Annotated in this window: 96 protein-coding genes, 3 tRNA genes and 1 riboswitch; of the genes, 53 read left to right on the plus strand and 46 right to left on the minus strand. The window is 71.4% G+C overall.

Going from position 1 to position 91595, the window contains the following annotated elements:
- The first annotated feature begins 505 nt into the window (after positions 1-505).
- The 4 genes from OXR63_RS10395 to OXR63_RS10410 are packed head-to-tail and all read left to right on the plus strand — an operon-like array spanning position 506 to position 3070.
- Entirely contained in the window at positions 506-1063 is a 558-nt protein-coding gene (locus OXR63_RS10395) for an RNA polymerase sigma factor (RefSeq protein WP_267422686.1), read from the plus strand.
- Positions 1060-1641 (plus strand): hypothetical protein, encoded by a 582-nt coding sequence (locus OXR63_RS10400; protein WP_267422688.1) that lies wholly within the window; start codon positions 1060-1062, stop codon positions 1639-1641. The genes OXR63_RS10395 and OXR63_RS10400 overlap by 4 nt, the downstream gene beginning before the upstream one ends.
- Positions 1642-1655: 14 nt before the next feature.
- On the plus strand, positions 1656-2009 hold the full coding sequence (locus OXR63_RS10405; protein WP_267422691.1) for a hypothetical protein: 354 nt from the start codon (positions 1656-1658) through the stop codon (positions 2007-2009).
- Positions 2006-3070 (plus strand): class I mannose-6-phosphate isomerase, encoded by a 1065-nt coding sequence (locus tag OXR63_RS10410; protein WP_267422694.1) that lies wholly within the window; start codon positions 2006-2008, stop codon positions 3068-3070. Before OXR63_RS10405 ends, OXR63_RS10410 begins: the two co-directional genes overlap by 4 nt.
- Before the next feature lie 57 nt (positions 3071-3127).
- On the opposite strand, the gene OXR63_RS10415 is transcribed toward OXR63_RS10410, so the two are convergent.
- The 3 genes from OXR63_RS10415 to OXR63_RS10425 all read right to left on the minus strand — a co-directional run bounded on the left by OXR63_RS10415 (position 3128) and on the right by OXR63_RS10425 (position 5428).
- Positions 3128-3952 carry a M15 family metallopeptidase gene (locus OXR63_RS10415; protein ID WP_267422697.1) on the minus strand — a complete coding sequence of 275 codons (825 nt, stop codon included), beginning with the start codon at positions 3950-3952 and terminating at the stop codon, positions 3128-3130.
- 263 nt (positions 3953-4215) lie between these two features.
- Positions 4216-4290: transfer RNA gene (locus OXR63_RS10420), tRNA-Arg, on the minus strand.
- Positions 4291-4303: 13 nt separating this feature from the next.
- Positions 4304-5428 carry an epoxide hydrolase family protein gene (locus OXR63_RS10425; RefSeq protein WP_267422699.1) on the minus strand — a complete coding sequence of 375 codons (1125 nt, stop codon included), beginning with the start codon at positions 5426-5428 and terminating at the stop codon, positions 4304-4306.
- A 304-nt stretch (positions 5429-5732) separates the two neighbouring features.
- Here OXR63_RS10425 and OXR63_RS10430 point away from each other — a divergent pair, with 304 nt between their 5' ends.
- Entirely contained in the window at positions 5733-6545 is an 813-nt protein-coding gene (locus tag OXR63_RS10430; RefSeq protein ID WP_267422701.1) for a phosphatase PAP2 family protein, read from the plus strand.
- Positions 6546-6608: 63 nt separating this feature from the next.
- Positions 6609-7355 (plus strand): ABC transporter permease, encoded by a 747-nt coding sequence (locus OXR63_RS10435; protein WP_267422703.1) that lies wholly within the window; start codon positions 6609-6611, stop codon positions 7353-7355.
- Here OXR63_RS10435 and OXR63_RS10440 read toward each other — a convergent pair.
- The 6 genes from OXR63_RS10440 to OXR63_RS10465 form a co-directional block, all read right to left on the minus strand.
- Entirely contained in the window at positions 7327-8094 is a 768-nt protein-coding gene (locus OXR63_RS10440; protein WP_267422705.1) for an FAD:protein FMN transferase, read from the minus strand. The two genes, OXR63_RS10435 and OXR63_RS10440, sit on opposite strands and share 29 nt — an antisense overlap.
- 4 nt (positions 8095-8098) lie before the next feature.
- The gene (locus tag OXR63_RS10445; RefSeq protein WP_267422708.1) at positions 8099-8566 is read right to left on the minus strand and encodes an FMN-binding protein; all 468 of its coding nucleotides are present in this window, start codon (positions 8564-8566) and stop codon (positions 8099-8101) included.
- A complete protein-coding gene (locus OXR63_RS10450; RefSeq protein ID WP_267422711.1) occupies positions 8563-10005 on the minus strand; it encodes a ferredoxin reductase family protein in 1443 nt (480 codons plus the stop codon). Before OXR63_RS10450 ends, OXR63_RS10445 begins: the two co-directional genes overlap by 4 nt.
- A gap of 224 nt (positions 10006-10229) precedes the next feature.
- Positions 10230-10724 carry an HNH endonuclease gene (locus tag OXR63_RS10455; protein ID WP_071273343.1) on the minus strand — a complete coding sequence of 165 codons (495 nt, stop codon included), beginning with the start codon at positions 10722-10724 and terminating at the stop codon, positions 10230-10232.
- Between the two features lie 351 nt (positions 10725-11075).
- Positions 11076-12083, minus strand: coding sequence for a C40 family peptidase (locus OXR63_RS18140; RefSeq protein WP_276585425.1), 1008 nt, complete (start codon positions 12081-12083; stop codon positions 11076-11078).
- 245 nt (positions 12084-12328) lie between these two features.
- A complete protein-coding gene (locus OXR63_RS10465; RefSeq protein ID WP_194630438.1) occupies positions 12329-13024 on the minus strand; it encodes a metal-dependent transcriptional regulator in 696 nt (231 codons plus the stop codon).
- Between the two features lie 104 nt (positions 13025-13128).
- Between OXR63_RS10465 and serC the strand changes: the two genes are divergently transcribed.
- Complete coding sequence (gene serC, locus OXR63_RS10470; protein WP_267422722.1) at positions 13129-14247, plus strand: phosphoserine transaminase; 1119 nt, start codon at positions 13129-13131, stop codon at positions 14245-14247.
- A gap of 104 nt (positions 14248-14351) precedes the next feature.
- On the opposite strand, the gene OXR63_RS10475 is transcribed toward serC, so the two are convergent.
- Together OXR63_RS10475 and OXR63_RS10480 are read right to left on the minus strand one after the other, a co-directional pair.
- Complete coding sequence (locus OXR63_RS10475) at positions 14352-14915, minus strand: DUF3027 domain-containing protein (protein ID WP_267422724.1); 564 nt, start codon at positions 14913-14915, stop codon at positions 14352-14354.
- Complete coding sequence (locus OXR63_RS10480) at positions 14912-15289, minus strand: cold-shock protein (RefSeq protein WP_267422727.1); 378 nt, start codon at positions 15287-15289, stop codon at positions 14912-14914. Before OXR63_RS10480 ends, OXR63_RS10475 begins: the two co-directional genes overlap by 4 nt.
- A gap of 51 nt (positions 15290-15340) precedes the next feature.
- Here OXR63_RS10480 and OXR63_RS10485 point away from each other — a divergent pair, with 51 nt between their 5' ends.
- From OXR63_RS10485 to OXR63_RS10510, 6 genes are all read left to right on the plus strand, one after another.
- Positions 15341-15643 carry a multidrug ABC transporter ATPase gene (locus OXR63_RS10485; RefSeq protein WP_267422730.1) on the plus strand — a complete coding sequence of 101 codons (303 nt, stop codon included), beginning with the start codon at positions 15341-15343 and terminating at the stop codon, positions 15641-15643.
- A gap of 29 nt (positions 15644-15672) precedes the next feature.
- Positions 15673-17451, plus strand: coding sequence for a helicase-associated domain-containing protein (locus OXR63_RS10490; RefSeq protein ID WP_267422732.1), 1779 nt, complete (start codon positions 15673-15675; stop codon positions 17449-17451).
- 30 nt (positions 17452-17481) lie between these two features.
- Positions 17482-19197 carry a DNA repair helicase XPB gene (locus OXR63_RS10495; protein WP_267422734.1) on the plus strand — a complete coding sequence of 572 codons (1716 nt, stop codon included), beginning with the start codon at positions 17482-17484 and terminating at the stop codon, positions 19195-19197.
- A 22-nt stretch (positions 19198-19219) separates the two neighbouring features.
- Positions 19220-19915, plus strand: coding sequence for a response regulator transcription factor (locus tag OXR63_RS10500; protein ID WP_056120555.1), 696 nt, complete (start codon positions 19220-19222; stop codon positions 19913-19915).
- 63 nt (positions 19916-19978) lie between these two features.
- Positions 19979-21682: a sensor histidine kinase gene (locus OXR63_RS10505; RefSeq protein ID WP_267422756.1), complete on the plus strand. Its 1704-nt coding sequence runs from the start codon at positions 19979-19981 to the stop codon at positions 21680-21682.
- 344 nt (positions 21683-22026) lie between these two features.
- Positions 22027-22770, plus strand: a complete 744-nt coding sequence (locus OXR63_RS10510) for a hypothetical protein (protein ID WP_267422758.1) — start codon at positions 22027-22029, stop codon at positions 22768-22770.
- A 192-nt stretch (positions 22771-22962) separates the two neighbouring features.
- Here the strand turns inward: OXR63_RS10510 and groL are convergent, their stop codons facing one another.
- From groL to OXR63_RS10540, 6 genes are all read right to left on the minus strand, one after another.
- Positions 22963-24585: a chaperonin GroEL gene (gene groL, locus OXR63_RS10515; protein WP_071273375.1), complete on the minus strand. Its 1623-nt coding sequence runs from the start codon at positions 24583-24585 to the stop codon at positions 22963-22965.
- 197 nt (positions 24586-24782) lie between these two features.
- Complete coding sequence (locus tag OXR63_RS10520) at positions 24783-24986, minus strand: cold-shock protein (RefSeq protein WP_056120541.1); 204 nt, start codon at positions 24984-24986, stop codon at positions 24783-24785.
- Between the two features lie 333 nt (positions 24987-25319).
- Positions 25320-25919, minus strand: coding sequence for a LytR C-terminal domain-containing protein (locus tag OXR63_RS10525; protein ID WP_267422787.1), 600 nt, complete (start codon positions 25917-25919; stop codon positions 25320-25322).
- On the minus strand, positions 25916-26212 hold the full coding sequence (locus OXR63_RS10530; protein WP_254787807.1) for a DUF3263 domain-containing protein: 297 nt from the start codon (positions 26210-26212) through the stop codon (positions 25916-25918). Before OXR63_RS10530 ends, OXR63_RS10525 begins: the two co-directional genes overlap by 4 nt.
- A 105-nt stretch (positions 26213-26317) precedes the next feature.
- The gene (locus tag OXR63_RS10535) at positions 26318-27355 is read right to left on the minus strand and encodes a DUF2332 family protein (protein ID WP_267422791.1); all 1038 of its coding nucleotides are present in this window, start codon (positions 27353-27355) and stop codon (positions 26318-26320) included.
- Positions 27352-27825, minus strand: coding sequence for a GNAT family N-acetyltransferase (locus OXR63_RS10540; RefSeq protein ID WP_267422792.1), 474 nt, complete (start codon positions 27823-27825; stop codon positions 27352-27354). The genes OXR63_RS10535 and OXR63_RS10540 overlap by 4 nt, the downstream gene beginning before the upstream one ends.
- Before the next feature lie 55 nt (positions 27826-27880).
- Between OXR63_RS10540 and msrB the strand changes: the two genes are divergently transcribed.
- The 4 genes from msrB to OXR63_RS10560 all read left to right on the plus strand — a co-directional run bounded on the left by msrB (position 27881) and on the right by OXR63_RS10560 (position 30093).
- Positions 27881-28285, plus strand: coding sequence for a peptide-methionine (R)-S-oxide reductase MsrB (gene msrB / locus OXR63_RS10545; protein ID WP_267422795.1), 405 nt, complete (start codon positions 27881-27883; stop codon positions 28283-28285).
- A 36-nt stretch (positions 28286-28321) separates the two neighbouring features.
- Positions 28322-28394, plus strand: a tRNA-Thr gene (locus tag OXR63_RS10550).
- Positions 28368-28517: a hypothetical protein gene (locus tag OXR63_RS10555; RefSeq protein WP_267422798.1), complete on the plus strand. Its 150-nt coding sequence runs from the start codon at positions 28368-28370 to the stop codon at positions 28515-28517. Before OXR63_RS10550 ends, OXR63_RS10555 begins: the two co-directional genes overlap by 27 nt.
- A gap of 49 nt (positions 28518-28566) precedes the next feature.
- Positions 28567-30093, plus strand: coding sequence for a glycosyltransferase family 39 protein (locus OXR63_RS10560; protein WP_267422800.1), 1527 nt, complete (start codon positions 28567-28569; stop codon positions 30091-30093).
- A 308-nt stretch (positions 30094-30401) separates the two neighbouring features.
- On the opposite strand, the gene OXR63_RS10565 is transcribed toward OXR63_RS10560, so the two are convergent.
- Positions 30402-31433: an aldo/keto reductase gene (locus OXR63_RS10565; RefSeq protein ID WP_267422801.1), complete on the minus strand. Its 1032-nt coding sequence runs from the start codon at positions 31431-31433 to the stop codon at positions 30402-30404.
- An 86-nt stretch (positions 31434-31519) separates the two neighbouring features.
- The gene (locus OXR63_RS10570; RefSeq protein ID WP_267422803.1) at positions 31520-32299 is read right to left on the minus strand and encodes an alpha/beta fold hydrolase; all 780 of its coding nucleotides are present in this window, start codon (positions 32297-32299) and stop codon (positions 31520-31522) included.
- Between the two features lie 33 nt (positions 32300-32332).
- Here OXR63_RS10570 and OXR63_RS10575 point away from each other — a divergent pair, with 33 nt between their 5' ends.
- Positions 32333-33103: an NAD(P)H-hydrate epimerase gene (locus OXR63_RS10575; RefSeq protein ID WP_267422805.1), complete on the plus strand. Its 771-nt coding sequence runs from the start codon at positions 32333-32335 to the stop codon at positions 33101-33103.
- Positions 33104-33126: 23 nt separating this feature from the next.
- On the opposite strand, the gene OXR63_RS10580 is transcribed toward OXR63_RS10575, so the two are convergent.
- Positions 33127-34068, minus strand: coding sequence for a 2-deoxy-5-keto-D-gluconate 6-phosphate aldolase domain-containing protein (locus OXR63_RS10580; protein ID WP_267422807.1), 942 nt, complete (start codon positions 34066-34068; stop codon positions 33127-33129).
- A 109-nt stretch (positions 34069-34177) separates the two neighbouring features.
- Between OXR63_RS10580 and ypfJ the strand changes: the two genes are divergently transcribed.
- Entirely contained in the window at positions 34178-35071 is an 894-nt protein-coding gene (gene ypfJ, locus OXR63_RS10585; RefSeq protein WP_267422809.1) for a KPN_02809 family neutral zinc metallopeptidase, read from the plus strand.
- 446 nt (positions 35072-35517) lie between these two features.
- Here the strand turns inward: ypfJ and OXR63_RS10590 are convergent, their stop codons facing one another.
- A complete protein-coding gene (locus tag OXR63_RS10590; protein WP_267422812.1) occupies positions 35518-36453 on the minus strand; it encodes a DsbA family protein in 936 nt (311 codons plus the stop codon).
- 263 nt (positions 36454-36716) lie between these two features.
- On the opposite strand from OXR63_RS10590, the gene OXR63_RS10595 reads away from it, so the two are divergent.
- Both OXR63_RS10595 and OXR63_RS10600 read left to right on the plus strand, forming a co-directional pair.
- On the plus strand, positions 36717-37817 hold the full coding sequence (locus OXR63_RS10595) for an ABC transporter ATP-binding protein (RefSeq protein WP_267422814.1): 1101 nt from the start codon (positions 36717-36719) through the stop codon (positions 37815-37817).
- 134 nt (positions 37818-37951) lie between these two features.
- Positions 37952-39262: a DUF4032 domain-containing protein gene (locus OXR63_RS10600; RefSeq protein ID WP_267422816.1), complete on the plus strand. Its 1311-nt coding sequence runs from the start codon at positions 37952-37954 to the stop codon at positions 39260-39262.
- A 196-nt stretch (positions 39263-39458) separates the two neighbouring features.
- Here OXR63_RS10600 and rlmB read toward each other — a convergent pair whose 3' ends face one another.
- The 4 genes from rlmB to OXR63_RS10620 all read right to left on the minus strand — a co-directional run bounded on the left by rlmB (position 39459) and on the right by OXR63_RS10620 (position 43757).
- Complete coding sequence (rlmB, locus tag OXR63_RS10605) at positions 39459-40469, minus strand: 23S rRNA (guanosine(2251)-2'-O)-methyltransferase RlmB (protein ID WP_267422818.1); 1011 nt, start codon at positions 40467-40469, stop codon at positions 39459-39461.
- An 80-nt stretch (positions 40470-40549) separates the two neighbouring features.
- A complete protein-coding gene (gene cysS / locus OXR63_RS10610; protein WP_267422820.1) occupies positions 40550-41959 on the minus strand; it encodes a cysteine--tRNA ligase in 1410 nt (469 codons plus the stop codon).
- 32 nt (positions 41960-41991) lie between these two features.
- Entirely contained in the window at positions 41992-43251 is a 1260-nt protein-coding gene (gene ispD, locus OXR63_RS10615) for a 2-C-methyl-D-erythritol 4-phosphate cytidylyltransferase (RefSeq protein ID WP_267422822.1), read from the minus strand.
- Between the two features lie 23 nt (positions 43252-43274).
- Complete coding sequence (locus OXR63_RS10620) at positions 43275-43757, minus strand: CarD family transcriptional regulator (protein ID WP_017888066.1); 483 nt, start codon at positions 43755-43757, stop codon at positions 43275-43277.
- A gap of 164 nt (positions 43758-43921) precedes the next feature.
- Between OXR63_RS10620 and OXR63_RS10625 the strand changes: the two genes are divergently transcribed.
- The gene (locus OXR63_RS10625; RefSeq protein ID WP_267422984.1) at positions 43922-44575 is read left to right on the plus strand and encodes a hypothetical protein; all 654 of its coding nucleotides are present in this window, start codon (positions 43922-43924) and stop codon (positions 44573-44575) included.
- A 110-nt stretch (positions 44576-44685) separates the two neighbouring features.
- On the opposite strand, the gene OXR63_RS10630 is transcribed toward OXR63_RS10625, so the two are convergent.
- Positions 44686-45366: a response regulator transcription factor gene (locus OXR63_RS10630; RefSeq protein WP_071273435.1), complete on the minus strand. Its 681-nt coding sequence runs from the start codon at positions 45364-45366 to the stop codon at positions 44686-44688.
- Entirely contained in the window at positions 45363-46529 is a 1167-nt protein-coding gene (locus tag OXR63_RS10635) for a sensor histidine kinase (RefSeq protein WP_267422987.1), read from the minus strand. The genes OXR63_RS10630 and OXR63_RS10635 overlap by 4 nt, the downstream gene beginning before the upstream one ends.
- A gap of 157 nt (positions 46530-46686) precedes the next feature.
- On the opposite strand from OXR63_RS10635, the gene phoU reads away from it, so the two are divergent.
- Positions 46687-47352, plus strand: a complete 666-nt coding sequence (gene phoU / locus OXR63_RS10640) for a phosphate signaling complex protein PhoU (protein ID WP_194661490.1) — start codon at positions 46687-46689, stop codon at positions 47350-47352.
- Positions 47353-47433: 81 nt separating this feature from the next.
- Positions 47434-47973, plus strand: a complete 540-nt coding sequence (locus OXR63_RS10645; RefSeq protein ID WP_267422990.1) for an AAA family ATPase — start codon at positions 47434-47436, stop codon at positions 47971-47973.
- A 69-nt stretch (positions 47974-48042) separates the two neighbouring features.
- Here the strand turns inward: OXR63_RS10645 and OXR63_RS10650 are convergent, their stop codons facing one another.
- Positions 48043-48789: a phosphoglyceromutase gene (locus OXR63_RS10650; RefSeq protein WP_267422993.1), complete on the minus strand. Its 747-nt coding sequence runs from the start codon at positions 48787-48789 to the stop codon at positions 48043-48045.
- 43 nt (positions 48790-48832) lie between these two features.
- Here OXR63_RS10650 and OXR63_RS10655 point away from each other — a divergent pair, with 43 nt between their 5' ends.
- A complete protein-coding gene (locus tag OXR63_RS10655) occupies positions 48833-49606 on the plus strand; it encodes a class I SAM-dependent methyltransferase (RefSeq protein WP_267422995.1) in 774 nt (257 codons plus the stop codon).
- Between the two features lie 152 nt (positions 49607-49758).
- Here the strand turns inward: OXR63_RS10655 and ygfZ are convergent, their stop codons facing one another.
- The 3 genes from ygfZ to OXR63_RS10670 form a co-directional block, all read right to left on the minus strand.
- Positions 49759-50835 carry a CAF17-like 4Fe-4S cluster assembly/insertion protein YgfZ gene (gene ygfZ, locus OXR63_RS10660; protein WP_267422996.1) on the minus strand — a complete coding sequence of 359 codons (1077 nt, stop codon included), beginning with the start codon at positions 50833-50835 and terminating at the stop codon, positions 49759-49761.
- On the minus strand, positions 50835-51455 hold the full coding sequence (locus OXR63_RS10665; RefSeq protein ID WP_267422998.1) for an FABP family protein: 621 nt from the start codon (positions 51453-51455) through the stop codon (positions 50835-50837). Before OXR63_RS10665 ends, ygfZ begins: the two co-directional genes overlap by 1 nt.
- A gap of 136 nt (positions 51456-51591) precedes the next feature.
- Entirely contained in the window at positions 51592-51873 is a 282-nt protein-coding gene (locus OXR63_RS10670; protein WP_267423001.1) for a hypothetical protein, read from the minus strand.
- Between the two features lie 85 nt (positions 51874-51958).
- Between OXR63_RS10670 and OXR63_RS10675 the strand changes: the two genes are divergently transcribed.
- From OXR63_RS10675 to pstB, 8 genes are all read left to right on the plus strand, one after another.
- Positions 51959-52642, plus strand: coding sequence for a response regulator transcription factor (locus OXR63_RS10675; RefSeq protein WP_194661497.1), 684 nt, complete (start codon positions 51959-51961; stop codon positions 52640-52642).
- Between the two features lie 2 nt (positions 52643-52644).
- The gene (gene mshD, locus OXR63_RS10680) at positions 52645-53484 is read left to right on the plus strand and encodes a mycothiol synthase (protein ID WP_267423002.1); all 840 of its coding nucleotides are present in this window, start codon (positions 52645-52647) and stop codon (positions 53482-53484) included.
- Positions 53485-53574: 90 nt separating this feature from the next.
- Complete coding sequence (locus OXR63_RS10685; RefSeq protein ID WP_267423003.1) at positions 53575-55740, plus strand: RNA degradosome polyphosphate kinase; 2166 nt, start codon at positions 53575-53577, stop codon at positions 55738-55740.
- Positions 55737-56684, plus strand: coding sequence for an NUDIX hydrolase (locus OXR63_RS10690; protein ID WP_267423004.1), 948 nt, complete (start codon positions 55737-55739; stop codon positions 56682-56684). The genes OXR63_RS10685 and OXR63_RS10690 overlap by 4 nt, the downstream gene beginning before the upstream one ends.
- Positions 56685-57023: 339 nt before the next feature.
- Positions 57024-58133 carry a phosphate ABC transporter substrate-binding protein PstS gene (locus OXR63_RS10695; RefSeq protein WP_267423006.1) on the plus strand — a complete coding sequence of 370 codons (1110 nt, stop codon included), beginning with the start codon at positions 57024-57026 and terminating at the stop codon, positions 58131-58133.
- A gap of 88 nt (positions 58134-58221) precedes the next feature.
- The gene (gene pstC, locus OXR63_RS10700) at positions 58222-59172 is read left to right on the plus strand and encodes a phosphate ABC transporter permease subunit PstC (RefSeq protein WP_267423008.1); all 951 of its coding nucleotides are present in this window, start codon (positions 58222-58224) and stop codon (positions 59170-59172) included.
- Positions 59173-59186: 14 nt separating this feature from the next.
- Positions 59187-60266, plus strand: a complete 1080-nt coding sequence (pstA, locus tag OXR63_RS10705; RefSeq protein WP_267423009.1) for a phosphate ABC transporter permease PstA — start codon at positions 59187-59189, stop codon at positions 60264-60266.
- Positions 60267-60285: 19 nt separating this feature from the next.
- Positions 60286-61065: a phosphate ABC transporter ATP-binding protein PstB gene (pstB, locus tag OXR63_RS10710; RefSeq protein WP_267423010.1), complete on the plus strand. Its 780-nt coding sequence runs from the start codon at positions 60286-60288 to the stop codon at positions 61063-61065.
- A gap of 223 nt (positions 61066-61288) precedes the next feature.
- Here the strand turns inward: pstB and OXR63_RS10715 are convergent, their stop codons facing one another.
- The 3 genes from OXR63_RS10715 to OXR63_RS10725 form a co-directional block, all read right to left on the minus strand.
- Positions 61289-62143: an anti-sigma factor gene (locus tag OXR63_RS10715; RefSeq protein WP_267423011.1), complete on the minus strand. Its 855-nt coding sequence runs from the start codon at positions 62141-62143 to the stop codon at positions 61289-61291.
- Positions 62140-62739 carry a sigma-70 family RNA polymerase sigma factor gene (locus OXR63_RS10720; protein ID WP_267423014.1) on the minus strand — a complete coding sequence of 200 codons (600 nt, stop codon included), beginning with the start codon at positions 62737-62739 and terminating at the stop codon, positions 62140-62142. Before OXR63_RS10720 ends, OXR63_RS10715 begins: the two co-directional genes overlap by 4 nt.
- A 520-nt stretch (positions 62740-63259) precedes the next feature.
- Positions 63260-63889: a DNA-directed RNA polymerase subunit beta gene (locus OXR63_RS10725; protein WP_194630306.1), complete on the minus strand. Its 630-nt coding sequence runs from the start codon at positions 63887-63889 to the stop codon at positions 63260-63262.
- 62 nt (positions 63890-63951) lie between these two features.
- On the opposite strand from OXR63_RS10725, the gene OXR63_RS10730 reads away from it, so the two are divergent.
- From OXR63_RS10730 to OXR63_RS10740, 3 genes are all read left to right on the plus strand, one after another.
- Positions 63952-64024 (plus strand) — tRNA-Lys (locus tag OXR63_RS10730).
- A 207-nt stretch (positions 64025-64231) separates the two neighbouring features.
- A complete protein-coding gene (locus OXR63_RS10735) occupies positions 64232-65215 on the plus strand; it encodes a helix-turn-helix transcriptional regulator (protein ID WP_267423022.1) in 984 nt (327 codons plus the stop codon).
- A gap of 179 nt (positions 65216-65394) precedes the next feature.
- Positions 65395-65715 (plus strand): hypothetical protein, encoded by a 321-nt coding sequence (locus tag OXR63_RS10740; protein ID WP_194661508.1) that lies wholly within the window; start codon positions 65395-65397, stop codon positions 65713-65715.
- 98 nt (positions 65716-65813) lie between these two features.
- Here OXR63_RS10740 and OXR63_RS10745 read toward each other — a convergent pair whose 3' ends face one another.
- Together OXR63_RS10745 and OXR63_RS10750 are read right to left on the minus strand one after the other, a co-directional pair.
- Complete coding sequence (locus OXR63_RS10745; RefSeq protein WP_267423025.1) at positions 65814-66746, minus strand: aldose 1-epimerase family protein; 933 nt, start codon at positions 66744-66746, stop codon at positions 65814-65816.
- Positions 66743-67582, minus strand: a complete 840-nt coding sequence (locus tag OXR63_RS10750) for a DeoR/GlpR family DNA-binding transcription regulator (protein WP_267423027.1) — start codon at positions 67580-67582, stop codon at positions 66743-66745. Before OXR63_RS10750 ends, OXR63_RS10745 begins: the two co-directional genes overlap by 4 nt.
- Positions 67583-67646: 64 nt before the next feature.
- Between OXR63_RS10750 and galT the strand changes: the two genes are divergently transcribed.
- Together galT and galK are read left to right on the plus strand one after the other, a co-directional pair.
- The gene (gene galT / locus OXR63_RS10755; RefSeq protein ID WP_267423029.1) at positions 67647-68744 is read left to right on the plus strand and encodes a galactose-1-phosphate uridylyltransferase; all 1098 of its coding nucleotides are present in this window, start codon (positions 67647-67649) and stop codon (positions 68742-68744) included.
- A complete protein-coding gene (gene galK / locus OXR63_RS10760; RefSeq protein WP_267423030.1) occupies positions 68741-69877 on the plus strand; it encodes a galactokinase in 1137 nt (378 codons plus the stop codon). The genes galT and galK overlap by 4 nt, the downstream gene beginning before the upstream one ends.
- A 257-nt stretch (positions 69878-70134) precedes the next feature.
- Here the strand turns inward: galK and OXR63_RS10765 are convergent, their stop codons facing one another.
- Genes OXR63_RS10765 through glyA form a run of 3 tightly spaced genes read right to left on the minus strand, consistent with a single transcriptional unit; the run spans position 70135 to position 72948 of the window.
- A complete protein-coding gene (locus OXR63_RS10765; RefSeq protein ID WP_267423032.1) occupies positions 70135-70638 on the minus strand; it encodes a hypothetical protein in 504 nt (167 codons plus the stop codon).
- A gap of 46 nt (positions 70639-70684) precedes the next feature.
- Positions 70685-71596 carry a tetrahydrofolate dehydrogenase/cyclohydrolase catalytic domain-containing protein gene (locus OXR63_RS10770; RefSeq protein WP_267423076.1) on the minus strand — a complete coding sequence of 304 codons (912 nt, stop codon included), beginning with the start codon at positions 71594-71596 and terminating at the stop codon, positions 70685-70687.
- 38 nt (positions 71597-71634) lie between these two features.
- On the minus strand, positions 71635-72948 hold the full coding sequence (glyA, locus tag OXR63_RS10775) for a serine hydroxymethyltransferase (protein ID WP_267423079.1): 1314 nt from the start codon (positions 72946-72948) through the stop codon (positions 71635-71637).
- Between the two features lie 73 nt (positions 72949-73021).
- Positions 73022-73107: riboswitch (ZMP/ZTP riboswitch) on the minus strand.
- A 37-nt stretch (positions 73108-73144) separates the two neighbouring features.
- On the opposite strand from glyA, the gene clpS reads away from it, so the two are divergent.
- From clpS to OXR63_RS10820, 9 genes are all read left to right on the plus strand, one after another.
- On the plus strand, positions 73145-73462 hold the full coding sequence (clpS, locus tag OXR63_RS10780) for an ATP-dependent Clp protease adapter ClpS (protein WP_267423034.1): 318 nt from the start codon (positions 73145-73147) through the stop codon (positions 73460-73462).
- Between the two features lie 8 nt (positions 73463-73470).
- A complete protein-coding gene (locus tag OXR63_RS10785; protein ID WP_267423036.1) occupies positions 73471-73935 on the plus strand; it encodes a DUF2017 family protein in 465 nt (154 codons plus the stop codon).
- 158 nt (positions 73936-74093) lie between these two features.
- Positions 74094-74519, plus strand: coding sequence for a MarR family winged helix-turn-helix transcriptional regulator (locus OXR63_RS10790; protein ID WP_267423037.1), 426 nt, complete (start codon positions 74094-74096; stop codon positions 74517-74519).
- Between the two features lie 15 nt (positions 74520-74534).
- The gene (locus OXR63_RS10795; protein WP_267423039.1) at positions 74535-76016 is read left to right on the plus strand and encodes an MFS transporter; all 1482 of its coding nucleotides are present in this window, start codon (positions 74535-74537) and stop codon (positions 76014-76016) included.
- 71 nt (positions 76017-76087) lie between these two features.
- Positions 76088-76957: a formyltetrahydrofolate deformylase gene (gene purU / locus OXR63_RS10800; RefSeq protein ID WP_267423041.1), complete on the plus strand. Its 870-nt coding sequence runs from the start codon at positions 76088-76090 to the stop codon at positions 76955-76957.
- An 8-nt stretch (positions 76958-76965) separates the two neighbouring features.
- Positions 76966-77370: a YrdB family protein gene (locus OXR63_RS10805; RefSeq protein ID WP_267423043.1), complete on the plus strand. Its 405-nt coding sequence runs from the start codon at positions 76966-76968 to the stop codon at positions 77368-77370.
- A gap of 71 nt (positions 77371-77441) precedes the next feature.
- Positions 77442-78563, plus strand: coding sequence for an N-acetylglucosamine-6-phosphate deacetylase (gene nagA, locus OXR63_RS10810; RefSeq protein WP_276585314.1), 1122 nt, complete (start codon positions 77442-77444; stop codon positions 78561-78563).
- A gap of 25 nt (positions 78564-78588) precedes the next feature.
- Positions 78589-78816, plus strand: a complete 228-nt coding sequence (locus tag OXR63_RS10815; protein WP_267423047.1) for a hypothetical protein — start codon at positions 78589-78591, stop codon at positions 78814-78816.
- The gene (locus tag OXR63_RS10820; RefSeq protein ID WP_267423049.1) at positions 78813-79136 is read left to right on the plus strand and encodes a hypothetical protein; all 324 of its coding nucleotides are present in this window, start codon (positions 78813-78815) and stop codon (positions 79134-79136) included. The genes OXR63_RS10815 and OXR63_RS10820 overlap by 4 nt, the downstream gene beginning before the upstream one ends.
- A 23-nt stretch (positions 79137-79159) precedes the next feature.
- On the opposite strand, the gene OXR63_RS10825 is transcribed toward OXR63_RS10820, so the two are convergent.
- Positions 79160-80107, minus strand: coding sequence for a hypothetical protein (locus OXR63_RS10825; protein ID WP_267423050.1), 948 nt, complete (start codon positions 80105-80107; stop codon positions 79160-79162).
- Between the two features lie 146 nt (positions 80108-80253).
- Between OXR63_RS10825 and OXR63_RS10830 the strand changes: the two genes are divergently transcribed.
- Together OXR63_RS10830 and OXR63_RS10835 are read left to right on the plus strand one after the other, a co-directional pair.
- On the plus strand, positions 80254-81375 hold the full coding sequence (locus tag OXR63_RS10830) for a sensor histidine kinase (protein ID WP_267423053.1): 1122 nt from the start codon (positions 80254-80256) through the stop codon (positions 81373-81375).
- Entirely contained in the window at positions 81372-82025 is a 654-nt protein-coding gene (locus OXR63_RS10835) for a response regulator transcription factor (RefSeq protein WP_267423055.1), read from the plus strand. Before OXR63_RS10830 ends, OXR63_RS10835 begins: the two co-directional genes overlap by 4 nt.
- Positions 82026-82029: 4 nt before the next feature.
- On the opposite strand, the gene OXR63_RS10840 is transcribed toward OXR63_RS10835, so the two are convergent.
- On the minus strand, positions 82030-82539 hold the full coding sequence (locus tag OXR63_RS10840) for an AAA family ATPase (protein WP_267423057.1): 510 nt from the start codon (positions 82537-82539) through the stop codon (positions 82030-82032).
- An 11-nt stretch (positions 82540-82550) separates the two neighbouring features.
- The gene (locus OXR63_RS10845) at positions 82551-82949 is read right to left on the minus strand and encodes a MerR family transcriptional regulator (RefSeq protein ID WP_194661803.1); all 399 of its coding nucleotides are present in this window, start codon (positions 82947-82949) and stop codon (positions 82551-82553) included.
- A 94-nt stretch (positions 82950-83043) separates the two neighbouring features.
- On the opposite strand from OXR63_RS10845, the gene OXR63_RS10850 reads away from it, so the two are divergent.
- Positions 83044-83745, plus strand: coding sequence for an SDR family oxidoreductase (locus OXR63_RS10850; RefSeq protein ID WP_267423060.1), 702 nt, complete (start codon positions 83044-83046; stop codon positions 83743-83745).
- A gap of 63 nt (positions 83746-83808) precedes the next feature.
- On the opposite strand, the gene OXR63_RS10855 is transcribed toward OXR63_RS10850, so the two are convergent.
- Together OXR63_RS10855 and OXR63_RS10860 are read right to left on the minus strand one after the other, a co-directional pair.
- Entirely contained in the window at positions 83809-86274 is a 2466-nt protein-coding gene (locus tag OXR63_RS10855) for a GH92 family glycosyl hydrolase (RefSeq protein ID WP_267423062.1), read from the minus strand.
- A gap of 132 nt (positions 86275-86406) precedes the next feature.
- Entirely contained in the window at positions 86407-87297 is an 891-nt protein-coding gene (locus OXR63_RS10860; RefSeq protein WP_267423064.1) for an SDR family NAD(P)-dependent oxidoreductase, read from the minus strand.
- Between the two features lie 79 nt (positions 87298-87376).
- On the opposite strand from OXR63_RS10860, the gene OXR63_RS10865 reads away from it, so the two are divergent.
- Together OXR63_RS10865 and OXR63_RS10870 are read left to right on the plus strand one after the other, a co-directional pair.
- Positions 87377-87952 (plus strand): TetR/AcrR family transcriptional regulator, encoded by a 576-nt coding sequence (locus OXR63_RS10865; RefSeq protein WP_267423066.1) that lies wholly within the window; start codon positions 87377-87379, stop codon positions 87950-87952.
- A 5-nt stretch (positions 87953-87957) separates the two neighbouring features.
- Positions 87958-89187 carry a MalY/PatB family protein gene (locus OXR63_RS10870; RefSeq protein WP_267423068.1) on the plus strand — a complete coding sequence of 410 codons (1230 nt, stop codon included), beginning with the start codon at positions 87958-87960 and terminating at the stop codon, positions 89185-89187.
- Between the two features lie 305 nt (positions 89188-89492).
- On the opposite strand, the gene nagB is transcribed toward OXR63_RS10870, so the two are convergent.
- Together nagB and OXR63_RS10880 are read right to left on the minus strand one after the other, a co-directional pair.
- Entirely contained in the window at positions 89493-90278 is a 786-nt protein-coding gene (nagB, locus tag OXR63_RS10875; RefSeq protein WP_267423069.1) for a glucosamine-6-phosphate deaminase, read from the minus strand.
- Positions 90279-90351: 73 nt separating this feature from the next.
- Positions 90352-90981: a hypothetical protein gene (locus OXR63_RS10880; RefSeq protein WP_267423070.1), complete on the minus strand. Its 630-nt coding sequence runs from the start codon at positions 90979-90981 to the stop codon at positions 90352-90354.
- Between the two features lie 36 nt (positions 90982-91017).
- Here OXR63_RS10880 and OXR63_RS10885 point away from each other — a divergent pair, with 36 nt between their 5' ends.
- A complete protein-coding gene (locus OXR63_RS10885) occupies positions 91018-91497 on the plus strand; it encodes an NUDIX hydrolase (protein ID WP_267423073.1) in 480 nt (159 codons plus the stop codon).
- Positions 91498-91595 lie beyond the last annotated feature (98 nt).

Consider the following 91595-nt stretch of genomic DNA (forward strand, 5'->3'; position numbering starts at 1 on the left):
CTCGATGAGCAGCTGACCCCGCTCCTCACGAGTGTCCGACTCCGGGCGGTGGTGGTCGTCCCGCCGCCGCCCGGTGCTCTGCCCGCGGCATTCTGCCCGCGGCGCCCGGTCCCGGGCGCGCCGCCTGGTGCTGCTCCCGAGCCGCGTGCTCGCGTCAGAGGTCGCGGAGCCGCCGACCAGACGCCCGGTCGTTCCACTCGGACCGCTCGGTCCCACGCACCGAACGGTGCACGCCGTCGTGCCCAGCCGGCAGGTCGCAGTGCCAGCGGTCGAACGTCGACGGACACGCCCGGGTCGTGGACGCGCGCGTCTCGGCTGATGGTGCTCGGTCCTGCATGGTGCCCTTCGGTCGTCCCCCCTCCATACAGACGTACGGACCACGGGTTTCGTCACGGATCGAGTGCCACCTCGTCTTCGACGACCAGTCACCAGCGCCGAGGTGCATGCTCGTGACGAGGAACATCGCCCGAGCAGCCGGGAAAGAGACCCGCGACCGGAGGTGCCGATGAACGACGACGTCTCGCTCGTCGACGCCGAGGACGCGACCCTCGTCGTCCGGGCTGCCGACGGCGACGTCCGCGCGTTCGAGGTCCTCGCACGCCGGCACGGTCCGCTGCTGCGGGTGTTCGCCGCGAAGATGCTCCGCTCGAACGACGAGTCCGACGACGTCGTGCAGGAGTCGTTCCTCGTCGGGTGGCGACAGCTGAACGACCTCGAGACCCCCGCGCGCTTCCGAGCGTGGATGATGCAGATCGTCACGCGGAAGGCGCTCGACCGGATCCGGTCACGGCGACACCACGACGACGTCGACACCGTGGACCCGCCCGCCCACGCCGTCCACTCGCCGGAGCGTATCGTCGAGGCGCGGCTGCAGCTCGATGCCGTGTGGCAGGCGCTGGACAAGCTCCCCGACGACCAGCGCCGGTGCTGGTTGCTGCGAGAGGCATCCGGCTACAGCTACCAGGAGATCGCCGAGGCACTCGAGCTGCCGGTCTCGACGGTCCGTGGGCTCCTCGCCCGCGCACGACGGTTCTTGCTCCAGGAGATGGAGGCGTGGCGATGACGAACGACGACGCTGCCATGCCCGAGGACGACCTCGTCGACGGCCACACGATGGAGGAGCTCGGCGCCTACCTCGACCGCGACCGGACCCCCCGCGACCCGAGCATCGAGGGATCCCCCGCCTGCCGCCTGGCACTCTCCGGCATGCAGCGCCTCCGCGAGCTCTCGTGGGACGCCATGCAGCACCGCGCCGAGGAGGACCCCGGACGCGACTCAGCCTGGATCAGCGGTCTGCTCGACACCATCCGCAACGAGGTCCGCTCCGGTCGGGACGTGCCCGTGGAGCACCCGGACCCCCGGCTCCGCCTGACCATGACCGAAGCCGCGGTCCGCGGACTCGTCCGTCGCGCCGGCGACACCATGGGCGGTGTCGTGATGGGTCGCTGCACCCTCGACGGCGACGTCACGGAGCCCGGCACACCGATCCGCGTCGAGGTGACGGCGAGCATCGCGTACGGCCTGGTCGCCGACGTCACCGCCGACCGACTGCGGGCCCGCATCGCGGACGCGCTCGACCGGCACACCGAGATCGTCATCGACCGGATCGACGTCGTGTTCGACGACGTCCACGTCCCGTGACCGAGGAGCCGAGGGTGCACGACGACCAGGAACTCTCCCGACGCCTCACCGCGCTGATCCGCTCGACCCCCGGCGTCGACGAGGTCTACCCGGCGCAGCCGGTCCTCGAGGCCGCCGCCGATGCGGTCGCCGTCAAGCTGGCGCTCCGGCACCCGGACGTGCTGGTGGACATCGACCGGGACCACGGCTCGATGACCGTCACCGCCGGCATCGCGGCGAACGACACCCGCCCGGCCCCCGACACCATCCGCGAGGTGGGCGAGCGCATCCGCGACGCCCTGGCACAGCGGCACGCCGACGGCGCCGAGGACCGCGAACCGGACCTGATCACGGTCACGATCCGGTTGATCGAGGGCCTCGACGCGTGAGCACCGACCACACTGCGGACCCCCGGCGCCCCTGGGCAGCCGCGCCGATCCTCCTCGGCCCGAACCAGCCCGCGCACCGCCCCTACCTCGGCGGTGCCGGCATCGCGGCGTTCCGCGGGACGCCGTGGACGGGCGCCGACCCGCACACCCCGGAGGACTTCGTCGGCTCCACCACGTCGGTCCACGGCTCCGCGACGGTCGGCCTGACCGTCCTGGAGCCCGGCCTGACGCTCAAGGAGGCCGTCGTCGCCGACCCCGAGGGGTTCCTCGGCCCGGACCACGTGGCGGCGTTCGGCGCGGACCCGATGCTGCTCGTCAAGCTCCTCGACACCGGCGAGCGGCTCTTCGTGCACCTGCACCCGTCGGACGACTTCGCCGTGGCGCACCTCGACGAGCGCCGCGGCAAGACCGAGGCGTGGGCGATCGTCGCGGTCGCCGAGGGCGTGGACGCCTACGCCGCGGTCGGCTTCACCCGCAAGGTCTCAACCGACGAGGCAACCGCCTGGTTCGACGGGCAGGACGTCGACGGGATGCTCGCGGCGATGCACCGGGTCCCGCTCACGGTGGGCAGCACCCTGCTCGTCCCGGCCGGGGTCCCGCACGCGATCGGTCCCGGCATCACGCTCGTCGAGCTGCAGCAGCCGACCGACCTGTCGATCCTGCTCGAGCACCGGGGCTACGGCGACCTGACCGTCGAGGACGCCACGCTCGGGCTCGACCTGCCGACGGCACTCGGGGCACTCGACCGTCGGCGCTCGGACCCGCGGGACGTCGAGGCGCTCGCGGTCGGGCCCCGCTCCGTCGGATCGTCGACGGTGCAGCTGTTCCCGTCCGCTGCCGACCGGTTCTTCCGTGCCGAGCGGATCACCGTCGCCGGGGTCGTCCCCCTCGATGCTGCCTACGGCATCGTCATCGTGCTCGACGGCGCGATCCGGATCACCCACCACGAGGGGGCCATGGACGTCACCGCGGGCGACACCGTGCTCGTGCCGTTCGGCGTCGGCCCGGTCGAGCTCGACGGCTCCGGGACGCTCATCCGCGCGATGCCGCCAGCACCCTGACGAAGGCCCCCTCGAGCTCCGAGCTCGAGGGGGCCTTCGTCAACGCGACAGACGGATTCAGCTCCCGAGGTCGCTGATCAGACCCGCACGGTTCTTCTTGGCGACTGCGATGAGGCTGTCGACGTTCCCCGCCGATTCGATCTCGACCGGGTCCCCGTACTGGGCGCGGAGTGCCGCTCGGAGGTTGCCGAGCGATCCGGGGATCCCGTACTCGGCCTTGAGTTCATTGAGGAAGGCCGTGTTGAGTTCCACGGCGGTGAACTCACCGACGAGCCACTGGCGTCCGCCGTTGCTGATGATCTTCATGTCTGATTCCCTCGGTTCTGGTGCGGCGGGCGGTGCGGGCTCTTCCGGCAGGTACGAGCCGTCGTACTCGAAGTGCCAGGGTTCGACCTGGCTGAAGGTGTTCCCTGTGGGCTGCCAGCCGTACGCCGGCGCGTTGGCGTCCATCCAGTTCTTCTGCGGAGAACCGGCGGTGGCAACGCCACTTCCGAAGTCGCACGCCAAGGCCCACCCGTGGATGGACGTCCCCGGCTCTGCTGCGAGGTTCCCGCCGTTCTGGTACGCCTCCCACAGAGCTTGCTGGCGGGCGAGGTCCCGGTAGGCCTCGGTGATCGCGAGCGCCGTCCCGAACGCCGCCGTGAACTTCGTGTTCAGGTCCGACCACGCGCGCGCAGCGTCCGGCCGGAGGTACGGCTGCCCTGTGGACACCGGCACCTGTGTCAGGACGCCAACCGGGATCTGCCCGTTGGAGTAGCCACCCCACTGACCCGCGATCGCTGCTGTCCGCATGCGCGAGTCCGGCGTTCCCTCGGGCATCGAGCGCTCGAGGTGCTTGAGGTTCTCGACCGTGGCCGCGAAGGCTGCACCTGGACGCAGCACGGCGGTGCCGACGAGAGCAGTAGCAGCGGCGTAGAGGAGGACCTGTCGACGTGTTGCCCCGGGTGGTGGCGCAGGTAAGGCTTCCCGTGCTGGTCTGTCTTCAGCGTCAGCCATCGTGCTCCCCTCAGCGCGTCGCGCCCCTCGCAACGCCTTCACACGCTTTCAGGAACAGAAGGGAACCGATGTCCCCACTTCGGGGGCAAAGTGCTGCGACGTCGATGACGCGCTCGAGAGGAGTCCGCTCACACAGGAGGCGGCGCATCTGGTGCCCCTGAAGGGACTCGAACCCCCAACCATTTCCTTAGGACGGAACTGCTCTTCCATTGAGCTACAGAGGCCGGCCCCTCCACTCTAGCGGGACCCGACCTGGGACCCGAGCCCCCGGTACGGCTCCAGGAACGCGGTCAGCTCCGCCACGTACGACTCCGGCTGCTCGACCGGCGCGAAGTGTCCACCGCGCTCGGGTTCGGCGAGGTACACGAGGTTCGTCGTCCGCTCGAGCCACTCCCGCGGCGCCGTCACGAGGTCGCCCGGGTACAGCGAGAACCCCGACGGCGTCTCGACCCGACGTGCCATCTGCTCGGGCGGGACGGCTGCGTTCGCGTGGTACATCCGCATCGCCGAGCCGATCGTGCCGGTGGCCCAGTACTCGGTGACGAGGGCCAGGACCTGGTCACGCGTGTACACCGACCACAGGTCCCCGTCGCAGTCGCTCCACGACCGGAGCTTCTCGACGATCCACGCCAACAGCCCCGAGGGCGAGTCGTTCAGGCCCACCGCGGCGGTCTGCGGCTTGGTCCGGTGCAGCATCGCGTAGGCGCCCTCGGTGTCCCGCCACCGCGTCGTGGCCTGCACGAAGTCCTGCTCCGCGGGTGACAGCGACGCGACGTCGATCCCTGGCCAGGGCAGCCCGCCGTCGATGCGGTGGACGGCCACGACCCGGTCCGGGTGGTCGAGTGCCAGGTACCGGACGACGTGCGTGCCGATGTCCCCGCCGGCGACCGCGAAGCGCTCGTACCCGAGCTCCGTCATGAGCGGCGCCCACAGCGCGGCGACCTGGCGGGCGTCGAGCGGCGTGGCCGGCACGTCCGAGAACCCGTACCCGGGCATGTCCGGCACGACGACGTCGAACCCGGCGGCGGTCAACAGCGGCAACACGGTCCGGTAGCGCCACGACGAGTCCGGCCAGCCGTGCGCGAGCAGCAGCGGCAGCCCGTCGCCGTCGTCCGCCCGCTGGTGCAGCACGTTGATGCCCAGCCCGTCGACCTGCACCACCCGGCTCGGCAGTGCGTCGAGCGCGTCGCGGTGCGCGCCGAAGTCGAAGCCGTCCGCCCAGTACGCGGCCAGGTCGCGGACCTCGTCCACGTCGACACCGAGCGACCACCCGGTGCCCTGCGGTGCGTCCGGCCAGCGGGTGGCGCGCAGTCGCGCGCGCAGGTCGTCGATGGTCGCGTCGTCGATCCACATCCGGGTCATGCCCGCACGCTACGCACACCCGCTGACACGGCATCCGCCGGTCACGACCACCCACGCGTCGGTGCGGCGCGCGCCGTCCGGGGAGCCCGTTCTCCGTTCGAGCCGTGACGGATCTGGTTCAGGAAACTCGGGCGGAGACAACGGGATCCGTCATCGCGGAGAAAGAGAACCGCCGTACCCGCGCTGCGCGGTCGTCGCCACCCAGGGCCGACGACACGGACAGCGGTCGCCGGGCGCGCCCACCCACCGGACGGGAGGCTCGCCACCGGCCCGCCCCGAGCCTCCCGTCCGGCAGACTGACGCCATGACCGACGCAGGCTCCGCGACCCCGACCGGCACGACGCCGTACGACCGGCAGATCGGGCGGCGGGACCTGACCGAGTGGCGCTCCCGCGCCGGCCAGCGGCTGGCGTCCCGGCACCAGGGCCTCGCGCGGCGGATCGGTGCGCGCCGGGCGCTCGTCGCGACCCTCGCCGTCGGGGGCGGCATCGCTGTCGCCGCCACCGCCGGCGCCGCGTACATCTACGACGGCGTGACCGGCCGGGACGGCATCGAGAGCCTCGACGGCCCGGCGCTGGCGCGCGCGAAGACGCTCCGCTCCCCCGCCGTGAACGGTGCCGCGGCCGCGATCGCCCACGTGTTCGGCCCGGTCGCGATGCCGGTGCTGACCGTCGGGGCCGCGGTGGCGTTCGCCGTCCGGGACCGCCGCGCGAGCCCGGTGACCCTGCTCGTCGCCGCGGGTGCCGGGTCGCTCGCGATGACCCTGCTCGGCAAGGACCTCATCAAGCGCAACCGCCCGCACCGCCGCGACGCGATACCGCCGTTCGAGAAGTCGCCGTCGTTCCCGTCCGGGCACACCCTCAACACGACGACGATCCTCGGCGTGCTCGCCTACCTGCTGGCGCTCCGGCAGGAGCGGAACGGCCCGCAGGTCGCCCTCGTCGGTGCAGCAGCCGGCACGACCGTGACGGTGGGGCTGTCCCGGGTGCTGCTCGGCGCGCACTGGTTCACCGACGTCGCCGTGGGCTGGGTGACCGGCGCCGGCTGGCTGTCGATGATCATCACCAGCCACCGCCTGTACCTCAGCACGCAGGACGACGACACCGTCGCCGAGTGACCTGGCACGTCCCCGGGGTGGTGCGCGACACCGGCAGATGCGCCCACCCGTAGGCTCCAGGACGTGACCGTCGAGGAGCTCCTGCACACCCTCGCCGGTGTCCTCGCGCTCGTCGCGATCGCCTCGCTGACCCTGGTCCTCGCCCGGGCCGCGGATCCCTGGGCGCCGGCCCTGGCGATCCTCCGGGGTGCGCTGCAGCTCGCCGCGATCAGCCTGGTGCTCAGCGGGGTCATCCGGTCGCCCCTGCTCATCGCCCTCGCCCTGACCGTGATGTTCAGCGTCGCGTCGATCACGGCGGCCAGACGGCTCGGACCGCTCCGGGCGGCGATCGTGCCGGTCGCGGTGACGATGGCCGCCGGGATCCTGGTCAGCTGCGCCGTGGTGTTCGGCACCGGGGCGCTGACCCTGTCCCCGCGGTACGCGCTCGCGATCGGCGGCATCGTCATCGGCAACGCGATGACGATCGCGAGTGTCGCCGGTCGACGCTTCCACGAACTCGTCGACGACCGGTGGGAGGAGGTCGAGGGCTGGTTCGCCCTCGGCGCCACGCCCCGTCGCGCGACTGAACAGCTGGTCCGCCGAGCCGTGACGGCCGCACTCGTCCCCACCGTCGACCAGACGAAGACCACCGGCCTCGTCACCCTGCCCGGCGCCTTCGTCGGCGCGGTCTTCGGCGGCGTCTCACCGCTCGAGGCCGGACGGTTCCAGATCGTCGTCCTCGCCGCGATCATGACCACCGGCAGCATCACCGCGGTCCTGCTGACCCGGTGGCTGGCTCCGGTCACGACCCGGCCGGTGCCCGCCCGCTGAGACGACCCGACACGAGTGGTGGGGTCCGTCGTGCTTCCACGAGGTCGCCGCTGGTGGTGACGGCGACCACGCGGACGTCCCACCGCTCGACCGCCTCGAGCAGGACGCTCCGGCCGCCGGCCAGGACGGCGGTCGCGAGGACGTCGGCCTCGACGACGTCGCTGCCGACGACGGTGACCTGCCGGTACTCGCTCGTCGCGTCGGTCCGCCACACGTGCTCACCACGGTGGCTGGTCCCCGACGTCGCGACCGCTCGTGCGCTGCCGTCGAGTGCGACGGTGGTGAGCAGACGTGCTGGATCGTCCGGGTGGCTGATGCCGACTCTCCAGGGCGTCGCCGGTGAACCGCCCGCGGTCAGCACGTCGCCACCGGCGTTGCAGCACCACCGTTCGATGCCGGCACCGACGAGCACGGCGCCGGCGGCTTCGATCGCCGCTGCCTTCACGATGCCCGCGAGGTCCACGGTGCCGTCCCGCCGGTGCGGGTCGAAGGCACCACCGGTGGCGTTCCGCCACCGGACCGCCTCGGCGTACCAGTGCTTGTGCTCGGCGGACGCACGGGTCAGCGGGAGGCGCCCGTCGGCGATGCGGGACGCCGGCGAGTCCGGACGGTAGCGGCTGAACTCGGCGTCGAACGCCGTGAACCGGGCCTCGACGTCGGCGAGCACGTCGCTGCCGGGATCCGCGCCGTCGATCCGCAGCGACACCACGGTGCCCATCGTCCTGAACACGTGGTCCACCGCGTCACCGTGCCTGGTCGAGCGCCGACTGGAGCGACTGGAGGTAGCCCTCGGACGTGTACGTCGCGCCGGAGACGGTGTCGATCTCGGCGGACTGCGTGGACAAGGCCTCCTGTCGGAGCACCGGTGCCGCCTGCGCGCTGATCTGCACGGACCGGCCGTCACGGTCCGTGAGCTGCAGCGGGGTCACGTCGGTGATCTTCCCGCCCGCGATGGTGACCTGCACCTGCACGTTCCCGAACTGGGTGGCCGCGGCGGTCCCGGTGTACGTCCCGTCCTGCAGGGCACCGCTGGTCGAACTCGACCCGGTCCCGGTTCCTGTCCCGCTCCCGCTCGCCGTTCCCCCGGCGACCGACGTGCCCGTCCCGTCCGCAGCGGAGACGGCGTCGCGGTGCACGATCGCGGACTCCACACCCGCGCTGAGGATGCCGATCGAGACCAGCACCCCGCCGATGACGATGCGTGCCCTCACCAGTCGAACCGCTCTCGGTGCAGGTGCGTCGCCGGGAGTCCGGCACGGAGGGCGTCCTGTTCGACCAGGTCGCTCCACCGTCCGGGCCCGCAGACGTAGAGGTCGGACTCGCGCAGGTCGGGGAACACGGACGCCGCCGAGACGCCGCGGACGGTGTCCGACATCGAGAGCCACCCGCCCGTGCCGCTCCCCCGCGGCCCGATGCTCGTGAACACGCGGTACCCCCGGGCGTGCGCCAGGTCGATCACCTCCTGCCACAGGGACGTCTCGCGTGGCGATCGCCCGCGCAGCAGGACGGTGACGGCGCCGCCGGGAGCGTCGAGGTGCTCCAGGAACGCCCGGACGGGCGTGACCCCGATCCCGGACGCGGCGACGGCGACCCGGGTCGAGGTGCGAACCCGGTCCGTGAACACCCCGTACGGTCCGGCGAACGAGACCCGGGTCCCCGGCTGGAGACTCCCGAGCTGGGCGCTGCCGCGACCGAGCGCGCGGACCGTGACCCGCATGCCGTCGGCGGTCGGTGCCGCGGACAGCGAGATCGGGTGCGCGTGCCACCAGGTCGCACCGGTCCAGAACCGCCACATGAAGAACTGGCCGCCGCGCGCCTGCAGCTCCGTCAGGGCTCGACCCCGGAGGTGCAGGGAGACCACGTCCGCGGCGATCCGCTCGACCCCGACGACGACGACGCGGTGCCGGAGGGACCTGACCACCGGCAGCCCGAACCGGAACGCGGCGACGGAGCCGAAGGCCACGACGTACAGCACCACCCAGTACACGCGCTCCCAGCTGCCCTGCGCGAGCACCTGCCCCTGGGAGAGCTGGTGCGGGATCGCGAGGCCGACCGCGACGTAGGAGAGCAGGTGGACGCCGTGCCACGCCTCGTACGGGAGCACCTTCCGGACCGCGACGACGGACGTCCAGACCACGGCGACGAACCCGACCAGGGCGAGGACCGCCAACAGCACGTCCGACGTGCCCCACAGCGCCACGGCCTCGGCGACGACGTTCTCGTGCGACTCGACCGCGTACCCGACGACGAGCAGTCCGGCGTGGGTGAGGAGCAGGTACAGCGCGGGCCTGCCGAGCCTCCCGTGCTGCACCATCGCCGCGTCGTGGCCGACGAGCCGGTCGATGAACGGGACGCGAGCGGCGAGGACGAGCATCACGAGGACCAGGTCGGTCCCGACCATGCCGGCCACGACGCCCGCGGCCACCAGGACCTGTCCGACACCGGAGAGGTCGACCGGTCCAGCGCTCAGCCAGAGCGTGACGGCCATGGCTGCCGACCCCCAGACCGCGACGCCGAGCCCGTCGACGGCAGCCTGTCGACGTCGAGCCCGGCCACGCAGCTCCGGCTCGGACAGCCTGCGCTGCCGGGTGCTGCTCTCGGGACCGGTCGGTGGCGTCACCACCGACTGTCGGTTCGTCGTCGTGCTCATGCGTCGGTCCTGACACTGTGCGGCTGGACCGGCCGTCGGACCACTCGCGGTCGAGTGGTGGAACCATTGACGGTCAGGCGTCTGTGGACGCGCTGTGGTCGGGCAATGGGTCCGCTGACCTCCCGCGACCCGGCCGGATCGACCCGGCAGGGCGACCAGGGGGACGGCACGCCGGACGGGAGGCTCGTGGCGGCCTGGCACCGAGCCTCCCGTCCGCAGCGTGGCTACGCGGCCACCAGGTACTCGTCCCAGTCCGGCTCCGTGCGCTCCATCCCGCGCACCACCCAGCTCGACCCGTGCGGGGCCTTCGGGCGGAACCGCAGGTTCCAGCCCATCTCCCGCGGAGTGCGGTCGCCCTTGGCGTTGTTGCACGCCAGGCAGCAGGCGACGAGGTTCTCCCACGAGTCCGCACCGCCGCGGGACTTCGGCTGGACGTGGTCGATCGTGGTGGCGTGCCGGTCGCAGTACGCGCAGCGGTTCGCGTCACGCCGCAGGACCCCGCGCCGCGACACCGGCACGAGCCTGGCGTGCGGGATGCGCACGTACCGGGTGAGGATGATGACGGACGGACGGTCGTAGCTCGAGGTCGACCCGGTGACCGGGTGCTCGACGTCGGCGGCGACGATGGCGGCCTTCTGGTTCATGACCAGCACGAGGGCCCGCCGGAACGAGATGACCGCGAGGGGCTCGTAACCGGCGTTGAGGACGAGAGTGCGCATGGGTTCCCTTCCGACGTGCCTGGACGGCTTCCAGGCGATGCGGGGCAACGGATCGAACGGCGTCGGACGAGTGACCACGAACGGGGCCCGGAACGAAGAAGAGCACCGCCCGCAGGGGCAGTGCTCTCGGTCATCCCAGGGCGTGCAGGTGCACGCGGGTCGTGGTCGACCGTATGTCCACGAGCGCGCGCCGACCCATGGTGCGGGTCGTGCGTGCCGTTGACATGAGGTCTCCAGTCCAGGCCGTGTCGGGCCGATGCGCTCAGGCTAAACCAGAAACCGGCCCAGCACGAGGAGTGCTGGACCGGTTCACGGAACGTTCAGGGCGAGGGACCCGCGCTGTCGGTCGGGTCAGACCCCGAAGCGGACGATGTGGTACGCGCTCGTCCAGATCGGGCGGATCGACACGGCACCACCGGGCTTGGGGGCGTCCATGATCATGCCGTTGCCCATGTAGAAGCCGTCGTGGGCCTCGCTGTTGAAGACGACCACGTCGCCGGGCTGGGCCTCGGACGTGGGGATCGTCGTGCCGGCAGCGTCCTGCAGCGGCACCGAGTGCGCCAGGTTGATGCCGTACTGGGCGTACACGAACATGACGTAGCCCGAGCAGTCGAAGCCGGCCGGGGTCGCGCCGCCGAAGACGTACGGGGTGCCGATGTACTGCTTCGCGGTGGCGACCACGGCGGGCAGCGAGAACGGGGTGTTCGCGGCGGGGGCGGCAGCGGCAGCGGCGGGGACGGCGGCCGCGGCGGTCGTGCCCGTGGCGGTGGTGGTCTTCGACGACGCGAGGTAGTCGGTCGCCGTCGGGCCGGTGTACGACGCGTACTGCTTCGCGGCGGCGGCACGGGCCGCCTCGACCTCGGCGGCGTGCTTGCGGGCGTCCAGCGTGGCGGTCGACGTGGCGGAGAAGCCGTCGCGGCTGGTGTCGGCGAGCACGGCGGCGTCGGAGACGGTCAGCTGCTGGCTCTCGGTGGTGCGGACCGCCTGCTGCGCTGCCGCGGCGTCGGAGGCACCCGTCTGCTGCGTCGCGGCGAAGGCGGCGGGGACGGCCATCGTGCCGAACATGCCGGCGGCGACGGCGAGCACGACCGGGGCCATGAACTTGCGCTTGCGGGAGCTCGCGGTCGGCTTGACCTGCGCCGTGGACGCGGCGACGGCGGTCGGACGACCGAGCGGCGCGCTCCGGACCGGGGTCACGGCGCGACGGCGGGTGGGGGTCTCGGCGGCACGGGCTGCACGCCGGGTGAGCTGTGCGGGGGTGGCGTCGGGGAGGCCTGCGGTGGTGGGGACTGCGTTCGTCGGGACGGTGTTCGTCGGGTTCGAGGACATGGCGTCCGCGGCGGAACCGGTCTGCGTCAAGGGTGTGGTCTCCGGCGTCTCGTCATCACCCGCACGGGTTCGGGCCCGTACGTGTGCAACCCCATCCGTTCGTCATCGTCTCCGATCGAGGCAGGAGACGGGTTCGAGAGACGTCCTGCCACGGGCCCCCAGATCGGCATCAGCCCGGGGACTCGTCGAGTGTACGGGGGCACCGTTACCTTGTCGAGACGAAAACGCCGTTCGGTAACAGATTGATGACGAAGCCCTGGTCAGAGGGCAGAACGTCACGCAGCGTCGATGTAGACGTGCTGGGCGACCTCGGACGGCAGCTCGATGCCGGCGTCCTCGCCCTCGACGCGCACGGACACGTAGGCCCCGGCGCGCTGCACGCTGGCGAGCCGCCCGGGCATGACCCCGGCGGAGCGCAGCTGGTGCAGGAGCTCCGGCTCGAACTGGACGGGCTCGCCGAGCCGCCGGATGACCCCGGTCGCCACGGCGTCGGTGCCCTCGGTCGCGGCGACGATGTTGCGGACGCCGTCGAGGAACCCGCCGGCGTCGGGGCCACCGATCTCGGCCAGACCGGGGATGGGGTTGCCGTAGGGCGACTCGGTCGGGTTGCCGAGCATCTCGAGCAGGCGGACCTCGACCTGCTCGCTCATCACGTGCTCCCACCGGCAGGCCTCGTCGTGGACGAAGGCCCAGTCGAGCCCGATGACGTCGGCGAGCAGGCGCTCCGCGAGACGGTGCTTGCGCATGACGTGGGTGGCGCGGGAGCGGCCCTCGTCGGTGAGTTCGAGGTGGCGGTCGCCGGAGACCACGACGAGTCCGTCGCGCTCCATCCGGGCGATGGTCTGCGAGACCGTGGGACCGGAGTGCCCGAGCCGTTCGGAGATGCGCGCACGCAGCGGCACGATCCCCTCTTCTTCGAGGTCGAGGATCGTCCGGAGGTACATCTCCGTGGTGTCGACGAGATCGGTCACGGATCCGCCTCTCCTGTCAGAACTGAGCGGGACCCACACTACTTCCTCGGACTGACTAGGGACGACGGGCCGGGCAGGGGACCACCCCTCGGTAGGATCGGTCCATGGCAGACATCGTCATCCCGGCCGAATTCCTCCCGACCGACGGACGCTTCGGCTGCGGCCCGTCGAAGATCCGCGGTGCCCAGCTCGAGTCCCTCGTGACGCGCGGCGCGACGATCCTCGGGACGTCCCACCGCCAGAAGCCCGTGAAGGACCTCGTCGGCTCCGTGCGCGAGGGCCTCGCCACCATGTTCGACCTGCCCGACGGCTACGAGGTCGTCCTCGGCAACGGCGGGTCCACCGCGTTCTGGGACGCCGCTGCGTTCGGCCTGATCGAGCAGCGCGCGGAGAACCTGTCCTTCGGCGAGTTCGGGTCGAAGTTCGCCAAGGCCGCAGCGGCCCCGTGGCTGCAGGCCCCGCACGTCGTCGAGGCCCCGGGTGGGTCGCGCTCCGAGCTCGAGATCGTCGAGGGCGTCGACGTCTACGCCTACCCGCACAACGAGACCTCGACCGGCGTCATGGCGCCCGTCGTCCGCGCCCAGGGCGACGCCGGCGCGCTGACCGTCGTCGACGCCACGAGCGCCGCGGGCGGGGTGTCCTTCGACGCCAGCGCCACGGACGTCTACTACTTCGCGCCGCAGAAGAACTTCGCGTCGGACGGCGGGCTCTGGCTCGCGCTGTTCTCCCCCGCGGCCATCGAGCGCGTCGCCCGCATCGCCGCGTCGGGCCGGTACATCCCGGAGTTCCTCTCGCTGCAGAACGCGGTCGACAACTCCCGGCTGAACCAGACGCTCAACACCCCCGCGCTGACCACGCTGCTGCTCCTCGAGGACCAGATCTCGTGGATCAACGGCTCCGGCGGCCTGGCGTGGGCCGACACCCGCACGAAGACCTCGTCCTCGACGCTCTACGACTGGGCCGAGTCGGTGGACTGGGCGTCGCCGTTCGTGTCCGACCCGTCGCACCGGTCGCAGGTCGTCGCCACGATCGACCTCGACGACTCGATCGACGCCGCCGCCGTGGCCGCGGTGCTCCGCCAGAACGGCATCGTCGACACGGAGCCGTACCGGAAGCTCGGGCGCAACCAGCTCCGCGTCGCGACCTTCACGGCGATCGACCCCGACGACGTGCAGCAGCTCGTCCGGGCGATCACCTACGTGGTCGGCGCACTGGCCGACTGACCCGAGACACCCCCGTCAACGCGAAACGCCGCCGGATCCGGCGGCGTTTCGTCGTTCGTGCGGCGTCTCGGTGAGACGCCGGCGTGTCAGCGCTGCTCGTCGAGTCAGCGCTGTTCGTCGAGCTCGTCGACGTCGACGCCCTCGATCTCGTCGTCGTCCGACTCGGCGAGGTCGTCCTCGTCGTCGTCGAAGTCGTCGTCGTCCGCGTCGTCGTCGTCGTCCGACTCGTCATCGTCGTCGTCCGACTCGTCATCGTCGTCGTCGGACTCGTCGTCATCCGCGTCGTCCGACTCGTCGTCGAAGTCCTCGTCCGACTCCTCGTCGTCATCCGCCTCGTCGACGTCGGCCTCGTCGACACCCTCCTGCGCCGCGCGGTAGTCGGCGAGCCGCTCCGACCACGGCACCCACTCGGGCGCGAGCAGCGAACCGTCACCCGGCATCAGCTCGACCTCGAGCACCGAGGGGTCCTCGCCCTCGACGTGCGCGACGCTGACGGTCCAGCGCCAGCCCGGGTAGCCGGCCATGCGGTTGGCGAAGAGCACGGAGACGACGCCGTCGCCCTCGTCGGTGGTGCCCGCGAAGGCCCCGACGGTCGACTCCTCGGTGACCTCGAGCAGGGCCTCGCGCGCGAGTGCGGTCAGGTCGGTCTTGTCGGTCGTCATGGTCATGCGTCCAATTGGTCTGCGACGTGCCGCAGGATCGCGGCGATGCGTGTGCCGTTCTTCGGGTAGCGACCGTGGTGGAGGTCACCGCTGATCCGGTCGAGCTCCTTCACGAGGTCCTCGACGATGACGGCCATGTCGTCCGCCGAGCGGCGGGACATCTTCGCCAGCGACGGCTTCGGGTCGAGCAGGTGCACGGAGAGCGCCTGGGACCCCTTGTTGCCCTGCACGACGCCGTACTCGAGTCGCGCACCGGCCTTCACGGTGGTCGTGCCCTCGGGCAGGGAGGACGCGTGCAGGAAGACGTTGTCACCATCGTCGCCGGTGATGAACCCGAACCCCTTCTGGTCGTCGTAGAACTTGACCTTGCCGGTGGGCATGCGCGGAACTCCTCGATAGGTGGGCGGCCGTGGTGCGGATATCCTGGGTGGATGGCCAAGCCGACCCGATCGCCCGGGGACACGCGGAACATCGCGGAACCCCCGGCGACGTTCAATCGTACCGAACGCACGCTCGCGTTCATGATCGGCGGCATCGTCCTCTTCACGATCGTCTGCTTCGCGGTCATGATCATCGGCTGGCTGACGCTCAAGCAGATCCCCGGCGACGGCATCTGGCCGGTCGCCCTGGGCGTGCTCTACTTCGGACCGCCCATCGCGATGGTCCTGATCTTCGCGCTGCTCGCGGTCACCTGGACCCGCAAGGCCCGCTCCCACAAGAACGAGGCCCGCTGACGTCCGCTCCGGACGCCATGCGGAGGACGATGACGACCACCGCCGACCTCGCCGCTCGCCTGCGGACGATGCCGGACCACGACCTCGAACGACTGATCGTCGCGCGAGGCCTCCCCACCGCCGTGCTCGGCGAGACGGGTCCCCAGAGCATCACCGACTTCTTCGACCTCGCCGAGGCCTTCCGGGCCGACGCCGCGGTCGACGCCGCCGTCGAACGGCTCCCCCGACGCACCCTCCTCGCCCTCCGTGACGGCACGACCGGCCCCGACCTCGACCCCGCGGTCGCGCTCGGCCTCGCCGACGAGGACGGCCGGGTCGACGACGCGGTCGCCCTGCGCGTGGCCGCCCACCCCGACCTGGTGGACCAGTCAGAGCAGACGGGAGGCCCGGCTGAGCCCCGCCCCGCCGCCGCGGTCCCCGACACGACCGACCCCGCCACGCAGCGCACCACCGGCGCGGAACACGCGTTCGCCACCATGACCGTCCTCGCCGAACTGCTGCGCGCGGTCGACGACGGCGCCGTCCGCGAGCTCGTCAAGGGCGGCATCGGCTCCCCGCTCGCCCGGACGCTCGCCGAACGCTCCAGCGCCGACGCCGAGGTGGTGCCCGGGCGCCTCGGGCTGCTCGAACGGATCCACTTCACCACGACCGACGACGGCACCTGGGCCCTGACGGACGCGGGCCGTGCGTGGCTGACCACGCCGTGGCCGTCCCGGTGGACCAACCTGGTCTCTCGCTGGCACGACGGCCTCGACCCCGCTGTGCGCGAGGTCCTCGACGTCGCCGGGGACGACTGGCGGGACCTCGTCGTCCTCGGGCGGTGGGCGTACCCGGCCGGGGCCCGCTGGCTCGACGCGACCCTGCTCGACGTCGCCGGCACCGCGGACGCGCTCGGCCTGACGGTCGAGGGCCGCGTCACCGAGACCGGCCGCACGCTCCTCGGCGACGACGAACCCGCGGCCGTCCGCGCCGCCGAGGCCGACCTGCCGCAGACCGTCGAGGGGGTCTACCTGCAGCACGACCTGACGATCATCGCGCCGGGCCCGCTCGCCCCCGCGGCGGACGCCGAACTGCGCACCGTCGCCGACCTCGAGGCCCCCGGGCTCGCCGCGCGCTACCGCGTGTCGGAGGAGACACTCCGCAGGGCACTGCGCGCCGGCAACTCCCAGCAGGACGTCCTGGACCTGTTCGAGCGCATCGGCGTCACCGGCGTCCCCCAGCCGCTCGCCTACCTCGTCGACCAGGTCGCCGCACGCGACGGCAGCATCGTGGTGGACCGCGGCGAGGGCGGCATCGGTGCCGTGGTCCGCGGGACCGCTGACCAGCTCGACCTCATCGGGGTGGACGCCGAGCTGCGGCAGCTGGCGTGGGAGCGCCCCGAGCTGACCACCCTGGTGACCCGCTACCCGGCGCACGTCGTGCACGCGGCGCTGGAGGACCAGCGCTACCCGGCCGTGCTGCAACCCGGCGCCCGCCCGGAGACGCACCACGGGCCTCCCGGCCGTCGCCGTGCACCGGGCCGCAGCCCGGAAGCCGCGGCCCACGCCGTCGTGGAACGGCTCCGCGTCACGACCGAACGCGGCGCTGCCGAACCGGAGCAGGAGTGGCTCGGACGGCAGATCGACCTGGCCGTCCGCGGTCGCACGCCGATCCGCGTCACCGTCCGCATGCCGGACGGCAGCGAGCGGCCGTTCTCCATCGTGCCCACCTCGGTCGCCGCCGGCCGCATCCGCGGGAAGGACACCACGGCCGACGTCGAACGCACGCTGCCGCTGTCGCTCGTCGTGTCCGTCGACAGCGAAGCCTGACTCGGCCGTGCACGGCTAAGCTGGAAGGCCATGAACGGACCGCTGATCGTCCAGAGCGACCGCACCGTCCTGCTCGAGGTCGCGCACCCCGATGCCGAGGACGCGCGCCACGAGCTCGCCGCATTCGCCGAACTCGAACGTGCCCCCGAGCACGTGCACACCTACCGCGTCACCAGGCTCGGCCTGTGGAACGCGCGCGCAGCGGGACACGACGCCGAGAGCATGATCGGCACCCTCGAGCGCTTCGCGAAGTTCCCCGTCCCGCAGAGCGTCACCGTCGACATCCGCGACACCGTGGCGCGCTACGGGCGGCTCGTCATCCGGCGTGAAGACCCGGAGGACGCCCCCGTCATCGCGAACTCCCCGACCGAGGAGCTCGAGCGTCAGCCCCGGCTGCTGCTCACCGCGACCGACCCGTCGGTGCTCGCCGAGGTCGTCCGGTCCAAGCGGATCAAGCCGCTGCTCGGCGACAAGCGCTCCGACACCGCGATCGAGCTGCAGCAGTGGGCGCGCGGGCAGGTCAAGCAGGAGCTCGTGAAGATCGGCTGGCCGGCCGAGGACCTCGCCGGCTACACGCCCGGTCAGCCCCACGCGATCGACCTCGACAACAGCGAGTGGGACCTGCGGCCGTACCAGCAGGACGCCGTCCAGAGCTTCTTCGCCCAGGGCTCCGGCGTCGTCGTGCTGCCCTGTGGCGCCGGCAAGACGCTGGTCGGTGCGGGCGCGATGGCGACGGTCAAGGCGACCACCCTCATCCTCGTCACGAACACCGTCTCCGCGCGGCAGTGGCGGTCCGAGCTGCTCCGGCGCACCTCCCTGACCGAGGAGGAGATCGGCGAGTACTCCGGCAGCGTCAAGGAGATCCGTCCGGTCACGATCGCGACGTACCAGATCCTCACCGCCCGTCGGAAGGGCGAGTACACGCACCTGTCGCTGCTCGACGCCCTCGACTGGGGTCTCGTGGTCTACGACGAGGTCCACCTGCTGCCGGCGCCGGTCTTCAAGCTGACCGCGGACCTGCAGGCCCGTCGCCGCCTGGGCCTGACGGCCACGCTCGTGCGCGAGGACGGCCGGGAGGGCGACGTCTTCTCCCTCATCGGCCCGAAGCGGTACGACGCTCCGTGGAAGGAGATCGAGGCCCAGGGCTACATCTCCCCCGCCGAGTGCTACGAGGTCCGCGTGGACCTGCCGCACGAGGACCGGCTGGAGTACGCGGCGTCGAGCGACGACGAGCGCTACCGGCTCGCTGCGACGTCCCCCGCGAAGACCCCCGTCGTCCGCGAGCTCATCGAGAAGCACCGCGGCGAGCAGATCCTGGTCATCGGGCAGTACATCGACCAGCTCGACGCACTGGCACAGTCCCTCGACGCCGCCGAGATCACGGGCGCGACGCCCGTCGACGAGCGCGAACGGCTGTACCAGTCGTTCCGCGACGGCGAGATCGACGTGCTCGTCGTGTCGAAGGTCGCGAACTTCTCGGTGGATCTGCCCGACGCCACCGTGGCGATCCAGGTCTCCGGCTCGTTCGGGTCCCGGCAGGAAGAGGCGCAGCGACTCGGCCGACTGCTCCGTCCGAACAAGGACGGCCTGCCCGCGTCGTTCTACACGCTCGTGACGCGGGACACCGTCGACCAGGACTTCGCGCAGAACCGGCAGCGGTTCCTGGCGGAACAGGGGTACTCGTACACGATCCTCGACGCGGACCAGGTCCAGGGGGCGCCCCATGCGCTCTCAGGAAACGCTTAGACAACAGTCAGATGATAGGGGCATGACCGATGGCCCCAAGATCCTGATCGTCGACGACGAGCCGAACATCCGCGACCTCCTCACGACCTCGCTGCGCTTCGCCGGGTTCGCCGTCCGAGCGGTCGGCAACGGGGCACAGGCGATCTCCGCCGTGCTGGAGGAAGAGCCCGACCTGATCATCCTCGACGTCATGCTCCCGGACATGAACGGGTTCGGCGTCACCAAGCGGCTCCGTTCCTCCGGGTACACCTCGCCGATCCTGTTCCTGACGGCGAAGGACGACACCGAGGACAAGATCACCGGCCTGACCGTCGGCGGCGACGACTACGTCACCAAGCCGTTCTCGCTCGACGAGATCGTCGCCCGCATCAAGGCGATCCTGCGACGCACGATGAACGACGAAGAGGACGCCATCATCCGGGCCGGCGAGCTCACGATGGACCAGGACACCCACGAGGTCACGATCGGCGACGCGCAGATCGAGCTGTCCCCCACGGAGTTCAAGCTGCTGCGCTACCTGATGCTCAACCCGAACCGCGTGCTGTCGAAGGCGCAGATCCTCGACCACGTGTGGGAGTACGACTTCAACGGGGACGCCGGCATCGTCGAGTCCTACATCTCGTACCTGCGTCGCAAGCTCGACCAGTACTCCACCGAGCCGATCATCCAGACCAAGCGCGGGTTCGGCTACATGCTCAAGGCCTCGAAGGCCTCCTAGTCCAGGCTGTTCACGGCGGTCACCGGGTTTCGCCCGGTGGCCGCCGTCTATCGTGAGGGCAGCATGCACTCCAGAATGAACCGCTGGTGGGACGGCATCTCCCTGCGAACCAAGATCACCGGCATCACGGTGCTCCTGGTGGCGCTCGGGCTGCTCGTCGCCGGCCTCGGCACGATGACCGTGCTGTCGAACTACCTGGTCTCCCGCCTGGACACCCAGGTCAGCACGACGAGCTCGCAGCTCGAGGGCCAGAACGTCAGCGACGGGGAGCAGTACTGCAAGCTGTCGGTCGTGCTCGAGAAGAGCTCGTACGTCGCCGCCTACGACAGCGACGGCAAGCAGATCTGCGACACGCAGTCCACCTCGCAGCCGGACATCGCCACCGTCAAGTTCTCGGGTGCCGCAGCGTCGGGGAAGCCCTTCAGCCTCTACGACAAGCAGCACAACCACGAGTGGCGTGCCCAGGTCATCCCGGCGAACCTGCAGAACCTGTCGACCGGCGCCACCGAGACCGGCTACGTGCTCGTCGCCGTGTCGAGCGCCGACACCGACCAGACCATCGCCCGCTTCACGTTCATCTTCCTGGGGTTCGGCGCCTCGGTCATCCTGCTCGGGGCCATGCTCACCCGGCTGCTCGTCACCGCGACCTTCGACCCGCTCCGCGACGTCGAGGACACCGCCGCCCGCTTCGCCGCCGGTGACTTCAACCAGCGCCTCGACGCCGACACCCCGAACACCGAGGTCGGTCGGCTGAACCGATCCCTCAACGCCATGCTCGAGCGGATCGACAGCGCGTTCGAGGACCGCGAACGCACCATCGCGCAGATGCGCCGCTTCGTCGGTGACGCCTCCCACGAGCTCCGCACGCCGCTGGTGTCCCTCCGCGGGTACGCCGAGCTGTACCGCATGGGGGCCCTCCGCAAGGAGGAGGACGTCGCCCAGGCGATGGAGCGCATCGAGAAGGAGGCCAAGCGCATGGGGCTCCTCGTGCAGGACCTCCTCCAGCTCGCGCGCATCGACGAGTCCAAGCCGCTCGAACTCGGGCCGGTCGACCTCGTCGCCATCGCCCGGGACTCGGCGCTCGACACCATGGCGTCCAACCCCGACCGCGAGATCCAGGTGCTCGTCGAGGACGTGCCCCAGGCCGTCCGTGCTCCGTCGGCCTTCGGTCCCGCTGCCACGCCTGCCCCCGATGCCGTCCCGACCTCGCCGTCCGCGGGGACCAACACCACCGGCCCGATCGCGTTCTCCCGCCAGACAATCGCCCGCCTGCGTGCTCGTCGTGGCCGCGCGATGGACGTCGAGTCGGAGTCGCAGCCCGGTGCCGAGACCACCCCGATGCCCACCGTGGTGCTGCCGAAGCGCCCGCCGATCGTCCTGGCCGAGGAGAACAAGATCCGCCAGGTCGTGACGAACCTCATGGGCAACGCGATGCGCTTCACCGCGCACGACGACCCCATCGAGATCGGCATCGGCGTGGACGACGACCGGGGCATGGCGCACATCGACGTCATCGACCACGGCGAGGGCATCCCGCCGCAGCTCCGCGACAAGATCTTCCAGCGCTTCTGGCGTGCCGACACCTCCCGCGCGCGGGACACCGGCGGCTCGGGCCTCGGGCTCGCCATCGTGTCGGGCATCGTCGCCGCACACCAGGGTTCGGTCGAGGTCATCGACACCGTGGGCGGTGGCGCCACCTTCCGCATCTGGCTCCCCCTGCTCCCCCGCGACTACACCCCCACCCCGCTCCCCACCCCCGAGCCCTGACCCGCGCCGCCGCCCCACAGCGGTGAGATCGCACTTGGTGTCGGCTCCGCGCCGCTCGAGCCGACACCAAGTGCGATCTCACCGGTCCTCCACAGGACACAAGACCCCGCGCTGCGTCCACCGAAGCCCGGCTCAAGCTCGGACGGTGTCCGCGCGCTGAGCACCATGGCACGATGCCAGTCGCACCGAAACCACTCCCGTCGCGGTTCACGCACACACCCTTCAGGACGGTCGACGCCCTGGCCCACGGCGTCGACCGCGAGCGGCTGCGTCGCGCGGATCTGGCGACGCCCACTCGCGGCGTACGCGTGCCCGCAGAGTCGACGGACTTCGTCGAAGTCGCCATGGCCATCGGACTCCTGCTCCGTCCGGATCAACACCTCAGCCACACCTCGGCGGCCCGGCTCTGGCAGTGCCCACTCCCCCGAGCGCTGACGTCGTCCGGTGCACACCTGCACGTCTCCACCGTCGGCGACGGCCCGGTCGAGCGCAGGACCGGCATCACCGGGCACCGGATCGCCCCCGACCGGGCAGGTGTCACGGCTGTCCTCGGCATCAGGACGAGCACTCCGGCTGCCCTCTGGTACGAGTGCCGCACCCTGCTGAGCGTTCGGCAACTCGTCGTCCTCGGGGACCACATGGTCGGCAGCGGGCGGCTCACGACGGTCGACGCCCTTGAGCGCACGGTCCACAGCGGCGATCGAGGAGTCACCACGGCCCGGACAGCGCTCGAACGGATCCGAACCGGTGCGGAGTCGCCCATGGAGTCGGTGCTGCGCCTCATCGTGGTCGACGCCGGGTTCCCGGAGCCGGCTCTGAACATCGACGTCGCAGACGCCCGAGGTGTCTTCATCGGCCGCGTCGACATGGGCTGGGCGGACCTGCGCATCGCTCTGGAGTACGACGGCGATCACCACCGCACCGATCGCGGGACGTTCCTGCACGACCGCAGTCGCAGGAACGCCTTCGTCGTGGAGGACTGGCTGACGATCCACGTCACCGCACCGGACGTCAGCCGCCCCGCGGAGTTCCTCGAGCGGCTCCGCCAGGCATTCGAGCTCCGACAACACACAACGCCCAGGCGCTGAGATCGCACTTCATGTCGCCTCGGCTGACGCGGACCCGACACGAAGTGCGATCTCACCGGCAAGACAGACACGCACGGAAGGCCGCGCACGCACGCGCAGGCCCGCGCAGGCCCGCGGACGCACGCACAGACCCCCGGACGCAGGAAGGCCCCCGCACGCGGAGCGTGCGGGGGCCTTCCGTGACGGACGGACTCAGAAGTCCATGCCACCGGTCGGGTCGCCGGCCGGAGCGGCCGCGGCGCGCTCGGGCTTCTCGGCGACGACGACCTCGGTCGTCAGGAACAGACCGGCGATCGACGCAGCGTTCTGCAGCGCCGAACGCGTGACCTTGGCCGGGTCGATGATGCCCGCGGCGATGAGGTCGACGTACTCGCCGGTCGCGGCGTTGAGGCCCCAACCTGCTTCGAGCTCGCGGACCTTGGCGGCGACGACACCGGGCTCGAGACCGGCGTTGAGCGCGATCTGCTTGAGCGGTGCGTCGATGGCGACGCGGACGATGTTCGCGCCGGTCGCCTCGTCGCCCTCGAGCTCGAGGGAGTCGAGCGCGACCTTGCCGGCCTGGATCAGGGCGACGCCACCACCGGCGACGATGCCCTCTTCGACGGCTGCCTTCGCGTTGCGGACGGCGTCCTCGATGCGGTGCTTGCGCTCCTTGAGCTCGACCTCGGTCGCGGCACCCGCCTTGATGACGGCGACGCCACCGGCGAGCTTGGCGAGGCGCTCCTGGAGCTTCTCGCGGTCGTAGTCGGAGTCGGTGGCCTCGATCTCGGAGCGGATCTGGCGCACGCGGCCGGCGATCTGCTCGGTGTCGCCAGCGCCCTCGACGATCGTGGTCTCGTCCTTGGTGATGACGACCTTGCGGGCACGACCGAGGAGGTCGAGCGTCGCGTTCTCGAGCTTGAGGCCGACCTCTTCGGAGATGACCTGGCCACCGGTCAGGATCGCGATGTCCTGCAGCATTGCCTTGCGACGGTCGCCGAAGCCCGGGGCCTTGACGGCGACGGACTTGAAGATGCCGCGGATCTTGTTCACGACGAGCGTGGCCAGGGCCTCGCCGTCGACGTCCTCGGCGATGATGAGGAGCTGCTTGCCGGCCTGGATGACCTTGTCGACGACCGGCAGGAGGTCCTTGATGTTCGAGATCTTCGAGTTGACGATCAGGATGTAGGCGTCCTCGAAGACGGCTTCCTGGCGCTCGGGGTCGGTCACGAAGTACTGCGACAGGTAGCCCTTGTCGAAGCGCATGCCCTCGGTCAGCTCGAGCTCGGTGCCGAAGGTGTTCGACTCCTCGACGGTGACGACACCCTCCTTGCCGACCTTGTCGATGGCCTCGGCGATGAGCGCGCCGATGGTCGGGTCCGCGGCCGAGATCGACGCGGTGGCGGCGATCTGGTCCTTGGTCTCGATCTCCTTGGCGTTCGCGAGCAGCTGGTCCGAGACGGCCGCGACGGCCTTCTCGATGCCGCGCTTCAGCGAGACGGGGTCGGCACCGGCGGCGACGTTGCGGAGGCCTTCGCGGACGAGGGCCTGGGCGAGCACGGTCGCGGTGGTCGTACCGTCACCGGCGACGTCGTCGGTCTTCTTGGCGACCTCCTTGACGAGCTCGGCACCGATCTTCTCGTACGGGTCGTCGAGCTCGATCTCCTTGGCGATGGAGACACCGTCGTTCGTGATCGTGGGGGCGCCCCACTTCTTCTCGAGGACGACGTTGCGGCCGCGCGGGCCGAGCGTCACCTTCACGGCATCGGCCAGCTGGTTCAGGCCGCGCTCGAGGCCACGGCGGGCCTCCTCGTCGAAAGCAATGATCTTAGCCATGTGAGTTCTCGTCCCTCCCGGACGTCGTGGGGTCTTCTGGCACTCAGCGTCACCGAGTGCCAGAGCCGATTCTGGCACTCGACCCCTGAGAGTGCAACACGCACTCGACCCCGGAGAGCGCAACGCACGCGACACACCCAGCACACGACGAACGCGCCGCCCCCGACGGGGACGGCGCGTTCGCGGTGGTTCGCTGACTAGGCCGGACGCACCGACTCGGCCTGCGGGCCCTTGGACCCCGTGCCGACGTCGAACGTCACTGCCTGGCCCTCCTCGAGGACCTTGTAGCCGTTCATGTCGATGGCCGAGTAGTGGACGAACACGTCCTGGCCCCCTCCATCGACGGTGATGAAGCCGAAGCCCTTTTCAGCGTTGAACCACTTGACGGTTCCGTTGGCCATGATCTGTTGCTCCCTGCGGTACTGCTGTCGCGATCGTCGGCATCGTTCGGGTGATGCCGCGGGTCCGAGTGCGTGCATGCCTCACCCGGGTGCTCCTGGCGTGCGTACCGAGGTCCGACGTCATTCCGAACACTCCGGTGACCACTTGTGACTCTAATCAGGAACAGCGTCCAGACAAGGGCCGTCACGCACATTCCACGCTGATTCCTCATGAACTCAACGTGCCGGAAACACCGCCGTCACATGGACCCCGCGGAATGCGGATCAATCACCGCGAGAGCACCCGGGAGATCACCGGGACAGCACCCGCGGCATCACCGCGAGAGCCCCCGGTCAGCCCCGGTAGTCCGCCCCGAGCACGACGCTGACGTCGGCGTTCGGGAACGCCGCCGACTGCTGCACAGCCGTCACCCCGAGTGACGCGGCGATGCCCTGCGCGATCGCCGCCTGCGACGCCTGCTGGTAGTACACGATCGTCGCGGTCGCGCCCGTCGTGCCGGCGTCCCCGGTCGACGTGACCTTCCACCCGGCGGTCGTCAGCTTCGTCGACGCGTTGGCGGCGAGCCCGCTCGTGGTCGTCCCGTTCAGCACGACCACCGTGGTGGCGCCCTGGTCGGTCGGCGCAGCGGCCGCGGGCGACGAGGCGTCACCGGAACCAGCGTCGGCACCCGAGCCGCCCGCGGACGGCGAGGCCGAGGAGGTCGCCGACGACGACGCGGACGCCGAAGGCGACGAGCTGTTGTCCCCGGAGAACGAGTAGCTGCCGTTCAGCAGCGCGAGCACGAGCACCCCGATGCCGACGAGCACACCGGTCGCGAGCGCGGCCCAGGCGAACGCGATCCAGCCGCGACCACGACGGTGCACACCACGGTGCGCTCCGACACGTGGCCCGTCGGTCACGTCGTCGAAGCGGTCATGGGGGAATCTCGTCATCGTTCCTCTTCGGTTCGGTGGGCGTCGACGGGTGCGACGAAGCTGCGGGCAGCGCGTGCACTCGTCCGCGATCGCCGCAGACGCTGGAGTCGACCGACGAGCTGCGGGTCGTACGCGAGCGCCGCCGGTGTGTCGATCACCCGGTTGAGCACCTGGTAGTAGCGCGCCGGGGACATGTCGAACTCGACCCGGATCTCGGCTTCCTTGGTCCGGTCGTGCCGCGCGCGGTCGTGCTCGAAGGCGAGCACGTGCTTCGCGAGCTCACTGAGCTCGTCCGCGGGGATGGTGGTCACGACGGTCCGATCACATTCGGGCAACGGGTCTCGCACATCGTAGGGGTGAGGCGGATGGTCACCCTGGCATGGGGCTGGACTGTCGTGGATTCACCTTCAGGACCGTCACAGCGACGGGTCGCGGAACCACCGGGTGGCAGTGCCGAACGCGTCGCACACGGCCAGGGCCACGCCGTCGAGGGACACCGTCGCGAAGGACGCCGGGTCCGTCGGGTCGATCCCGTCGGGCAGGGTCGAGGCCACCCCGGCGAGGATCCCGGTGCGTTCGAGCGCGACCCAGTGCACGCCGCGTTCCGCGACGCGGTCGACGAACCGCTGCCGTCCGGCGCCCGGCACGTAGACGAGCGTGCCGGCGGTCATCACGACGGGCTCGCAGTCCGCGGGCAGCGCGTCGAGGGCACGGTCCAGGTCGTCCGGCACCCGGCCGGTGATCCGGACGGGAGGCTCGGCCAGCGTCACGCGCGCCGCCTCGCGCATCAGGGCGGTCCGGTCCGTCGCCTCGGGCGGCACGGCCTGCACCAGCCGGTCGAACGCCCCGGGGACGCGCAGGTCGACGGGGTGCGGGTCGAGCGCCACCCGCCCGGCGACCCGGATGGCGGCGGTCGACGGCGACGGCACCGTTCCCCACGCGTCCGCGGTCAGCCGGAGCGACGGCTCCGCGGGCGCGGTGTGAGTCCGCACGAGCCGGTGCTCCTCGCCACGACCGACTCCGGCGTCGTGCACCCGGAGGTCGAGCGTCACCCGGTCCGGGAACGAGCACAGGCTCGCCGCGGCACCCACGTCGACCAGGCCGAGCGACCGGGCGGTCCTCGCAGCGAGCGCCGCGATCACCGGCACCAGCGGGGCGAGCCGTCGCGGGTCGTTGGCCTGCATCGTGGCGGTGGTGAGGGCCGCGACCAGGGCGGGGCGGGCCTCCTGTCCGAGTGCGCGGAGCGCTGCCGGGTCCGACGGGTCGGCACCCAGGCCGCGTGCGACCGCGAAGACCAGCTCGGGCTGCCGCTGGGTCGGCGGCACCGTGTCGAGGAGCGCGACCAGGTCGTCGTCGAGCGACCGCGCCCAGGCGGCATAGGTCGGCGAGACGTCCGCGATCCGGTCGGCGTACGCGGCGTAGCGCTCGCGCGTCGACGGGGGCGGCGTGCTCATGCGCCGGGGCGGTACATGCCGACGTGGGTGATGCCGGCCTCCGCGTACGGCTCCCCGAACCGGACGAAGCCGTGCCGTTCGTAGAGCGCGGCGACGTACTCCTGTGCGTGCAGGACGATCGGGTCGTGGCCGTGCTCGGCGAGGACGGCGCCGACGAGTCCGCTCGCGATGCCGGCGCCGCGGTGGTCGGGGTGGGTGGCGACTCGGCCGACGACCCATGCCGGCGCTGCCGCGTCCGCCGGGTGCTGCTCGTCCGGGGCGGGACGGATCAGACGGAGGTACCCGACCGCATCGGCCTCGGTTCCGAACCACCAGTGCTCGGTGTCGGGCTCACGGTCACGGCCGTCGAAGTCCTCGGCCGAGACGTGTTGTTCGAGCGCGAACACCCGGTTCCGCAACCGCACGATGCCGTACAGTGCGTCCGTCGTCAGGCGGTCCCAGCGGGTGCGGTGCACGGAATGTCTGGACATCGCGGCGAGTTTACTGAAGTGGCCGAAACCCACGGCTGGAAAGCAGGAGGAACCCATGGCACACAACGTCGAGAAGTCAGACGCCGAGTGGCGCGCGGAGCTCTCCCCCGAGCAGTACGCCGTGCTGCGGCAGGCCGGCACGGAGCGCCCCTGGACCGGTGAGCTCCTGGACGAGGAGCGCGCCGGCATCTACACCTGTGCTGCGTGCAACGCGGAGCTGTTCAAGAGCGGCACGAAGTTCGACTCCGGCTGCGGCTGGCCGTCGTTCTACGAGTCGGTCGACCCCGAGGCCGTCACCCTCATCGAGGACCGCTCGCTCGGCATGGCCCGCACCGAGGTCCGTTGCGCGAACTGCGGCTCGCACCTCGGGCACGTGTTCCCGGACGGCTTCGGCACCCCGACTGGTGACCGGTACTGCATGAACTCGCTGTCGCTGAACTTCTCCGCGCAGGGCGAGTGAGTCCCCGACGCCCTCGTTGGTACGATGAGGGCGTCAGCCAGCATGGCGCAATTGGTAGCGCACCGTACTTGTAATACGGGGGTTGCGGGTTCAAGTCCCGCTGCTGGCCCTCTTCTGCTTCGGCACGCCCCCGCTCAGCATCGTCGCAGCGGTCATCTGGGTCGCTGAGCCGGTCCTCCCGGCGTCGCTCGTGTTCGTCGCCGCGACGGTCGTGCCCTGGACCGTCGCGTGACGTGGAGTCCGCCGGTCGATGAGTTCCGCTCGCCCTATGCTGGCGGGCGATGACCGCGACCTCCACCCGCACCACGGGCGAACCGCCGACGGAGCGTCGACACCGTCGTCACCCCGGTCGGTGGCTCCCGCTCGTCTCGGCACCGTGGACCCGGTGGACGGCCTTCGCGGTCGTCGCGCTCTGGGCGGTCTACCAGCAGCTCTGGCGACTCGGCTCGGCGAACGTCGTCACGGACGAACCCGCCTACCAGCAGCCCGGCTACGCCTACCTGCACGGGGTGTTCACTGACAACCGCCAGCACCCGCCGACAGCCAAGTACCTGATGGGCCTGGCGCAGGTCCTGCTCGGCGAGGGCGTGCCGTCCGCCCGCGTCCCCGTCGCACTCCTGGGGCTCGTGACCGGCCTCGTGCTCTTCGTGTGGCTCCGCCGCGACGTCGGCTGGTGGACCGGCCTGCTCGCCGCGGGCTTGTGGTGGCTCCCGCCGCACGGCATCGTCGGGGACCCGAGTCGCATCGATCGGCTCGCGCTCCTGGACGGCCCGATGGTCGCGTTCGGGGTGGTCGCGATGTGGTGCGGCTGGCGCTGGGCCCGCGGCGGACGATGGCCGTGGATCCTGTCCGCCGGGATCGCCGCGGGGCTCTCGGTGACGTCGAAGGAGATCGGCGTCCTCCTCGTGCCGGCGTTCGTCGTGCTGCCGCTGCTCTTCCGTCGGTGGTGGGCGACGCTCTGGGGTGGCGGACTCTTCGCGATCGGGTTCGTGGTGGCGGTCGTCGTGCCGTACCTGCCCTTCGGGGTGGTCTCGACGGTCACCGACATGATCGCGTTCCAGCGTCAGCACGCCGCCGACGGACACCTGGTCGAGATCGCCGGGATCGTCACGCGGCACTCCCCCTGGTGGGCGAACCTCTGGTACCAGTGGCAGGGCACCGGGACGCTCGAGTGCGTGGTGCTCGCGGTCGGTGTGCTCGCGGCGTTCCTGATCCGCCCCGGGCGACTGGTCCTCTGGCTCGCGATCGTCGCGGTGCCGTTCTTCGTCTTCTTCCTCGGTGTCAGCGACGTCGCGCTCGGCGAGTACTACCTCGCGTGGATGCCCGTCCTGGTCGCGCTCGCGGCGATCGGGATCGGACGCCTCGGGTCCCTGCGCGGACCGCTGTGGTTCCGCACCGTCGCCTTCGCGGCCAGCCTGGCGTTGGTCGCCGCCGTCGGCGTCTCGAGCGTGCGGTTGTCGGTGTCCACCTGGTCCGTCCACCCCACCGGGATCGGACGCCTCCCCGAGGTGCTCGCTGCGACCCACCGCGAGGACGCGTTCGTGCTGGCGCAGCGCGAGTCGCCGTCGGCGGTCGCCGCGTTCGTGGGCAGGAACCAGACCAGGGATCCGCATGCCGGCCCCTTCGACCTGATCGTCATCGGGCAGGACCGTCGCTACCCGCTCGACCTGGGCATCCCGGCGTTCGTCGAGGCCCACCCGGACCAGGTGCGCGTGGTCCGGCTCGACGACGTCGAGGTGCTCGTCCCCGACGGGCGCTTCCGGAAGACCGCGACCGGGTGGGAGGTCATCCCGCGCCAGCGGGACTGACCCGGGAAAACCAGGCGCCCGGACAGCGCAGACGCCGGACAGAGCGGGCGGAGCAGACGCCGGACAGAGCGGGCGGAGCAGACGCCGGACAGAGCGGAGGCCCGGGCGACGATGTCGCTCGGGCCTCCGGCGCAGGTGGAACACGGATCAGGGGGCGTTCCGGCGCTCGGCGCGGTAACCAGCCGGCCGTACCAGGATGATGACAGTTCACCAGGGCGCTTGTGAAGACGTCGCAGGTGACCTCGCGGCTTCCCGCACCGATCCCGCAGCCGGCGTCCAGCGTCGGCTGCGGGATCGGCGGTGGCGGGTCAGCGGCCGCCGGCGATCTTCCGCTCGCGCTGCGCGACACCCGCGGTGCCGTACGGGTAGTCGTCGATGCGCGGTGCACTGGCGTCCGTGAGGGCCTGGAGCTCGGCCTCGTCGAGCACCAGGTCGGCCGCCCCGAGGTTGTCGGCGAGCTGGTCGAGCGTGCGGACGCCGAGGATGACGCTCGTGACGGCCGGGCGCGCGAGCAGCCAGGCGAGGGCGACCTGCGAGCGTGAGGCGTCGTGTGCGTCCGCCACCCCGGAGAGGACGTCGAGCACCGCCCACGTGCGCTCGTCGGAGTTCCTGGCCTGCCAGGCCTCCATGCCGCGCTCGGGGTTCTCGCCGAGGCGGGTCGCACCGGTCGGGGCCTCGTCGCGCTGGTACTTGCCGGACAGCCAGCCGCCGGCGAGCGGGGACCAGGGCAGCAGGCCGATGCCGGCGTCGAGGCAGGCGGGCACGACCTCGTGCTCGATGTCGCGGACGAGCAGGTTGTACTGCGGCTGCAGGGTCACGGGCGGGGCGAAGTGGTGGGCCTTGGCCTCGTACACGGCCTTCGTGACCTGGTAGCCGAGGTAGTTCGAGAACCCGTAGGAGCCGATCTTGCCCGCGGAGACGGCGTCGTCGAGGAAGCGCAGGGTCTCCTCGATCGGGGTCAGGGCGTCCCACGCGTGCATCTGGTACAGGTCGATGTGCTCGACGCCGAGGCGGTCCAACGAGGCGTCGAGCGCCAGGCGGAGGTGCCGGCGCGAGAGCCCGAGGTCGTTCGGACCGTCGCCCTGCGGGAAGCGGCCCTTCGTGGCGAGGACCACCTGGGCGGCCTCGGTCGGGTGCGACGACAGCCAGCGGCCGATGATGCGCTCCGACTCGTTGCCGGAGTACACGTCCGCCGTGTCGACGAGGGTGCCGCCAGCCGCGACGAACGCGTCGAGGATGGCGTGTGAGGTGGCTTCGTCGGCTTCGCTGCCGAACGTCATGGTGCCGAGGGTCAGGGTGGACACCGCTGTCCCGCTGTTCCCGAGGAGTCTGTATTCCATGCCGCGGACGCTACGCCCGGGTGCCCGCCGACCGAGAGGGCTTGGCAGTACCCGTCAGCGCAGCCCGGACACCGTGCGAGCGCCCGTCACGCCCCGAAGAACGCGATCGCCGCCTCCCGGAACGGCCGCGACGTCGGGGCATTGAAGTGGTTCCGCCCCGGGATCTCGAAGAACGACGCGTTCGGCGCGGCCTCGGCCAACCGCACGGCGCTGTCCCGGATGCCGTCCTCACTGCCCGCCGCCATCAGGATCGGCTGCGCGGGGGCGTTCGCCGGCGTCGGTTCGATGCTGTTCCGCATGCCCTCGACCATCGCCACGAGCGCGCCGAGGTCGTTCCCGTCGACCCCGGACGCCATGGTGAGGTAGCCGTTCGTCGCGCGGTCCTCGACCGGGGTGCCGTCGGTGATGAACGCCCGCGCCTGGTCGACCCGCACGCGTCGCATCGGGTCGGCGTCGGGGATCCCGCCGAAGACGGCGCGGCTGATGCGGTCCGGCAGCCGCTCGGCGGTGTGCCAGCCGACGCGGGCGCCGAGGGAGTACCCGAGGAAGGCGACGTCGTCGAGCAGGTGGGTGTCGATCACCGCGATGACGTCCGCGACGAGCAGGTCCATCGAGTACGCGCTCGGCTCGTGCGGCTTGGACGACGCCCCGTGTCCGCGCTGGTCGAGCGCGACGACGCGGTACCCGGCACGGACGAGGTCGCGGGTCCACCCGGACGCGTGCCAGTTCAGCACGGCACCGGAGGCGAACCCGTGCACGGCCACGACGACGGGTGCGTCCTGGTCGCCGAAGTCGTACGTGGCGATCGATCGGCCGTCGGGCGACATCACGGCGCGGGGTCGGGGAGCGGCGGGGACGAGTGGCATGGCCTCCCAGGGTATCGGGGCACTGTGGACCGCATGGACGGCTACGGCGGCGATCAGATCCGGGCGGCCGAGCGCCCCCACCTCGACGCGGGCGAACCGCTCATGCAGCGGGCGGCCGACGGCCTCGCCGCGATCGTGGGCGCACTGCTCGACGACCCGGCCGAACGGCCGGGCGACGGACCGGGCGCGGTCCTGCTCCTCGTCGGGTCCGGCGACAACGGCGGCGACGCCCTCTTCGCGGGCGCGCGTCTCGCGGCCGCCGGCCGGACCGTCGAGGTGGTCCGGGTCGGCAGTCGGGTGCACGAGGCGGGGCTGGCCGCCGCCCTGGAGGCCGGGTGCAGCCTCCTGGGCGAACCGTCGGACCCCGGGACCGGCGCGTCCGCTGCCGGGGCTGCGGACGTCCTGCGGGCTGCGGTGCCCTCCGACGCCGACCGCCTGGCGGCGGTCACGACCGAGGCGGCGCTCCGCGCCGACCTGGTCCTCGACGGGATCCTCGGCATCAGGGTGTCCGGACCGTCCGCGCTCCGCTCCCCCGCGCGGGAGTGCGTGCACGCGATCCGGGAGCTCGCGCGCGACCAGCGGGCGCCGTTCGTCGTCGCGGTGGACGTGCCGAGCGGCATCGACGTCGACACCGGCGGGATCGCAGACGACCACGTCCTGCACGCCGACGTCACCGTGACGTTCGGTGGCGTGAAGGCCGGGCTGCTGCGCGGGCCGGCCGCGACCCTCGCCGGACGGATCGAGCTCGTCGACGTGGGGATCACGGCCGACCTGGCGACCATGGAACCGCTCATCCGGACCTGACGGTCGGCGGGTCCGCCAACCGATCAGATGCCGCCGGCGTCCACACCGTCCTCGACGTCGCCACGGGCCTCGAGCCAGGTGTCGACGAAGTGGCGATAGTTGGCCGCGATGAGGCTCTCCGCCGCCTCGGTGTCGAGGCCGTCGCGGACCACGTCCTCGAGCGGCTCCTCCCAGTTGCTCCGGCCGATCGCGAACCCGACGAAGCCGTCGACCGGTGCCGCGGTGCGCAGCCAGTGGTCGAGCTGCTCCTCCGGGGCGTCGCGACCGAGGACGATGCACTGCACCGAGTCCCGGCCGTCACGGCGGGCGGTGGCGACGACGCGCTCGGCGTCCTCGGAGCGGTCGAGCCCCTCGAGCTTCCACACGTCGGCCTCGACACCGTGGTCCTGCAGGTACTCGAGCACCTGCACGACGAGGTCCGGGCGGAGGTCGCGGTCGTAGTCCTCGACCGATGCCTTCTGCTCGTCGGTGCCCGGGACGAGCAGTTCGACGAGGAACGGGCGACCGGCGTCGCGCAGGGCCGTGGCGACCTCGGCGAGGTCCGACGCCTGCTGTGCCCGGTGGGCGGCGTCGTAGGCGGGGTTGTCCCGGACGAGCACCTTCACCCAGTCCGGGTCGAAGGAGTCGACGTGCGCCATCCAGTCGTCGCCGTACTCGAGCTCGAACCACTCGCGGCCCGACCGCTCGATCGGCATCGCGAGCTGCAGGCCGGCCTCCTTCACCAGGCGGGCGACGTCAGCGCCGTAGAGCTCGTCGACGAGGACGCCCGTCCGCGCGCGGGAGGCTCCGGCGGCGAGCGCCGTCAGGACCCCGCGGTAGACGAGCTGCTTGCCCGCGCGGACCCGTTCGGCCTCGGCCTCGTCGGCCGGTTCACCGCTGGACTCGTCGTAGGTGTGCTCGAGCAGCGACGAGCGCTGGTCCATCGCGAGCAGGAACAGGGGGTGACGTTCATCGAGCTTCGGCATGGTCCCGTCCTACTCCCCGGTCGGTCGGTACCGACTCCGTTCCGGCAGCGCTGGCCCCGTTCCGCGCGTGCCCGCACCTCGACGCCCGGGCATCCGTACATTCGTCAGCATGACGTTCAACGACGACTCCCGACTGCAGGGCGGCAAGGTCAAGCGCCGCGGACGGACGACCGCGGTCGCCGGAGGCGGTGTCGGCGTGGTCGCCATCATCGTCTTCCTCATCACCCAGTTCACGAACGTCAACCTGGACGGGATCGTCGGTGGCGACGGCGGGCTGACCCAGATCCAGGGCGGCGGAGCGACGGCCGAACCGGTGACCGAGTGCCGCACCGGGCGCGACGCGAACGCCGACGTCGACTGCCGCATGGAGGGCGCCGCCGAGTCCCTCGACGCCTACTGGACGACCGAGAGCCGGCAGCTCGGCGTCTCCTACACGACCCCGGACTTCTACCTGTTCGACGGCTCGACCGACACCGGGTGCGGCACGGCCTCGGCGTCGACCGGCCCGTTCTACTGCCCCCCGGACCGCGCGCTGTACCTCGACACCGCGTTCTACGACGACCTGCAGTCGAAGTACGGCTCCTCGGGCGGTCCGCTCGCGCAGATGTACGTCGTCGCGCACGAGTGGGGCCACCACGTGCAGCAGCTCCAGGGCACCTTCGCCGACACCGACCGCAGCGGCACCGGGGCGTCCTCCGGCAGCGTCCGCGTCGAGCTGCAGGCCGACTGCTACGCCGGTGCCTGGGTGGGCGACGCCGCGACGACGAAGTCCGCGAACGGCGAGACCTTCTTCGAGCCGTTCACCCGCGCGCAGATCTCCGACGCGCTGTCGGCCGCCAGTGCCGTGGGCGACGACAGCATCCAGGAGCGCTCGAGCGGGCACGTCGACCCGGACTCCTTCACCCACGGGTCGAGCGAGCAGCGGCAGCGCTGGTTCGAGCGCGGCTACGAGCAGGGCGCGATGACCTGCGACACGCTCAGCATCCCCGGCTCGTCCCTCTAGCCCGCTTCATCGGTCGCAACGCCCCGCTCACGTCCGCCGACCGGTCACGGACCGTCGGCCGGCGACCGGCCACAACGCACCGCTCACCTCCGCCGACCGGTCACAGACCGTCGGCCGGGGCGGCGCGCAGCGACGGCCAACGACCGCTCAGCGCGTACCCGACGGGGTGTCGTGACCGGTCGGCGGCGGAGGACGGCGGCCGGCGGCGCCGCGCACCGGGTACTGGGGACCGGACGGGACCGGACGGGACCGCCTGGAGGCTCGCCGCCCGTCCGCCGGACCGGCACGGGGCCTCCAGGCGGTCGCGTCCACCCCACGCGCCGCGCAGCCGAGCGGTCAGGACTCCCCGCTCACGTCCGCCGACCGGTCACAGACCGTCGGCCGGGGCGGCGCGCAGCGACGGCCTCTGGCCGCTCGGCGTGCACCCGACGGGGTGTCGTGACCGGTCAGGAAGCCGACGCGGAAGCCGACGACGACGGCTTGGGCGTCGGCGAAGACGTCTGCTCGCCGGACCCGGCGACCGTGATCACGAAGGTGCGGAACTCCTCGTTCGTGAACGGCTGCGAGTACTCGTACCGCTGCCCGTTGACGAGCACGAGCGGCGTTCCCGGGAAGTCCTTCAGCGAGGAACCGGGGATGTCGCCACCGGACACCGCGGTGGTGCGCTCGTCGACCCACTTGCCGTAGCGCTGGTCGTCGATGCACTTCGCGATCGTCGCCTTGCCGGAGACGCCGCGGACACCGCCGATGACCTTCTTGAGCTGCGCGTCGGTGAGCCCGGGGGTGTTCTCCTCCGGCTGCGCGGCGAAGAGCGCCCGGTTGACGGCGAAGAACTGGTCCGGCGACGACTGCGCGACGCAGGCGGCGGCGTTGGCGGCGCGGAGCGAGTACTTCGTGCCCTGCGAGCGGTTGGCGAGGACGGCGATCGGGTGGATGTCCACCGTCGCGACGCCGGACTCGACCAGGCCCTCGATGTAGTCGCTGTTCGTCTTCTCGAACTGGCCGCAGAACGGGCAGAGGTAGTCGACGTACATGGTGATGCGGACGGGCTCGGCACCCGCGGAGGCCCCGGTCGACGCGCTGGGTGACGCGGACGCGGTCGAACCGGCCTCGGACACGGGCGTCATGCCCTGGGCGATCGTGATGCCGCCCTGCGGCATCGACGATGGACCCGGGCCGGCCGGCTTGGTGGAGTCGAGGAGGACGAGCGTCACGACCGTCGCCGCGGCGAGCAGGACGACGCCGAGGCCGACCTGCAGCCCGAGGCGGACTCCGCGCTGGCGTCGCTTCTGCTGGAGACGGGCCTTGGCGGCTCGTTCCCGGGCGGCTGCTCGGCGCTGGTTCCGCTCGGCGCGGGCATCACCCTCGGGGCGGTTCGTCATGACGAAGGGTTCCTCCTGATCAGGGCCCGCTCGCGCTCACCCCCGCAGGCGGACAGACCCGTCGATCGTAGTGGGAGGCTCTGGGAACCACCCAATCAGCCCTGGGAGTGTGCCGATGAGCCCCGAAAGGGTGGCGCGGGGGTCTGAACTCGTGCTTGTATGAGCCCGATGGTCGACGACGACCATCCGGGGCCCTCACGGGCGTACCGCTTCACTCGGATCGTCCGGCACGTACCTGCCGGTGGAGAAAGGACCGAACGCTCATGGCGTCCGTCACCTATGACAAGGCAACCCGTCTGTACCCCGGAGGCAACCGCCCCGCGGTGGACTCCCTCGACCTGGACGTCGCCGACGGCGAGTTCCTCGTCCTCGTCGGCCCGTCGGGCTGTGGCAAGTCGACCTCGCTCCGCATGCTCGCGGGGCTCGAGGAAGTGAACTCCGGCGCGATCCGCATCGGCGAACGCGACGTCACCGACGTCCCGCCGAAGGACCGCGACATCGCGATGGTCTTCCAGAACTACGCGCTGTACCCGCACATGACCGTCGCCGAGAACATGGGCTTCGCGCTCAAGATCGCCGGCATCGGCAAGGAAGAGCGCGCCACCCGCGTGCAGGAGGCCGCCAAGCTCCTCGACCTCGAGCAGTACCTCGGCCGCAAGCCGAAGGCGCTCTCCGGTGGTCAGCGTCAGCGCGTCGCGATGGGCCGTGCGATCGTCCGCCAGCCGCAGGTGTTCCTCATGGACGAGCCGCTGTCGAACCTCGACGCCAAGCTCCGCGTCCAGACGCGCACCCAGATCGCGTCGCTGCAGCGTCGTCTCGGCGTCACGACGGTCTACGTCACGCACGACCAGACCGAGGCACTGACCATGGGTGACCGCATCGCGGTGCTCAAGGACGGCATCCTCCAGCAGGTCGGCACCCCGCGTGACCTCTACGAGAAGCCGAACAACGTGTTCGTCGCCGGCTTCATCGGCTCGCCTGCGATGAACCTGCTGCCCGCCAACGTGCTCGAAGGCGGCATCAGCTTCGGTTCGCTCAACCACCCGGTCGACCGCGACACGCTCGGCAACGCGCGCTCGAAGCAGATCACCGTGGGTGTCCGTCCCGAAGACGTCATCGTCTCGCACACTGGCGAAGGCCTCCCGGTCACGGTCGACGTCATCGAAGAGCTCGGCGCCGACGGCTACCTCTACGGTCACGCCGACGTGAACGGCACGCGCACCGACATCGTCACCCGCGTCGACGGCCGCAACCACCCGTCGATCGGCGACACGATCGTCATCAGCCCGAAGCAGGGCCACGTGCACATGTTCGACTCCGAGTCGGGCGACCGCCTCGACGACAAGGCCGTCATCAGCGCCTGATCCACAGCACCACCCGGGAGCCCGCGCCCGCCTCACAAGGGCGGGTGGCGGGCTCCCGTCGTTCCGTCCCCGGGACGCACGCAGACCCGATGACGCGCACCGTGCCTCCCGTCCGAGCACCCGAAGGACCCACCGTGCCCGACTCGTTGTCCATCACCGCAGCCACCGTCGACCCAGGGCTGCTCGACTTGCCCTGGGACCTGCCGCTCGACACCTGGCCCGACGACACGATCGTCGCGCTGCCGAAGGGCATCTCGCGGCACCTGGTCCGCTTCGTGCACCTCAGCGGGTACGTCGTCGCCGTGAAGGAGACCGGCGAGGAGATCGCCCGCTCCGAGTACGAGATGCTCCGCACCCTGCAGCGCATGGACGTCCCGTGCGTGGACCCGGTCGCCGTCATCACGAACCGCGTCAGCGCGGACGGTGAGCCCCTGCACCCCGCGCTCGTCACGCGGCACCTGCGCTTCTCGCTCCCCTACCGGGCGCTGTACTCGCAGACGCTCCGCCCGGAGACCGCCACCCGCCTCGTCGACGCCCTCGCACTGCTGCTGGTCCGCCTGCACATCATCGGCTTCTACTGGGGCGACGTCTCCCTGTCGAACACCCTGTTCCGCCGTGACGCCGGCTCGTTCGCCGCCTACCTCGTCGACGCCGAGACCGGCAAGCTCTACCCGGGCGGCCTGTCCAACGGGCAGCGTGAGAACGACCTCGAGGTCGCCCGCGTGAACATCGCCGGCGAGCTCCTCGACCTCGAGGCCGGCGGTCGGCTCGACGAGAACGCCGACGCCGTCGACGTCTCGAACCGGATCGTCGCGCAGTACCGGACGCTCTGGAAGGAGCTCACCGGCACCGAGCAGTTCGACGCCAAGGAGCGCTGGCGCATCAACGACCGCGTCGAGCGGCTCAACGCACTCGGGTTCGACATCGAGGAGCTCTCGATCAACACGGCCGCGGGCGGCGACCAGGTGCGCATCCAGCCGAAGGTCGTCGACGCCGGGCACCACCAGCGACGCCTGCTCCGCCTCACCGGGCTCGACGCCGGCGAGAACCAGGCCCGACGGCTGCTGAACGACCTCGACGCCTACCGTGCGCGGAACGGCCGCGGGGAGCTCGACGAGGAGATGGTCGCGCACGAGTGGGTCTCGCGCGTCTTCGAACCCGTCGTCCGGGCGATCCCGCGCGACCTCCGTGGTCGGCTCGAGCCCGCCGAGGTCTTCCACGAGCTGCTCGAGCACCGCTGGTTCATGTCCCAGCAGGAGGAACGATCCGTTTCCCTGCCCGAGGCCACGACCGCGTACATCAACGACGTGCTCCGCCACCGCCGCGACGAGCGTCTGCTGATCAACCCGCCGACGTCGTCCATCACCGTGCCGATCCCGCTCGTCGACGCCGACGGGGACGTCGACGAGGACGACGAGGCCGAGGACTGGCGCGCCACCGTCTGACCGGTCACGACTCCCCGCTCAGGTCCGTCGACCGGCCAGCGCGATGGCGACCGCCTGGAGGCCCGGTGCCGGTCCCGTGGACTGGCACCGGGCCTCCAGGCAGTCGCGTCACCCCCCAACGTGAGATCGCACTCCGTGTCGCCTCACCCGACGGGGTGGCGACACGAAGTGCGATCTCAGCGACTCGGAGCGCGGCCTAGCCGTGGCGACGGCGGCGGGCGACCTCCCACAGGGTGACGCTCGCGGCGATGCCGGCGTTGAGCGACTCCGTCGCGGACGAGATCGGGATGGAGACGATCGCGTCGCAGGTCTCGGTGACCAGGCGCGACAGGCCCTTGCCCTCGGACCCGACCACGATCACGATCGGGCGGTCCGCGAGCTCGAGACCGTCGAGCTCCACGTCACCGTCACCGTCGAGCCCGAGCACGAAGAGCCCCATCGACTTCAGCGACTTCAGGGTCTGCGTCAGGTTCGGTGCCATGGCGACGGGCGTGCGGGCAGCGGCACCGGCGGACGTCTTCCACGCCGACGCCGTGACGCCGACCGATCGACGCTGCGGCACGATGACGCCGTGGCCGCCGAAGGCCGCGGTCGAGCGGATGATCGCGCCGAGGTTGCGCGGGTCGGTGATGCCGTCGAGGGCGACGAGCAGCGGGACCTGGTCGCGGGAAAAGGCACGCTCGACGATGTCCTCGGCCACGGAGTACTCGTACGCGGGGACCTTGAGCGCGACGCCCTGGTGCACGCTGTCGTGCCCGGTGATGCGGTCGAGCTCGGGACGCATCATCTCGATGATCGGCACACCGCGGTGGTTGGCGAGCGTCAGGATCTCCTTGACGCGGTCGTCGACCTCGATGCGGGTGGCGACGTAGAGCGTCGTCGACGGGGTCTTGGTGCGCAGGGCCTCGAGCACCGAGTTGCGGCCGGTGACCAGCTCGGAGTCGTCGGTCTTGCGCTGCGGCGGGCGACCGGTGCGTCCCTGGGGTGTGCTGGACGCGCCGTGACGACCGCGGGCGGCCTCGAAGCGGTCCTTCGCAGCCTTCCGCTTGCCGGCGGGGTGGTACGGGCGGTCCTCGGCCTTGGGCGTCGGCTTGCGGCCCTCGAGCGCCTGGGCGCCCTGGCCGCCGGAGCCGACCTGCTTGTTGCCCTTGCGCCCCGAGCGCACGGCACCGGGTCGGCCCTTCTTGTTGCCCGAGACGTTCTTCATGGTCTGCTCCTTCAGCGCCGCCTGAGCGACTTCGGTGCCGCGCTAGCGACTTCAGTGCCGCTCGTGGCGGCGGTGCGTCGCTAGGCGATGCTCCAACGTGTTCCGGACGATGTGTCCTCGATCGTGATCCCCGCAGCGGCGAGGTCGTCGCGCACGCGGTCGGCTGTGGCGAAGTCCCGCGCGGCCCTGGCGTCCGAACGCTCCTGCACGAGGCGTTCGACGAGGGCGGCGAGCGGTGCGGCAGAGGTGTCCTGACCGGCGCCGGACCAGTGAGACGCTCGCGGGTCGATGCCGAGCACCTCCACCATCGCAGCCACCTGATGGTACGCGGTCCCGAGCGCATCCGCATCGTCGGTGTCGAGCGCGGCGTTCCCGGCCCGCACGGTCTCGTGCAGGACGGCCAGGGCCTGGGGCACCGCGAGGTCGTCGTCCATCGCGTCGGCGAAGGCGTCGGGCACACCGGGGGCGTCCCGCAGCGAGACGCCCTCGAGACGCGTGGCTGCCCGGTCGAGGAACCCGGCGATGCGGTAGAGTGCGGCCTCGGCCTCGGCCAGGGAGCCGTCGCTGTGGTCGATCGTGGAGCGGTAGTGGGCAGCGCCGAGGGCGTAGCGCACGACGACGGCGGGCGCGGACCCGAGCAGGTCCGCGGCGAACACCGAGTTGCCGAGCGACTTCGACATCTTCTGCCCGCCGACGGACACCAGGCCGTTGTGCAGCCAGTAGGACGCGAACGGGTCGCCGGCGGCCGTCGACTGCGCGAGCTCGTTCTCGTGGTGCGGGAACCGCAGGTCGAGTCCGCCGCCGTGGATGTCGAACGCCGGCCCGAGGTAGCGCCGGGACATCGCGGAGCACTCGATGTGCCACCCGGGTCGGCCCGCACCCCACGGGGAGTCCCACGACGCGGTCGACGGCTCGCCGGCCTTGGCCCCCTTCCACAGGGCGAAGTCGCGGGCGTCCCGCTTGCCACGGGGGTCAGCGTCGGTGGCGTCGACCATGTCCTCGCGGCGCTGCCGGGTCAGGTCGCCGTAGGACGCCCAGCTGCCGGTGTCGAAGTAGACGTCCCCGGACTCGTCGGCCGCGGGGTAGGCGTGCCCCCGCTCGATGAGCCGCGCGATGATGTCCTGCATCTCCGGGATGCTCGCGGTGGCGCGGGGCTCGTAGGTCGGCGGGAGGATCCCGAGCGCGGCGTACCCGGCGCTGAACTCGAGCTCGACGCGGTAGGCCCGCGCCCACCAGGGCTCGTCGGTGCCGGCGGCCAGGTCGAGCACCTTGTCGTCGATGTCCGTGACGTTGCGGACGAGCGTCACGCGGTACCCGCGGTACGTCAGCCAGCGCCGCCAGATGTCGTACACCAGGGCGGAACGCAGGTGCCCGACGTGCGGCGACGACTGCACCGTCGGACCGCAGACGTACATGCTGACCTGTCCGTCGACCAGGGGGACGAGGTCGACGACGTCTGCGGCACGGGAGTCGTAGAGGCGAACGGTCACGGCACAACCCTAATCGGCAGGGCGCTGGCGTTTCAGGCCCGGTGGACGACTGCCGTCGCGATCGCGGCCAGCCCCTCGCCACGACCGGTGAACCCGAGGCCGTCCGTCGTCGTGCCGGAGACCGCGACTGGCGCGCCGACGACCGCCGCGAGCGCGTCCTGCATCTCCTCGCGCCGGCCTCCGATCCGCGGGCGGTTCCCGATGACCTGCACGGTGACGCGCTCGGGTCGCAGGCCGACCGATGCCAGTGCCTCGACCGCACCACGGACGAAGACGTCTCCGGTGGCACCGGCGTACGCGGGGTCGGACGTGCCGAACCGGCCGCCGATGTCACCGAGCCCGCCGGCGGAGAGGAGCGCGTCACACACCGCGTGCGCGACCGCGTCGCCGTCGCTGTGGCCGGCCAGCCCGGGCTCCCCGGGGAAGTCGAGCAGGCCGACACGGCACTGCGCACCGGCGTCGAACGCGTGGACGTCCATCCCGATCCCGACACGGACGTCAGCGACCTCGGCACCCGCACCGGCACCGGCACCGGCACGAGCACCCGCACCCGCACCCGCACCCGCACCCGCACCCGCACTGGCACCGACCACCGCCTCGGCCCGCCGCAGGTCCCACGCCGTCGTGATCTTGAACGCGTCCGCGTCCCCGGGCACGAACCGCACCGTGCCCCCGGCGGCCTGGAACACCCCGGCGTCGTCGGTCTCGGACTGCGTCGACGCCGCGTAGGCCGCCCGCAGCTCGGACACCGGGAAGCCCTGCGGGGTCTGCACCCCGACCAGTGACGAGCGGTCGACGGTCTCCACCACGACGTCGCCCGCCACGCGCTTGACGGTGTCCGTGACCGGCAGCGCGGGGACGATCCCACACCCGTGCTGCGCCACCGCGTCGAACACGGCCTGGAACTGCGACGCGGGCGTCAGGCAGCGGGCGGCGTCGTGCACGAGCACCGACTGCACCGACGGCGGCAGCGCGGCGAGCCCGGCCTGCACGGACGCGTGCCGGTCGACCCCGCCGGCGACGACCGCGGTGTACCCAGAGGCGACCCCGGCGACCTCGTCGACGATCTCGCCGCACCGCTCCAGCAGGGCGTCGGGTGCCACGACGACCACGAACACGGGCTCGGCGAGCGTGAAGAGCGGCTCGAGCGCCCGCGCCAGCATCACCCGCCCGGCGACGGGCACGAACGCCTTCGCCGTGCCGATGCCGAGCCGGGTGCCGGAACCCGCCGCAACGACGACGACCGCCCGGACTGCATCAGTCCGGGCGGTCGTCGTGGAGTGCTGTGTCACTGCGACGTCAGGTCACCGCGTCGTCAGGACGCGAGGACCTCGTCGAGGACGGTCGATGCCTTGTCCTCGTCCGTCTTCTCTGCGAGCGCGAGCTCGGAGATCAGGATCTGACGAGCCTTGGCGAGCATCCGCTTCTCACCCGCCGAGAGACCACGGTCCTGGTCGCGGCGCCACAGGTCGCGAACGACCTCCGACACCTTGATGACGTCACCGGAAGCGAGCTTCTCGAGGTTCGCCTTGTAGCGGCGAGACCAGTTGGTGGGCTCTTCCGTGAACGGTGCACGCAGCACTTCGAAGACCTTGTCGAGGCCTTCCTTGCCGATCACATCGCGGACGCCGACCAGGTCGACATTGTCTGCCGGCACCTCGATCGTCAGGTCACCCTGCGTGACACGCAGCTTCAGGTAGACCTTTTCCTCGCCCTTGATGACTCGCGTCTTGACTTCAGAGATGGTTGCCGCCCCGTGATGGGGGTAGACGACGGTCTCGCCGACCTCGAATTGCATGTATCAAGCTCCGTTCCGCAACGCACAGTTTACCACAAGGGGGTCTCGGGTAATGGGGCACCCGACCGCGAGCACTGCGGGTCCCCGGTAGGATGGACGGGCGTCGGGCCGATCGGCCGACGCATCGTGATCTTCGGAGGAATCTCTTGCGAGCTCGGGTACTCGTGTCCGTCGCCGTTGCGGCAACCATCGCGATCGGGGCCACCGGCTGCGCGTTCTTCACGCCGCAGGACACCAAGACGATCAAGCAGATCACCGACGGGGTGAACGTCACCGCCGGCAAGATCGATGTCCGCAACGCGCTGCTCATCTCGGACAGCGGTGACGACGCCCGCTTCGTCGGCACGCTCGTCAACACCAGCGACTCGGACGACATCACCGTGTCCATGGAGCTCGCCGGCGACACCCAGACCGTCGAGGTCCCGGCCAACAGCCGCGTCGACCTCGCCCAGTCGTCCACTGCCACCGACGGGGCCGAGTCGACCGTCGAGACCGGTGAGGACACCCAGGGCACGCAGGTCGTCGACTCCCGGGAAGTCGTCTTCTCCGACGCCAAGGCGACGCCAGGCTCGCTCGTGAAGGTCTACTTCTCCTACCCGGGTGCCGAGGGCGTCTCGAGCAGCGTCCCCGTGCTCACCAGCGCGCAGGAGGAGTACCAGACCCTCGCGCCGAGCCCGAGTCCCACCTCCACGCCGTCGGCCACGTCCACGTCGCCGTCCGAGAGCGGCGCGAAGTCGGACGGCGAAGCCGCCGTCCCCGGCACGCAGCCGACCGACTCGCAGACCGACTCGTCCAAGGGCGACAACGGCACCAACTGACGCTGACGGGTGCGGCTCACACCGTGCTCGTCACCGCGACGCACTGGAGGCCCGGTGCCGGTCCATGAGACCGGCACCGGGCCTCCAGTGCGTTGCGTCGTCCTGCGGACTCAGGCCTCGATCCGGTAGCCGAGACCGCGGACGGTCACCAGGACCTCCGGAGCCGACGGCACGCGCTCGATCTTCGAGCGGATGCGCTTGATGTGCACGTCGAGCGTCTTCGTGTCGCCGAAGTAGTCGGAGCCCCACACGCGGTCGATGAGCTGCCCGCGGGTCAGCACGCGGCCGGCGTTGCGGAGCAGCAGCTCGAGGAGCTCGAACTCCTTGAGGGGCATCGGGGTCTCGGAGCCGTCGACCGACACCGTGTGGCGCTCGACGTCCATCCGGATGCCGCCGACCTGCAGGATGCCGCTCTCGGCGGGGTCGTCCTCGGTGCGACGACGGAGGACCGCCCGCATCCGCGCGAGGAGCTCCCGCGTCGAGTAGGGCTTCGTGACGTAGTCGTCGGCGCCGAGCTCCAGCCCGACGACGATGTCCACCTCCGAGTCCTTCGCGGTCAGCATGATGATGGGCGCGTTCGACCTGGTGCGGATCTGGCGGCAGACCTCGGTGCCGGACAGGCCCGGCAGCATGAGGTCCAGGAGCACGAGGTCGGGGTTCTCCGCGTCGAACTTCGACAGCGCGGTCACGCCGTCCGCGGCGACGGCGGTCTCGTATCCTTCGCGCTGGAGCAGGAACTCCAGGGGTTCGCTCAGGGCCGGCTCGTCGTCGACGATGAGGATCTTGGTCACGATGGCTGCTCTTCCAGTTGCTCTTCGAGTGCTGAGGTCAGTTCGGTGTCCGCCTCGGGCAGGCGGATCGTGAAGGTCGAGCCCTTGCCGGGCTGCGACCACACGCGCACGTCACCACCGTGGTTGCCGATGACGTGCTTCACGATCGCGAGCCCGAGGCCGGTGCCCCCGGTGGCGCGCGATCGTGCGGGGTCGACGCGGTAGAAGCGTTCGAACACCCGGTCGAGGTCCGCCTCGGGGATCCCGACGCCCTGGTCGGTCACCGCGATCTCGACGAACCCCTTGCTGCTCCGGACACCGACGCCCACGCGGGTCTGGTCCGGGGAGTACTTGACGGCGTTGGCGATGAGGTTCGACACCGCGACCTGCAGGAGCGCCGGGCTGCCCATCACCCGGAGCTTCGACTTCTTGGCGCGGACGAGTTCGATCCCCCTGGCTCGTGCGACGACCTCGTTGCCGTCGATCGCCGCCTGCACGACCTTGTCGATGGAGGTCTCCTCGCTGACCTCGAGCGTGTCGACGGACTGCAGCCGGGACAGCTCGATGATGTCCTTCGTCAGGGCCCCGAGCCGCTCGGCCTCGGTGAGGAGCTGTCCCGCGAACTTCCGCACGTGCACGGGGTCGTCGGAGGCGGCGATGAGCGTCTCCGAGAGCAGGCCGATCGCGCCGATCGGGGTCTTCAGCTCGTGCGAGATGTTGGCGACGAAGTCCCGCCGGACCTCGTCGATGCGCCGGGACTCGGTGAGGTCGTCCGCGGTCACGAGCACGTAGCGGTTCCCGAGCTGGGCGGCCCGGAAACTGAGGTAGCCCACGAGTTCGCCCCGACGGCCGCGCGGGAGCTCCATGTCCTCCGCCCCCATCTCACCGCTCGCACGCACGCGGTCGACCAGGTCGAGGAGTTCCCGGTGCACGAGCCGGCGGCGCACGACCAGACCGACGGTGAGGGCCTGGGGTGAGGCGGCGACCACCGTGTTCGACGGGTCGACCACCACGGCCGGGTTGTGCATCGTGGCGATGACGGCCGCGACGCCGTCCGGCAGGGTGCGCTCGGCGACGTCGGCTGCCCGTGCCGTGCGCTCGGCGGTGATGATCAGTCCGACGACTCCTGCGCCGAACACCCCGCCGAGGAGCATCGACAGTGGCACGAGCCACGCGTTGTCCATGCCGTCAGTGTAGGAGTGGTCATGCGCGGTTCCGACACCGTTCACCGCCGTTCGCTGGCCTTCTCGCGCAGGATCGCGAAGCGTTCAGACCCAGGTCACCGTTCGTTCACCTGGGCTGACGACACTCCACCGGTACGCATCAGAGAGGTCTTCCCCCATGCGCGAAGTGTTCCAGCAGGAGCTCCAGGACGTCCAAGAGCGTCTGACCGAGATCGCGGGGCTCGTCGAGTCCGCCATCACCCGAGCCACGGAGGCGTTCACCGAGTCGGACGTCGCACTCGCCGAAGAGGTGATCGCCGACGACGCGAAGATCGACGAGGCAGCGCAGAACCTCGACGAGGTCGCCATCGACATCCTGGCGCGCCAGGCCCCCGTCGCCCGCGACCTCCGCGTCGTGGTCACGGCCCTCCGGGTCAGCTCGTCGCTCGAGCGCATGGGCGACATGGCCGAGCACATCGCCCAGCTCGCCCGGCAGCGCTTCCCCGAGAAGGTCGTGCCGAAGGGCCTCCGCGGCACCTTCAAGAAGATGGGCCAGCACGACGTCGCGATGGCGCAGAAGCTGACGCGTCTGCTCGCCACCGAGGACATCCAGCTCGCCGAGGAGATCCGCGACGAGGACGACGCCGTCGACGAGCTGCACGCCAGCGTCTTCGACTTCGTGCTCGGTGAGGCCTGGAAGGGCGGCCCGGTCGACACCGTCGACGCCACCCTCGCCTCCCGCTACCACGAGCGCTTCGCCGACCACGCCGTGTCGATCGCGAAGAAGGTGCAGTACCTGGCGACGGGCGACTGGGCCGGCGCGAGCTCCAGCACCACCGTCTGACGTCCCCCACGAACGGCCGGCCCCACGGGGTCGGCCGTTCCTGCGTCCGCGGGTCGCCCGGGGTCTGGGAGGATCGACGGCATGGCCCAGGTCGCGATCATCGTCAACGGCATGCCCGCCTCGGGCAAGAGCACCATCGGCACGGCACTCGCCGAGGTGCTCGGGTGCCCGTTCCTGTCGAAGGACCGGGTCAAGGAACCGCTGGCCGACATCGTCGGTCCGATGATCGACTCGCGTCCGCTCGGCGGCATCGCGATGGACACCGTCTGGGCGATGGCTGGAGCGGTCGAGAACGGGGTCGTCGTCGACGCCGTCTGGCTGCGGTCTCGTGACCGCGCCTTCCTGGAGGCCGGGCTCGCCTCCGCAGGGTCACCGCGCGCCGTCGAGGTGTGGTGCCACGTCGACGCGGAGACCGCCAGGGAGCGGCTGGCGGACCGGTACGACCCCGGATCGCCCCTGCGGCACGAGGTGCACGGCGACCTGGCGGACGTCCTGGCGTTCTGGGACGAGCACGGCGCCGATGCCGGCCCGACCGGGCTGCTCCCCGTCGTCACGGTCGACACCACGAAGCCGTACGACGTCGGCCAGCTCGTGCAGGAGATCGCCGCGCACTTCGGCTGACGCACCACCGAACGCGAGAACGCCCCGCCTGACCCAGGCGGGGCGTTCGTCGTCGTGCCGGCGGTGCGGCTACTTCTTCGCGCCCTGGGCGGCGACCGCGGCAGCGCCGGCAGCGGCGGCCTCGGGGTCGAGGTAGCGCGAGGGCCCGGTCGGACGGTGCTCGTCGTCGAGCTCGTACACGAGCGGGATGCCCGTCGGGATGTTCAGCCCCGCGATGTCGTCGTCGGAGATGCCGTCGAGGTGCTTCACCAGCGCCCGGAGCGAGTTGCCGTGCGCGGTGACCAGGACGGTCTTGCCCGCGGCGAGGTCCTTCGTGATGTCCGACTCCCAGTACGGCAGCAGGCGGTCGATCACGAGCTTGAGCGACTCGGTGCGCGGCAGGGCGTCCCCGAGGTCGGCGTAGCGGCGGTCACCGTGCTGGGACCACTCGGCGTCGTCGGCGATGGGGGGCGGCGGGACGTCGAACGAGCGGCGCCACTCCATGAACTTGACCTCGCCGTACTCCTCGAGCGTCTGGGCCTTGTCCTTGCCCTGCAGGTCGCCGTAGTGGCGCTCGTTGAGGCGCCAGTCGCGCTTCACGGGGAGCCAGGCGAGGTCGGCCTCGAGCAGGGCGATGTCCGCGGTCTGGATCGCCCGCGTCAGGAGCGAGGTGTACAGGACGTCGGGGACGATGCCGGACTCGGCGATGAGCTCGCCGGCGCGCTTCGCCTCCTTCTCGCCCAGCTCGGAGAGCCGGACGTCGACCCAACCGGTGAACAGGTTCTTCTGGTTCCAGTCACTGTTGCCGTGACGGAGCAGGACGAGCGTGGAGGTCATGCTCCGATCCTACCGAGCGTCGCCGTCCCCGTACCCTGGTCGCATGCCCATCGGGAACGTCACGCGCGGCACGACCGGGTACAACCGGCTCCGTCGTGTCGACCGGTGGATCGCGACGCTCCCGGCGCTCCGGCGGAGCACCGACCCCCTGGTCGCGGACGTCGGCTACGGCGCGAGCCCGACGACCACCCTGGAGCTCCGCGACCGTCTGGTGGCCGTCCGGCCTGACGTCGAGGTCACCGGCATCGAGATCGAGCCGTCCCGCGTGGCCCTGGCGAACGCCGGCACCCGTGACGGCGTGACGTTCCGGCTCGGTGGCTTCGAGACCCCGACGCCCGACGGTCGGCGGCCCGCGGTGATCCGGGCGTTCAACGTGCTGCGACAGTACGACGAGTCCGAGGTCGTGGCCTCGTGGCGGGTCATGCAGGACCGCCTGCAGCCGGGCGGGGCGCTCGTGGAGGGCACGTGCAACGAGGTCGGCCGGGTGGCGTCGTGGGTGACGCTCGACGAGCACGGACCCCGGACGTTCACGGTGTCGCTCCGGCTCGCGGGGCTCGACGTCCCGAGCGTCGTCGCCGAGCGCCTGCCGAAGGCCCTCATCCACCGCAACGTCCCCGGCGAGCGCGTCCACGCGTTCCTGCGCGACCTCGACCTGGCGTGGGCGGTCGCCGCACCGCTCGGCACGTACGGACCACGGCAGCGCTGGCTCGCCGCGGTCGCCGGCATGCGGGACCGTGGGTGGCCGGTGCTGCACGGCACGACCCGCTGGCGGCTCGGCGAGCTCAGCGTCCCCTGGTCGGCGGTCGCCCCCGCCTGACGTCAGGCCCCCGGGGCCGCCGGGGCGTACGGCCCCGAGGGCCCCGCAGGACACCGGTGTTCGTGCTCCGCGCCGCGGACATTCGCGGCGCGACTGCTGGACACCGGTGTTTTGCGAGGAGGAACCGGGCCGGTGTCTTGCGAGCGTGCGAGCTAGGAGCGCTTGACCGCGCCGAGCCGGGGCAGCCGGGGCAGCCGGGGCACGTTCGCCGTCGCACCCGCACCGGGCGGGACGATGGTCTCCTGCGCTGCCGTCACCACGACGTCGTCCGCGGTCAGGGTGAGCACGGCGGTCGGGTCGAGCGAGCGCTTGACGATGGCGAGCCCGACCGGGCCGAGCTCGTGGTGCACCGCCGACGCTGCGAGCCGACCGACCTCGGTGCCGTCGAGCGTCACGGGGGTGCCGGGAGCGGGCAGCACGGCGTCCGAGCCGTCGAGGTGCAGCATCACGACCCGACGCGGCGGGTGCCCGAGGTTGTGGACCTTGGCGACGGTCTCCTGCCCGCGGTAGCACCCCTTGCTCAGGTGCACGGCGGAACGGAGCCAGTCGAGCTCGTGCGGGATCGTCCGCTCGTCGACGTCGCTGAGCGAGGGGCGCCAGGCGGCGATGCGCAGGGCCTCCACCGCGAGGAGCCCCGCGACGGGCCGGTCGGACGCGGCCAGGGCGGCAGCGGCGTCGGTGGCGAGCACTGCGATCCGCAGGGTCCAGTCGGAGCCGGGGTGGGCCTCCAGGCTGGCGTAGCCCCAACCTCCGGGCGCGACGGTGCTCCACGGGTCGACCCACTCGACGACTGCGCCGGTGACGGCGCCCGTGTCGGTGAAGGACCCGATGGTGACGAACTCGTCGCTGCGGTCGGTGACCTCGACGCGGAGCATGAAGCGCATCGACGTCAGCCACGCGGCGAGCGGGGCGGCGTCGGCGGGCTCGGTGAGGAGCCAGGTGGTCTCGCCGTCGTCCACGACGCGGGCCGCGTGCTCGACCCGACCCGAGGCGTCGAGCACGAGCGTCTCGGTGCTGACACCCGGCGCCAGGCCGAGGAGCAGCTGCGACGTGATCGAGTTGAGCCAGGACAGGCGGTCGGGGCCGGTGACGGTCACGACACCGAGCCCGAGCTCGACCACGGCGGTCCCGCGCGCCAGCAGCCGCTGCTCGCCGAGGGGGTTGCCGAAGTGGGCGGCCGGGCCCGCAGCGGACGCGACGAAGCCGTCACGCGCGGCGAAGACGGCCATCAGTCGACCTTCGCGAGCTGCCCCGAGGCGTGCGAGGTGAGTCCCTGACCGAGGGCGGCGATGTCCCACGCCCAGAAGAGCTTGCCCTCCACCAGCCCGTACAGGCGGGTGGCCGCGGAGTACTCCTTGGCGTTGGCGGAGCGCATCACGGCGTCGGTGGCCAGGTCGATGCGGCCCTTGCGGACCTGCCCGACGTAGAGCTCGTTGACGCCGGTCGGGTGGATGATCATGGCCTCGACGTCGAAGCCGTCGTTCGCGTTGCGGAGCGCCTCGACGCTCTGCGTGGTCGTGAAGGGCGCGTTCCCCTCGCCCATCAGCATCGCCGGGCCGCGGTCACCGGGCTCGGACGGACGGTCCAGGCGCCAGTAGCCCATCTCGGCGGCGAGCGGGGTGTGCTGCTCGTCGAGGAGCCACGTGGTGGACGCGTAGTTGAGGTACGGCAGGCCGTCGTGGCTGAAGCTCACGCGCTGGCCGAACTCGTACGAGCGGACCTCTGGTTCCTCGTCGTCGCCGGACGGTTCACCGATCGGGTACTCGACCACGCCGGTGCCCTCCCAGACACCGACGAGCCAGGAGAGCGGGACGAGTTCAGCGGCCAGGCCCTCCGGCAGTTCGATCAACGCTGGCCCTTGAACAGCTTCACGACGACGGTCACCGAGATGAACGCGATCGCGAGCGACGCCAGGCCGAGGAGGCCCACGTAGAAGAGCTCGAGCGCAAGCAGCGAATCCATGCCAGGAGTCTACGCGGCCAGGCTCAACGTGCCAGGAGCACCACGGCGGTCACGAGCACGACGACGAACGAACCCGAGGACGCGATGCTGATCCGCTCGACCAGGCCGTCCTTGGTCGCGGTGATGAGCTGCAGCACGAAGCTGACCATCACCGACGCCACGAACACGAGCAGCAGCCACGCGAAGGAGTCCCGTTGGCTGAGCGTCAGGACGAGCACGGCACCGACGATCGTCAGCAGCCAGACGGGCAGCACCGACGTCAGCTGCAGGCGGCGCTGGTCGGCGGGCGGGACGGGCTCGGTCACGTCCCCATCATGACAGGCGCGGTCAGGGCGGCGTGTCGAGCATCACTAGGATGTCTCCACGACGTCTTCCCGCTCTGGAGGTCCTGTGGCACAGCTCCTGGTACTCACTTCGGCTGCGCCCGGCGACGTCCTGCCGGCCCTCGGCCTCCTGAGCCACCGGATCCGCCACGTGCCGGCCGAGGCCTCCCACCTGGTCAACGCCCCGCAGAGCGACCTGATGTTCGTGGACGCCCGCACCGACCTGGTCAGCGCGAAGGCCCTGTGCAAGATCCTCGCCACGTCCGGCTCGACGACGCCCATCGTGCTCGTCGTGACCGAGGGCGGCCTGACCGCGGTCACGAGCGAGTGGAACGTCGACGACGTCGTGCTCGAGACCGCCGGCCCCGCGGAGGTCGACGCCCGCATCCGCCTGAGTTCCGGCCGGGCCGCCAAGAACCAGACGGGCTCGAAGATCCAGGCCTCCGGGGTCGTCATCGACGAGGCCAGCTACTCGGCGAAGGTCCGCGGCAAGCCGCTCGACCTCACCTTCAAGGAGTTCGAGCTCCTGCGGTTCTTCGCCACGCACCCGTCGCGGGTCTTCACCCGCGAGCAGCTGCTCAGCGAGGTCTGGGGCTACGACTACTTCGGCGGCACCCGCACGGTCGACGTGCACGTCCGTCGTCTCCGCGCGAAGCTCGGCGACCTCGAGTCGCTCATCGGCACGGTCCGCAACGTCGGGTACCGCTTCAACGTGTACGAGGACGAAGCCGACCGCCTGATGGGCCAGTAGTCGTGCCCGACCTCGGCGCCTTCGTCGTCCCCGACGAGCCGCCGCCCTTCTCCGACCAGAGCCTGGTCGACGTGCGCGCCGGCCGTGCCGTCGTGCTCGAGGAGCCCGACGGGGTCGCAGGCGGACCCGACGGGGTGGCGGCCGGACCCGACGGGGTCGCGGTCGTGCGCGAGGGCGAGCTGGAACTCGTGGTCCGACGGGAGGCCCGTGGCCGCGGCACCGGGACACGCCTCGTCGAGCGGGCGCTCGCGCTGGGCGGCGGGGCCGCACCGCGGCTGGCCTGGGCGCACGGCGACAGCCCGGCAGCCCGTGCCATCGCCACCCGGTACGGCTGGGCCCCCACGAGGACGCTGCTGCAGCTCCGCGCACCGGTGCCGACCGCCGGAACCGACCCGGGCCTCCCGACCGGGTCCACCCTGGCCGCCTTCCGGCCCGGCACCGACGAGGCGGACTGGCTCGCGCTGAACGCCGCGGCCTTCGCGTCCCACCCCGAGCAGGGGTCGATGACGATGGACGACCTGCTCGCACGAGAGGCCGAGCCCTGGTTCGACGGCGCCGACCTGTTGCTGCTGCGGGACGCCTCCGGCGCGCTCGCGGGGTCGTGCTGGCTCAAGGTCGAGGACGGCATCGGCGAGTTCTACGCCGTCGCGGTGCGCCCGGACCTGCAGGGACAGGGCCTCGGGGGCGTGCTCATGCGCGCGGGGTCCGCCCGGTTGGTCGGACGGGGCCTCGACGCCCAGGCGCTCTACGTCGAGGGCGACAACGAGCCCGCGCTGGCGCTGTACCGGCGGTCCGGGTTCACGCAGCACGCGATCGACGTGCAGTACGCCGCACCGGCCTGACCTCCTCCACAGCCACCCCGTTCACCGCGGGTTCCCACAGGGGCGGCCATCGGCCATCCGACCTCCGCACACGGGTGGCAGGATGTGGGCATGGACACCGAACCGCAGCTCGACGGCGACTCCGTCTCGAACGACCTCGACGACTTCGACGAGGTCGTCGAGATCGAGCACGAGTCCCTGCCGTCGGACCGCTACTTCGACCGCGAGATCAGCTGGCTCCGGTTCAACCAGCGGGTGCTCGAACTCGGTGAGGACCGCACGGTCCCGCTGCTCGAGCGCGCCAACTTCCTGGCGATCTTCGCGTCTAACCTCGACGAGTTCTTCATGGTCCGTGTCGCCGGTCTCAAGCGCCGCATCGACACCGGCATCGCCGTCCCGACCAACGTCGGGCGCGCACCGAGTGACGTCCTCCGCGACATCGCCAAGAAGGCCCACGAGCTGCAGGACCGCCACGCGCAGGCCTTCATCGGCTCGCTGAAGCCCGACCTCGACGCCGCCGGCCTGCACATCGAGCACTGGTCCGACCTGGGCGAGGACGACCGCGCGCGGATGCGGGAGTACTTCGCCGAGCAGATCTTCCCGGTCCTGATGCCCCTCGCGGTGGACCCGGCACACCCGTTCCCGTACATCTCCGGCCTGTCGCTCAACCTCGCGGTGCGCGTGCGCAACCCGAAGTCGCAGCGGCAGGAGTTCGCGCGTCTCAAGGTCCCGCAGAACTTCTCGCGGCTGATCAAGCTGCCGGACGACAACTCCGGGCGGATGCGCTTCATCCCGCTCGAGGACCTCATCGCCAACCACCTCGGCGACCTGTTCCCGGGGATGGAGGTCCTCGAGCACCACGTGTTCCGCGTCACCAGGAACGAGGACGTCGAGATCGAGGAGGACGAGGCCGAGAACCTCATCCAGGCCCTCGAGCGCGAGCTGCTGCGGCGCCGCTTCGGTCCGCCCATCCGCCTCGAGATCACCGAGGACATGGACCCGGTGACGCTCGACCTGCTCGTCCGTGAGCTCGACATCACGGAACAGGAGGTCTACCGGCTGCCGTCTCCGCTGGACCTCGGCTGCCTGTTCGAGATCTCGAAGATCAACCGGCCCGACCTGCACTACCCGAAGCACGTGCCGACCACCCCGGTGCAGTTCCAGCCGGGCGAGCCGAACACCAAGCCCGACCTGTTCCGTGCCATCGCTGCCAGGGACGTCCTCGTCCACCACCCGTACGAGTCCTTCGCCACGAGCGTGCAGGCCTTCCTCGAGCAGGCGGCGGCCGACCCGAACGTCCTGGCGATCAAGCAGACGCTGTACCGCACGTCGGGCGACTCCCCCATCGTCGAGGCCCTCATCGACGCCGCCGCCGCGGGCAAGCAGGTGCTCGCGCTGGTGGAGATCAAGGCGCGCTTCGACGAGCAGAACAACATCACCTGGGCCCGCAAGCTCGAGAAGGCCGGCGTGCACGTGGTCTACGGCCTGGTCGGGTTGAAGACGCACTCCAAGCTCGTGCTCGTCATCCGGCAGGAGGGCGGCACGCTCAAGCACTACAGCCACATCGGCACCGGCAACTACAACCCGAAGACCTCGCGCATCTACGAGGACATGGGGCTCTTCACCGCGGACGACGTCGTGGGCAAGGACCTCACCCGTCTGTTCAACGAGCTCTCCGGGTACGCGATCGAGAAGAAGTTCAAGCGGCTCCTCGTCGCCCCGCTGCACCTGCGGAAGGGCCTGCTGAAGCGCATCCAGGTCGAGGCCGACAACGCCCGCGCCGGACTGCCCTCCGGCATCCGGATCAAGGTCAACTCGATGGTCGACGAGCAGATCATCGACGCCCTCTACCTGGCCAGCCAGGCCGGGGTGCCGATCGACGTGCTGGTGCGCGGCATCTGCTCGCTCAAGCCCGGGCTCGAGGGCGTCAGCGAGACCATCCGCGTGCGCAGCGTCGTCGGGCGGTACCTCGAGCACTCCCGCGCGTTCGCGTTCCACAACGACGGCGACCCGTTCGTGTTCATCGGCAGCGCGGACATGATGCACCGCAACCTCGACCGACGCGTCGAGGCCCTGGTGCGCCTCTCCGACCCGTCCCACGTGAACGAGGTCACCGAGGTCTTCGACCTGGCGATGGCCGAGACCACCAGCTCGTGGCACCTCGAGTCCGACGGCGAGTGGACGCGGCACTCCACGGACCAGGACGGCCGCCCGTTCGACGACGTGCAGAATGTGATCATGCGGAAGATCTCGGCGCGGAAGCGCTCCACGCGGTGAGCGGCACCTCCACGGGCCCCGTCCTGGCGGCGGGGGCAGTGGTGTGGCGCGAACAGGACGGGGAGCCGCTCGTGCTCCTGGTCCACCGCGAGCACCACAAGGACGTCTCCTTCCCCAAGGGCAAGGTCGACCCGGGCGAAGCGGTCCCCACCACCGCCGTGCGCGAGGTCCACGAGGAGACCGGCCACCGCGTGCACCTCGGCGCCCCGCTCGGCACCGCGGAGTACGTCCTGCCGAACGGCCGCGACAAGGTCGTGCAGTACTGGGCGGCCCGGGTGTCCACGAAGGAGTTCGAGCGCGCGGGCACGTTCCGTCCGAACCACGAGGTCGCCGCGATCGAGTGGGTGACGATCGACGACGCCCGCGCCCGGCTCACCTACGCCCGGGACGTCGAGATCCTCGAGCGCTTCGCCGAGCGTGCCGCCACGGGCCAGCACCGCACCTTCGCGCTCATCGCCCTGCGGCACGCCAAGACCACCCCCGGCTCCGACTGGCACGGCCCCGACGCCACCCGACCGCTCCTGGCCGTCGGCCGCGCGCAGGCGAAGGCCGCCGCGGCCCCGATCGCCGCGTTCGGCCCGAAGAAGATCGTGAGCAGCACGGCCGCACGGTGCCTGGCGACCGTCGAGCCGCTGTCCGACCGGGTCAAGCTCGGTGTCTCGAGCACCCCGGACATCAGCCAGGACGCCCACGAGCAGGGCACCGCCGACGTCAAGGGCGCCGTGCGGAAGCGCCTGGCGAAGGGCAAGACCGCCGTGTTCTGCTCGCACGGCCCCGTGCTGCCCGACATCGTCGCGCGCATCGCCACGGACACCACCGCCGACACCGACCGCTTCGACCTGCGCCGCGCGGCGATGCTGTCGGTCGGCGACTTCGCCGTGCTGCACATCGCTGACGACACGCTCGTCGCCGTCGAGACACACCGGAACACCGTCACCGCGTAGCGCGCGCCCGCGCCCGCGCGCCCGCGCCGCCCGCGTCGTCCGCGCGGACCGCAGCGCGGTCGGCGGACCGGCCGAACCAGCCACGTGGCGGGGTGTCGGCTGTTCGCCCGAGCCGAGACGAGCCTCCCGTCCGCCGCTGGGCACGCTGTTCCCGATCCTGCCCCCGGAACCGCCCCCGCGCTCGCCGTCCGCGCCGAGACACCCCCTCGTTCACCTCCCGTTCACCGGCGGGCGTGATCCCGGTCACTTCGCGTCCCTACAGTCACTCGCGGGTCGGCACCGGCCCACGGGACTGAACAGCGGTCCCACCTGCACTCCACATTCCCCGAAGGGACCCCTGTGAACATCAAGCGAATCGGTTCGATCGCAGCAATCGCGATCGCCGGCGCAGTCGTGCTCTCCTCGTGCGCGGCGAACGAAGGCGGCGCGGGCAGCACCACGTCGGCCTCCGCCTCGGGTGTCGACTACTCGAAGCTCTCCGGCACGCTCACCGCGTCGGGCTCCTCCGCACAGCAGACCGCCGAGACCGTCTGGGGCACCGGCTTCCAGGACCAGGCCTCCGGCGTCACGGTCAACTACTCGCCGGACGGCTCCGGCGCCGGCCGCAAGAACTTCATCTCCGGCGCGGCGGACTTCGCCGGCTCGGACGCAGCGCTCTCCGACGAGGAGCTCTCCGGCACCTTCGCGAACTGCGCGGCGGACTCCAAGGCCATCGACATCCCGGTCTACATCTCCCCGATCGCCATCGCCTTCAAGGTCGACGGCGTCAAGGACCTGACGCTCGACGCCAAGACCATCGCGGGCATCTTCTCCGGCAAGATCACCAAGTGGGACGACTCCCAGATCGCCGCCCTGAACAAGGACGCGAAGCTGCCGAGCGCGAACATCACCGTCGTGCACCGTTCGGACGACTCGGGCACCACGCAGAACTTCTCCGAGTACCTGTCGGCGAACGCCGGTGACGTCTGGACCGAAGCGCCCAGCCAGACCTTCCCGTACCAGGTCGGCGACGGCGCTGCGAAGGGCTCCGGCGTGGCCTCGGCCATGCAGGGCGCGACCAACGCGATCACCTACATCGACGACTCCGGTGCAGGCGACCTCGACAAGGCCAAGCTCATGGTCGGCGACAAGGCCACCGAGCTCTCCGCCGACGGCGCCGCCAAGGTCGTCGCGGACTCCGAGACGGTCTCCGGCCGCGAGACGAACGACCTCGCGATCGACATCAACCGCAAGGACACCGCGGACGGCGCCTGGCCGCTCGTGCTCGTCTCCTACGCCATCGCGTGCCAGGAGTACAAGGACGCCGACAAGGCCGACCTGGTCAAGTCGTACCTGACCTACGTCGTGTCCGACGACGCCCAGAAGGCCGCCGCGACGGAGGCCAAGTCGGCCGCCCTCTCCTCGGACCTCGGCAAGAAGGCCGCTGACGCGGTCGCCTCGATCAAGTAACAACTCCTCACCGAGAGCCCGGGTGCCGGTCCTCCCACGGACCGGCACCCGGGCACTTCCCCGTCTCCCGACAGGAGTCCCACGCCCCATGACCTCCGCACCCGTCCAGCAAGGCGCTTCCCTCGCCCCGGCGAAGCCCAAGGCCGTCGTCCGCGTCGGCGACCGTGTCTTCTCCGCCGCCTCCGTCATCTCCGGCGGCCTCATCCTGGTCGTGCTCGCGCTGGTCGCCGCCTTCCTCGTCTGGCAGAGCATCCCCGCGTTCTCCGCCAAGGTCGGCGAGCTGCCCAACCAGGCCGCGAACTTCTGGGACTACGTCGGGCCGCTCGTCTTCGGCACCATCTGGTCGGCGCTCCTCGCGCTCGTCATGGCCGTCCCGCTCGCGCTCGGGATCGCGCTCTTCATCTCGCACTTCGCGCCGCGGCGCATCGCCCCGCTGCTCGGCTACGTCATCGACCTGCTCGCCGCGGTCCCGTCGGTCGTCTACGGCCTGTGGGGCATCGTGGTGCTGTCGCAGTTCGTCAAGCCGTTCTACGCGTTCCTCAACGAGTACTTCGCGTGGATCCCGCTCTTCTCCGGGCAGGTGTCCGGCACCGGTCGGACGATCCTCACGGCGTCGATCGTCCTCGCCGTCATGACGATCCCGATCATGACGGCGATCATGCGCGAGATCTTCCTGCAGGCGCCGACCCTCAACGAAGAGGCCGCACTCGCCCTCGGCGCCACGCGCTGGGAGATGATCCGCCTGTCGGTCCTGCCGTTCGCCAAGTCCGGCATCGTGTCCGCGATCATGCTCGGCCTCGGACGAGCGCTCGGCGAGACGATGGCGATCGCCCTCGTGCTGTCGGTGTCGACGAACATCTCGTTCAAGCTGCTCACGTCCCTCAACCCGTCGACCATCGCGGCGAACATCGCCCTGCAGTTCGCCGAGGCGTCCGGAACGGCCCTGAACGCACTCATCGCGTCCGGTCTGATCCTCTTCGTCATCACCCTGGTCATCAACATGCTCGCGCGCTACATCGTGCGCCGACGCGTCAGCTGAGAGGTCGCACCCCGATGTCCCTCGCAATCCGTCCGACCGGCGGCAACGTCTTCGCCAACGGCAAGCTGCACACCTCCGTGCCGTGGCTGCTCCTCGCCGGCAGCTGGGTCGCCCTGGCCCTGGTCTTCGCCCTGCTCAACGCAGGCGGCGCCGTCAAGGACTTCAACGTCGTCGCGGCGGTCTTCCTCGGCACGGTCCTGTTCGACGTCCTCATCGTGGTCGTCTCCCGGATCGTCGAGGGTGGGCGCAAGGCGGTCGACCGCCTCGTCACCTCGCTCGTCATCACCGCGTTCGTCATCGCGGTGCTCCCGCTGGTGTCGCTGCTCTGGACGGTCCTCGCGGACGGTCTGGCCCGGTTCGACGTCGCGTTCTTCTCGTACTCGATGCGCGGTGTCATCTCCGTCGGTGGTGGCGCCCTGCACGCCCTGATCGGCACGCTCGAGATCACCCTGTTCGCGGCCGTCATCAGTGTCCCGATCGGGCTGCTCACGTCGATCTACCTGGTCGAGTACGGCCGCGGCGCCCTCGCCCGCGGCATCACGTTCTTCGTCGACGTCATGACGGGCATCCCCTCGATCGTGGCCGGCCTGTTCGCGTACTCGCTCTTCGCGCTGTTCCTCGGCCCGGGCGCCCGGTTCGGTCTGGTCGGATCGATCGCCCTCGCGGTCCTGATGATCCCGATCATCGTGCGCGCCACCGAAGAGGTCCTGAAGATCGTGCCGATGGAGCTCCGCGAGGCCTCCTACGCCCTCGGTGTCCCGAAGTGGCTGACGATCGTCAAGGTCGTGCTGCCCACCTCGCTCGCCGGCATCACGACGGGCGTCATGCTCGCGATCGCCCGCGTCATCGGCGAGACCGCTCCCCTGCTGGTGACCGCTGGCTACACGTCGAGCATGAACTACGACCTGTTCGGCAACCCGATGATGACCCTGCCGGTGTTCGCGTACACGCAGTACTCGCAGCAGGGCGCCAACCCGGTGCCGTTCGTCGACCGGGCCTGGACCGCAGCACTCGTCCTGATCCTCATCGTGATGCTGCTGAACCTGCTCGCCCGGTTCATCACGCGTCTCTTCGCCCCCAAGCTCTCCCGCTAGCCCCCCGGAAGGTCACACTGTGTCCAAGCGCATCGAGGTCGACGGCCTCAACGTCTACTACTCGAAGTTCAAGGCGGTCGAGGGCGTCGACATGACGATCGAGCCCCGCACCGTCACCGCCTTCATCGGCCCGTCCGGCTGCGGCAAGTCCACGTTCCTCCGCACGCTCAACCGCATGCACGAGGTCATCCCCGGCGCCTACGTCGAGGGCTCGGTCAAGGTGGACGGCGACGACCTCTACGCCCCCGGCGTGGACCCGGTCATCGTCCGGCGCCAGGTCGGCATGGTGTTCCAGCGCCCGAACCCGTTCCCGACGATGTCCATCAAGGACAACGTGCTCGCCGGCGTGAAGCTCAACAACAAGCGCGTCAGCCGCTCCGAGGCGGACGACATCGTCGAGCGCTCCCTGCAGGGCGCGAACCTGTGGAACGAGGTCAAGGACCGCCTCGACAAGCCCGGCATGGGACTGTCCGGCGGCCAGCAGCAGCGTCTCTGCATCGCGCGCGCCATCGCCGTGCAGCCCGACGTCCTGCTGATGGACGAGCCGTGCTCCGCGCTCGACCCGATCTCGACCCTCGCCATCGAGGACCTGATCGGCGAGCTCAAGAAGGAGTTCACGATCGTGATCGTGACCCACAACATGCAGCAGGCCTCGCGCGTCAGCGACAAGACCGCGTTCTTCAACATCGCGGGCACCGGCCAGCCCGGTCACCTCATCGAGTACGACGACACCGCGACGATCTTCTCGAACCCGTCCGTCAAGTCGACCGAGGACTACGTCTCCGGCCGCTTCGGTTGATCGGCTGCGCGTCCGTCGCCTGAGATCGGAACGCAGAGGAGGCCCGGTGCACGTCCCACAGGACGGCACCGGGCCTCGTTGCGTTGCGTTCATGGCCCGCCGTTGTGGTGTCCGCGCCGAGCTCGAGTCAGAACGACAACATCGCTGTCGTACGACAGCGATGTTGTCGTTCCGAGTCGGCAGAGAACCGACTGGGGGGCGGAACCGAGAGGTTGGGGCCCGGCTACGCGGAGGTGGTCGGGACCGCGACGATCGGCGTCGTCGTCGGCTGCTTCGACCCGCCGGACGGCTCGACCGTGATGCCCACGGTGGCGCCCTGCGACTTCGACCCGCTCAGCACCGCCGAACGCACACCGCCGTCGACGTCGTTCATCAGGCCAGCGGACTCGATGGTGCCGCCGGACTCCGCGGAACCGATGTACCAGAGCTCGTAGGTCTTGTCCTTCGGCGCGGCCTTCACACCGTCGAGGATGACGGCCGACTTGCCGAGCTGGTCGGACCAGACGACCGTGGCCGTCCCGCCGCCCTTGACGGACGACGTGCTCCGAGCGAAGTCGGGGGACGCGTAGATCTGGTCGAGGCCGGACGCCGCCTGCGAAGTGGTCGGACCGGGGTTCGAGTCACCGTTGAAGAGCACACCGCCGGCGCCGAGACCGACGCCGAGGAAGATGACACCCACCGCGGCAGCGGCGCTGAGGAACCCAGCGGGACGCTGGAACCACCGACGGTGCGCGGTGGCACTGGCCGAACCACCGGCGGAGGCGAGGTCCGTGACTGGGGCGATCGGGGCCTCCTGGACGGGTTCCTGCTCCTCGGGGAGGGCGTGAGCCGGTCCGGCCGACGCCTGGGGCGTGGTCTGGATGGCGGCCATCAGGGACGCCTTGAGGGACGCGGGCGGCTCGATCGGCTCGACCGCGTAGGCCAGGGCCCTGGCGGTCTCGGTGAGCGAGTCGGCCTCGGCGCGGAGTTCAGGGAAGGCCGCGAGGGCCTCTTCGATGTCGTGGCGCTCCGCGTCGCTGAGGGCGTCGAGTGCGTAGGAGCCGGTCAGGAGCGCGGGGTCGTCGTGTCGTTGGGTCATGACGTCACCCCCATCTCGTCGCGTAGACGGATCATCCCGTCGCGCAGACGGGTCTTCACGGTGCCGATCGGCACTCCGAGTTGTTCGGCCATCTCGCTGTGCGAGTAGCCGCCGTAGTAGGCCAGCTGGACTGCCTGGCGCTGGAACTCCGTCAGGCGGCCGAGGGCACGGCTGACGCGTTCGTGTTCGATGCGGATCTCGACCGATTCCGACACCTGGTCGAAGCCGGACTCGAAGTCGCGGATGCCGATCTTGGTGTCACGGTCGCGGGAGGACTGTGCAGCCCGGACCCGGTCGACGGCCCGGCGGTGCGCCATGGTCAGCACCCAGCTGGCGGCACTGCCGCGCTTGGTGTCGAACTTGGCTGACTGCTGCCAGACTTCGAGGAAGACCTCTTGGGCGACTTCCTCGGACTGGGCGCGGTCCTTGAGGAGCCGCGTGATCAGGCCGAGGACCCGACCGGAGAGCTCGTCGTAGAGCTCGGAGAAGGCCTGTTGGTCGCCCTGGGCGACACGGAGGAGGAGGAGGTCCGGCGACGCGGGTGCTGGCTCATCCGAGCTCCAACTGTCCGTGTCGCGTTCCACGAGGGCAAGCATTGCAGGTTTTCCTCCTTCCGGTGTCAAGCGTTCGTGCGGCGTTCAGGTTGAGAGCGAGGGCCTGCACGATCCGCAGGGAATTGACCAGCCGGTGGAGCCGGACCGGGTCGCACAGGACCCTCGCTGTGTGACGTTCCGTGAAGTCGGTCACGCTGATGATTCGGCACCCTCGCCCTGTCGGATTGGCCGGGGTGGGTGCGGTTTCCCGCAAGCCGTCGGTGGCGCGCCCGGGAACCGGTCTGTCCACCGTGAGTGAACAGGGCAGCGCGCACAGGCTGCGTCTCCTACAATTGACATCGCCGGGCCGCAGCAAGCCCCGGGCTCCAAAATTCGCCGCTTCGAGCGGCCTCGCGCCGAGAGGCGCTTCTGCGGCCCGGTTTTCCTCTGCCCGCTCGCGGTCGGGGGACGTTCGTCGTACGCCGGGTTCACCGCTCGACGGGACCGCCGTTCCTGCCGTTCCTGCCGTTCCTGCCGGGAGGCTCGGCTGACGTCCGGCAGGCCGGCCCGGTCTGACGGGTGCTCAGTCCAGGGCGTCGCGGCGCCAGAGTGCCGCTGCCGCCGACAGGTCCTCGGCGAGCTCGGCCAGGCGGAAGGCACGGACGGTCAGCACGCTCGCGCGCTCCTCGGCCGTGATGTCGGAGTCGTCGGCCACGCTCGTGGCTCCCGCTGCAGCGAGACGGCAGAAGGCGGCACCGCGGTCGAGTGCGACGGCGAAGTCCCCCGTGTAGAGCCCGTGCAGGATGCTGTCCGCGAGCGCGAGGATCTCTGCAGGACCCGTCGGGGCCTCCGCGCCGGCGACGGCCTGGTCGATCGTGCGGATGCGCTCCGTGCCCCTGGTGAAGAGGTAGGCGACCTCGTCCGGGTTCTGCCGGATGACCGTGCGCATGAGGTAGATCCGCCAGAGGGTGCCCGGCAGGGTGTGCGGCCCGACCCGTGCCCAGAGCTCGGCGACGGCCTCGATGCCGTGGACGTCGGTGTACGTCACGAGGCGCTCGACCACGGCGGGGTCCGGGTCCTGCCGCACGCGGTGGAGCAGCGCGTTGGCGGTCTCGTGCGCGACGCGGTTCACCAGCGCGGGGTCCTCGCCGCCCTTGATGGCAGCGAACTCGGCGTCGGTGAAGTGGACTGGACGGTGGTGATCGCGAGGCACCCGGGAAGTGTAGGCGGCGCCGGTGACACGGGCATCCCGTGGCCGGATACCCTGGAGCACGAGGGCCTCTAGCTCAGTTGGTAGAGCACCGGACTTTTAATCCGAGGGTCGTGGGTTCGAGCCCCACGGGGCCCACTGTCGCTCGTGAAGGTCTCGTGAGATCGCACTCGGTGTCGCCTCCCAGCGCGGCGAGGCGACACGGAGTGCGATCTCACGCGGGCCACTTGAGTGCGACAGGCGCAATGTGTCCCGGGTGTGCCGGAAAGGTCGCAGACCGCGGCTCGGTTGAAGTCGGCTGCGACGCGACATAGCGTGGATCGAGTCCTCTGAGAGGAGGCCGCGATGACCACCGAGCCGCACGCACCCTGCGCAGCGACCGCCCCCGCACCGCAGCGACCACTCGTGTCGGTCGCCGGGCAGGACACCGACTCCGCGATCAGCTCCCTCGCTGGGATGTACGCCGGCAAGGCCTGGTACTCCCGTCCCGTCGACGAGGGCTTCTGGTACCGCTACGTCGGCGTCGGCGACGACCAGCTCAGCATCCGACGCTCGCAGATGCACGGGTACCTCCGCGGCGACGTGGCCGTCGAGGGCGAGGTCGTCGTGCAGTGGCTCGAACGCGGGCGGGCACGGGTCGACGTCGGACGCGACGAGGTCAGGATGCAACCGGGCGTCCCGACGATGTTCCCCGTCGAGCGTCGCTTCGAGATGGAGTACGAGGACTGGGACCAGCGTCTTGTTCACGTCGACCGGAGCCTGCTCCTCGACGTCGCCGCGGAACGCTGGCTCGTCGACGGCACCCTGTCGTTCGGCCGCACCGCGCCGCAGGACCCCGCGGCGGTCGCCCGCTGGCGGAGCGCGGTGTCCGGCGCCGTGCACACACTCCGCGAGGACGGCCAGGCCTCGCTCGCCTGGCACGAGGCGCGTCGCGACGTCGCCCGGGCGCTGCTGGACCTGTACCCGTTGCAGGCCGACCTCCTCGGCGCCGACTCCGGCGACCTCGCCCACCGACGACTCCGCGGTGCGGTCGAGTTCATCCACGAGCACGTGCACGAGCCGCTCACCGTCGCCGACATCGCGCGGGCCGCAGGGCTGAGCGTCCGCGGCACCCAGGACGCCTTCCAGCGGACGCTCGACACGACGCCGATGGCCTACGTGCGGGACGTCCGGCTCGGGCGGGCGCACGAGGAACTGCAGTCACTCGACCCGCGATCGACCTCCGTCGCCGAGGTCGCCCGGCGCTGGGGCTTCGCGCACATGGGTCGGTTCTCCTCGACCTACGCCACGCGGTTCGGGGAGTACCCCCGCCAGACGCTGCGTCAGTGAAGCGCTGACCCCATCGAGTCCTGCGGGGTACAACCCGTCCCCAGCGTTCTCATGGTGAACCCACTGCGCACACCGGCCGATCCACAGCGGGCAGGTGGGTGGACGTCGTTAGTGTCGTTCCCGGATCCACTGCTCGTGGGTCGACCGCACCACCAGGAACGAAACGAACGGGGTACACCGTGATCGAGCACATCGACGCCACGCACACCAGCACCACCGGGGAAGCGCGCCGCATCGTCGAGCTCGCCGCAGCGACGAACACCACCATGAGCGACCGGCTCCTGCTGGACACGCTCCGCCGCAGGGCCCAGGTCACCACCCGGCACATCCGCACGGACTTCGTCGAGGTCGCCACCGGCTCGAGCGTCCTCGGGTACGTGTGCCGACAGCGCAAGCAGTTCCTCGCACTGCGGGGCGACGACCCGGCCTGGGCTCAGGAGATCGGCCGGTACGCCACCGAGTCGCTCGCGGTCGAGGCCCTGCGCATGCGGCGCGCCTGACGGAGACAGCGACACCGACACCACTGACCACGCACGAAGGCCCCGCCGGATCACGGACGGGGCCTTTGTGCATGGGGCGTGGGGTCTGACCGGGAGCGTCAGGACCAGACGCGGTGGATCCCCCACGAGCCGGTCCAGGTCTCGTCGGGCTCGAGCCACCGCAGGCCCTCGCCCGAGTTCAGGGCGTCGGCAGGAGCGGTCATCGGCTCGACGGCGACGGCCAGGCCCTTGCCGTCACCCCGGGGGAACTCGCGGGAGGTGAAGACCTGGACGTACGGGAAGGACGCGTCCTGCCAGAGCTCGACGCCGTCGCCCTCGGGCCCGTGGATCGTCGTCCGGCGGATCCCGTCGCTGCCCGGGGTGACGTCGGTGTACGCCGTGTCGAGGTCCGAGTCCCCCGCGCGACGACCGCCGCGGAGGTCCTGGTCGGTGCCCTCGACGGGCTGCGTGCCGTTCGGGATCTTGCGGTCGTCGACGGTGAAGGCCGTGGCGGCGTCGAGCGTCACGACGAGGTCCTCCGGCGGGGTGTCACCGGCGCGGAGGTACGGGTGCGCCCCGACGGCGAAGGGCGCTCGGACGTCGGAGCGGTTCGTGATCTCGTGGGTGATGCGGATGCCGTCGTCGACGAGCTCGTGGTGCACCCGGGTCTCGAGGGTGAAGGGCCAGCCGTGCTGCGGGTGGATCGTGGCCTGCTGCAGGACGGACGACTCGGTCTGGTCCACCACGCGGTACGGCGAGAACCGGAGCAGCCCGTGCGAGGCGTTGCCGTACTTCGGCTCGGAGACGTCCAGCTGCTGTGCTGCACCGTCGAGGTGCCAGACACCGCCTGCCACGCGGTTCGGCCACGGGACCAGGACGATCCCGTTCGCACCAGCGGGTGCCTCGGACGCCGGGAACGGCTCGGTGAGGTCGAACCCGGCGACGGTGAGCTGGCGGATGCCGGCGGCGACCTCGGTCACGACGGCCTCGACGACCCCGTCCGGGCCGGCGTGACGGAGGTGGTACTGGCCTCCGGTGGGTGCTGCGGTCATGCGCTGTGGTTCCTTCCCGGTGCGGTGTCGTCGGCGACGACGACCTGGACCCCGGCGGCTCGTACGTGCTCGACGAGGTCCGACGGGGCCTCCGCCGTCACGATGACGTCGATGTCGTCGAGGCCGCGGACGACCCCGATGTGGGCACGGCCGAACTTCGAGCCGTCCACCACCACGACCGTACGCCGGGCCGTCGCAGCGAGCATCCGCTTGGCCTCGGTCTCGGGCAGGTTCACGTTCGTCAGGCCGTGCTCGACGTCGACGCCGGTGCCGCCGAGGAACACCACGTCGGCGGCGATCATCGGCAGCACCGTCCCGTTGAACGGTGCCACGAGCGAGTGCTGCAGGGGGCGGAGCGTGCCGCCGGTGACGACCACCGTGAACCGCGGCACCGCACGCTCGAGGGCCAGGGCCGTGGTGAGGGAGTTCGTGACGACGGTGACGTCGACCAGGTCCTCGCGGGCGACGAGCGCCTCGGCGACCGCGGCCGGCGTCGTCCCGACGTCGAGCACGACGCACTCCCCGGACCGCACGAGCGCCGCGGCGGCACGGCCGATGGCGGCCTTGGCCGCTCGGTGCTCGACGGCGGTCTCCTCGAAGGGACGCTCCGGCGACCCGACCCCGGGGCGGACCGCACCGCCGTGCACCCGCCTGACCCGGGCCTCCCGGTCGAGGACGGCGAGGTCCTGCCGGACCGTCACCTCGCTGGTGCCGAGCGCGGCGGCGAGCGCCGCGGTCCGGACCAGGCCGGGGGCTCCGTCGACGATGGCGACGATGCGGTCCTGCCGCAGGGGCGCCGGCATCGTGCCGGCGAGGAAGAGGTCGTCGTCGCTCACGGAGACAGTTTCGTCTGCTTCCGATCACTTTCGCAATCCTTCGTTCGTTCGCTAGGCTGGGTCGGTGATCACCAAGCGCGCGACGAAGCTCGCGGACGGCCGCGACCTCATCTACTTCGACGATGCGGACACGCAGCTGCCCGCTGAACGGCACATCGACGAGCGGACGCTCGACCCGCGGCCGGAGACGGCGCGGATGCGCCAGGACGTCCTCACCGGGGAGTGGGTCTCGATCGCGAGCGCCCGCCAGAACCGCGTGTTCCTGCCCCCGGCCGACCAGGACCCCCTGGCCCCGCAGACCCCGGCGAACCCGTCGGAGGTCCCCAGTCGGTACGACGTCGCCGTGTTCGAGAACCGGTCCCCGTCGTTCGGACCCGCGCTCGATGCCGACGACGCCCCCGAGTCGCTCGCGTCCCTGTCGGACGTCGGACTGAACCGTCAGCTGCGCTCCGTCGGCCGGTGCGAGGTCGTCTGCTTCTCCCCCGAGACCGCCGGTTCGTTCGCGTCCATCTCCGAGTCCCGCGCCCGCACCGTGGTCGAGGCCTGGGCGGACCGCACCGCCGCGCTCTCCGCGATGCCCGGCATCCAGCAGGTGTTCCCGTTCGAGAACCGCGGCGAGGCGATCGGCGTCACACTGCACCACCCGCACGGGCAGATCTACGCCTATCCCTACGTCACCCCGCGCACGCAGCGGCTGCTGGCGTCGATCGAGCGGTTCGGTCCCGACCTGTTCAAGCAGCACCTGGCGAACGAGCGCGCGTCCGAGCGGGTCGTCCTCGCCGGCGAGCACTTCACCGCCTTCGTGCCGTTCGCCGCGCGCTGGCCGATCGAGATCCACCTGCTGCCGCACCGCCACGTGCCGGACTTCGCCGGGCTGACCGACGCCGAGAAGGACGAGCTCGCGCACATGCACCTGCGACTCACCCGCGGGCTCGACGCGCTCTACGGCGACCCGACCCCGTACATCGCCGCGTGGCACCAGGCGCCCGTGCACACCGGACGCGACACCGTCCGGCTGATGCTGCAGATCACCTCGCCGCGTCGGTCGGCGGACAAGTTGAAGTTCCTGGCCGGCAGTGAAGCCGCCATGGGCGCGTGGATCGGGGACCTCGTCCCCGAGAAGGCGGCCGAGTTCATCCGAGGAGGGATCGAACGAGCATGACGTTCCAGCAGGTGTTCGGGCACGAGCCGGCGGTGCGGTACTCCGCCCCCGGCCGCGTGAACCTGATCGGTGAGCACACCGACTACAACGAGGGCTACGTCCTCCCCTTCGCGATCGACCGCCGCACCACGGCGTCCATCGCCCCGCGGTCCGACCGCACGCTGCGGGTCGCCTCGGCGTTCGACCCGAAGACGGTCGTGTCGCTGTCGCTCGACGAGCTCTCGCCCGACGCGATGGACGGCTGGTCGGCGTACGTGTTCGGCATCGCCTGGGCACTGCAGGAGCAGGGTGCCGACCTGTCCCGGGCGACCGGCCTCGACGTGTACATCGAGTCGGACGTCCCCGTCGGCGCCGGGCTGTCGTCGAGCGCCGCGATCGAGTGCGGTGTCGCGCTGGCCTTCAACGACCTGTGGGAGCTGGGGCTCGACCGCAAGCAGCTCGCCCGCGTCGGGCAGTACTCCGAGAACCACGCGGTCGGGGCACCGACGGGGATCATGGACCAGTCCGCGTCGCTGCTCGGGGAACAGGACGCCGTCGTGTTCCTCGACTGCCGCACGCTCGACACCGCCGTGGTCGACATGACGCTCCAGGCCGAGGGCCTCGAGGTCCTCGTGGTCGACACCCGCGTCGAGCACGCGCACGCCACCGGTGGCTACGCCGCGCGTCGGGCATCGTGCGAGAAGGGGGCGCAGGTCCTCGGGGTCGAGGCCCTGCGTGACGTCGCGGTGGACGACCTGCCGCGGGCGCAGGAGCTCCTGGACGACGAGACCTTCCGTCGGGTGCGGCACATCGTGACCGAGGACCAGCGCGTCCTCGACACCGTGCGGACCCTCCGCGAGCAGGGTGCCCGGGCGATCGGCGACCTGCTCGTCGCGTCGCACGAGTCCATGCGGGACGACTTCGAGATCTCCGTGCCGGAGCTCGACCTGGCGGTCGCGACGGCGATGGCGAACGGGGCCGTCGGTGCGCGGATGACCGGTGGCGGGTTCGGTGGGGCGGCGATCGCGCTCGTCGACCGGGAGGCCCGTGCGACGATCGCGACGGCCGTCACCTCCGCCTTCGCGGACGCTGGGTTCCGCGAGCCGACTGTGTTCACGGTGCACGCGGCGCAGGGCGCCCGGCGCGACAGCTGACGCAGGCGCGGCCGAGGCCGCGGCCGCCAGGCCGAGTCTCGCCCGGGCGGACTCGACTCGGCCTCCGGAGGCCACACGATGTCCGCCAAGCCGAGACTCGGCCGAGTTGTGCAGCGGCGCCGCAGCGCACCCGCCGCAGCCGTCCTGTCGGGGCCGCGCCGAGCCTCCAGGCCGAGACTCGCTTGGGCGGACGTCGCTCGGCCTTCGGATGCCGCGAGATGTCCGCCCGGCCGAGACTCGGCCAGGCCGCGCCGGGCTCAGCGCGTCATGTGGCCCGTCGTGATAGTCGTGCCGCTGAAGGGGAAGGCGTGGACCGGCAGAACCTGGTGCTGGATCTGGTCCATCACGACGTGGCTCTCCCACACCCCGTAGACCAGGACCGCGGCGGTGACGAGCACCGGGAGCGCGAGGACGGCCGCGACCCGGACAGCGCGGCCGAGGCGCTCGCGACCCCACCGTGCGAGCGTTGGCGGGACGACGACGCCGAGCACGCCGACGAGCACGATGAGCGTGACGGCGAGGGGTGACGGGTGGCCGAGGGCCTCAACCGTCGCTGGTGGGGCGGCGACGACGACCCCGGAGGCATCGGTCCAGTGACCGTCCGCGTCGAGTCCGCCGTAGCCGGCGCTCGCGCTCCACGTGCCGACAACCCCGACCACGAACAGGCTGACGATCGTGGCGACGACGACCATCCACCCGCGCAGCGTGGCACGACACCCCTCGGCTGCCATCACCGGCACGGCGACCACGTTCTCCCCCATGGGGTGAACGTAGCGCCGGGCCGGCGCGACGGCAACGCCTCGGTGGCTACTTCAGCCGGCGCTCCGCGGCCTCGACGACGTTCTTCATGAGCATCGCCCGGGTCATCGGGCCGACGCCACCGGGGACCGGCGACATGAAGCCGGCGACGGACGCGACCGCGGGGTCGACGTCGCCGCGCAGCTTGGCCTTGCCGGTGTCCTGGTTCACGACGCGGGTGATGCCCACATCGATGACCGCGGCGCCGGGCTGGACCCAGTCGGGCTTGACCAGTCCGGCGACCCCCGCGGCAGCGACGACGATGTCCGCACGGCGGCACTCGGCGGCGACGTCGGCGGTCAGGGAGTGGGTGAGGGTGGCGGTGGCCTCGAGCCGGGTGAGCAGCAGGCCGAGCGGGCGCCCGACCGTGAGGCCCTGGCCGATGATCGTGACGTGCCTGCCGCGGATCGGGATGTCGTATGCGCGGAGCATCTCGACGATCCCCCGAGGCGTGCACGGCAGGGGCGCGTCGATCGTGCCGGCACCACCGGGGACGGCGAGCACGAGCTCCCCGAGGTTCGTCGGGTGCAGGCCGTCGGCGTCCTTCGACGGGTCCATCAGCTCGAGCATGGGCGTCGGGTCGATGCCCTCCGGCAGCGGGAGCTGCACGATGAACGCCGTGACCCGGGGGTCGTCGTTCATCTGCAGGATCGCGGCGCGGATGTCGGCGGCCGAGGCGGTCGCGGGCAGGTCGAGACGGATCGACTCGATGCCGATCTGCGCCGAGTCACGGTGCTTGCCGGCGACGTACGACAGCGACCCGGCGTTCTCTCCGACGAGGATCGTGCCGAGGCCCGGGTGGATGCCCCGTTCGTGCAGGCGGTCGACGCGGACACGGAGCTCCTCGAGCGTGCGGGCGGCGAGGGCAGTGCCGTCGATGCGCACGGCCGAGTCCTCCCCCGCCCACCGAGCGGTGGGCAGGGGAGCCACGGTGCCGGGCTGGGGGGCTGCAGCGCCGCTCACGCGTAGAGCGGGAACGCGTCGGTCAGGGCCTTGACCCGCGCCGAGAGCGCCGCCACGTCCGGGTTCGGCATGAGGGTCAGCGCGATGATGTCCGCGACCTCGGTGAACTCGGCGTCGCCGAAGCCACGCGTGGCCAGCGCCGAGGTGCCGATGCGGACACCCGAGGTGACCATCGGCGGGCGCGGGTCGAACGGCACGGAGTTGCGGTTCACGGTGATGCCGACCTCGTGCAGGAGGTCCTCGGCCTGCTTGCCGTCGACCTCGGACTCGCGCAGGTCGACGAGCACCAGGTGCACGTCGGTGCCACCGGTGAGGACGTCGACCCCGGCGGCCTTGGCGTCGTCAGCGGTCAGGCGGGACGCCAGGGCCTGAGCGCCGCGGATGGTGCGCTCCTGGCGGTCCTTGAACTCCGGCGTGCCGGCGAGCAGGAACGCGGTGGCCTTCGCCGCGATGACGTGCATGAGCGGACCGCCCTGCTGGCCCGGGAACACGGCGGAGTTCAGCTTCTTGAAGAGGGTCTCGTCGTTCGACAGGATCAGGCCCGAGCGCGGACCGGCGAGGGTCTTGTGCACGGTCGTGGACACGACGTGGGCGTGCGGGACGGGCGACGGGTGCAGACCGGCGGCGACGAGGCCAGCGAAGTGCGCCATGTCGACCCAGAGCTTGGCGCCGACCTCGTCCGCGATCTCGCGGAACTTCGCGAAGTCGAGCTGCCGCGGGTACGCCGACCAGCCGGCGATGATGACCTTCGGCTGGTGCTCGACGGCCTTGGCGCGGATGTCGTCGTAGTCGACCTCGAACGTGGTGGGGTCGACGCCGTACGACACGGCGTTGTAGATGCGACCGGAGAAGTTGAGCTTCATGCCGTGGGTCAGGTGGCCGCCGTGGGCGAGCTCGAGACCGAGGATGGTGTCGCCGGCGGCGGCGATGGCGTGCAGGACCGCGGCGTTGGCCGTGGCGCCGGAGTGCGGCTGGACGTTGGCGTACGCCGCGCCGAACAGCGACTTGGCGCGGTCGATGGCGAGCTGCTCGGCGATGTCGACGTACTCGCAGCCGCCGTAGTAGCGCTTGCCCGGGTAGCCCTCGGCGTACTTGTTCGTGAGCACGGACCCGACGGACTCGAGCACGGCACGGGGCACGAAGTTCTCGGAGGCGATCATCTCGAGGGTGTCGCGCTGGCGGCCGAGCTCCTGCTGCAGGACGGCGGCGATCTCGGGGTCGACCTCGCTGAGCGGGGCGTTGAACGCGGCGCGGGCAGCGGCGGCGTCGGAGACAGCGGGTTCGGCCGCGGCGCTGGACGTCTCGGACACGAACGGGGGCAGATCGGTGATGGACACGGGTCTCCTTGGTGACGAGCCGAACGAGCCGGCGGCGAGGATCGGTCGGCGTGGCCCAGGCGGACGGCCACGCACCGTGTCGAGTGTCGCTCCCTGATGGTGACCCATCCGACGCCAGTCGCGACACCACGATCGTACCGAGCCGCCCGGCCTGTGTCACCCTGGTTGCATGCCCCTGTCGTTCCCGTCCGTCGACGAGCGCGCCGACACCGACGCCGACCTCGACACCCGCGCCAGCGTGCGCCCCGACGTGCCGTGGGTGACCGTGGTGTGGGACGACCCGGTCAACCTGATGTCGTACGTGACCTACGTCTTCCAGACCTACTTCGGGTTCCCGCGCTCCACGGCCGAGCAGCTCATGCACCAGGTGGACGCCGAGGGCCGCGCGATCGTCGCCACGGGCAACCGGGAGCAGATGGAGCTCCACGTCGAGGCGATGCACGGGTACGGCCTGCAGGCCACCGTCGACCGGGCAGCCGGCGAGTGATCCCCTTCGTGCGCCGCCCCGACGGCATCCACCTCGGCCTGGCATCCGGCGAGCGCTCGGTGCTCACGAGCCTGGTCGAACAGCTGCAGCAGATCCTCGACGGGGACCTCGACTCCGACCCCGTGACGCTGCGGATGTTCCCGGACGCCTACCCCGGAGACCGCCAGGCGAGCTCGGAGTTCCGGCGCTACACCCGGGACGACCTCCGCACGGGCAAGGCGACGAACGCCGACACCGTGCACGCGTGGCTCACCGGTGGCCGCGACGGCGCCCTCACCGGCGAGGACGAGCAGTCCTGGGTCCGCTGCCTGACCGACCTGCGGCTCACGATCGCCGACCGGCTCGGCATCGTGGACGCCGACACCGAGGCCGCGAGCAGCACCACCGTCGACGGAGTCGGACTGCGGGACGTCTACGACTGGCTCGGCTACCTGCAGGAGCACCTCGTCACGACGATGACCGCCCTGCGCTGAGCTGTCGGCGGGAGCACGGTGCGACTTCTTCCGTCCCGTGCGAGGTTGCGCACCTTGTGCGCGAGTGCAGCCCCGCACGGGGTGTGCAACCTCGCACGGGACGCACTGATCGACAGGACGCCTTGCAAGTTCACCTGTCGGAGTAGTACCGTCACGGTATGACCTCCACGGATCCGTCCGACCTCGCCAGCGACCTGCTGGCGCTCCACGGCCGCATCCGCAGGACGACCCTGGTGGGCAAGGCCGACGAGGTCACCGCCTCGCAGTCCGCCGCCCTCGGTCGCCTGGTCCGCGACGGCGCCACGACCACCGCCGAGCTCGCCAGGGCCGAGGGCGTGCGCCCGCAGTCGATGGGCGCCACGATCCAGGTGCTCGTCGACCTGGGCTTCGTCGACCGCGAGCAGGACCCCACCGACGGCCGACGCACCATCGTCAGCGCCACCGATGCCGGCCGCGCCGCCCGCGAGGACTCCCTCCGATCCCGCACCCGCACGCTCGCCGAGCGCCTCGCGGCGCTCGACCCGGACGACCGCGCGGTCCTCGCGCGGTCGTTCGCCATCCTCCGACCCCTCGTCGAGTCGTGACCAGCCTGGAGGCCCGTGGTGCGTCGCGCACGCACGCCGGGCCTCCAGGCTGGTCGCGTCCCGGCCACCCCACCAAGGCAGGCCACCACGTCCACCTCCACCGCTCCCGTCCCGACGTCCGCTGACCAGGGGTCCGGCAGCGGCTTCGGCCCGAAGCTGCTGATCCCGGTCCTGGTCGGGCCGCTGCTGAACCCGATCAACACGACGATGGTGTCCGTCGCCCTCGCGCCGATCTCCCGCGACCTGGGGATCGGAGCGTCGCAGGCGATCTGGCTCGTGGCGGCGCTGTACCTGGCCAGTGCCGTGGCGCAGCCGACGATGGGCAAGCTCGCGGACCGGTTCGGCCCGAAGAAGGTCTTCATGGCCGGGCTCGTCGTGGTGGGGATCGCGGGACTCGTTCCCGAGGTGCTGACCGGCTTCGGCGGCGCCGTCTTCGCCCGCGTGCTCATCGGCATCGGGACCTCGTCCGCGTACCCGGCGGCGCTGACGACCCTGCGGCACCACTCCGCCCGGATCGGGAAGCCGACGCCGCCCCTGGTCCTCGGCGCGCTGTCCATCACGTCGCTGGTGTCCGCGGCGGCCGGGCCACCGCTCGGCGGCGCGCTGATCGCCGGGTTCGGCTGGCACGCGATCTTCCTGGTGAACGTGCCGCTCGCGGCCTTCGGACTGGTCGTCGCCGGGCTCTGGCTGCCGTCCGACCGGCTGCGTCCGCGGTACGACGCCGACGTGCCGGTGCTCACGGCGCTCGACCCGTTCGGCATGGTGCTCATGACGGGCACGGTGTCGGCACTGCTGGTGTTCCTGCTCGACATCCAGGCGGGCCTGTGGTGGCTGCTCGGCGTCGCGGTCGTGCTGCTCGTCGCCCTGGTGCTCTGGGAGCTGCGCGCCACCCGACCGTTCGTCGACGTCCGGATGCTCGCGCGGAACGGGGCCCTGACCCGCACCTACCTGCGGCTGTTCCTCGTCTACATGCTCGCGTACACGATGACCTACGGGTTCTCGCAGTGGGTGCAGGACGTCGCGGGGTACTCCAGCGACCAGGCCGGCTACCTGCAGCTGCCGGCAGCGGTGGTGGCCGGGCTCGCGTCGGTCCTCGTCGCCCGCCGGACCACCGTGCGCGGTCCGCTCGTGATCGCCGCGACGGTGCCCGTCCTCGGCGGGCTGCTGCTGCTCGGCCTGCACACCGGGTCGTCGATCGTGCTTCTGGCCCTCGCGCCGGCGCTGTTCGGGATCCCCCAGGCGCTGGCGTCCGTGTCGAACCAGGCGGCGCTGTACCGGATCGTGCCGCCGGAGTCGATCGGCACGGCCGCCGGGCTGTCCCGCACGAGCGTCTACATCGGGGCGATCGCGGCGTCCTCGCTCATCGGCGGGGTGTTCGGGCAGGCTCCGACGACGCCTGACCTGCACGTGCTCGGGTGGGTGATCGTCGGCATCGCGGTGGTGCTGAGCGCGCTGACGATCGGCGACCGGGCGCTGCGGCGTGGGGCGCGGGCGTAGGGCCGGACCAGTTGTCCACAGGGGCTGCGTGACGGGGCCGGGGCGAGCCTCCTGGCCGGTAGCCTGAACCGGTGACCGACCCGAGCGACGCGACCCCCACGCACTGGACCCTGACCCTGGTCTGCGACGACCAGCCCGGGATCGTGCACGCCGTGTCCGGGGCCGTCGTCCAGGCCCACGGCAACATCACCGAGTCGCAGCAGTTCTCCAGCCACGACACCAACACGTTCTTCATGCGCCTGCAGGTGATGGCGCCGGTCGACCGCGCCACGTTCGAGCAGGCGATCGCGCCCGTGGTCGAGCGCTACGCCATGCGCGTCCAGCTCGACGTCGTCGGCCGACCGATGCGCACGCTCGTGCTCGTCTCCAAGGCCGGGCACTGCCTCAACGACCTGCTCTACCGGCAGCGCGGCGGGCAGCTCGCGATCGACGTGCCCCTCGTGCTGTCGAACCACACGGACCTGTCCGAGCTGGCCGCGTTCTACTCCGTGCCGTTCGAGCACCGGCCAGTCACCGACGCCGACAGCAAGGCCGCGATGGAGCAGCGCATCCTCGACGCCGTGCAGGAACACGACATCGAACTCGTCGTCCTGGCGCGGTACATGCAGATCCTCTCCCCCGAGCTCTGCGCCGCACTGCGCGGTCGGGCGGTCAACATCCACCACTCGTTCCTGCCCGGGTTCAAGGGCGCCAACCCCTACCGGCAGGCGCACGCCCGCGGCGTGAAGCTCATCGGGGCGACCGCGCACTTCGTCACGAGCGACCTCGACGAGGGCCCGATCATCGAGCAGAACGTCGTGCGGGTCGACCACACGAAGGAACCGGCCGAGCTCGTCTCGATCGGCCAGGACGAAGAGTCCCGCACCCTCACGCAGGCCGTGCGCTGGATCGCGGAGGACCGGGTCCTCCTCGACGGCGCCCGCACGATCATCTTCAAGTAGGCACCAGCATGAGCAACGTCCCGCGATCCCCGATGGACTGGGACGCGACGCCCGAACCCTCGGCACCGCGCAGTCCTCGCCGCGTCGACGGCTGGAGCGTGCTGCGCGGTCTGGTCTGCGCGTTCGGACTGCTGTCGCTGGCGTACTGGGGCTACATCGCGTGGCCGTTCCCGATGCCGGCGGTGCTGTTCATCGTCGGTGCGCCGCTCTTCGCCTCGGTGGTCTGGTACTTCTTCCGGTCGCCACGCTCCCCGATCGAGACCGACGTCGTCGGCAAGACCATCGTCGAGGTCGCGTTGATCGTGGCCGCCGGGGGTGCCTGGATCTCGATCGGGCACCCGGTCGTCGGGCTGGTCTTCATCGTGGTGGCCGCGGTGTCCGGTGTGGTCGCGTCGCGGCGGGAAGCCCGGTGAGCGGCGGGTCGAGTTCCCGTTCTGACTCCGGGACCGGTTCCGGTCCGGTCGGTCTGGAGGCTCGGAGCACGCTGGTGCGCGCCGCCCACGTCGTCGACGTGGCCGGGTCTGTGACCGACGGCTGGGTGCTCCTCAACGGGGACACGATCCACGCGGTCGGCTCCGGCCCCGATGCTCCGACGGCCGATGACGTCGTCGACCTCGGCGACGCGGTCCTCACCCCCGGGTTCATCGACCTGCACGGGCACGGCGGGGCGACCGTCGCGTACGAGGACGCCTCCGTCGGCCCCTCACTCGCGATGCACCGCGCGCACGGCACCACCCGGTCGGTGCTGTCGCTCGTCGCGAACCCGGTCGACGTGCTCGCGGAGTCGCTCGGACACATCCGACAGGTGATGGCCGCCGACCCGCTCGTGCTCGGCGTCCACCTCGAAGGGCCCTTCCTCTCGCCGCACAACAAGGGCGCCCACAACGAGCAGTTCCTGATCGCCCCGACCCCCGCCGACGTCGACGCCCTGCTGTCGGCCGGCGAGGGCGTCGTCCGCCAGGTCACCATCGCTCCCGAGCTGCCCGGAGCGCTCGACGCGGTCCGCCGGTTCGTCGACGCCGGGGTCGTCGTCGCGGTCGGCCACACCGTCGGCACGTACGACCAGGCCCGGGCCGCGTTCGACGCCGGCGCGACGATGCTGACGCACGCGTTCAACGCCATGCCGGGGCTCCACCACCGGGCTCCCGGGCCGATCGGCGCCGCTGTGGCCGACGACCGCGTGACGCTCGAGCTCATCCTCGACGCCGTCCACGTGCACCCGGTCGTCGCGGACACCCTGTTCCGCGCTGCCCCCGGCCGCGTGACGTTGATCACCGACGCCATGGGTGCTGCCGGAGCTGCCGACGGTGACTACCGCCTCGGGTCGCTCGACGTCACCGTGACGGACGGTGTCGCGCACGTCGCCGGGACGGACACCATCGCGGGGTCGACGCTCACACAGGACGTGGCGCTGCGGAACGCCGTCGCGCTCGCCGGGCGGTCCCTGCCCGAGGCCGTGGCGGCGCTGACGAGCGTCCCGGCTCGTGCGCTCGGGCTCGGCGACCGGCTGGGTCGGCTCGCGCCCGGGTTCGCCGCCGACCTGGTGGCGCTGTCGCCGGCGCTCGAGGTCCAGCGGGTGTGGGGTGCGGGCCGGCGGCTCAGCTGACGGTCGTGCGCGTAGCGTGCTCCACATGCCGCGGAACCTGCTCTGGACCGACCACCTCCAGGTGTGGGGTGGGTTCGCCTTGGTCATCGGTGGCGCGGCCGCCCTGATCTGGCCAGCGTCGGACTCGACCTCGACGAAGCTCGCCGTCCTCGCCGTCCTGGTCGGTCTGCTGGCGGAACTGGTCACCGTGCTGCGGGTGCGCCGCCGGGCTCGATCACGGTGGCAGGACAGCAGGTCGGACCGGCGTCGTTGAACGCCGCTGAGGTCGTCGCGCTGCTGACCCCGATGTTCCGCGAGATGCTCGACGACGTCGAGCTCGCGTCGCTCCGGTTCGGCATCGTGCCGATGGACGACCCCGACGGACCCCACCGACTTCGCGACGACGATCCCGTCCGCTCGAACGCTGCGGTCGTGCGGTGGCAGATCCTCGGCGAACGCGGCTGGTCCCGCGGGCTGGACGGCGACGAGGACACTGCCACGCTCGTGCGCGGTGTGCAGAGCGACCTGCAGGACTTCATCTCCGAGAGCGACTTCGGGTGGGGGCAGCTCCGTGGCCCTCGGGACCTGACCTGACGCGCGCCGTCCGGGGCCACGTGTCAGCGCACGCCCCTGCGACGGACCACGACGGCAGCCCCGACTCCGACGGCGACGACGAGCACCGTCGCCGCCGCGACCGTCACCGCATCCGGTTCGAGGAGCGCCTGGCCCCGCTCGGCCTGCCACCACAGCAGCCCGACGAGCGCAACGGCAGCACCGCCCGCGACGCGCAGCAGATCGCGCCGGGTGCGCTCGTCGAGACGCGTGAACCGGAGCAGCACCCAGGCGAGGGCCGGGAGCGCCTGGATCATGTGGAGTCCGACGAAGTGCGCGATCCGCAGGTCGCCGTGGTGCAGGCTCCAGTCCGTGAAGGGCAGACCTGCGCCACCGTCCGGGGCTCCGACGGTGTGCGCGCCGGTGGTGGTGGAGGTGAACCCGTTGCCGAGCATGGAGACCGCCTCGACCATGCCGACCACGCAGAGCCCGAGGCCCCACCGGATCCCGGCGGCCACCCCGAGGTCGAGGCCACGGGTCCGCAGGGCCAGGACGGCGATGACGATCGTCGCGATGAAGACGGCGGAGACGCTGACGCCGCCGGAGGCGTAGGCCGCGGCGTCGAACGGTGCGCCGGTGTTGAAGTGGCTGGTGGTGCCCTGCACGACCTGCACGTCGATCCACACGATCTCCACTGCGAGGGCGAGCACGATGACCGACGCGAGGACGGTCAGGGTCCGCCGGTGTCCGTGGACCGCGCCGAGCATCCAACGCAGCGTGAGCAGGTAGAGCGTGATCGCGATCGCGAACTTCGTCGGCTTCACCCAGGCGGGCTCGCCGCCGATCTCCTGCCCGTCGAGTGCGATGGCGACCATGCTCGCCAGGAGCGTGACGGCGCTGCCGGCGGTGGCGATCCCGAGCACCCTCCTGGCCGGCGCCGACGCCGCGGGGTCGGGAGTGCGTGGCGGGAGCGCGTCGATGCGGCCCTGGAGGCGGTTGGTGATCGAGGTCATGCACCCATGGTCGAGCGGCGTCCTCGTCGGCACATCGTCCTCCCGGACGCGACGACCTCGTCCTGTGGGACACCCTGCCGCGCGTCCGCAGGAGCGGTGTGGTGGCGGGCTGCCGGTCGCTATCGTTCACCACGGAGAGGACGACCATGAGCGCAACACGCCCCGAGCGACCTCGGCAGCTCGAGCGACTGTGGGCCGTGCCGGTCGTGCTCGGTGCCGCCGCCGCGGTGGTGACGTCGTGGGGCTCACCCCTCGCGGTCGCCCTGATCGTGGTCGCGCTCCTGCCGTGGGCCGCGGAGCAGGTACGGCGGCCGCTGCCGGAGTGGCTGTTCGCCGTCCTCGCGATCGCACCGGTCGTCGCGGCGACGGTCGTCGTGGACCTGAACGCCTCGATGTTCCTCGTGACCTCCGCGCTGTCGCAGCTCGTCGGCCGCCGGTCCAGCAGGAGGCGCATCGCCACCACGGCGGTGGTCGGCGTCGTCGCACCGTTCGTCCCCGTCCTGGTGGGGTGGTCCTTCAACGTGGGTGCCGTGTACTTCGCGATCGGCAACCTCCTCGCGATCGTCGTCGGCGTCCTGCTGGCGCACACCCGGTCGCTCGCCGCGGAGCTGCGTGCGGCGGACGCGCGGCTGGCCGTGGCCCGGGCGCAGGAGGAACGGACCCGCCTGGCCCGTGACGTGCACGACCTGGTGGCGCACTCGCTCACGGTCGTGGTGCTGCAGATCGGCGGTGCGCGACGGATCCTCCGAACGGACGGCGATGCGGCGGAAGCGGCGTTGTCCAAGGCCGAGCTCGTCTGCCGCGAGAGCCTCGACGGTGTCCGTGAGGTCGTCGGGCTGCTCCGCACCGAGGGCGACGACCCCCTGCGGTCCCGCAGCCTCGACGACCTCGTCGCCACCTACCGGGTCGCCGGCGTCCCGGTCGACCTCGACGTCCGGGCCGACCTCGACGCCCTCCCGATCATCGCCAGGAGCACCCTGTCCCGCGTGGTCCAGGAGGCCCTGGCCAACGCCGCCCGGTACCGGTCACCGGGCAGCACGATCGACGTCGTCATCCGGCACGACCTCGGCGTGCTCATCGGCCGCGTGACCAACGACCGGCCCAGCACACCCCAGGCGCCCAGCACCGGCGGGTACGGACTCCCCGGCCTCCGCGAGCAGGTCGAACGTGCGGGCGGCGGGATCGAGAGCGGACCCGAGGGCGACCGCTGGGTGGTGGAGTGCCGCCTCCCGACCGACGCTCCCCGCCCCGTGGCGGTGGCCCGGTGACGATCCGCATCGTCCTCGCCGACGACCAGGCGATGATCCGGTCCGGGCTGGCGCTCGTGCTGCGCTCGGAACCCGACCTGGAGATCGTCGAGGAGTGCGCCGACGGGCACGCGCTGCTGCGAGCCGTGACCCTGGCTGCGCCGGACCTCGTCCTCACCGACATCCGCATGCCCGGTGTCGACGGCATCGAGGCCACCCGGCGCATCCGGGACCTGGTCGACGGACCACCGGTGCTCGCGCTCACGACGTTCGACGACGACGAGGTCCTGTGGCCGACGCTGGACGCCGGCGCGAACGGCTTCGTGCTCAAGGACAGTGCCGCGGAGGCCCTGGTCGACGCAGTCCGCGTGGTCGCCGGCGGTGGCACCTGGATCGACCCCCGGGTGCTCCCGCGGGTCGTCGCGCGGGCGGTGGCACAGCCGCAGGTCTCCGCGGACGGCGCCCGTGCGCTCGCGTCACTGACGCCCCGCGAACGCGACGTCCTCGACCTGGTGTGCGACGGTGCCAGCAACGCCGAGGTCGCCGCCGCGCTCGACACCGGTGAACGCACCGTCAAGTCCCACGTCTCCGCGATCCTCGCGAAGCTCGGCGCCCGGGACCGCGCCGGTGCGATCGTCATGGCGCACCGGGCCGGTTGGCGTCGGGCCTGACGGCTCAGGCGCCGCCGCGCACGAAGTGCAGCGCCTGCCGGACCGTCTCCTCGAGGGGCCGGGTGCTGTCCACCACGAGGCGGTCGTCCGTGCGCGGCTCGTACTCCGCGCGGACCCGCTCGACCTCGTCCCACGTCGGCAGCACGAACCCGGGCAGGTCGTTCTCCCGCTCCTCCACCCGTCGTCGGTGTTCGCCGAGGTCTGGGCACACGACCTCGACCACGCGGAGCGCCACCCCGGCCGACGCGGCCGTCGACACCCATCCGGCCCGAGCTGCCTCGACGCCGGAGACCGCGTCGGCGACGACCGTCAACCCGCGACGGAGGTCGGGGACGGCGAGCGCGTGCATCACCGAGTAGGCCGCGATCCCCGACTGCGCCCGGGGGATGCCGTACTTCCACATCGCGGCCTCGACGGCGTCGACCCGCAGGCTCGGCGCGGAGAGCGCGTCGGCGAGCGCCGAGGACAGCGTCGACTTGCCGGAGCCTGGCAACCCGCAGACCTGGACGAGCACGGGCCGACCGCCTAGCTGGCCTGGGCGACCGGGAAGTCGGCGTGGCGCAGGCCGGGGCAGAACTCGGGCGTCGGGTGCTCGGAGATGCGGATGACCTCGTCGAGTCGTTCCCGTGCGGCTTCGAGCTCCGCCACCTGCGCGGTGATCCGCTCCCGCTCGGACGCGAGGATCGCGAAGTCCTCCGGGGTGGCGTGACCGGCGTCGACGCTCGGCAGCAGCTGCGCGATGGTGCGACTCGCGAGCCCGGCGGCGTAGAGCTGCTGGACGAGCTGCACCCGCTCCACGGCGGCCTCACGGTAGAGGCGTTGCCCGTTGACGGACCGGTCGGCCGTGAGGAGCCCCTGCTCCTCGTAGTAGCGGAGCGAACGGACGCTCACCTTGGCTCGCGCGGCCAGGTCTCCGATGCGCACGACTTCTCCGATCCGGGTTGCCCCTGACACCGACGTGAGGTCTTAGCGTACGTCTGCTGCCGTCGGGAGTCGCCCGGGCACGGAAGGGAACACCATGGAGATCGCTGGGTCCGTCGCACTCGTCACCGGCTCGAACCGGGGCATCGGCCGCCGCTTCGCCGAGGAACTGCTGGCACGCGGCGCCGCGAAGGTCTACGCCACCGCACGCCGCCCCGAGTCCGTGCACATCGACGGGGTGGAGGTCCTGCCGCTCGACATCACGGACCAGTCCTCGGTCGACGCGGTGGCCCTCGCTGCACCGGACGTCACGCTGCTGGTCAACAACGCGGGCATCACGGAGCAGGGCTCGCTGGTCACCGGATCCCTCGAGGACGCCCACCGGGTGATGGACACGAACCACTGGGGCACGCTGTCGATGATCCGGGCCTTCGCGCCGGTCATCGAGTCCAACGGCGGCGGGGCGGTCGTGAACGTCCTGTCGGCGCTGTCCTGGTTCGCGGCGCCGGGCTCCGGTGGGTACGCGGCCGCGAAGGCCGCCGCGTGGAACATGACGAACGCCGTCCGACTGGAGCTGTCCGGCCGGGGCATCGCCGTGCAGGGCTTGCACCTCGGCGCGGCCGACACCGAGATGATGGCCGACTACGACGGCCCGAAGGCGGACCCGGCGGACATCGCCCGCGCCTCGCTCGACGGCGTCGTACGGGGTGTGGCCGAGGTGGTCGCTGACGAGTGGAGCGCGATGGTGAAGGCCTCGCTCGCCGCGGAGCCCGAGCGCCTCTACGCCCAGATGAGCTGAGCGCCCCTGCAAGCCGGACGGCGGGCAGCCCGTGGGGCCGCCCGCCGTGTCCGTGCCTCGGTCTCAGCGGTCCTGCGGCCGGTCCCCCGGAGCCGTGGCCCAGGTCGTGTCCGGCGTCGCGCCGACCCGGAGGGAGAGCAGTCCACCGCGGTCGACGAACGAGGACGGCACCCACGACTGCGTCAGCGTCCGTCCGTCCAACCGCGCTCCTCGCACGTAGGGGTCCGTGCCCGAGGACCGGATGACGATCCGCTGGCCGCTCGCCCGCCGGATGTCGACCGTGCTGAACGTGGGGCTCCCGATGAGCATCTCGGCACGACCGGGCGTCTGCGGGTACAGCCCGATCGAGGCGAAGACGTACCAGGCGCTCATCGTGCCGAGGTCGTCGTTCCCGGGCAGTCCGCCGGGACCGGTGCCGTACGCGTCGTCGACGACCCGGCGGACGGTCTCCTGGGTCTTCCACGGCTGTCCGAGTGCGTTGTACATCCACGGCGTGTGGATGTCGGGCTCGTTGGTGGGGTCGAACTTCGTCGCGTCGCCGCCGGTCACCGCGAAGTTCCCCGCGGCGTCGTGGAAGAACGCGTCGAGTCGGGCCACCGCCGCATCGTCGCCACCCAGCGCCGCGGAGAGCCCGCTGACGTCCTGGGGCACGAGCCACGTGTACTGCGCGCTGGTCCCCTGCGCGAAGCCGACACCGGTCGAGGGCGACCAGTCCGGCGTCCACGACCCGTCGGCCTGCCGTGCCGCCTGGTACCCGACGGCCGGGTTGAACGTGTTCTTCCAGTACTCGCCGCGAGCGGCGAACATCCGCGCGTCGGACCGCAGTCCGAGCGAGGACGCCCAGGACCCGAGCGCGCTGTCGGAGATCGAGTCCTCGAGCGTCTCGGCGGCGCCGCCCCAGCAGTGGCAGTCGTCGTTCGCCGCGTACTGGCGCTGCAGGTACTGGTCGAGGCCGGGCCGCTGCGCGAGGCACTGCCCCGGGCACCCGATGTCGCTGAGGGCGTCGGCGTTCTGCACGGTGGCCTGGTGCCGCAGGGACTGGTACGCCGCACGGACGTCGAAGTTCCGGACGCCCATGGCGTACCAGGTGGCGAGCGTCGCCGCCGAGGGGTCGCCGGTCATCACGTGGGTCGGCGCGCCGAGGTGGAGCCACCGGTCCCAGACGCCGCCGTTCTGCTGGGCGAACCGCAGCATCGACTGGGCCATGTCCCCCGCGACGTCCGGTCGCAGGAGCGCGAGCAGCTGGATCTGCGCCCGGTACTGGTCCCAGCCGGAGTAGGTGCCGTAGACGGCGCCGTGCCCGCGGTCGATCCGGTGCACCCGCATGTCCGGTCCGAGGTAGCGGCCGTCGCGGTCGTTCAGCGTGTTCGGCTGCATGAGCGCGTGGTACACCGACGTGTACAGCTGCGTGGTCCGGTCCGCGGTGCCACCGCCGACGCGGATGCGCGACAGTTCACGGTTCCAGGAGGCTCGGGTCGACGCCGCCACGCTGGCCACCGTCGCGTGCTTCCGCACCTCGCCGTCGCGGTTCGCGACGGCACCAGCGGCGCTGACGTACGAGATGCCGATGCGGGCGTGCACCGTCGCACCGCGACGCGCGTCGAAGCCGACCCACGCGCCGGAGCCGCGTCCGGCACGGTCGGCCCCGGTCAGGTACCCCTCCCCACCGGAGACGCGCGTGCCTCCCGGCTGGACGGTGTCGTCCTTCCAGGTGCCGGTGCTCGAGAAGGCCCGGTCGAAGGTCGCGGTGAAGTACAGACGGTAGTAGCTGCGGCGGTCCGGGTTGGTCGCGCCGCCGCCATTGGCGCGGCGGCTGCAGAAGCCACCGGTCAGGACGCTGCCGCTGACGGTGCGGGTGCGGGGGTCGATGCTGGTGGTGGCGTCCTCGCTGCCGTTGATCGAGTTCGAGGTGCGGAAGAGCAGGTTGGCGGCCTTCCCGGCAGGGAAGGCGAACTCGCCGATGCCGGCGCGCGTCGTGACCGCGAGGTCCGTGCGCACGCCGTTGTCGAGCTGGACGCCGTAGCGGCCGGGGCTCGCGGACTCCTGGTCGTGGGAGTAGCCCGCGGCGTAGACCGCGTCGGTGGTGTCCGCGGACGGCGAGGTCGTCACGGCGGTCGTGACCGGCATGATCGGCACGTCACCGGCGGCCCCGGGCGCACAGCCTGCGCCGTTGAGGTGGGTGAGGCTGAACCCGCGCAGCCGGTTCACGTCGTACGAGTAGCCGTTCGCGACGGGGGTGGAGGTCTGGTCGCCGGCGGTGCCGGTCGGACTCCACTGCAGCATCCCGAACGGCGCGGTCGCGCCCGGCCAGGTGTTGCCGTCGTGGCTGGTCCCGATGAACGGGTCGACGGAGGACGCGGGATCGGTCACCGGCCGGGAGGCCGTGGTCGCGCCCGCGACACCGGCTGCGGGATCGGCGATCGCCGGTGACGCGACCACCCCGGTGCCGAGCAGTGCGGCGATCGTGGCCGCCGCGGCGAGCGGGACCGGACGGAGGAGCGGGCGGCGTTGCACGCGAGAACGAGTCACGTCCGCGACGCTAGCCCCCTCGGTCGGGGGCCGTGCACCGGGTCACCGATCCGTCCGCTGGTGTTCACGTCGGGTTCCCGTCCAGCGACGCGGTCGTCATCAGCGACGCGGTCGTCGTCAGCGACGCGGTCGTCAGCGATCGGCGTGCTCGGCCGTCCGGGCCACGAGCGCACGGACCCGCGCGCGGAACACCGGGTCGGCAGCGGCACCACGGACCGGGACGACGTGCAGACGACGGTCCGAGCGGCGGAGTGCGGGCCCGACGAAGACGCCCTCCTCGACGTCCGCTGCGGTCGCTGCCCAGAGGACGGCACGGGCGCCGTCCTCGACCGTGCGGGCGGCGAGCCGGGCGATCGATCCCGCGATCGTCGCGGCCAGGGTCTCCGCCTGGCCGTTCATGCCCGTCGCGGCGATGCCCGGGTGGGCGATCACCGACCGGACCGGCGACGCGGAAGCACGGAGCCGCTCGCCGAGGTCGACCGCCATGGCTGCCGCCGCGGTCTTCGAGGCGGTGTACGCGGCGAACTGTCGGTAGGAGCGGGCGTCGTCGATCGCCTCGAGGTCCGGCACACGGGCGGTGCGCTGCGAGAGGTTGGAGCCGACCAGGACGACGCGCGGCGACGGCCCGCCGAGCACGGGGAGCATCGCGTCCGCGAGGACCGCCGGGCCGACGACGTTGGTGGCCCAGGTCAGTTCGAGGCCGTCCACGCCGAGCGCGAACCGTGGCGCACTGATCCCCGCGTTGTTGACCAGGGCGTCGACCACGAGGCCGTCCTCGGCGAGGTGCCGGGCGAAGGCCCTGACGGAGGTGACGGACGCGGTGTCGACGACCCGGGCCTCCAGGCCGGCGGGCAGGACGCGTGCTGCCTTGTCGAGGTCGCGGACGCCGGCGACGACGTGCGCCCCGGCGGCGGCGAGCCGGGTGGCGACGGCGAGCCCGAGTCCGCCGGTCGCTCCGGTGACCACCACGGTCCGCCCGTGCTGATCGGGCATCTGGTCGGGTTCCCATGTGAAGGACGGCATCGGTGCTCCTGGTCGTGGTCTCGAACGGTGAATCGGATGACTCATCCGGAACGCTAGCACAAGCGGATACACTCTCCGTATGGTCGACCTCGCCCGCCCGGACTCCCTCCGCTCCGACGCCCTGCGCAACCGTGCAGCGCTGCTCGCCGTGGCGCGCGAGCACCTCGACCGGGGCGAGCCCGCCCAGCTGAACGCCGTCGCGCGGGAGGCCGGAGTGGGCGTGGGGACCGCGTACCGCCACTTCCCCACGCAGCAGCACCTGCTCGAGGCGCTCGCGATCGATGCGTTCGAGGCCATGCTCGACCGGGTCCGGGACGCGGTCGCGGTGCCCGACGTCGAGGCGGCGGTCCGCGGCGTCGTCACGGAGGCCTTCCGGGGACTCGTGGACGACCCGGCGCTCGGCGACCTGCTGACGGGCGGGACGTTCTCGTGCGCTGACACGGCGGCACTGGCCGGGGACCTCGTCGACTCGATCGGCGCCCTCCTCGACCGGGGCGCTGCTGCCGGTGTCGTGCGGTCCGACGTGCGGCCGGACGACCTCCGTCGGCTCGTCTGCGGGATGCGTCAGGCGGCGACGGCCGGCGGGGTCCAGGTGAGCGATCCGGACCGGTACGTCGAGATCCTGCTCGCCGGGCTCCGACCCCTGCGAGGATGAGGCGCATGAGCGTCATGGTCTCCCTCTTCGATGCACGCCGCACCCGCACCAGCGAGAAGTACACGGCCTTCCCGCCGGACGTCCTGCCCATGTTCGTCGCGGAGATGGACAGCATGCTCGCCGAGCCCGTGCGGGACGCCCTCGCCGCCGCGGTGAGTGCTGGTGACACCGGCTACGTCGGGCACGGTCGGGCGCTCCCCGAGGCCTTCACCGCCTTCGCGTCCGACCGGTGGGGCTGGCACGTGGACCCCGACCTGGTCCGCACGACCACGGACGTCTCCGTCGCCGCGGTGGAGACGCTGCGCCGGGTCATCGAGCCCGGGGGCCAGGTCGTCATCATGCCGCCCGTGTACGCGCCGTTCTGGGAGTACGTGTCCGAGGCCGGCGGCACCGCGACCGAGGTGCCGCTCGTCGCACCCGCCGGCCCGGCCGACCCGTTCGACACGACTGCCGGGTGGCGGATCGACCTCGACGGTGTCGCGCAGGCGTTCGCCGACGGCGCCAGGACCGTCCTGCTGTGCAACCCGCACAACCCGCTCGGGCTCGTGCACGACCGCGAGTCACTCGCGGCGCTGGCCCGACTCGCCGCCGAGTGGGACGCCGTGGTCGTCTCCGACGAGATCCACGCGCCCTTGGTCCACGCCGACGCGACGTTCACGCCGTTCCTCGACTCCTGCCTCGAGGCCGCCACGATCGGCGTCGCCCTCACGAGTGCGAGCAAGGCGTGGAACCTGGCGGGCACCAAGTGCGCGCTGATGGTCGGGGCGTCAGAGCGCGCTCGGGGCTGGTTCGACGGGATGCCGGGCGAGGTCGTCGAGCGCACCGGGATCCTCGGGTACACCGCGAGCGTCGCCGCGTTCAGCGAGGGCGGGCCGTGGCTGGCGTCGCTGCTGGCCGAGCTCGCCGCGAACCGGCGGATCCTGGCGGAGGAGCTCGGCGGGGTGCTGCCCGGGGTGGGCTACCGGCAGCCGCAGGCGTCCTACCTGGCGTGGCTCGACCTGCGGGCGTTGCCGTGGGGCGACGACCCCGCGGTGCGACTCGTCGACGAGGCGAAGGTGGCGCTGTCGAACGGGCGGGACTACGGGCGGCAGGGTGTGGGGCACGCGCGGCTCAACTTCGGGTGCTCGGAGGACACGCTGCGCGAGGGGCTGGCGCGCCTGGGTGCCGCTGCCGAGGCTGCGGGTCCCGCGGGTGCTGCGGGTGCCGCGGGTGCTGCAGGCACTGCTGCCGGCTGAGACACCGGCGTCTCGACGGGCACTCTGGCGGGGTTCGCGTGCGAGACACCCCTGTCAGCGCGAGACACCGGCGTCTCGATGGGCACACTCGAGTTGTGCGCGCGCGAGACACCCCCGTCAGTGCGAGACACCTCGAAGTACTCGAGACGCCGCCGAAAACTGCGGCGTCTCGACGAACCCGAGGCGTCTCAGCGAGACACCGGCGTCTCGACGAGTACACCGGCAGCGTTTGCGTGCGAGACACCGGCGTCTCGCGGAGCCCGAACCCAGCCCGAGCCCCGGGCCCCGGGCCCCGGGCCTGCGGGCTACTCGAACCGCTGCCAGGACGGCTTGTTCGCGTACGTGTACCGGTAGTAGTCGGCGAGCTGGAGCCCGGCGGCCGCTTCCTCGTCGACCACGACGGTGGCGTGCTGGTGCAGCTGCAGCGCCGACCCGGGCACGAAGGACGACAGCGGCCCCTCGACCGCGGCGGCCACGGCGTCCGCCTTCGACGAGCCCTGGGCGACGAGGACGAGCTGGCGTGCCTCGAGGATCGTGCCGAGACCCTGCGTCATGCAGTGCGTCGGGACCTGGTCGAGCGAGTCGAAGAAGCGGGCGTTGGCCTCGCGCGTCGAGGGCGCGAGGGTCTTGATGCGGGTGCGCGAGGCGAACGAGGACGTCGGCTCGTTGAACCCGATGTGGCCGTTCGCGCCGATGCCGAGGATCTGCACGTCGATCCCGCCGGCGGCACGGATCGCGGCGTCGTACTCCTTGGCGGCGAACTCGATGTCGTCGGCACGGCCGTCGGGCACGCGGACGCGTGACGGGTCGAAGCCGAGCGGACCGACGACGTCGCGGGCGATGACGCTCGCGTACGACTCGGGGTGTTCGAGGGGGATGCCGACGTACTCGTCGAGGGCGAACCCGCGCGCCTGGGCGAACGAGACCTCCCCGGCGGCGACGCGACGCTGCAGGTCGGCGTAGATGCCCTGGGGGCTCGACCCCGTGGCGAGTCCGACGACGGCGGACGGCTTCTCGGCGACGACCGACGCGATCTTGGCCGCGGCGACGCGACCGACCTCCGCCGGCGTGGGCAGGATGATGATCTCCACGGATCACACCCTACTGGTCATGACCAGTCATCGGCACGCTGTGCGCAACAACCGCACGGATCGGGACACCCGGTCAGGGAGCGTCCAGTGCCACCAGCTCCGGCGTCGACCCGAGCGCCCGCAGCGCCCCGCGGAGCGACCACGCGGACACGGCCACGATGAGCACGGCGAGCACCAGGACGACGATGCCTGCCGATCCGGCGAAGGCCTCGAGCGCACCGAGCAGCACGCCCACACTGACCCCGAGCGCATGCACGAGCACGGTCGCGGGCAGGGCGGTCTGCTGGACGCGGGCGAACCGTACCAGGGCACGGCGGTCTGCGGGATCGACCGATGAGGCGTTCCCGGCGGCGATCGTCTGGTGGACACGGGCCAGTCGCTCGGGGTCGACCTCGGACGGTGCCACACGTCGACGATCCGCCATGGTCCAGAGCACGAGCTCGACGGCCACGACCAGGTACGCCACGAGCGCCGCGGTCCCGACGAGCACCACGACCGAGACGACCGGCGAGCTCATCCCGCGCACGAGCCCGACGACGACCGCCACGACGAGCCCGAGGGCGACGACGCCGAGCGACACGGTCAGCACCCGACGCCGCCGCGGAGTCACCGCACGCACGACCCCGGCGACCGCGAGTCGCCACCCGGCAGCCCAGACACCGTGGTCGGACCGCACCTCGAGCGCCCTGTCGCCGCGTGCCATGCCCCGAGCGTATCCACGCCTGGGTACCGTGGCCGCATGCCCACGCCCGACTTCGTCCTGTCCCTCCGCGAGAAGATCGGCACGGACCTGCTCTGGCTGACCGGGGTCACCGCCGTCGTGACCCGCGGCGAGGGTGACGCCCGCGAGCTCCTGGTCGTCCGTCGCGCGGACACCGGCGCGCTGACCCCGGTGACGGGGATCGTCGACCCGGGCGAGGAGCCGGCCGTCGCCGCCGAACGCGAGGTGCTGGAGGAAGCCGACGTCGTCGCCGTCGCCGAACGCCTGGTGTGGGTGCAGGCGCTGCCGGAGATGACCTACCCGAACGGCGACCGGGCGCAGTACCTCGACCTGGTCTTCGCGTGCCGCTGGGTGTCCGGGCACCCCGCACCGGCCGACGGGGAGAACACCGAGGCGTTCTGGGCCCCCGTCACCGACCTGCCCCCGATGTCGGAGGACATGCGACGGCGCGTCGACGCCGGTCTGGCCGACGAACAGCAGGCGCGCTTCCAGCGCTGACCGCACCACCTGCCGGCCTGGAGGCTCGTACCGGCCCCGCCACGAGCCTCCCGTCCGGCGAGACTCGGCTGGGCGGACGTCGCGCGCCTCCGAGACGG

The sequence above is a fragment of the Curtobacterium sp. GC_Cur_3 genome (genome assembly GCF_026544205.1).
Classification (GTDB): Bacteria; Actinomycetota; Actinomycetes; order Actinomycetales; family Microbacteriaceae; genus Curtobacterium.

Bases quoted from the DNA above. Each gene is read 5' to 3' on its own strand.
- OXR63_RS10395 (WP_267422686.1), top strand. From the start codon at position 506: ATGAACGACGACGTCTCGCTCGTCGACGCCGAGGACGCGACCCTCGTC.
- OXR63_RS10400 (WP_267422688.1), top strand. From the start codon at position 1,060: ATGACGAACGACGACGCTGCCATGCCCGAGGACGACCTCGTCGACGGC.
- OXR63_RS10425 (WP_267422699.1), bottom strand. From the start codon at position 5,428: ATGACCCGGATGTGGATCGACGACGCGACCATCGACGACCTGCGCGCG.
- OXR63_RS10430 (WP_267422701.1), top strand. From the start codon at position 5,733: ATGACCGACGCAGGCTCCGCGACCCCGACCGGCACGACGCCGTACGAC.
- OXR63_RS10450 (WP_267422711.1), bottom strand. From the start codon at position 10,005: ATGAGCACGACGACGAACCGACAGTCGGTGGTGACGCCACCGACCGGT.
- OXR63_RS10455 (WP_071273343.1), bottom strand. From the start codon at position 10,724: ATGCGCACTCTCGTCCTCAACGCCGGTTACGAGCCCCTCGCGGTCATC.
- serC (WP_267422722.1), top strand. From the start codon at position 13,129: ATGGCAGACATCGTCATCCCGGCCGAATTCCTCCCGACCGACGGACGC.
- OXR63_RS10475 (WP_267422724.1), bottom strand. From the start codon at position 14,915: ATGACCATGACGACCGACAAGACCGACCTGACCGCACTCGCGCGCGAG.
- OXR63_RS10480 (WP_267422727.1), bottom strand. From the start codon at position 15,289: ATGCCCACCGGCAAGGTCAAGTTCTACGACGACCAGAAGGGGTTCGGG.
- OXR63_RS10485 (WP_267422730.1), top strand. From the start codon at position 15,341: ATGGCCAAGCCGACCCGATCGCCCGGGGACACGCGGAACATCGCGGAA.
- OXR63_RS10490 (WP_267422732.1), top strand. From the start codon at position 15,673: ATGACGACCACCGCCGACCTCGCCGCTCGCCTGCGGACGATGCCGGAC.
- OXR63_RS10495 (WP_267422734.1), top strand. From the start codon at position 17,482: ATGAACGGACCGCTGATCGTCCAGAGCGACCGCACCGTCCTGCTCGAG.
- OXR63_RS10500 (WP_056120555.1), top strand. From the start codon at position 19,220: ATGACCGATGGCCCCAAGATCCTGATCGTCGACGACGAGCCGAACATC.
- OXR63_RS10505 (WP_267422756.1), top strand. From the start codon at position 19,979: ATGCACTCCAGAATGAACCGCTGGTGGGACGGCATCTCCCTGCGAACC.
- OXR63_RS10510 (WP_267422758.1), top strand. From the start codon at position 22,027: ATGGCCATCGGACTCCTGCTCCGTCCGGATCAACACCTCAGCCACACC.
- groL (WP_071273375.1), bottom strand. From the start codon at position 24,585: ATGGCTAAGATCATTGCTTTCGACGAGGAGGCCCGCCGTGGCCTCGAG.
- OXR63_RS10520 (WP_056120541.1), bottom strand. From the start codon at position 24,986: ATGGCCAACGGAACCGTCAAGTGGTTCAACGCTGAAAAGGGCTTCGGC.
- OXR63_RS10525 (WP_267422787.1), bottom strand. From the start codon at position 25,919: ATGACGAGATTCCCCCATGACCGCTTCGACGACGTGACCGACGGGCCA.
- OXR63_RS10535 (WP_267422791.1), bottom strand. From the start codon at position 27,355: ATGAGCACGCCGCCCCCGTCGACGCGCGAGCGCTACGCCGCGTACGCC.
- OXR63_RS10540 (WP_267422792.1), bottom strand. From the start codon at position 27,825: ATGTCCAGACATTCCGTGCACCGCACCCGCTGGGACCGCCTGACGACG.
- msrB (WP_267422795.1), top strand. From the start codon at position 27,881: ATGGCACACAACGTCGAGAAGTCAGACGCCGAGTGGCGCGCGGAGCTC.
- OXR63_RS10560 (WP_267422800.1), top strand. From the start codon at position 28,567: ATGACCGCGACCTCCACCCGCACCACGGGCGAACCGCCGACGGAGCGT.
- OXR63_RS10565 (WP_267422801.1), bottom strand. From the start codon at position 31,433: ATGGAATACAGACTCCTCGGGAACAGCGGGACAGCGGTGTCCACCCTG.
- OXR63_RS10570 (WP_267422803.1), bottom strand. From the start codon at position 32,299: ATGCCACTCGTCCCCGCCGCTCCCCGACCCCGCGCCGTGATGTCGCCC.
- OXR63_RS10575 (WP_267422805.1), top strand. From the start codon at position 32,333: ATGGACGGCTACGGCGGCGATCAGATCCGGGCGGCCGAGCGCCCCCAC.
- OXR63_RS10580 (WP_267422807.1), bottom strand. From the start codon at position 34,068: ATGCCGAAGCTCGATGAACGTCACCCCCTGTTCCTGCTCGCGATGGAC.
- ypfJ (WP_267422809.1), top strand. From the start codon at position 34,178: ATGACGTTCAACGACGACTCCCGACTGCAGGGCGGCAAGGTCAAGCGC.
- OXR63_RS10590 (WP_267422812.1), bottom strand. From the start codon at position 36,453: ATGACGAACCGCCCCGAGGGTGATGCCCGCGCCGAGCGGAACCAGCGC.
- OXR63_RS10595 (WP_267422814.1), top strand. From the start codon at position 36,717: ATGGCGTCCGTCACCTATGACAAGGCAACCCGTCTGTACCCCGGAGGC.
- rlmB (WP_267422818.1), bottom strand. From the start codon at position 40,469: ATGAAGAACGTCTCGGGCAACAAGAAGGGCCGACCCGGTGCCGTGCGC.
- OXR63_RS10620 (WP_017888066.1), bottom strand. From the start codon at position 43,757: ATGCAATTCGAGGTCGGCGAGACCGTCGTCTACCCCCATCACGGGGCG.
- OXR63_RS10635 (WP_267422987.1), bottom strand. From the start codon at position 46,529: ATGGACAACGCGTGGCTCGTGCCACTGTCGATGCTCCTCGGCGGGGTG.
- phoU (WP_194661490.1), top strand. From the start codon at position 46,687: ATGCGCGAAGTGTTCCAGCAGGAGCTCCAGGACGTCCAAGAGCGTCTG.
- OXR63_RS10645 (WP_267422990.1), top strand. From the start codon at position 47,434: ATGGCCCAGGTCGCGATCATCGTCAACGGCATGCCCGCCTCGGGCAAG.
- OXR63_RS10650 (WP_267422993.1), bottom strand. From the start codon at position 48,789: ATGACCTCCACGCTCGTCCTGCTCCGTCACGGCAACAGTGACTGGAAC.
- OXR63_RS10655 (WP_267422995.1), top strand. From the start codon at position 48,833: ATGCCCATCGGGAACGTCACGCGCGGCACGACCGGGTACAACCGGCTC.
- ygfZ (WP_267422996.1), bottom strand. From the start codon at position 50,835: ATGGCCGTCTTCGCCGCGCGTGACGGCTTCGTCGCGTCCGCTGCGGGC.
- OXR63_RS10685 (WP_267423003.1), top strand. From the start codon at position 53,575: ATGGACACCGAACCGCAGCTCGACGGCGACTCCGTCTCGAACGACCTC.
- pstC (WP_267423008.1), top strand. From the start codon at position 58,222: ATGACCTCCGCACCCGTCCAGCAAGGCGCTTCCCTCGCCCCGGCGAAG.
- pstA (WP_267423009.1), top strand. From the start codon at position 59,187: ATGTCCCTCGCAATCCGTCCGACCGGCGGCAACGTCTTCGCCAACGGC.
- OXR63_RS10715 (WP_267423011.1), bottom strand. From the start codon at position 62,143: ATGACCCAACGACACGACGACCCCGCGCTCCTGACCGGCTCCTACGCA.
- OXR63_RS10720 (WP_267423014.1), bottom strand. From the start codon at position 62,739: ATGCTTGCCCTCGTGGAACGCGACACGGACAGTTGGAGCTCGGATGAG.
- OXR63_RS10735 (WP_267423022.1), top strand. From the start codon at position 64,232: ATGACCACCGAGCCGCACGCACCCTGCGCAGCGACCGCCCCCGCACCG.
- OXR63_RS10745 (WP_267423025.1), bottom strand. From the start codon at position 66,746: ATGACCGCAGCACCCACCGGAGGCCAGTACCACCTCCGTCACGCCGGC.
- galK (WP_267423030.1), top strand. From the start codon at position 68,741: ATGACGTTCCAGCAGGTGTTCGGGCACGAGCCGGCGGTGCGGTACTCC.
- OXR63_RS10765 (WP_267423032.1), bottom strand. From the start codon at position 70,638: ATGGGGGAGAACGTGGTCGCCGTGCCGGTGATGGCAGCCGAGGGGTGT.
- clpS (WP_267423034.1), top strand. From the start codon at position 73,145: ATGCCCCTGTCGTTCCCGTCCGTCGACGAGCGCGCCGACACCGACGCC.
- OXR63_RS10790 (WP_267423037.1), top strand. From the start codon at position 74,094: ATGACCTCCACGGATCCGTCCGACCTCGCCAGCGACCTGCTGGCGCTC.
- OXR63_RS10805 (WP_267423043.1), top strand. From the start codon at position 76,966: ATGAGCAACGTCCCGCGATCCCCGATGGACTGGGACGCGACGCCCGAA.
- OXR63_RS10815 (WP_267423047.1), top strand. From the start codon at position 78,589: ATGCCGCGGAACCTGCTCTGGACCGACCACCTCCAGGTGTGGGGTGGG.
- OXR63_RS10825 (WP_267423050.1), bottom strand. From the start codon at position 80,107: ATGACCTCGATCACCAACCGCCTCCAGGGCCGCATCGACGCGCTCCCG.
- OXR63_RS10830 (WP_267423053.1), top strand. From the start codon at position 80,254: ATGAGCGCAACACGCCCCGAGCGACCTCGGCAGCTCGAGCGACTGTGG.
- OXR63_RS10850 (WP_267423060.1), top strand. From the start codon at position 83,044: ATGGAGATCGCTGGGTCCGTCGCACTCGTCACCGGCTCGAACCGGGGC.
- OXR63_RS10860 (WP_267423064.1), bottom strand. From the start codon at position 87,297: ATGCCGTCCTTCACATGGGAACCCGACCAGATGCCCGATCAGCACGGG.
- OXR63_RS10865 (WP_267423066.1), top strand. From the start codon at position 87,377: ATGGTCGACCTCGCCCGCCCGGACTCCCTCCGCTCCGACGCCCTGCGC.
- OXR63_RS10870 (WP_267423068.1), top strand. From the start codon at position 87,958: ATGAGCGTCATGGTCTCCCTCTTCGATGCACGCCGCACCCGCACCAGC.
- OXR63_RS10880 (WP_267423070.1), bottom strand. From the start codon at position 90,981: ATGGCACGCGGCGACAGGGCGCTCGAGGTGCGGTCCGACCACGGTGTC.
- OXR63_RS10885 (WP_267423073.1), top strand. From the start codon at position 91,018: ATGCCCACGCCCGACTTCGTCCTGTCCCTCCGCGAGAAGATCGGCACG.